The organism is Rickettsia endosymbiont of Oedothorax gibbosus, assembly GCF_936269705.1.
Lineage (GTDB): Bacteria > Pseudomonadota > Alphaproteobacteria > Rickettsiales > Rickettsiaceae > Tisiphia.
On the sequence record NZ_OW370493.1, the window covers coordinates 1,266,756 to 1,382,098 of the forward strand.

The following is a 115,343-nucleotide window of genomic DNA, read 5'->3' on the forward strand; positions in this document are numbered from 1 at the left end:
TGTTGCCGAACTTTACGGGGTCTAGTGCCACGCTTAGCCCATATACGAGTTAAGCTACCTTGTTGCCCAACTCGAGTTTCATCCTGAGACCATATATCAACTTTACATCTATCGATATTTTTTGGTAATAATTTTGTTAACATGTCTGGGAAGTTTTTTTATATGTATTTTGAGTCTCTTGATTTGACTTTGGATGCATTGAACGAGAAGTAATCCAGCTAAAACCAAGGCGGTGCATAGTATTGTAGACTGTTTTTAAAGCGCATTTAGCACCATATTCCTCAAGTAACATGATATGTAGCTCCTTTCCAGTTATATACCCACCAGTTTTACTTTCACTGAGCGTATTGATTTTATCAAAAAGAGCAGACTCTTGTATAGTGTTAATCTTCCTAGGGGCGCCGCTTCTTTGTGATTCAAATAATCCTTCAAAACCATGATTCCTAAATCTTCTGAGCCATGATTGCACAGTTTTCCAGTGTGACTTCACTATTTCAGATATGGCTTTTAAAGATTTGCCTAATTGAAGGTGATACATCGCCAATAAACGTATACGATTTCGACCATGCGGCTCATGTTTCATCATTTTTATAAAATCATGACCATGAAAACCTTGTGGTAATATTAACCTAGCCATTTGAGTACCTTTATCAGTTAAAAACCCATTTTACACCACTGCGTTAATTATTGCAATTGGTATTATGGCTAAAAAATTAGATACAGATAAAGATACATTATACCAATTGCAATAATTAACACGGTGTGTTTATCCAGTCTCTATACATAATTGATTTTACTAAATCTACATTATGAGCAAATTGATTCCAAGCGTAACAAGCCATAGTGACGATATCTTCATATACACCATAACATTGGTTAGACAAGAAATGATTTTTGATCCATTCCCAAACTTGTTCCATTGCATTAAGTTCCGGTGCATAGGGCGGAAGCGGTATCAAAGTGATATTGCTTGGCACAGTTAGTTTTTTGGCTGTGTGCCAACCTGCATTATCCGTTAGTAAAGCTATATGTCGGTTGCCTTGAATACTGCGAGAAAGCTCTTCTAAGAATTTATTCATTGCCTGTGTGTTTGCATATGGTAAAATTAATGCAAAAGCTTCTCCTGTATCATGGCAAGCAGCTCCATAAATATATGTTGAAATGAATTGCTGTTGCCGAACTTTACGGGGTCTAGTGCCACGCTTAGCCCATATACGAGTTAAGCTACCTTGTTGCCCAACTCGAGTTTCATCCTGAGACCATATATCAACTTTACATCTATCGATATTTTTTGGTAATAATTTTGTTAACATGTCTGGGAAGTTTTTTTATATGTATTTTGAGTCTCTTGATTTGACTTTGGATGCATTGAACGAGAAGTAATCCAGCTAAAACCAAGGCGGTGCATAGTATTGTAGACTGTTTTTAAAGCGCATTTAGCACCATATTCCTCAAGTAACATGATATGTAGCTCCTTTCCAGTTATATACCCACCAGTTTTACTTTCACTGAGCGTATTGATTTTATCAAAAAGAGCAGACTCTTGTATAGTGTTAATCTTCCTAGGGGCGCCGCTTCTTTGTGATTCAAATAATCCTTCAAAACCATGATTCCTAAATCTTCTGAGCCATGATTGCACAGTTTTCCAGTGTGACTTCACTATTTCAGATATGGCTTTTAAAGATTTGCCTAATTGAAGGTGATACATCGCCAATAAACGTATACGATTTCGACCATGCGGCTCATGTTTCATCATTTTTATAAAATCATGACCATGAAAACCTTGTGGTAATATTAACCTAGCCATTTGAGTACCTTTATCAGTTAAAAACCCATTTTACACCACTGCGTTAATTATTGCAATTGGTATTATTTGGTCGAGATGGTTTATTTCAACAGCTAAAGAAGCAAATAGTTGAGAAAATATTAGCAAGTGAGTTGGATCATGAATTAGGATATTCAAAACATAGCAAGATGCCAAAAGTAGATAATAATCGTCGTAATGGTAGCTATGAGAAGACAGTAATTGATGGGGATGGTCGTAAGCTGACAGTAGAAGTACCAAGAGATCGGGAAGGAGAGTATAATCCTCAATTAATACCAAAAGGGCTGAGGAGATTTAATGGATTTGATGAGAAAGTGATATCCCTTTATGGTCGCGGTATGACAGTCAGCGAGATCCGAGGGCATTTAGAAGAAATATATCAAACTGATGTATCTGGTGACTTGATATCCACCATAACAGATGGGGTAATAGAAGAAGTAACTAGGTGGCAAAATCGTTGTTTAGATAGGGTGTATCCAATATTATACTTGGACTGTATCTATGTAAAATCTAGAGACAATCACATAGTAATAAATAAAGCAGTATATTTAGCACTTGCTGTAAATATAGAAGGGAAAAAGGAGTTACTTGGCATTTGGATAGGCAAAAATGAAGGTGCTAAATTTTGGATGCAAGTAGTTACTGAGTTAAAGAATCGAGGAATTGAACAAATTTATGTTGCTTGTGTGGGGTTTAAAGGGCTTTCCAGAAGCTATAAGCAGTGTATTCCCGAGTACTATAGTACAATTATGTATTGTACATATGGTTCGCAATTCAGTAAAGTATGTGTCATATAAAGATTTAAAAGAGGTCACATCAGATCTAAAACAAATTTATACAGCTAATAATGACGAAATGGCACGTTTAAAACTTCAGCAATTTGGTGTAAAATGGGATAAAAAATATCCGGTAATTTCTGATATTTGGCAACGTAATTGGTCTGGGATAATACCGTTTTTTGCCTTTCCTGAAGAGAACAGAAAGGTAATTTATACTACTAACACTATAGAATCTGTAAATCGTCAAATTAGAAAAATTATCAAAAATAAGGGGGTGTTTCCAGATGATAAGTCAATTCAAAAAATAATATTTTTATCCCTACAAAATGCAGCCAAAAAATGGACCATGCCTATTAAAGATTGGTCTTTAGCTTTAAATCAATTTGAAATACTTTGTGGAGATTTTAAATATGATTTATTGGAAAATAAAAAATGAACTTACACAAATTAAATGATTGACTCTACAAAACCATTGAAAGACAATTGTTTTCATTATTTACCTATGGCTTTGATCATATCAAAAATGCTTTTTATCAATCTACAACAGCCATAACGCAGCTAATATCCACATTATTAATACCTCCCAAACAAAAACTTTTTTCTATCCTAATACCATCTTTACAAAAATTGTAGGGTACTATGCTTTGCCTCCTTTACTGTTGTTAGAATAATCCGATAAATTTTTTCCTGTTTTAATGATCGCTAAAAACGTTCAATAAAAATATTATCTAAGGCTCGTCCCTTACCATCCATACTAATCAAAATATTATGTAGCTTTAGCATACTAATAAAATTCTCCGAGGTAAATTGTACTCCTTGATCAGTATTAAATATTTTTGGCATACCATATTTTTCTATAGCGTCTTCAAGGGCTGTTACACAAAATTCACTTTCCAAACTAATGGAGATTCGCCAACTTAGAATATAACGACTATACCAGTCAATAATAGCTACTAAATATACGAATCCTTGGCTCAGTCTTACATACGTTATATCTGCACTCCAAACCTGGTTTGGCAATACTATTTCTAATCCTTTTACTAAATAAGGATATATTTTATGCGCTTGATTCCTCTTGCTTAAATTTATTTTAGGATAAACAGCTTCAAGACCCATTATCTTGTAGTAACGTCTAACAGCTTTACGACCTACCGAAAAACCTTGGGCTTGTAAATATTTAGCCATCCGCCGCATACCATAATATGGATGCATAGTATAGGTCTCATCAATTATTGCCATAATCTTGATATCTTGTTCACTAATACCAGTAGGTTGATAGTAATAGGTTGACCTGCTAATATCCAATAACTTACACTGTTGTACAATTGTTAACTTATTATGATTAGGCTCTATCATATTACACCTAACCTTTAATTCCAAACAATGCAGATTTTTTTTTGAGCCAGTCACACTCAACGCTTAACTGACCAATTTGCTCATATAGATTCTTGATTAACCCCTGCTGATTTGGATCAGCACTCTGTGTTTTATTCTTAAAACCTTGTACTAACAACTCAAGACCTTGTTTTTTCCAGTTACTGATCTGTGTTGCATGAACACCATACTTACTGGTTATCTGGGCTATTGTTAGCTCTCCCTTAATTGCTTCTATGACAATTTTGGCTTTCTCCTCAGCACTATATTGCCTTACTTGTTTTTTCATCTCTAGCTCTCCTTGTTTGCTAAAGAATTCTATCTCATTTTTCTTATTTTTCTGTCCAAAATATTGGGACCATTATACTTTTTTCTTTTTTCCAACTAAACTAATTTGCAGCATACTCGCTACCATTGGTGACTACTGCATAAGCAATCCTTGCTAACTTATTTGCTAAACCAACACATATAATATTATATGATTTATTTTCAGCAAATTTCTTCACTGCCCACTGCACTAGTTTATCTTTCGATTCCTTATCACTTTTTGCTCTTATTGCTATTGTCCTTGCGGCTTGAATCAACATAGTTCTGGCATATCTATCTCCTTGTTTGGTAATCCCTCCTAAAACTATCTTATCTCCTGAGCTATGTTGCTTTGGTACTAAACCAAGCGAAGCAGCAAAATCCCTTGGTGTTGGATAACTTTCCATTGGGGCTACACTCAAACAACTAGCATTGATTGCTCCAATACCAAAAATTGTCTGCAACCTAGTAGCTTTCTCACTTTGCTTATTATTACTGATAATCAGCTTTTCTAAAGTTTTCTCTTTGTTACACAAATCCTCAATTTCTTCACATTCTAAAAGTAAAATTGCTTGTATCCCAGAATTTATATAACCTTTACTATACGCTAACTCTACCTCCAACCTACATGATTTGCAAAATTTATTTTTACTTAATTTTGTATTATAGCCATATTCACATAAACTTGATATTGTAGAATTAGTTTTTTGCACACGATCTCTGATCGTATTACTTCTAATTTTATGCAAAAATTTTATATCTTGTTCCTCTTTGCTTTTTGGCAGCACAGTTTTTAATTCTGGATCACGAGCCGCTTTGCATATTGCTAACGCATCGTTATAATCATTTTTCTGTTTCGATGTAGCATAAACTTTTACATCTTTTGTTTTCATTAGTTTGACTTGCAAACCAAGCTTAGCAATTTCCTGTGACCAATAATTAGCTCCTCCACATGCTTCCATAGCTACCAATGAACTTTTATCGAGATTGCTTAAATAGGCTATTAACTCATCTCTTGTAACTTTTTGATAACCTATTTTTTTGCCATTTTGATCGACTTGCACCAAGTGCATACTATTTTTTGCTAAATCTATTCCTATTATAGTATTTTTTATGCTATTATTTATCATGGTATGGACCTATTAATTAAATTATTATTTAATTTGGAGCAGCTGAAAACTATTTTTCAGCTGACTCCGTACCAGTAAAGCATATTTCGCTTCACTCGTCCATACCATCATTCCCGCGTAGGCGGGAATCTGGATCCCTGCTTTCGTAGGGATGACATTAAGTCAAGCAGGGGTGACAGTTGACTTATTTGTCATATATGGACGAGTGAATTTGTCAACAAAGAAAATAAAAAAATAGAGCCACAAAGGAAGCGGTCATATATTCGGCATCGAGTGCCATAATGGTTTCTGCATTCTTATAAATATCCTTGAGTGACCTCTCATTCCCACGGCTTCTAGAGCCTCGACATAATTACGGATTTTATTCAGAATACTTATTCATTAACTCTTTAACTTTCGTTCTCTTTATTGTTACTATTCTTTACTCGCAATATTTATCAATTACCAATTTTTATTTAGTTGACATAGTTTCTTCTTTTTTCTCAACTAAACTAATTTGCAACATATTCGCTACCATTGGTGACTACTGCATAAGCAATCCTTGCTAACTTATTTGCTAAACCAACACATATAATATTATATGATTTATTTTCAGCAAGTTTCTTCACTGCCCACTGCACTAGTTTATCTTTGATTCCTTACCACTTTTTGCTCTTATTGCTATTGTCCTTGCGGCTTGAATCAACATAGTTCTGGCATATCTATCTCCCTGTTTGGTAATCCCTCCTAAAACTATCTTATCTCCTGAGCTATGTTGCTTTGGTACCAAACCAAGCGAAGCAGCAAAATCCCTCGGGGTTGGATAACTTTCCATTGGGGCTACACTCAAACAACTAGCATTGATTGCTCCAATGCCAAAAATTGTCTGCAACCTAGTAGCTTTCTCACTTTGCTTATTATTGCTGATAATCAGCTTTTCTAAAGTTTTCTCTTTGTCACATAAATCCTCAATTTCTTTACATTCTAAAAGTAAAATTGACCGTATCCCAGAATTTATATAACCTTTACTATACGCTAACTCTACCTCCAGCCTACATGATTTGCAAAATTTATTTTTACTTAATTTTGTATTATAGCCATATTCACATAAACTTGATATTGTAGAATTAGTTTTTTGCACACGATCTCTGATCGTATTACTTCTAATTTTATGCAAAAATTTTATATCTTGTTCCTCTTTGCTTTTTGGCAGCATAGTTTTTAATTCTGGATCACGAGCCGCTTTGCATATTGCTAACGCATCGTTATAATCATTTTTCTGTTTCGATGTAGCATAAACTTTTACATCTTTTGTTTTCATTAGTTTGACTTGCAAACCAAGCTTAGCAATTTCCTATGACCAATAATTAGCTCCTCCACATGCTTCCATAGCTACCAATGAACTTTTATCGAGATTGCTTAAATAGGCTATTAACTCATCTCTTGTAACTTTTTGATAACCTATTTTTTTGCCATTTTGATCGACTTGCACCAAGTGCATACTATTTTTTGCTAAATCTATTCCTATTATAGTATTTTTTATGCTATTATTTATCATGGTATGGACCTATTAATTAAATTATTATTTAATTTGGAGCAGCTGAAAACTATTTTTCAGCTGACTCCGTACAAGTAAAGCATATTTCGCTTCACTCGTCCATACCATCATTCCCGCGTAGGCGGGAATCTAGACCCCCGCACTGAAGCAGGGGTGACATCTAACTTTTTCTTCATTCCCACTTCGGTACGGAATCTAAAAAAAGTTTGAGGTATAGTTAACTTCTCATCAATTGACTATACCAAAATATTACTGGATTTCAACATGGTAATGGATTATTATCCGAATTTACTCATTATAAATAATTATTACATATGCAAATAACATGTAAGGCTACTAACAAAAAAACATCAATACAAGAATTCTCATCTTTTATCTTTGTAATATTCTTGGCACTGATGATAAGATTTTTTGTGATGGAACTTTTTTTTGTGCCAACAGGTTCAATGAAAGCAACAGTTCTGGAGAATGATTATATTTTTTCAACAAAATATTCTTATGGATATAGCAATTATTCTTTTCCTTTCTATCCTAATATTTTTAATGGTAGAATATTGGCATCACCGCCACAAACAGGAGATATAATAGTTTTTCGCCCACCCAATAATATGGATATTCGATATATAAAAAGGTTAATTGGACTACCTGGAGATAAAATACAATTAATCAATGATGTAGTATATATAAATGATAAAGCTATATATCGTACTGAAGTTGGGACATATACAAGTGAACAAGGCAGAAATTATATAAAATATAAGGAAATATTACCTAACGGCATAAATTATTTTTCTTATAAATTAAAACAAGATGATCATTTATTAAAAAATCAATATGGTAATACAGAAATCTTTTATGTACCAGAAGGGAAATATTTCTTTCTTGGCGATAACAGAGATGAATCGAATGATAGTAGGATAGATCTAGGATTTGTACCATTTCAAAACTTTATTGCCAAAGGACAATTTATTATTTTTTCGACAAAAGAACAATTATGGCACAGTGATATTGGGATAATTAATCAAATACTCCGTGTTGGTACTTGGCTGGCATCTATTAGATTTAACAGACTATTTACCTCTCTTTATGCAGATAAAATACAAGAATGAGTACAAAAGAATCAGCCCTCTCTGCTCCTGAAAAGCTTGAGCAGGATATAGGATATAGCTTTAACGATAAAGATTTTTTACTGGAAGCATTAAGCCATCCTTCTTTAAAGCAAAATACCCTAAAGCATGGAATACAAAAAAATTACGAACGTTTAGAATTACTTGGTGACACAATAATTAATTTCGCTATTACTGAAATTTTATTTAAAAATTTCTCTACTTATAATGAGGGTAAATTAGCAAAAATTAGAGCTTATCTAGTCTGTAAAGAATTACTTTGTAAGGTAGCTGCCAAGATCAATTTGTCAAACTATATTATTATGACTTACGGCGAAGAGCTATTAGGAGGAAGACAAAATCCTAATAATATCGAAAATACTATGGAGGCATTAATTGCTGCCATTTATCTTGATAGTAATATTGATACCGTAAAAAAAATAATATATGATTTATGGTATGAATTTATAGATATTATTGATTTAGCTGATTATGATCCTAAAAGCACTCTTCAGGAATTAGCCCAAAAAAAGGGAAGTGAAAAACCGGTATATCAAGTGATTAAAAGAGAAGGATCCCCTCATGCCACCATCTTCACTGTATTAGTGCAGATGGATGAATATCAACAAACTGGTACTGGTCATTCAGTTAAGGAAGCAGAAAAAGTCGCTGCTCGTAAATTAATGAATTACCTCAACAATTTATAAGTTGTAAGCGTTCACGGTTTTTTTACTATTTTCTTATGATGAGTAAAAAATCCGCTCGCCAAATGTCATTGCGAGGAGGCGTAAGCCGACGAAGCAATCCAGGAAAGTGATTAGAAATGGATTGCCACGCTCACACGTTCGCTCGCAATGACGACGTATATACAAACCCAAACGTCTATTAGCGAGGAACCGCTTTGCGGCGACGCGGCAATCTACTTGCCAAATGTCATTGCAAGACCACGCAAAGTAGGTCGTGGCAATCCATTATTTTGGGATTGCATCAATGCTATTAAAGTAGCTCTTCGCAATAACGGTTGTGAGGTTAGATTGCTTCGTCGTCTTATGCCTTCTCGCTAATAGACGTATTATACTTTAACTTTTTTTCGTGAACGCTCACTGTAAGGTTTAATCTGTGGAAATATTTCAAAAGACAATATCCATATCTATCATTGGTAAACCAAATGCTGGTAAATCATCATTATTAAACAAACTCATTGGACAAAAAATATCGATAGTTACTCCTAAAGTTCAAACTACCCGCTCTATTATAACCGGAATAGTTACCATAAAAGATACACAGCTGATAATACTAGATACACCGGGTATATTTGAACCAAAGAAACAGCTGGAAAAAGCAATGGTACGGTGTGCATGGTCAAGTTTACATGGTGTAGATTTAGTATTATTGATCATAGATAGTACGAAACCTATTGATCAATTTACTTTGCAAATACTCAAAAAATTGCAAACTCTTAAAATAAATTTAATATTCTTATTAAACAAAATTGATATTCCTTCTGAATATCTAGAAGAAATAGAAAATACTCTAAATTCTCAGTTCATAGATAGTTATATATTAAAACTATCCGTTTTGTCCGGTAAAAATGTCAATAAATTACTCAATTATATCCAAAGCCAATCTAAAGAATCGCCTTGGCTATATGAAGAGGATGATGTTACTAATCTGCCTATGCGATTTTTAGCAGCTGAGATAACTAGGGAGCAATTATTTTTGAATCTTCACCAAGAATTACCTTACAATTTAACCGTCCAAACTGAAATGTGGCAGGAAAATAACGATAAATCTATCAAAATTCATCAAGTAATAGTTGTTTCAAGAGATTCTTATAAGACTATTATTTTAGGAAAAAATGGTTGTAAAATTAAAGAAATAGGTTCTAAGGCAAGAATAGAAATGCAGATATCTTTTGATTGTAAAATTCATCTTTTTCTTTTTGTAAAAGTACGTGAACTTTGGCAAGATGACCCAAACTCATATAGCCATATGCGATTACAACAGACTTGAATATGAATTTTAAAGATATAGGACTAATAATTGGCAAAAAACCATTAAAAGAAAATTCGGCTATTATTACAGTTTTTACTAAAAATCATGGCTTATATTCTGGGGTAATACGAGAAACATCTAGAAAATCTGGCACTATAAATCAGCAAGGTAATATTGTTGATTTTTTTTGGCAAGCTAGATTACATGAACATATAGGAATGGCTAAATGCGAGTTAATAAAATCTTACGCTGGTCTTTTAATAACTAATAAAATTAAATTATATGCCTTTAATTCAATTATTAGCCTTATTAAAATAGCCTTTCATGAAAGAGAAAATCACAATAACTTTTTCCCAATTTTTGTAAAATATTTAAACAGCCTAGCAAATAATTTTATTTTTGAAGAGTATATTAGGTTTGAATTAGCCATACTCCAAGAATCGGGATATGGTCTTGAGTTGGATAAATGTACAGTAACAGGTAGCCAAGAAAATCTGAAATATGTCTCACCAAAATCTGGAAAAGCTGTCTGTTTATCAGAAGGGTTGAAATATCAAGACAGGCTTCTAATCTTACCACAATTCTTAACCTCCACTAAGTGTGAAATTACTAATAATGATAAAAAACAAGCTTTTGAGTTGACTAGCTATTTTTTTAATCGATATTTCTGTACCAAACAGCAACAATTATATGCACGAGATAATTTTATACAATGTATACTAAATTCAAACAATAGGGACGTAACTTAAATGTAACAAAGTATAAAAATTACTATTTTTTAAAACTAATATCTAATAAACTATTGCAAAAATTTTTATTTCTAGTTATTATTTATTTTATTGTTAAAGCAATGTAGTGGATATTAAAATGGAAGATATTAATAATTGGGAAATAAAATATACAGATTGCCAATATACCAAGAGGCTACTAAATAAACTATCTGAGCTAAATCAGCAAGTAACTATAACCTGAGTTTGACGTAAGCACCAAACAAAATGCTAAGCATTATGTAATAACATAAACAAACTGTTGGTGGTGAGCTATGGTAAAAATAAAACCTTCTTTCAAACTAGTGTGTTAGGAGAAAGAATATTTGAAAAGTAAGAAGGGAGGGATTATAAAGTTCTCAAATAATAACAACAAAATTGGAGAATATATTATGATCCCTCTTACGGAGATTTTCTGCTTAATTGATGATTTTTGCAAGCATTTTGATACGGAGCAAAATAAATATATATTACCAAATCCTAACCGTAAGCGTAAAGTAGTTTGCAGTATAGGACTCTCAGAGATTATTACTATTATAGTAATGTTTCACTTGAATCACTACCGTACCTTTAAAGATTTTTATTTATGCTGCTTATGTCAAAGTTATAGAAAGGAATTTCCAAAACTTGTGAGCTATAGTCGTTTTGTTCAGTTAATGCCAATGAGCTTCATGCCCATGGTATTACTGCTAAAAAGCCTATCAGGAAAACAAACTGGTCAATATTATATCGACTCTACTAAACTTCCTGCTTGCCATAATTTAAGAATTAATAGACATAAAGTATTCAAAGACATAGCAAAAAGAGGTAAGACTTCCACTGGGTGGTTCTTTGGTTGTAAGCTACATATTGTCATTAACAGTTGCGGAGAGATTATGAGTTTTTCTTTAACTCCAGGAAATGTTGATGATAGAGCAGTGGTAGAAAATTTAGTAGATAAATTACAAGGCTGGCTTTTTGGTGATCGTGGGTATATCAGTAAAAAACTCACTCAATCCCTTGCTAATCAAGGTTTAGTTTTTTTCTCCTTTTACTAATAACAAAAATTAAAAGTAATATGAAAGAAAGAATAATAGATCCTATTAAAAAGCGGTTTTTAAATAAAAGGTATATTATTGAAACCATTAACGATCAACTAAAAAACCTTTGTCATATAGACCATACAAGGCATAGATCTGTTATGAATTTTCAAACTAACGTATTAGCTGGACTGCTTGCCTATGTTTTTAAGCCTAATAAAATTTCTGTAGCTTTTGGAAAATTAAACAATCTCAACCTTCCTCTTACATCAAACTGAGGTTATCCATAGTTTTGTATACCGAATCAAGCTTTAAATCTACTCCATAATTATTGACCAATAAATTGACTGTTTCACGCTTACTAGTTGGGTTAGCAATACGAGCTAAAACAACATTGCGTATTATGTTTATGCTTGACACTTCCCTGGCAGGATTAGGTAAGATTCTATTAAAACCAAGTTGGTCATAAATTTTTCCATACACCTCATGAATGCCGATGATAGTGCTTCCTTGACTACGTAAATTGCTGATATCATCAATAGGTTGTATTTGTTCTTTCTCGTACCGCTGTCTAGCTGACATTGCCATCGATACTATATTCTTGTCTGGGATAAGATTAGGTTGAGTGCTACTAGGCGGAGTGTTAGGGAACGTGCGATGAAGTGCCACTTTGGCAAAATATGCTAAAAAATGTTGCAATTTACAAAGTGCCGAATATAATTCGGTGATAGAATAGCACTAAAAAGCAAATAAATTATTTTTATAATAGAACGCATTTATAAGCTTGCAAAATTATTGCTATAGTCTATTTTGATCATTAAGTACCGACATTGACCATTCTAAGAACTTTCTAAAAATTTATGGAACAACTAAATATGATAGCAAAAATCTCAAATATTTATCAGTTTAAAATTACCTTAAAATATAGCAAACCCAAAATTTGGCGTCGCATCCAAGTACCGGAAAAATACAGTTTTAAAGATTTGCATTTAGCCATTCAAGATGTTATGGGATGGGAAAATTATCATATGCATCAATTTGAAATGATCAATCCTAAGACTGGGCAAAAAGATATTATTAGTATGCCAGATGATGAAGGTTTTTGTGATCCGATTCCTGAGGATAAAGTAAAAATAGCTAAATATTTTCTGACCCCTAAAGATAAAGCCATTTATGAATATGATTTTGGTGATGGATGGCAACATGAAGTTATGTTGGAAAAGATTTTACCGTCAGTTGTAGGTACTGATTATCCTCAATGTATAGCTGGTGAACGGGCTTGCCCACCGGAGGATTGTGGTGGGGTTGGGGGTTATGAGCATCTTCTGGGAATTATTGCCAACCCCAATCATGAAGAATACGAAGAACGTATGATACCAATTGCAATAATTAACGCAGTGGTGTAAAATGGGTTTTTAACTGATAAAGGTACTCAAATGGCTAGGTTAATATTACCACAAGGTTTTCATGGTCATGATTTTATAAAAATGATGAAACATGAGCCGCATGGTCGAAATCGTATACGTTTATTGGCGATGTATCACCTTCAATTAGGCAAATCTTTAAAAGCCATATCTGAAATAGTGAAGTCACACTGGAAAACTGTGCAATCATGGCTCAGAAGATTTAGGAATCATGGTTTTGAAGGATTATTTGAATCACAAAGAAGCGGCGCCCCTAGGAAGATTAACACTATACAAGAGTCTGCTCTTTTTGATAAAATCAATACGCTCAGTGAAAGTAAAACTGGTGGGTATATAACTGGAAAGGAGCTACATATCATGTTACTTGAGGAATATGGTGCTAAATGCGCTTTAAAAACAGTCTACAATACTATGCACCGCCTTGGTTTTAGCTGGATTACTTCTCGTTCAATGCATCCAAAGTCAAATCAAGAGACTCAAAATACATATAAAAAAACTTCCCAGACATGTTAACAAAATTATTACCAAAAAATATCGATAGATGTAAAGTTGATATATGGTCTCAGGATGAAACTCGAGTTGGGCAACAAGGTAGCTTAACTCGTATATGGGCTAAGCGTGGCACTAGACCCCGTAAAGTTCGGCAACAGCAATTCATTTCAACATATATTTATGGAGCTGCTTGCCATGATACAGGAGAAGCTTTTGCATTAATTTTACCATATGCAAACACACAGGCAATGAATAAATTCTTAGAAGAGCTTTCTCGCAGTATTCAAGGCAACCGACATATAGCTTTACTAACGGATAATGCAGGTTGGCACACAGCCAAAAAACTAACTGTGCCAAGCAATATCACTTTGATACCGCTTCCGCCCTATGCACCGGAACTTAATGCAATGGAACAAGTTTGGGAATGGATCAAAAATCATTTCTTGTCTAACCAATGTTATGGTGTATATGAAGATATCGTCACTATGGCTTGTTACGCTTGGAATCAATTTGCTCATAATGTAGATTTAGTAAAATCAATTATGTATAGAGACTGGATAAACACACCGTGTTAATTATTGCAATTGGTATGAAATGGCTAAGGGATGATTTTAATTCAGAAGAGTTTGATCCCAGATTAGTTGAATTTGGTGATCATAAATAAATTTACGTATGGATTGAAAATATATAAATGCAAAATAATTTATCCGAAAATAATATTCTTGGTAGCGATGTTTTTTTTACGTTAGATAGTGAGGAAATTATTTTAGCTAGTAGTAAGAATACTAAAGAAAATAGATTAGCATTTGCTGTAATGCTCAAGTTTTTTCAAGTAGAAGGACGATATCCAACTCCTAGCGATGTTATCCAGCAAACGATGATTAATAGCCTGGCTATGCAACTAGATTGCTGTGATATGAATCTTGATAATTATGATTGGCATAACAGAAGTTCAAAACGATTTCGTCAAGAAATTCGGTTATTATTAGACTATCGAAAAGCTAATATAGAGGATAGTAAAAAGTTAATTGATTGGCTAATAGAACATAGCTTACCACAAGTTCCAACATTACCGCAAATATTAGAGCAAGCCTATCAATTTTGTGGCAATCAGAGATTAGAACCATTTAAACCAAGGCAGTTAGATCGTTATATTGCTACGGCATGTTCTAGATTTGAGCGAAAGTGTTTCTTGGACATTTCTAAGCAGTTATCTATTGCCACAATAAAGTTAATAAATGAGTTATTACCTAAGAGTGATGAAATCAGTTATAATGAGGAGCAAAACAAGGAGGATAGTGAGGAAAGTAGGTTAGCAATAATAACATTAAGCTGTCTAAAGAAAGATATAGCCGGAGCTAAATTAAAAAATGTCAGTAACGAAATAGATAAGCTTAAGTGGTTAAGAAGATTGAGTTTACCCGAGAAATTAAACTCAGTTCCAAGAAAACTTAAGAAAAAATATTACACTAGGATTTGTGCTGAATTGCCAAGTGAGATCAGAAAACACCAGCCACAAATTTGTTATGCCACTATGGCAATATTTTGTCATGTTCGTTGTGAATTAATAACCGATAATTTAATAACTACCTTAATTCAGCTAATTCACAAAATGAGAACATCAGCTGAAATATCTACTAATAAAGATATATTATCTGAAGTTAGATGTGTTAATGGAAAATTTGACATTTTATATACCCTTGCAGACACAGCTCTAGAGAATCCAAATGGTGTAATTCAGGAGACCATTTATCCAAAAGTTAGCCAAGAGACGCTTGGTGATTTAACCAAAGAGCTTATATCTAACAAAAATACATGGTATCAGCATCAAGTGCAGAAGAAGATGCGATCTTGTTACTCGCATGCTCATCGTCGTATATTATTAATGCTATTAGAAATATTTACTTTTCAGACGAATAATCAAGATGGTAAAGAGATATTACAGGCTATTGAATTTATTAAGATTAATAAGAATATTGGCGGTAAATATTACCCTGATTCTAAAATTGTGCCAGCGACCAATGAAATACCAGCTAAATGGCAGTCTATGGTAATAGAAGAACAGGAGGAGAACACTGGAAACAATGCAGACAATGAAATAAAAGATGTAACTAAAGCTAAAAATGTTAGAATCAACCGCTTTAATTATGAAGTGGCAATTTTAGAGCTATTGCATGATTTACTAGATTGTAAGCAAATATGGGTTAAGGGTGCGTATCGTTACCGTGATCCAGAAGAGGATTTACCCAAAGATTTTGACTATAATGCTGAATATTATTACAAAAAACTTGGATTACCAAAAGATGGTAACGAATTCATCCAATCATTGCGAGATACTTTAGATCAGCATTTACAGCAATTTAATAATAGTATTGGGGATAACCATAAGGTAAAAATCATTGTTCCGAAGAATAGCACTAATGGACATATTAAGTTAACACCATACGATGCTCAAATTGAACCTAGTAATCTGATAACATTACAACAAGTAATTAATAAACGTTGGGGAGCAATAAACTTAATTGATATCCTAAAAGAAACAGACTTGCGTATTGGTTTTACCAACCATTTTCAGACAGTTGCTGCTAGGGGCAACATCAGCCAATCTAAATTACTGAAACGCTTACTACTATCTTTATATGCTATTGGTAGTAATACTGGATTAAAACGTATTATACCAATTGCAATAATTAACACGGTGTGTTTATCCAGTCTCTATACATAATTGATTTTACTAAATCTACATTATGAGCAAATTGATTCCAAGCGTAACAAGCCATAGTGACGATATCTTCATATACACCATAACATTGGTTAGACAAGAAATGATTTTTGATCCATTCCCAAACTTGTTCCATTGCATTAAGTTCCGGTGCATAGGGCGGAAGCGGTATCAAAGTGATATTGCTTGGCACAGTTAGTTTTTTGGCTGTGTGCCAACCTGCATTATCCGTTAGTAAAGCTATATGTCGGTTGCCTTGAATACTGCGAGAAAGCTCTTCTAAGAATTTATTCATTGCCTGTGTGTTTGCATATGGTAAAATTAATGCAAAAGCTTCTCCTGTATCATGGCAAGCAGCTCCATAAATATATGTTGAAATGAATTGCTGTTGCCGAACTTTACGGGGTCTAGTGCCACGCTTAGCCCATATACGAGTTAAGCTACCTTGTTGCCCAACTCGAGTTTCATCCTGAGACCATATATCAACTTTACATCTATCGATATTTTTTGGTAATAATTTTGTTAACATGTCTGGGAAGTTTTTTTATATGTATTTTGAGTCTCTTGATTTGACTTTGGATGCATTGAACGAGAAGTAATCCAGCTAAAACCAAGGCGGTGCATAGTATTGTAGACTGTTTTTAAAGCGCATTTAGCACCATATTCCTCAAGTAACATGATATGTAGCTCCTTTCCAGTTATATACCCACCAGTTTTACTTTCACTGAGCGTATTGATTTTATCAAAAAGAGCAGACTCTTGTATAGTGTTAATCTTCCTAGGGGCGCCGCTTCTTTGTGATTCAAATAATCCTTCAAAACCATGATTCCTAAATCTTCTGAGCCATGATTGCACAGTTTTCCAGTGTGACTTCACTATTTCAGATATGGCTTTTAAAGATTTGCCTAATTGAAGGTGATACATCGCCAATAAACGTATACGATTTCGACCATGCGGCTCATGTTTCATCATTTTTATAAAATCATGACCATGAAAACCTTGTGGTAATATTAACCTAGCCATTTGAGTACCTTTATCAGTTAAAAACCCATTTTACACCACTGCGTTAATTATTGCAATTGGTATCAGATGTATACATAAGCATCTTACTTAGTTCTTCAGTATTCTTAGCATAATATTGACTAGTCTCTGTAGTATTATTGTCACAATTTCTATGTTTCAAATAATATCTATAGCCTATAGCATAAAAATCTAACCATAGAATTTTTGCGTATTTAGTTAAATAGTTACAAGAAGTAATGAGTAAAAGTAGATCGTAGTTAAGTTTAATAAACATCTTAGTCCTATCAAGATAAGTTCTTTTATTTTCTAGATTAGGTAAGTAAGCGGTAGAAGTAAAGTTAGAATATAAAGAAGTATCAGTAGAATATGTGCCAATATTAAATCTGTTAGGAGTATTAGCTAAAGAGTTAAAGACTGAATCAGGTAAAGTAGGTGTAATAGTATTTTTCTTATTCTTGCCATCCTTATTTTTGCTTCGATAAATCTCAAAATAACCTTTCTGTTCTAAGCTTTGCTGCATGGAAAATATTTCAGCAACGGAACAATCAAGCTTCTCAACCCATTGTCTGGCAGAAAGAGTTATACTGCGTTTCTTACCTTTATTGTGATTAATAAGGCTTAAACTATCGGCTATGATGTAGAACAATTTTTCAAGGTCACAGAGATTCGTGTTTGTAAGAATATGTTCTAGTACGCAGGTGGCAATAGGGGTGTAGGATTTATTGGTATTTAATTCCTGGAACGATGAGAAATTAGTAAAGTTAAGTTTAGTGTCCTTGGAATAATTAGTTACTACTTCAGTATTAATTAGAAGATGTGAAATAGGTATTATAGTTGAAGATATTTGCATGTTAGCCCCATAATGGAGCTTAAGAAGAGATTAGTATTGATTTTTTATAACTTATATTATATTATCAAACAGTAACATGTCTACTTAAGCTTGTGTTTTTTGTATTTCCAAAGTTCACATTAACATAAGCTGTGGTAGACAGTCAACTATTTCTTTTTACTAAATCACCCTGCTACAGTAATGAATTTGCTTCTAAAGCTGTGTAATTTTCCAATTACCGTACAAGTATTTGTAGTGATTACTACATCACTTTGATAATTAAAATACAACAATTTATAGTTCAATGATGATGTTTTTTAAGCTTTGTTATATAAAAAGAGTAGTTAATTAGTTGTTTTGACTGAAAGATTATTAGAAAAAATTAATCCCTGGTCGTGAAAATATTGTAATATACTGTCCACATATGAGTATCTACTGGTGAGGTAGGTATTATTTATTTTGCTTTCATATTCAGTAATTACCGATTTTTTAATTGATATGCATTTGCTAAGAGATGCTTGTGTTAATCCTAAAGCACATCTAGCAACAATGAGTTGAAATCTAGTTAAATTATTTTCTATAGGCTTAGGTTCTATAATAGTATTTAAAGTGATAGTATGTTGATCTATAAACAATAAATTATTTTGTGTGTGCGTCAAGATAAGGTGCATTAATCTTACGGGTGAAAGTCCTGTTATGGAAGGAGTAGCTAGCTCCACCATATAGCGAGTCTTGTGCTGCTGAAGGTAACGACAGTAGTAAAGCGTAGACAGCGAAACATCCGAGCCGAAACCAAATGGTGAACGTGATAGCCCTGAAATGATATTGGTAGTGGAAGTCGATGTGCTACACAACGCAGTAGACAAGAGAAAACTAGAGGTCAAACTAGCGAAAATCCGAAAGTTTTCAACCATCGGGGTCTCAGGCGTCAGCGAGTTTGTAGAGATTAATGACACAACTTGAGAAGTCCTTATAACTCTTACTGAGTTAAGTAAGTATTCAAAGTACAAGTGCCGAAACATAAGGCTTTGGAGATGGTGTTAAGGATGGCTGAGTCAGTTGTAGTAGTGATGAAGCTTCGTAATGGGAGTGGAGCGAAGGGCTGACAGAAAGGTAAGAACGTAAGAGGGAAACAATGACCGTACACAGCATAGACGGAAATACATGGTCAACGAAACTTGAGCGTATAAAGTTGCTATCATCACAAAATCAAGACATAAAGTTTAATAATCTTGGACATATTATTGATTTAAAGATGTTAGAAGAACAATATAAGGAACTTGATAGCAAGAAAGCTGTAGGAATAGATGGTATAACCAAAGCGGTTTATGGTAAGAAGTTGGAAGCAAATTTGCTCTCGCTCCTTACTAAAATTCGCAAGGGGCAATATCAAGCTAAACCTGCACGAATTACATTGATTCCAAAAGAAGATGGAGGCAAAAGACCTTTGGTAATATCATGCTTTGAAGACAAGATAATCGAGTCGGCAGTAAGCAAGATATTAAACTCAGTGTTCGAGCCAATATTCTTAAAATGTTCTTACGGGTTTCGACCTAAATTAAACGCCCATGATGCACTTAAGGAGTTGAATAGACTTACGTATAACTTCAATAAAGGAGCTGTAGTTGAAATTGATATAACTAAGTGCTTCAATTCAATCAAACATTCTGAGTTGATGGGATTCCTAAGAAAGAGAATATCTGACAAAAGATTCCTAAGACTAGTTATGAAACTGATGGAAACACCAATTATAGAAAACGGCATTACAGTTACTAACAAGGAAGGATGCCGCCAAGGGTCTAAAACATCACCAATTTTGGCAAATGTCTTCCTACATTATGTTATTGACTGTTGGTTTGCTAAAATCAGCAAGGAAAACATAAGAGGGCAAACTGGAATGGTGAGGTATTGTGACGATATGGTGTTCGTCTTTGAGAATGAAGAAGACGCGAGGAAGTTTTATGAGGTTTTGCCCAAAAGATTAAACAAGTATGGCTTGAACATCAATGAAGCTAAATCGCAGATGATTCAGTCCGGTAGATACCATGCTGAGGACTTAGCTAAGCAAGGTAAGAAGATCAAGAGTTATAATTTTCTTGGCTTTACTTGCTATTGGGGTAAATCAAGGTTTGGTAACATATGGAGATTAAAATATACCACAAGGAAAGATCGATTTACCGAGAAGCTTAAAGGGCTAAGAGAATATCTACGAAGTCACCTTAATGAGAGGGGCAAAGAACAGATATTATTGCAAGTCATTAGAGCTACAAAGGGGTGGATCAATTATCATGGTATATCAGATAATCAAAGACGAGTAAGTTCATTTATTCACCAAACTAGGCGAGCAATATATGGGTGGTTTAATAGAATGGGTGGGAAGCGTAAGATGAATTGGCAAAGATTAGCTGAAATACTCAAAAGGGTCGACTTTCCAAATAAGTGGAAGACCATTTCAATGTTCTAAAACCAACAAAAAAAAATAGGGTACAAGCCTATCTTACCTTTCGGGAGCCGGATGCGGTAGCTCTGCATGTCCGGTTCTGAGGAGGGGCTTAACCAAGCAATTGGTTAGGTCTACTCACAAAAATAATTATATAAAATTTGGGCGTTTTTTGTAGTACAATTTATTAATGCTAAATTAGCAGTATTTTTTTCTAATCTCATGAGAGTGACTTTGCTTACTCCTGTATTTTGGCTTAATTGTTCTAAGTACAAATTTAACGCTTTTCGTGAGGCTCTTAATTGAAATCCTGTAAGAATCATTTAGTATCCCTTGTTTTTTATGTTTACTGAATTCTTTCTAGCATCGGCAAGATTTATTTCTTTTTCACTAATAGTCCCGCACGGTTCTCCATTTAGATTAAATCTCGCTGCACCTTCTTTGTGATTGATATAGTATTTTGATTTTCGTATATACCAACTCACCCATTTACCAATAGATTGATTTGAGAGCTTTACTTCTTTAGCAAGTTCTTTATGAATACCAATAGCAAGTATTACAGGATTTTGCATATTAATTATATTAGGAAACTTGTTGTGTAATTTGTTATATATTTCTTGAAAATCAAGTGTTACTTTTTTTGATTCTGAAATAGAAATATTTGATGTAATTATTTTAGTACCTTGCAAAGTATTAGATTGAGACAATTCTATTGTGTCGTTAAAATTTGATGGGTCAGATAGTTTATTATTAATCTTCATAGTTTTCGTCATAAATTTTTTCTCTATCACTTTTTGATAACTTAGCGAATGATATTAGAGCTGCCCTAATGATACCTGATTTTGTTAACCTATCTTGCTTTGATAAAGATCGAATTAACTCAATATATTTGTCATTCATACTTAAAGTTATGTGTTTACTTTTACTTTTATTATTATTGATACCATTTTGATATTTATTAACGTTTTCTATAAATTGCGTTTTTATATCTTCTTTTTTTAACCCTAATAATTTAGACATTTTTGATCTCTATATTCAAAAATTCATTGACTACTTTACATAATTCCTCTTTAGCCTTTAAATCAGTATTTTCTTCATATACACTAGACCCTGATTCTTCGCTATCATCATATATATTTCTGTAAAATAAGATAGAATCTAAGCATGGGATATTCCAATTATGGCATATCACTTTTGCATCTAAAATTCTCTGCATTTGTGAAGGAAGATTTGGAGCTTGATTAATTACAGTAGCATATCTAATGTTATTGTTAGTAATTTTAGCTTCCGATAATAATTCTTCTAGATGTGGTAAAGTTTTTAAATCTCTTCGTTTAGGTCTGATTGGAAATAGTGCATGAGAACAAGACACTAATGCAGATCTTAATGCTTTAGAATCTTGACCACCGCAATCTACTATTATAATTTTATATTTTCCCTTAAGTTGTTCTAAGCTTTTTAGTATATTACCATACAATTGTATACATTCTATATATAGTAAATTTTTATTTTCGTTTCTTTCTTGTATCCAGCTTGAAGTGGTTTTTTGTGGATCGCAATCAACTAATAAAACTTCTTTTTCTATTCTACGAAGAATAGTAGCAAAATTTTGTGCTATACAACTTTTACCAGATCCACCTTTTTCTCCTCCAATTAATATAAGCATAAGTATGTACCAGTATATATTATACATAGTAGTATAATCAATATGTATTAATATGCAATGGTATTAATAGATGAATACTAGTATGTATTAATATGTAGTGGTATTAATAGATGAATACTAGTATGTATTAACACGTACTATAGTTATATTGAGTAAGTAATTTTTAGTTCTTGATCTCTGAATTGCGGCATAATCTTTACTCCTTAATCACTTGCAGCTCATACTTCATATCCCCAAGCCCGTTCTTCAAATCTTGTAAATCAAGGACATAACCATACCATTCATTTCTGAGGTGATTCCATTTGAGTGAGTGACTTCTGATATGAGAACGAATTTCTAACGAAGGTTTTTCGTCTAACTTTAGAATGACAGCAGTTTTTTGTTGTTGTTCTTGATCAAAAGCAGCTTTGCCAGTTTTAGTCCATTGATCTTGAATATCAGATTGTTTTGTTAGAGATTCTTTTAAAGATAGTAGAGAGCCATATAAGGTATTAGTAGGTAAGTGGTCAAGCTCAGATTTAACAATTAACCCACCCATTTCTATTAAATGACGAGTACGCATTTTACGTTCTTTGAGTTTTAGTTTAGTTTCTTCAGCAATTAATCTATTTTTCTTTTGTTCTAGTCGTAGTTTTTGTGTTGTTACCGCCTTCATGTAGTTTAGACCATTTAATATTAGAAATTATTATAGAATAAATTACTAAATAATTTAGTATGAAGCAAGAATAACTTATTTTGAATTTAAAATTTATAGTTCAGAACAATTAAAGTAATAATAATTAAATGATTTTTCTTACTTCTAATGCTTGTCAGGTGTAATCATAATGTTAAATATAGTAAAAGTAAAAACAGCATTAATTGCTTATTATTATATTGATATAGTTAATAATAACTAAATTATACCCATCAGGTTCTAATAACTCCTTCAGTATATTGTCAAATCATTCTTTCTGAGTTGCTATAAGGTTATATAACTCATTCGATAGAATAGTTATAGACGTAAGATGCATTATACTAATGCTTGCTTTTGAATACAGTAATGAATATTATTACATAATATTCACACTAATCAGCAAGTATAATTAAATAATGGCTATAGGATTCATTAAATCAAGATATATAAGTAGAAGTAGTGGAGGAAATAGCTGCCGTAGTAGTGCATATAATGCTAGAACAATAATTACTGATAAGAATACAGGAGTAGTTTTTAATTTTGCTAATAAAAAAGATAATATTTATCATGAAGTATTGCTACCAGATTATGTAAGTAAAGAGTTTAAAGATATAGCTATATTATCAAATATAGTAGAGCAATCTGAACATAGAAAAGATAGTCAGTTATATATAGAATGGGTACTAGCATTACCAAAAGAGAAATTAGTAACTCTATCAATGCAAAGAGAACTTATTTACCGATTTATAAAATATAAAGGGTGGGTAAAAGAAGGATTAGGAGTACAAATTGATATCCATAGCCCTCATGAAGGAGAGGAGAATGTGCATGCCCATTTGTTATTTACTACTCGTAGGTTTAATAAAAGTGGAGTAGGATTTGAATTAAAGAAAGCACGTGATCTACAGCCTAAGGTTGCTTATCAAAAAGTAATAGAAGAAACACAAGATAGTATTGCTTGGACTAGAATCCAAAATGATTATTATAAGGAATGCGGACTTGAGTTACGAGTCGATTTACCAGGAGAGATAACGCAAGAACACATTGGACCAGTACGTATGAGGAGTGTACTTAACCAAGCAGCGGAAAGGAATGAAGAAAGGAAGCAAGCTGAAATAGAGCATTTAAACTGTGGAACTAGAGTTCTAGAGAAGGTAACGCGTCATATGAGTGTCTTTACTAAAGGCGACTTAATGAGAGCAGTGAAATACGTATCAGATGTGGAAAGAAGAGAAAAGTTAGTATCAGATGCTTTGGCAGATAAAGAAGTAATAGCGTTGTACAGAGAGGATGGTAGGGTTACTCAGTATTATACTACGTCTGAGGTTAGAGTAGAAGAGCAGAAGATATTGCGTCTTAGCAGTTATGTAGCAAGTGTTAGGAATGTATTTACGAGTAATCAAGATATATCTAAACGTACAATTGAATCAATCGTAGCAGTAGAGGGCAAGGTAACAGAAGAGCAGCATAATGCTTTAACTGAGTTACTGACATTTAAGTCGGCTTTACAGATAGTGCGAGGTAGGGCAGGTGTAGGGAAAAGCCATGTATTGCGTCAGATTGCTGCAATTGCCCAAGAATTAAAGGTACATGCGATAGGAGTTGCCCCAACCCATAAAGCTAAAGAGGCATTAGCTTCTGATGGTTTTAGGCATACTGATACGATTAAGGGGATGCTGTTTAAATTAGCTAATGGAAGATTTGCTTTGCCAAAGAATAGTGTAGTAGTAGTAGATGAAGCAGGGATGATAGGAAATGATGATTTTAGTGAGTTACTTCGGGTAGCATCTACTCGCAAATGCACAGTTATTCTATCAGGAGATGAACGTCAGCTGACTAGTGTGCAAAGAGGAGGGATGTTTGAGGTGTTGGCTAACAAATATGGTAGTAGTACGATATTAGATATTAAGCGTCAGGATAGCGATTGGGGCAAGCAGACGGCTATGGCATTGTCTAATGGAGATGTTAGAAGAGCTGTGAGTATATTAGAAGAAGAGCAAAGGATTAAGTGGAGTTCTGATGCTAATGAGTCAATGCAAATTTTAGTTGCCGATTGGCATAAGAGCAGTTACGCTATTGATGATAAAATAATACTAGCGGTAAGAAACAAAGATGTAGCAGCCTTAAATCATGGAGTACGTCAATATTTAAAGCTAGAAGGTAAGCTAAAGGGTCAAGAGATAGAAGTATGTGGTAATCATTATATGAGAGGAGATCGTATAGTGCTAAGTAGTACCAGCAAGGAGCTTGGTATAGTCAATGGTGAACTTGGAGTAATATTAGATGTATCAACAAATAGATTTATTATATCGTTGAAGAATCCAAACTATATAAAAGACAGTAAGGATAGCAAAAGCAGTAGTGAGTATAGAATGGTGGAATTCAATCCATCAGAATTTAATAGTTTTAAACATGGTTATGCAGTAACAATATTTAAGGGACAAGGTGCATCGATACAAGATGTATATGTCTACCACAATGGTTTTGCTGGTCTTAGAAACAGTTATGTAGGTTTATCAAGAAATATCAGTGAGTTAAATTTATATGTTAATAAAATAGCCACTTTGGGTAGAGAGAGTTTAATTAGACAATTATCCAAGACGATAGATAGTGGTAGTAGCTTAAATTACTTAACGAAGGAGGAAGTTAATCATAGCTTAGAAGATATAGATATCTTAAATAATATGAATGGTTTGAGTAGGTCTTTGGTAAAGATTTATGATTTTGCTGAAAATAATATAAGGAAGCTAACAGATAAATATTTGCCAAAGGAGGAGTATTATCATTATAGAGAGCCTAGTAAGAGTGTAGTAAGGGTAGAAGAGGTGCTTGATAGGGTATATGAAGAAAATCAAGATATGGATGCTGCAATAAATGTAAGAGAAGAAAAGCAGGTAGTAGGAGGTAATGCTAATGTGCATAGTAGTCAAATCAATATAGGTAAGAAATTAGGGGAAATTGGTCATGTTGCTAATACAAGTGCTGTTGTGGATGATGTAACAAGTATCGAATCTAATTCTAGTATTAATGATACAGGCATGTTAGAGGCTGGTAAAGATCGCAACATAATAGCAATGAGAACAAAAGCTTCATCAAAGGATAGATTTTACGCAAATATTGATTATAAGGAAGGTCAGGAGAAGAGATATGAGGAGAATAGAGAGCGTTATAGAAGTGAGGTTGATAATGTTAGGAGAGAGATAGCAATTAGAGCAGAGTCGCTAGCAATTGATTTACTAGGGTATCCAAATAGCAAATTATCAAACAAGTCAACTTTGAAGTATGGTAATAATGGTTCATTAGCAGTAAAGATTAGCGGCAATAAAGCAGGAACATGGTATGATTTTGAGTCTGGCAAGGGAGGAGACATATTTGATCTTGTGGAGCGGGAGAAGAATTATGACTTTAAAGAATCAGTGAATTATCTACAAGATAGATTAGGGATTAGTCCTAATAAGATAAGACCTAACTTACAGGCAGTAAATGATAATATTATATCAGATAAATATGTAGAACATTGTAAGCAAGTTGGTAAACAGAAGTCAGAAGAGCTAAGTAAGATACGCAAAGCAGAGAATTTATATAGTAGAAGCAAGGAGCTAGAGTTAAGTTCTACGGCTGGACAGTATTTAGTACAAACAAGGAATATAGATGTTGATTTTGCCAAGGAACAGTTAAGTAATGATAGTATAGACAAGAATAGATTAGCTAGAAATAATATAAGTAAGGATATTAGAAGGACTAATGTTTATGAGAAATCTCTTAAACAGAAAGTCCCTGCCTTGGTAGTGTTTGCAAGAGATGCCAAAGGGAATATTACAGGAGGTCAGCAAATATTATTAGATAGCAAAACAAATAAAAAAGCTGATGTTGATATTGCGAAGAGATCGTTTGGGAAGATAGTGGGGTCTTTTGTGGATGTGGGTATGATAGGTAATAATACTGAGAGTGGTAATAGGAACATAGTAATCATTGCGGAAGGTTTGGAAACAGCTTTGTCGGTGAAACAAGCTTTGGTTCATGATGTTGCTCATCAAGAGCAAGAAATAAAGATAGTGTGTTCATTAGGAATAAGTAATATCAAGAATTATCAGGCAGTAAGTGGGGAGAAAATAATTATAGCAGCTGATAATGATGGAATCGATGCAGTAACGAATAAGACAATCGAAGTAGCCAAGAACGAATTACTAAGTAAAGGAGCATTTGTTGAAATAGTGAGACCAAGTAAAGTAGGGGACTTTAACGATATATTAAAGGATAAAGGGTTAGGAGAGGAAGAAATTCAAAAAGCATTTAGTAGAGCATTAAACAAGCATGCAGCCGTTACGTTGGAGCAATATTTTGGTAGTAGCAATGAAGGAGAGAAATTAAGTAAGCAAGAGCAGGCTAATATTAGGTACATTCAGCAATTTAAGATTAATGAAGAGAAAATAATAGATGCGTATAGGAGTAGTAATGTAAAGGGTAGTAGCGAACTTGATGTTACTCGAAAATCAATAGAATTTGCAGATAATTTTGTTGATGAACATAAGGATTTGGTGAATGAAGCTAATAGGTATGGAGCAAAGCTTGAAAGACAAGAGCTAGCAGTATCGTTAGTAGGAAAAAGTTATGAGGAGATGGAGCAAATCCTGACAAGTGTGAGAGATAAATATTATACTTTTGCTAAGCTTGGAGAATTAGTAAAAGCTAAGCAAAGAGCTAAAACGCCGGAGCAAGCGTTTAAAGCCTTAGAACACGAGCAGAAATATCTAGCTAGTTTACACGTTAATTGTAAGGAACATGGGCATGATTATAAGGAGTATAATTATAATGGCAGTAGTCTGTTAAAATCTATAAACCATGCTTATCGTAATGAGAGAAACAATGTATTTGAACAGTTGAATAAATTAGGATCATATATTGATAGAACTGCAATGCAACCTAGACAGATAACTAATACAATTAAGCATTCTACACATAGTGCTAGTGCGTTACAAAGTTTAACGCATCAATATCATAGCCATGTAATTGATAGGCTAAAGCAGCATTTAAATGATATTCACTCAGGCAAAGAGATGATAATAGACGGGAAATCATTTACATGTCAGTTAAAGTTACTAGATTATGCATTAAAGGTGCATGAGAATAATGAGTTTTTTCCTCGAGAACATATACAGCAAGGGAGAGATAAATTTGCTGCCCAGCAAAGAGTAATATCAAAGGAGTTCGAAGGTCCTTCTCTGTAGTATAGAGTTGTTTACTAGAAGTAGTGTATTTACAGGATGTAGGTTTAGTGATGCAAGTTACTTTTTGATATCTATTTGATGTGTACTAACTTATAAATTAGAAGACAGTAGAAATATTGACTAAAATACTGTGCATTAAATCGTAAATCGGCATATAATAGACAAAATAGTCAATCAATTGATTTAATAGACGTATTTGAACAGATAAAATGAGATTACTCAATGAGATTATTTGGTTATGCTAGAGTATCAACTTCCGAGCAATCATTAGAAATACAAAAACAAGCTCTTAAAAAAGCCGGGGTGGGTTATCGAGTCAAGAATATTTTCTGATAAAACAACAGGTAGTAATCTTGATCGAGAAGGACTAAAATCATTAATGGTTAAAGTTGAGGAAGGTGATTCAGTGTTAATTACTAAACTGGATAGATTAGGTAGGGATACTGCAGATATGACCAGCCTGATTAATTACTTTGATAAAATCAAAGTAGGAGTACGTTTCTTAGATGATGGTATTAGCACCGAAGGAGCTACTGGAAAAATGGTAGTAACCATTTTATCAGCAGTAGCACAAGCAGAACGTCTAAGGATTTTAGAGCGTACTAATGAAGGTAGGCTAGAGGCAAGAATTAAGGGAGTAAAATTTGGAGCTAAACGCAGGATTAATAGAAAGCAATTGCTGCAATATCATGAACAAGGTATTATGGGAACTAGTTTAGCTAAAAAAATGAGTATCAGTCGTGCTGCTGTATATAAGATACTCAAAGAAGAGCGAACAAATGTTGGCTAAATGATAGATAACAAGTAAGTAGCAAAATGCCAAAAAAACCTAAACATGACCAGCTTTTTAAAAGAATTATGGGCAATGAAATAGCTGCACAAGAATTTTTAGAGTATTATCTACCGAGTAATTTTAAAGAACAGTTAGATTTATCAAAAATTAAAGTAGAGAAAGAAAGTTATATTGAAGAGAGCTTGAGAAGAAAATATAGTGATATAGTTTATTCTGTAAGCACTAAAAATAAGGAGACTGCATTTATCTACATTTTATTAGACCATCAGTCAACAAGTGATTATTGGATGGCACTAAGGCTTTGGAAATATACGTTACTATTATGCGAAAGACATAAAAAGAATAATGATAAGCTACCACTAATCTACCCAATGATTATGTATAACGGTGTAGAGGAATATAGTGCACCAAGAAACATATGGGAATTGTTTACTGACCCTATGCAAGCTAAAGAGTTAATGGTGTCAGATTATCAATTAGTAGATTTACAGAGCATGTCAGATGATGAGATAGTTCAGCAGAAGCATTTAGGAATGATGAGCTATGTCATGAAGCATATACATCAAAGAGATATGCTTAAATTGTGGGAGGAGTTTTTAAGAAGGTTTAAACTAGAAGTGTTAATAGATAAAGAGAATAGTTCTATTTACTTAGAATCGTTTTTATGGTATACTGATGCTAAGTTGCCAGAAGAGCAGCAATCAGAATTAGAGCAAATACTAGCCAAATATTTATCAGAAGAAGAAACAGGTAATATCATGAGAACTATTGCACAAAAATATATTGAGGAAGGCAAGGCCGAAGGTAAAGCTGAAGGTAAAGCTGAAGGTAAAGCTGAAATAGCTAAAAATCTACTTAAAGCTGGCTTATCTATCGATCTTATTGCCCAATCTACTGGTTTAAGTTCATTACAAATCGAGGCGTTAAAATCATGAGAGACGATGCTTAAATAGCTACCGCTCTAAGATTACTCCTGACTTCCGCATTTTTTAATAAGGCATAAGCTTGGAAGGCTTATAGTGCTGGGGTTTTTAAAATTTAGGCACAACATTATTTTGTTATTTTAAATATATTTCAAGAGATTTCCTGTCTAAAATGAAAGTGGCACTTCATCGCACGTTCCCTAACACTCCGCCTAATTGGACTTTGGACAAAAATCCCTGTTTTTTCACAAAATAGAAAGTTTGATACAAAACTAGTATTATGAGTTATCTTTCTAAGATTATTATTAATCTATAGTTAATATTTTTACAATTTTAGGTAAATTACTTTACATAAAAAATAAATTATAAGTTGCTAAATATAGGTTAATTATTTTGTCCAAAGTCCAATACATAACAACTAACTTAGAAAATCCAACACGTGAACAAATAGAGAAAATTGTTAAGGCACGGTGGTCTATAGAGGTTTATCATCGAGAATTAAAACAAACTTGTGGTATTGAACGCTGTCAGGCACGCACGGGTCGAGCTCAGAGAAATCATATTTGCCTTGCCGTATTTGCTTGGCTCGATATGAACAAAAGGAGGATAAATGAAAAAATTACTTTATATCAACAAACTTGGGAAGTTATAAAAACATCAATTCAGAACAACATTAGATGGCTTTTAGCTGATACGCAATTTTGCTAAGTGCGAAACTCCTGTTAAAGAAAATCGGCATTTCATATAGACAAATAACATTATTATTTCTGGTGAAGAACAAAATCCTTTGAAATATGGTAATAATCTTGGAGTAATATGCAACATCTTGACATCTTTTTTAGGTCATTATATCAATCTTTTTTCTATTGTCCAACATATGCGAACCAGAATTGATGAACTGATTGAGCAAGTATCAAATATTAAGTTACTTACAAAGTTTCGCACACTACGGCAATACATTAGCAATAATGAGTCAAAAATTATTGATTACAATACCCGTAAAAATCAAAATCTTATTTTTACTAGTAATTTAGCTGAATGTACCGTTGAAAGCTTAATCAATCAAAGATGCAAAGGAAAGCAACACATGCGATGGTCTAGAGAAGGAGTCCAGCCAATACTACAAATTCGCTCTGCATATGCTAGTAATGATTGGCAACTAAACTGGGAGAAATACATTTTAGGAGCGTACCACAAAGCTGCCTAAAACTCACAAAATATTTATGCGAGTCTGTCCTATAGTTTGTGTGTGCGTCAAGATAAGGTGCATTAATCTTACGGGTGAAAGTCCTGTTATGGAAGGAGTAGCTAGCTCCACCATATAGCGAGTCTTGTGCTGCTGAAGGTAACGACAGTAGTAAAGCGTAGACAGCGAAACATCCGAGCCGAAACCAAATGGTGAACGTGATAGCCCTGAAATGATATTGGTAGTGGAAGTCGATGTGCTACACAACGCAGTAGACAAGAGAAAACTAGAGGTCAAACTAGCGAAAATCCGAAAGTTTTCAACCATCGGGGTCTCAGGCGTCAGCGAGTTTGTAGAGATTAATGACACAACTTGAGAAGTCCTTATAACTCTTACTGAGTTAAGTAAGTATTCAAAGTACAAGTGCCGAAACATAAGGCTTTGGAGATGGTGTTAAGGATGGCTGAGTCAGTTGTAGTAGTGATGAAGCTTCGTAATGGGAGTGGAGCGAAGGGCTGACAGAAAGGTAAGAACGTAAGAGGGAAACAATGACCGTACACAGCATAGACGGAAATACATGGTCAACGAAACTTGAGCGTATAAAGTTGCTATCATCACAAAATCAAGACATAAAGTTTAATAATCTTGGACATATTATTGATTTAAAGATGTTAGAAGAACAATATAAGGAACTTGATAGCAAGAAAGCTGTAGGAATAGATGGTATAACCAAAGCGGTTTATGGTAAGAAGTTGGAAGCAAATTTGCTCTCGCTCCTTACTAAAATTCGCAAGGGGCAATATCAAGCTAAACCTGCACGAATTACATTGATTCCAAAAGAAGATGGAGGCAAAAGACCTTTGGTAATATCATGCTTTGAAGACAAGATAATCGAGTCGGCAGTAAGCAAGATATTAAACTCAGTGTTCGAGCCAATATTCTTAAAATGTTCTTACGGGTTTCGACCTAAATTAAACGCCCATGATGCACTTAAGGAGTTGAATAGACTTACGTATAACTTCAATAAAGGAGCTGTAGTTGAAATTGATATAACTAAGTGCTTCAATTCAATCAAACATTCTGAGTTGATGGGATTCCTAAGAAAGAGAATATCTGACAAAAGATTCCTAAGACTAGTTATGAAACTGATGGAAACACCAATTATAGAAAACGGCATTACAGTTACTAACAAGGAAGGATGCCGCCAAGGGTCTAAAACATCACCAATTTTGGCAAATGTCTTCCTACATTATGTTATTGACTGTTGGTTTGCTAAAATCAGCAAGGAAAACATAAGAGGGCAAACTGGAATGGTGAGGTATTGTGACGATATGGTGTTCGTCTTTGAGAATGAAGAAGACGCGAGGAAGTTTTATGAGGTTTTGCCCAAAAGATTAAACAAGTATGGCTTGAACATCAATGAAGCTAAATCGCAGATGATTCAGTCCGGTAGATACCATGCTGAGGACTTAGCTAAGCAAGGTAAGAAGATCAAGAGTTATAATTTTCTTGGCTTTACTTGCTATTGGGGTAAATCAAGGTTTGGTAACATATGGAGATTAAAATATACCACAAGGAAAGATCGATTTACCGAGAAGCTTAAAGGGCTAAGAGAATATCTACGAAGTCACCTTAATGAGAGGGGCAAAGAACAGATATTATTGCAAGTCATTAGAGCTACAAAGGGGTGGATCAATTATCATGGTATATCAGATAATCAAAGACGAGTAAGTTCATTTATTCACCAAACTAGGCGAGCAATATATGGGTGGTTTAATAGAATGGGTGGGAAGCGTAAGATGAATTGGCAAAGATTAGCTGAAATACTCAAAAGGGTCGACTTTCCAAATAAGTGGAAGACCATTTCAATGTTCTAAAACCAACAAAAAAAAATAGGGTACAAGCCTATCTTACCTTTCGGGAGCCGGATGCGGTAGCTCTGCATGTCCGGTTCTGAGGAGGGGCTTAACCAAGCAATTGGTTAGGTCTACTCACAAAGTTGCAAAGAAAGCAGTAAGAGATTACTGTAAAAAAAGTAACTTAAGCAAGCAAGGAGGAATTATGGCTAAAAAATTAGATACAGATAAAGATACATTAAACATCAGTAATCAGCTAGTAGAAGAATTATTATCAAAAGCAGATCCATCGGAGTTATTGTCCCCCAACGGGGATTATAAAAAACCCTCGCCTTTAGGCGAAGGGAAGATATAATGAAGTCGTGTTAACGACGAATTAGTGAAATAAGATTAGGAGTTATAGGGTTTCATAGTAAATATGACTTAAAAGTGCATTTAGTGTGGATACCAAGCTATAGGTTATATGGCAATAAGTTCAGGTAATATAACAGATGCAATAATCCAAAAATATATAGAAGAACAAGAATGAGAACCCATAGAAGTAGGTCAATTTCAAATTGACTCCACTTTATAACCCCTCAGCTTCGAGCTGAGGGTTGTTCAGTTGGTCGAGATGGTTTATTTCAACAGCTAAAGAAGCAAATAGTTGAGAAAATATTAGCAAGTGAGTTGGATCATGAATTAGGATATTCAAAACATAGCAAGATGCCAAAAGTAGATAATAATCGTCGTAATGGTAGCTATGAGAAGACAGTAATTGATGGGGATGGTCGTAAGCTGATAGTAGAAGTACCAAGAGATCGGGAAGGAGAGTATAATCCTCAATTAATACCAAAAGGGCTGAGGAGATTTAATGGATTTGATGAGAAAGTGATATCCCTTTATGGTCGCGGTATGACAGTCAGAGAGATCCGAGGGCATTTAGAAGAAATATATCAAACTGATGTATCTGGTGACTTGATATCCACCATAACAGATGGGGTGATAGAAGAAGTAACTAGGTGGCAAAATCGTTGTTTAGATAGGGTGTATCCAATATTATACTTGGACTGTATCTATGTAAAATCTAGAGACAATCACATAGTAATAAATAAAGCAGTATATTCTTTAAAGGTTTGCATTGGAGTTTTACCATAGCAATACTTGCCGGAATGAGGGCGTTCGTTATTATAATAATGTAACCAGGTATCAAGATCTTTTTGCAATTCAAAAAGGAGTCTGTCCTATAGTTTGTGTGTGCGTCAAGATAAGGTGCATTAATCTTACGGGTGAAAGTCCTGTTATGGAAGGAGTAGCTAGCTCCACCATATAGCGAGTCTTGTGCTGCTGAAGGTAACGACAGTAGTAAAGCGTAGACAGCGAAACATCCGAGCCGAAACCAAATGGTGAACGTGATAGCCCTGAAATGATATTGGTAGTGGAAGTCGATGTGCTACACAACGCAGTAGACAAGAGAAAACTAGAGGTCAAACTAGCGAAAAAATCCGAAAGTTTTCAACCATCGGGGTCTCAGGCGTCAGCGAGTTTGTAGAGATTAATGACACAACTTGAGAAGTCCTTATAACTCTTACTGAGTTAAGTAAGTATTCAAAGTACAAGTGCCGAAACATAAGGCTTTGGAGATGGTGTTAAGGATGGCTGAGTCAGTTGTAGTAGTGATGAAGCTTCGTAATGGGAGTGGAGCGAAGGGCTGACAGAAAGGTAAGAACGTAAGAGGGAAACAATGACTGGGCTCTGTCCAAATAAGTGTGTAAATTTCTCAAAGGTTATATAAAAATATAATATAACAAAAGGAGAAATTACAATGACACAAAAACAAAATGAAGCAATGAATCAAGCAATAGATTTATTAATAAATAATGATACAGATATATCAACTTTATTTAAAGAGGATGGTTTATTGTCCCACTTTGGGAGAAAAACCCCGCACTTGCAGTGCGTCGTTTCAACATAAATTTTAAATATCTTATCAAGAAAAGATAAGATATTTTTAACAAAATCTTACACTTCACAGATATATTCTTTTTGTGTTGTAACACTTTCTAAATGAGCCATACATAAATAGTTTCTAACTTTTAAGTTAGTACATACATTAGGCATTCATGCCGTAATATTAAGCTCTGCACTTGCAGTGCAGAGTGGTTAACTAAAACAATTAACCAAAAGGCTTGTAGAGAAGGCATTGCAGTCAGAGATGAATAATCACTTAGGATATGATAAATATTGTCATACTGATAGCAATAATGTTCGTAATGGTAGTAAAGTAAAGAATCTAGTAACAAATAATGGAGTTGTAGAGATTGAGGTTCCAAGGGATAGAAGTAGTACATTTGAACCTGCATTAATTCCGAAGCGTCAAAGACGTATTGAAGGATTTGATGATAAAATAATATCGTTATACGCTAAAGGAATGAGCTTATCTGATATTAAGATTCAAATGCAAGAATTGTATGGAGCTGACGTTAGCGAAAGTTTGATAAGTCAAATTACTGATGATGTAATTGAGGATGTCAAGATATGGCAAAGCCGACCATTGGATCGAGTATATGCTATAGTATTTTTTGACTGTTTAGTAGTAAAAGTACGTCAAGATAAACGAATTATCAATAAGTCTGTATATGTAGCATTAGGTATTGATTTATGTGGAAGGAAGGATATTTTAGGATTGTGGATCAGTGAAAATGAAGGAGCGAAATTTTGGCTTGGTAATTTTACTGAGATGAAGAACAGAGGTATGCAAGACATGCTTATTGCTTGCAGTGATAATTTAACCGGTATGTCTGAGGCAATAGAAGCAGTTTTTCCGAAAACCGAACATCAATTATGTATTGTACATCAGATTAGAAATAGTTTAAAATATGTATCATATAAAGACCGAAAAGAATTAGCGGCTGATTTAAAGCCTATTTATACTGCTAGCACAGAGGAAGAAGCACATCTTGCTTTAGAATCTTTTGAAGTTAAATGGAGTAAACAGTATCCACAAATTGCTAAATCTTGGTATGTTCATTGGGAAAATTTAATGGTTTTTCTAGGATACCCTGAGGAGATAAGGAAGGTAATATACACAACTAATAGTATAGGTGTGCCAGGAAAAGCCTGGTTGAATAAGGAGGTGAAATTCCTCTCTGGCCAAGGAATAACCAACCAGCCAGAACTGAGTTTTGCATTTAAGGCAGCAATGCCTTAGATGAAGCGTAAACAGGGCGAATGTAGGCCGAAACGAAAGTGAACGACAAGAGAGCCTCGAGAACTTAGATGAATGCCAGAAGCTGACACTGTCTATGATGTGGAAAGCAATATGGGGTTAAGTGATATGGTGAGCTTAATACTGTCTGGCGGGGTATGCGTCGTCAGCATGCATGAAATTGTTCAATCAAGGAACCTGGGAGACCCTAAATACTCCTTTTATGTAAAAAAAAAAGAAGGTAATTATAGATGAAGCAGAATTGCAAAATCAATAATAATGGTATTTGGGGAGTCAGATGTGTTCATAGTACCGAAGAAGTGGAGTAATGTCTATGGAGGGAAGGGATGCACAACAAAAGAAAGACAATAACAGACAGAAGGGGCGATCACCGAATTGCCATTTCTTCCAAACAAAATTATTATCTTTATCTAACAGAGCAAAGCAAATCCGTGACGAACCACTCAAAACTTTGATGCATTTAGTAGATAAGGAATGGATGGGTGAAGCATGGAGCAAGCTACGTAAGGGAGCAGCATACGGAATTGATGCTATAAGTGCCAGTAAATATGCAAAAGATTTAGATGTAAATTTAGATCGGCTCTTATATAGAATGAAAAGAGGTCAATATCAAGCACAGCCAGTAAAGAGAGTGTATATAGCTAAAAAGGAGGTAGTAAGAGAGCGTTAGGATTGCCTACAGTAGAAGATAAAATAGCTCAAAATGCTATTAATCTATTATTGAAAGCTATTTTTGAACAGGAATTTCTACCTCAGTCCTATGGTTTTAGAGAGAACAAAAGCTCTTTGCAGGCAGTAGAAGATGTTAAGGAAGTGATAGCACAAAAGAAAATATCTTGGGTGTTAGAAGTGGACATAGCATCGTTCTTTGATAATATGCAACACGAATGGCTGATGAAATTTATAAGTCATAGAATAAGAGATCAACGGGTACTGAAACATATCACAAGTTGGCTAGAAGCTGGAATAATGGAAGATGGGAAGCTAATAGCTTCTTCCAGCGGTTCACCGCAAGGTGGGGTAATTAGTCCAACGCTAGCAAACATATATCTTCATTATGTGGTTGATTTATGGGTTACTAAAGTAGCTAGCAAGAGCATAAATGGGGAAATGTATAGTTTTAGATATGCAGATGATCTTTTATTCTGCTTTCAGCATGAGAATCAAGCAATAAAGTTCCAAGGCATGTTGGAAGAAAGGTTGCAGAAATTTGGGCTGGAGATAAATCTTCAAAAAAGTAAGATATGTCGTTTTGGAAAATTTGCTAAAGAAAATAGCAAAAGACAAAATGAAAGAAGGGACACATTTAGCTCCTGACTTCGGAAAATAGTTAAAGATAAGTGTATAGAAAAAGCAGGAGAAAAAAGGTTTTGTTAATTAGAGGGCGTTTGTTGTGCCTCCATATATTTTTATTATTGACATACAATATTTTAGTAGATATACTAACCAACAATTAGTTTTAAATATGCTACTGATATGTTCGTTAGAGTCAAAAAATCTGCTACCCGTAATGTTAACGCTGTTCAACTAGTAGAAGGGATACGCGATCCCATAACTAATAAAGTAAAACAACGGGTTGTTCGACATATTGGTAGTGCATCAGACCAAGAAGAAATAACTAAACTAATAGAGCTTGCTGAATTCATTAAGGTTGAAATCGCTAGTAGCACTCAACCTAATCTTATCCCAGACAAGGATATAGTATCGATGGCAATGTCAGCTAGACAGCGGTACGAGAAAGAACAAATACAACCACAACCTATTGATGATATCAGCAATTTACGTAGTCAAGGAAGCACTATCATCGGCATTCATGAGGTGTATGGAAAAATTTATGACCAACTTGGTTTTAATAGAATCTTACCTAATCCTGCCAGGGAAGTGTCAAGCATAAACATAATACGCAATGTTGTTTTAGCTCGTATTGCTAACCCAACTAGTAAGCGTGAAACAGTCAATTTATTGGTCAATAATTATGGAGTAGATTTAAAGCTTGATTCGGTATACAAAACTATGGATAAAATAGATGATAAGGTGGTTGAGAAAATCGAGCAGTGTGCTTTACTTAGCACTCAAAAGTTGTTTAAAGAAAAAATCGATGTACTATTTTATGATGCAACAACTCTTTATTTTGAATCATTTACTGAAGATGAGTTGAAGAGTAAGGGGTTTAGTAAAGATCATAAATTCAATGAAGTACAGGTAATGCTGAGCATTTTTGTTACTAATAATGGTATTCCAATCGGTTATGAGATATTTCCTGGGGCGACCTATGAAGGTCATACTTTATTGAAAGCTTTAGATAGCTTGAAAGGCAGGTTTGCTATTGATAAAGTAGTGTTTGTAGCAGACAGCGGTATGTTGAATAATGAAAATTTAGCTCTATTAGAACAGGCTGGCTATCAATATATAGTAGGTGCTAAAATTAAGAATATGACTAAGGATATTACAGCTAAAATCTTAAATAATGATGATTATCAGCCATTAACCGTTGATGCAGAAGAATATAAGGGAAAAATAATTGAACTAGCTGAAAAGGGTCGCAAACTGATTATGAGCTATAGTAGCAAAAGGGCTTATAAAGATGCTCAAGATAGAGAGCAAGCATTGAAGAAATTAATGAAAAAAATGAACAAAAGTAAAGGAGTTAAGTCGTTAATTTCTGCTAGTGGTTATAAAAAATATTTAATAATTAATAATAATGATAAGTTTACAGTAAACGAGCAAAAGATAGAGGAAGATAGCAAATGGGATGGTTTGCATGGAGTTATTAGTAACCTAGAAAATGTTGATGTAGCGTATATATTGTCTCGTTATAAAGGATTGTGGCAAATTGAAGAAACATTTCGAATTAGTAAACACGATATTAAGATTAGACCAATTTATCATTGGAGTCCTAGCAGAATCAAGGCACATATTGCTTTATGTTTTATGGCGTTAGTATGTATCAGGCATTTAGAATATCGAGTAAATTTACAGTCAATTAAACTATCACCGGAACGATTACGTAAGGCACTAATTGGGGTGGAGATTACCAGTGTAGTACACATTAAAGATAAAAGAGTATTTGGCATTCCATCCCCGGTATCAGATGAGGCAAAGATTATTTATAAAGCAATGAATTTACCGATTAGCACTATTCCTTATTTAATATCATCAGGAGAGTAAAAGAAATAATCAAGTAGTAAAGCTAATAATTATTATAGGATTATTTTGAAATTTTTATATTCGAACAAATATGTGTAGCGACAACTAAAATAAATAATTTGTTGTGCCTGCAAATTTTATCATTTCCTCTTCTGTCAGCCATTTTTTGGCACAACAACACTGAAGTCGGGAAAGGTACTAAAATTTCTTAGAAAATTATCCCCCGCCGCTTGGCAGCATATCCACTTTACCGGTTACTTTAGTTTTTATGACAACAGAAGAAAAATAGACATCGATAAAATGCTAGAAGATATATTGGCCCAGCGTAACAGAACGTGCGAAAAGCGAAATCCAACACCTGTATCCCTAATCGTAATGCACTATTGACGGTAGCTACTTTTTGCACATTTTGTATCTTAATTAAAATTGTCAATTACCTACAACCCCTTATATCCATTGGTTTTACAACTAATATTTAAACTTAGTCATCTTTTAAAAATTCCCCTCTCTTTTTATAGCTAAAAGTATCCTTTTTTATTTTGTGTTTTCTACTATCATATTGGAAAGTCATTTATAACCTTATTGTACGTCTTTTGAGCATCAGTTATCGATAGCTTAGAATATATCTCTAAAGATTGCCTAGATTCATGACCAGAATAAGGTTGTATCAAGGCATCATCAATACCTTGCTTTTTCATCCAGGTAAATAGAAAATGTCTTAATTTATGAGGAGTTATAGTATGATTCATATTGGCTTGTTGAGTATAAGTCATTAGAATCTTCCGAATACCACGCTCAGAATAAGGTTTATTCCAATTTGACTCAAATAAGTACTCTACTTTCTTCTTGTTCTTTATACTTTTAATATAAAGAGCTAACACTTCTCTAAAATCTGTTGGAAAAGGTACTATCCTGTCTTTTTTACCTTTGCCATCATTAATGCGTATCTGACACTTATTAAGCTCGACATCATCTATTTTAATTTTTACCAACTCACCTACTCTAACTCCAGTATATAGCATTGTTTTTATTATTATCATGTGCTTTATATTTTGGGTATCCCACACTGCCTCGTAATATTTTTTTATCTCTTCATCTGAAGGTACATATGGCAATTTCTTAGATTTATTTTGTACTTTAACATCCAATATTTTCCTAAGCTGTCTAAACAATTCTTTCAAGTAAAAATAATCAGGTCTTTCACTTCTAAGCAATTTAGCAACTTGTTTTGCCTTTTGCGGTACAGTGGTTGTACTCTCAAGCATACAGTCCCTCTATCTTAATGCGTTCGTTCATATCAAGCTTATAAAGACCGTATTGATTGATATGCTTATAAAATAATGGGGTTAAAGCCCTCTTATCTTCCAGTATTAAGCGATGTTGCCATTCATCAGTTTTTAAAACTTGCTGCTGCATTAATGTATTGATATATACCAACGATGATTGGAGTAAATGTAAACATAAGACTGAAAGTTCTTGATCTATTTCATCGTTTGATGAGATAACCCCTCTCTTACCAAAAAAGACAAAGTTATTACCAGAGTTCCAGTTTTCTATTACATTTAAAGCTTCTTCGACTTCAATACGTAATTCTTTTGATGATAAGTACCTGCATACATAAATAGTCCTTACTGCTCTTCCTAACTCCAGAATGGCTTTATATACTGGGCTTTGGATGTTGTCGCTAATGAATCTTTTGAGTAATACTTCTGGTTCAGCAGTGCCAAGCTTTAGAGCAGCTACATACCTGATGATCTGATCATAATTTTTGATAATTAACTGCCAGTTAATTGGCTTGGTCATTACTTCTTCAAGATTAGAGTAACTAGATTTAGCTATATTAGTATCAGCTTTATATAATTTTATGCGTCCTATACCTTTGATTCTTGGTCTAAGGTCAATGCCTAGTAGATAAGCAAATGCAAATGCTACCAAGCTTTGACCATGGGTATCAGTTGAATGATTTTCTACTTTTGCATTGGTGGCATGATGAATAATTCCAGCAAGCATTGCAGCAATCTCTGAAGCACCACATCTAATTATTTGTGATGAAATACACAACGCTTTCTTATCGACATGCCAATAAGCCATAATACCATAACCTTGATAGCGTATATGGTATTCAGTCATTAAATTCTCACTCCAAGCAGCAAACTTAGTAGAATCAGAAGCAAAGCTATTAATTATCTCCCCCCATATTTGTTTGTCTCTAATGGTAATAGTAGCGTTAACTAACTTTCTTATAATATACTTGAGAGATTCTGGGGTAACAAAACGCTTTCTAACATATCGTAAATCAGACTCTGAGATATTTGGAATACCAGAACAAACCTTGTTAAATTCAGTATTGGTTGCTATAGCAAATAAAGAAAGTAATAGTCTTTGTTGTAATAACTTATCATCTAATATTCTCTTACCCTGAATCTCTATAAGCTCTGAGGTTAAACCAACTCTTAAGTCTGCCTCTTTTAAGATGTCAAGTAAGCTAGTATTAGACCATAGACAGGCTATCTCATCTTTTAATAATTCTATGTTAATAGGAGTAGGCTGTGCAACATATGGAGTTAGATAAATATGTGGTTTTTTAGCCTTTATACCTATTCTAACTTCTGAATCATGAACAATACTGGAGTTAAACTCTTTTAAAGATTTTAGCATATTATGCTTAAGGGCTAATACTTCCTTATGTGGATTATCAGAAATATTTAACATCTTACAGTGTAAGCTTTTAACTTTTTGAGAATAGACTGGCAAGTCTTTCTCAGGATCACAATACTTAAACGCACTCTCAGTCCAAATATTTTTACACCTTAGTTCTTTTTTTAGTAAACCTAATATCGCAATCTCATAATACAGCCTATTAATTTTTCCTTTAGAGTGTTGTATAACCTTTAAATCTAATGATGAAATAAGCCCTGGAGTAATAACCCCGCAATCCGTTGGATAATACTCAGCCTTATAAGCATCATCATTTTGGTGTTTTATGATAAAGTTAATAGCTTCTAGAATTAAATTACTACTATTTGCTCTTAATCTTAAGTTGCCTAGTATTAAAAATATCTCTTTGCGATAGCCATGTACATAAAGGGAGCGTAAATGTTTATATTCTGATTCTCTGCGAGCTTGTTTAAATGACTGACGCGATAATTTACTTTGTTCTAATTTCTCTCTTCCACCAACTTCAGGATAAATCTTTTCCTTAATAATACCATCTGGATAGGCTAAGGAAATATCCACTAAATTATCCAGTAAGTCGTCTTTATTCTCTCTTGTATAGTGTTCCCAGAGCTCTTCTTTAATTTTAACTTTACCGAATTGCTCTAACTTCTTTAATTTCTTGATTAATATCTCAATAAAATTATCAATAATTTTGCCCCCTTTATATTTACAAAAGCAGGCTAGTAAACCATAAAATTTATTTGAATCACTATCCTGAATCTCAACTAATCGGGAAGGGGTAAAGGTAGACACTCTGTCGTGATATTTCTTCAATAATTTCCTTGGGATATTATTGAAGAAATATTTATAAAGTACTCCTGTTTTTTCAAGATAGCTTAACTTTTCTTGTTCTGCGGTAATAGTTGTCGTTGATACCTTACCCACTGGCATTCTAATAAAGTTTAATATAGTTTGATCATTATCATACATTCCTAAAATCTTATTTAGTTTTTGCTGACTATTTAATGGCAAATGTTGTTTGCATTCAGTAAAAAATTGCCTCTCATACTGGGTATAAATACTACTGATATACCTACTTATCTCATTAGCAGCAGAAGGCTCAATTTTAGATTTTTTTAGGAATTTGTATACCTCGTCATTAATTTGGCTTATCTGTAAGCCTTGAGTTAATAGATTGGTTTCAATAAATTCCTTTATTGATAACAAATCAGCTTGATCAAGCTTTTTAAAGCCATAATATTCTCTAATCTCAGTATTATGGATTTGGGCTATTCTTGATTGCCAATCATAATCCTTAGCTTTATTAGACTTTATAGATAGTTGTGAAGCAACATAATCTATTGCAACGAAAGGTATATCTGCAATTCTATCCGGCAAGTAACCTTGCAAATCAAAATATCTCATTTTAAGGGCATATACTAATTTGTTATCCTTCTTTTCTAAACAACGAATTTCTCCTGAGGATAATGACCAACTATCTATTAATTCAATTTTAGTCCAATATTGTTTCATAGATCAAGTTTTAAAAGCCTCTAACATCAGTTTTGTTAAGCATACCGGCATAAATCTTAGTAAAAAAGTTCTCAGAAATACTAGAGTAGCTACTTTTTATCAAATAAAACCTAGATAATACTTAGCAATCAATTGACAAACTAGGCTAAAATGCATAGTGTGTCAATCACTAAAATAAAAACGTTACTTTTTGCTGTGAAAAATATTAAATTTAGAGCTAGCTTTTTGCTAAATAAAATAAGAATATCAATTTACGTCAGTTCGGGATAAGATATAGATGAAATAGTAATAGATAAAAGGATTGTCAAAAAGGAGTGCCTGCAGTATTTATATTTTTAAACAAAAAAACAAACTACAGGCATGAAAAAAGATATCACAGAATTATATAGTTTTATAGATGATTTTTGTAAAATTTATTTGGAGTATGAACAGAGAAAGTTATTACCATCAAATAAGCAAAGAAATCGCTGTTGTAGCATGAGTCTAAGTGAAATGTTAACAATAATAATTATGTTTCATACATCCTATGCTAAGAATTTTAAATTTTTCTATAAAAGTTATATAGAGTGCATGCATAAGGATGATTTTCCCAAAGCCTTGAGTTATAATAGATTTGTTGAATTAATGGCACGATTATTCATACCGCTAAATATGTTGATTCATTTGTTGTTTGGTGAGGAAACAGGTATTTATTTTATTGACTCTACAACGATTAAAGCTTGTCACAATAAAAGGCGTTATAGCAATAAAGTTTTTAAAGGATTAGCCAAACATAGTAAATCCTCTATGGGGTATTTTTATGGTTTTAAATTACATGTAATAATCAATAATAAAGGGGAGTTTATGGCATTAAAAGTGACCAAAGGCAATGTAGATGATAGGGTTCCAGTACCGGAGTTAACAAAAAGATTAACTGGAATTATAGCAGCTGATAAAGGTTATATTAAGCAAAATTTGTTCTTAAATTTATATGAAAGAGGCTTAAAAATGATTCATGGAATTAAGAAGAATATGGAAAATAAATTAATGGATTTGAAAGAAAAAATCTTACTTCGAAAGCGTAACTTAATTGAAACAGTTTTTGATTATCTAAAAAATAAAATGAACCTTGAACATACTAGACATAGATCACCAATAAATGCCTTTGTCCATATATTATCTACTCTTGTTGCTTACTCATTAAAGAAAAATAAACCTTCAACAAAATTTGATTTTAATCTACATGTTCACAATATCCTTATCCCGAATTGACGTAATTTATGTAACGTTTAAGATTATTAGGGTTACAGAGAAATAAGGCTTTAAATTAGAGAAGGGCTATACAAAAAAATACCCTCTTCTGAAAAGCCTATCGGTATTATGGATATAAGGTATACTTTTCGCTTTTTGCACGTTCTGTTACGGTGGGCCTATATGTTACCTGAAATTATTAAGGTAAATATTGGTTATGATTATCTAGAAATGCTTCTCTGCTATACTTTGACAAAAATAGAACAATCTGATAAAATAGAATTAGAGAAATTACTAACAAGTAAGCTAACTCAAGAAACAGGAGTAAAAATCATGGGCAGTTTAGCACATCATTGGGAACAAATTGGCGAAGCTAGAGGCATCCAGTTAGGTAAAGCTGAGGGTAAAGCTGAATTTGTAAAGCTGCTGTTAAAGAATGGCAATTCTGTGGAGTCAATTGCTAAGATGACAGGTATGTCTATTAATAAAATTAATGAATTGCTGAAAATGCAATAATAAAGGCAGCAATTCCAAATATGAAATGGCTCAATTCCTTATCACTCTAGGTAATTTTACTGAATTCTCTACGAAATATGTATTTTAAATTGCTCTGTCATATTACCTCTACAAGTCATATTTGGAATCGCTGTGCAGATGCTTTTGTTCCAAAATAATAGCTTCACGCAAATTGGCTAATTTTTGAAACTCATCCAACAATTGTTCCGATAAATTATCAATTTTCTTAATAGTCTTTGATTTTAAAGTACTTAAGTCAGTTAATATATCATCTGATGAATTATTAGTTGCTTTAGTTACTATTTGTTGTTTCTCTTCCTGCTTTTTTTGTTCTTGAGGACTGGCAAGCTGTTTTTCAGTTAATTTTGTTAGCACCTCATTATAGGCTGTTAAGATCTGATCCTTAGTACTTTTAACCGAAATTTCTTGAATGTTATGTTTTTTTGTCATCTTCTTAAAATTACTTATAATTTATTTACTCTCAATAACAACCAGATGAAGCGGTTCTGTCGCATCTATAAAACTGGGAATCTACACTACAACTTATGATTAATACTTGTTATTATAATGTTTAATATATATTTTTGTGAATTAAATCCTATTAACAAGTAAGATACGATTTTTCACTTATATACTTTAAGTTGTGGTAAAAATATTTCATTTTACAGATGCAACAGAACCTAAATGGTTGCTAGGTATCATTTGTTTTAACCTAAAATTATCAAATGATTCCTTTTGACAAGCTTTATAAGCTTGCATTTTTACACTCTATATTCTGTATAAAAATACAGCTTAATTCTTATCTTATCTTAACTTTATTCTATTCTATTTTCTTACTTTTTCAACACTCCGTCTTGACTTCTACACTCATGAGCTACCACACTAAGGCTATGCCATGGGTTTACTATTAGTTTGAGTGTGCCAAAGCTTGGCATATATACCTTGCTGCTGTAATAGTTCCGCGTGACTGCCTTGTTGGACAATCATGCCTTGATCTAATACCAAGATGCGATTAGCATACTTAATAGTATTCAATCTATGAGCAATGCTAATCACTGTACGATTACGGCAGATCTGATTCATATTAGCCATAATAGCTGCTTCAGATTCATAATCAAGTGCTGAAGTTGCTTCATCTAAAATTAAAATCCTTGGATTTACTAACAAAGCTCTAGCAATAGCTATTCGCTGAAGTTGACCGCCAGATAGACCACTGCCTTTTTCACCGATCATGGTTTGATAAGCTTGTGGTAATCGTCTAATAAAACCATCTGCACCAGCTAATCTTGCTGCTTGTACAATTTCTTCTTCACCAGCTTCTGAACAACAGAGCTTAATGTTTTCTAATATTGATCCAGCAAATAACATGTTGTCTTGTAATACCACACTCATATTGCAACGTAATGAGGTAGGATCAGCTATGGCTATATCCATACCATCTACTAAAATCTGACCATGCTGAGGAGTATAGAGACGTTGTAATAATCTAGTTAGCGTACTTTTACCTGAACCAGACGGACCAGTAATACCGATGAATTCTCCTGGTTGTATTACAAAGGATAAATCTCTTAATATTTCTGGTGTATCAGCTTGATAACGAAAACGCACATATTGAAACTCTACTTTTCCAGTTAATTTTGGCATAGTAGCGACTCCCTTACCAACTGCTTCTGATTTAGTATCTAAAATATCTCCAATACGGCGTAATGCTATTAAACTATGCTGAAACTCTTGCCATATTTGTGCTAATCTTAAAATTGGTTGAGTTATATGATTAGCAAGCATATTAAAGGCGACTAACCCTCCAACTGTTAACTCATGTTGTAGTACAATCTTAACGCCAAACCATAATAACAAGGCTGAAGTTAATTTTTGTATTAAGCTAACTCCTTGGCTAGCAATGATCGCTACCTTCTTAGCTGAAAATATCGTCCGTAACTGACAAGCTAAAACTTGTTTCCAACGCTTTAAAAACGCTGATTCTGTAGCAGTAGTTTTTAATACCTCAATACCAGTAATAGTTTCAGTTAAATAAGCTGTAGCTAGGCTACTCGCGTCATATTCTTTGGTAACTCGCTGTCTTAATATTGGACCAATACTTAACCAAAACACGACATATAACACTAAGGATCCAAGTACTATCCAAGTTAATATTTTAGCATAATTAAACATTACTACTAAAAACATCAGAATAAAAATAACATCTAATACCAACATTAAAGCCGAACCAGTTAAAAATTGACGAATTTGGTTCATTTCACGCACACGAGCAACAATCTGACCAGTTTGTCGCTTACTAAAATAGCTTAGTGGTAAAGTTAACAAGTGACGATATAATTTACCGGAAAGTTCAGAGTTAATCTTACTGGCTAGATTGGTAAAGATTTTACCTCGTAAATAACTAAATAAAGGCTCAGCTAAAGCAAGTGCTAATATAGCAATAGCTAGTACATTTAAACTTGAAATACTACGACTAACTAATACTCGATCTATAACATTTTGGAATAATTTAGGACCTACTAAAGCAATTAACTGCAACATTAATGATAAGGCTAATACATCACGTAACTGATTTATATGCCGCAATATCGAAGGCAAAAACCAATTAAAGCCAAATTTAACATCTGTAATTTGCACTTCTTGCTCTGCTAATAATATTATTGGTAGGTTATATTTACTATTATTAGCTGTAGGAAGTAGCTCCTTATTAAGCTCCTCAGTAGCTACATCATAACGCCACCAATATTCTGTTTCAACTTTTTCAATCACACTCCATTGATTATCTAAACAAACTAATATAGGCAAGGGTAATGTTTGCAGATCACCACTAATTTCTTCATAATATTTTGCCCGCAATCCTACTTGTCGAGCTGCTCGGCAAACATCTATCCATGTTAATTCTTGGCAATCTATACCAAGTTTATGACGTAACAACTCTTCAATTGCTAATATTTGAAACTGTTTAGCAGCTTTAATAATTGCTGGTATACCATGTTTACCAATAATCATCTTTTGACCCATTATGGTTCTCTCCAAGCTTCTGATTTATATTCTTGAACTGGACTTAATAAATAGTCAATAACTCGGCGTTTACCAATTTTAATCTCAGCAACAACAGACATACCAGGAGTTAAAGTAACTAAATTATTATCTATCATGATATGATTTTGAGCTAATTCAATCTGAGCTGGAAATATTAATTCAGAACTTGACTCATTAAGTTTAACTGAATCAAGAGAGATACTTTGTACTTGACCACTAATAGTACCATAACGGCTATATGGAAATGCTTCAATTTTAACTGTTACAGATTGCCCAGGGCTAATAAAACCTACATCTTTATTGGCAATATTGACTTCTGCTTGTTGCGGTGCATCATGAGGCGTAATCATCATTAATGTCTGAGCACCTTGTACAATCCCACCAACAGTATAAACAGCTAGTTGTTGTACTATACCATCCATTGGTGCTCGTAAGATTTGTAAGCGATCTCGCTCTTGGACTTTAGCTAGCTCTTGTTCTATTGTTGACAAAACAGATTGGGATTTATTTAAATTATCATGCCACTCACGGTATTTTTGGGCAATATAACTAACTTTATTCTCACGTATTGTATTTGCACGAGCCTTTAGCACTTCCAATTCCTGCTGTTTAACTGTAATTGATAGCTCAGTTTCTAATACTTCTTTTTCTTTCGCTAATAACTCAGTTTTAGATACAAATTTAGACTTTAACAACTCACGACTTGGAGCAAGGCGTTGTTGAATATTATGTAGCAATTTTTGTAGCCCCACTATGCTAGCTTGATTAGCTATTTGTTCAGATTGATTAGCTGCTAATTCAGCATCAAATTTCGCTAAGATTGCTTGATGTTCCTGCCAAATACTAACAAGATGAGCCTTGGATCTTATTGCGACTAATTCTTCAATATGATCTGGTATTATAAGTGCATTTAATGGCTCGTCACTAAGTAATACTTGATAACGGGCTAATTCCAGTTGCTGAAAATATCTTTGTTCTTGAAGACGACGAATTTCTTGCGTAATTCCTACTATATTAAGCACTAACAACCTATCACCACACTTAACATGTTGTCCATTCTTAACAAGAATCTCTGCTACTTCACTTAATTCATAGGCCTGAATAGTTTGAGAACGGCTAGGTAAAATTAATCTACCTGTAGCAGTAGCATGAATGTCTAAATGACTAAAATAAGACCAAATTAATGCTAATAATACTAGTATGCTTATTGCAATTGCTGTAATTCTAGCAGTAGCAGAAGGTGGAGATTCTATTAATTCAAGATGAGATGGTAAAAACTCATATTCTGCATAGTGAGATTGAAAATAAGACCTAGCTCGATACCAACAAAATCTAATTTTACTAGTAATATTTTTAAGCTTATTATTTAGTTTATCTTGCTGACAGTAATTTTTTAACAATAATAATTGTTTTATTATATTCATCCAACTGCCTGCCGTAAATCTTGTTGTAGTTGCCACAAGTAAGCATATTTACCACCTAATATTAACAGCTCCTGATGTGTCCCCTGCTCGATAATGCTTCCTTGTTGTAATACAATGATACGATCACATTGTTGTACGGTAGATAAGCGATGAGCAATAGTAATTACTGTACGGTCATAAGCTATTTTAGCCATATTAGCTTGGATCACCAATTGTGATTCATCATCCAAACTACTTGTTGCTTCATCAAAAATTAGTATTTTAGGCTCAATTAACAAGGCTCGAGCAATAGCAATACGTTGACGCTGTCCTCCTGATAACGAACTACCACCTTCAGCAATAACTGTATCATAACCAAATGGCAAACGTAAAATAAACTCATGAGCTCCAGCAAGTTTAGCAGCTCTAATTACTGCCTCTAAAGGAGCTTGTGGCTGTGATATCGCTATATTATCACGCACAGTACTATTAAAGAGATAATTTTCCTGCAGTACCACTGCCACTTGTTTTCGTAAATGGTACGCATCTAAATTATTTAATAGCTCTTTATCCAATAATATTTGCCCTTGTTCTGGTAAAAAGAGTCGTAATAATAAATGAGCCAGTGTACTTTTACCAGAGCCTGATTCACCTATTATACCAATTTGCTCGCCAGATGGAATATATAATGAAATGTCTTGTAGCACCAAAGGAGCTGTTGGTTGATAACGGAAACTAACTTGCTTTAGGGTAATTTCACCTTGTAAATCAGCTTTTTTGCCTTCAGACTCTTGTTCTACCGGTAAATTCAAAGTATCACCAAGTATATCTATTGCCACTTGTGCTTGGATAAATTTACGCCATAACTCAACTAATTTAGCTAAAGGCTGAGCAAAATGCTGCGATAGCATATTAAATGCAATTAATTGACCAAGAGTAATCTCCAGATTAATCACTGCTCTAGCTCCACACCATAAAATTAGAGTACTAGTTACTTTACCAACTCCCTGAACTAAATGTTCAGATAAAGAAGAGAATATTTGTGTTTGATAACTAGTGCTTACTAAATTTCGAGTTTGCTCCTCCCAGCGTCCCGTTAAACGTGACTCTATTGCTAAACTTTTAACTGTTTCAGCTCCAGCTATAGTTTCAGTGAGAAAGGCAGTATTAGCTGCACTGTAACGAAACTGAGTCTCTAATTTTGCTTGTAGCGGCTTAGTAAACCACCAAGCTACCATGATATAAAAAGGTATAGAAATAAGCACTATTATAGTTAATGTAGGGGATATTAACCACATTACTGCTAAAAATATACCCATAAAACTAATATCAACAAATAGAGTAAATAGTGAGCTACTTAAAAATTCTCTAATACTATCTAATTCACGAACACGAGCTACTAATGAACCAACTGAGCGATTTTTGAAATAAATTAAAGGAAGTCCAAGAAGATGCTTTACTAGTTTAATACCAAGTAAAATATCAATACGTTTTACTGTATGATTATATTGGTATTCCCGTAATCCTTTTAATAAAACCTCAAAAATACTAGTAATTACTAAACCAAACACTAATACATCTAGTGTAGCTGTAACTTGATAAGCCAAAACCTTATCCATCACTATTTGAAAGAATAAAGGTAACACCAATCCCAGTAACTGTAGTACTAGTGAAAAGAGCAGTATTTCAGCTAAGATATAGCGATATTGCCAAAAAACCGGTACAAACCATGATATGTTGAATTTAAGTGATGAAGTAGATAAAATAATCACTACACCACTCCATTGGTGGCATAGTTGCTCTCTAGACCATAACTCAATATTAGACTTAAATGGATGTTGCACTAAAGCGTTATCTTGATCCATCTTAGCAAGTACTATGTACTCTCCATCATTAGCAAGAAATGCTAATGGTAAATCTTTATGAGTAAGGTAATGATATGTTATATGCTTCTGTTTTAGCTTTACTCCATAAGTTTTATTAAGCTCATTAAGGTTAGAACTAATATTTTGATTAGGTGATGGTAATATATCTTCAGTAATCTTGATTCCTGTTAGCTGTAATAATAATTTACTACAAGCTATAGCACTCCGTATATTACTTATTACATTTTTCATAAATCCCCACGTCAAGCATTGACAAATTAAGTGAAATGTAATTAACCTGAATTCGATATAACAAGTTACATCGAATTCAGTGTTATATATAGAAAAAATCAGTGTAGAACCGCTTCAAGAGTACATTTGCCCTTATATCAAACTGAGGTTAAATAATTACGCAAAACTTACGCTATTGGACTTTGGACAAAATAATTTAGCCTATATTTAACAACTTATAATTTATCTATTATATAAAATAATTTACCTAAAATTGTAAAAATATTAACTATAGATTAATAATAATCTTAAAAAATTAACTCAGAATACTAGTTTTTTATAAAACTTTCTATTTTGTAAAAAACAGGGGTTTTTGTCCAAAGTCCAATACGCTATGTTATCTCAAGTATGACTAAAAACCTTGACCAAAAGCCATTTTTTCATAATGGGAAATTTTAATAATATCCCAGTACTAAGGCACTTGTTATAAAACATAGCGTAAGTCTTGTCCGTTAATAATCATTCAAATCCTAATCAGTCTAATAATATTAGTAATATCTCTTTAGAGTAATAGCGACTTCCAGTCTAGATATCAACCCACCAGCTTCATTTGGTTGTTATTGAGTTTAAAATCTCATTTTAAGTATAGTTAGGAACTATTTGAGGATATTGGTCAATTACATGGTTTAAATTTGTTGTACCACAATATCCCATACTATTGTCCACATGTAACGCTGACATGCAGTGAAATAGATGTGCATGAGTTAAATATCTTGAATTACATTGTTGACTGTCGGCTTGCTGAAATCCTTGCTGTTGGTAATCAGTAGTATGAATACATTCAATAGATTCTTTCAGTTCTGTTTGTAGAACTTTAAGGTTCTCATTAAGTTCTGTAATTATTTCAGTGTTAACAGTAGATTGCTTACTTAATTCTGCTATTTCTTCTATACGATCTTCCAAAATATTTCTAGCCCATTGTCTATTCTCTTCACTGACCTCAGATGATAAAGTTTTTAGTAAACTCTCAATGCTTTTAATACTAACTTGCCACTCGCTTCGTTGTTGAGTAGTAATTTCAACAATGCTTGAATTTAGAGAAGCATTCTCTTCATTAGTAACATGAGTCTTTTCTAAACCTAATAATACCTTAGCCTTAGTTACTAGTTTCCCTATTAACTTATCAATACCAAAAGCACGAGCTAGCATTAATTGGGCATTTATCTGGTCTAAACTAGGAGGTATAATATTTGTAGTATAAACTAGATTCGTATGATTTCCTTCACAATATATAGACGGTTTTCCATAAAACTCAATAGGACGACAATTTTTATAACTATCTCTCTGTATAGAATAACCTTTAATCTGTGCAAAATTAGTTCCTTGGTAAATGTTACTAAAAATCTTAGCTTGACCACTAGGTGATGTACAGCTTATAACATCTGCAACATATTTTTGACTATTAGCATCCCAAGCATAAGGTACACAATTTACTTCTTGATTTTCAGTACTAGATGCTGGAGTTGAATGTTCATGGTTATTGTTAGGAACTTCATAATTATGTTGTGATTTTGTATTAGTACCTATATCACTTAGATAAGGCTTAGTACTGGTATCTAATCTTGATGCATCATGGTAAGTGTTAGGTAAAATTTGTGCCACCTTTTCAAAAGAGTTAGCACTTAAATAGTTCACTGCATCTACCATTGTTGATCTTATATTTTTGACTAATTTAACTGGCCAAGATTCTAATCTAGATGCACCAGAAGAGATAGGTTGAACAAAATCATTATTATAGAAAGAAGATAATTGTTCCTGGTCATTTTCTACACCATCAATTACATTACCTTGAACTATAAGTGTATCTTCTTCATTTGCATCAGCTTCACGACGATTACGTAGATATTTAGTATTATTATATATAGTTTCTAGTTCTTGTTCTTCAATATTTAAGTAATTATCATCTAGGTCACTTTTTACTTTTTCTTGCATTCTGTATTTTAAGGCTTGTTGGTGATGCTCAACAAATCTTTCTACCTGAAACACTATATCTTCTTTTTCTAAATGCCTTACCAAACGATGAATTATCTTTTTGTCAATAACAGTCTCAAAGCATGGATCAATTTCTGCTAGTAACTCTGATCTTTCACTGTAAGGACTTCTTAATGATGAATCACTGTAGCTTTTAGCTATTAACCACATTAATGCTTCTACAGCTCGATCATGTTGTAGTATCTGTTTTAGATGTTGGTTATCATAATCACTATTATGCACATTAACAAACCGAACTTGATCTATTGATGAATCAAATCCTAAACACTGATATGTTTTAACATTATTTTTTATACCAATACTTGCTAGTAAATATTTTAAGCCATTAATTATCTTAGAATCCAATTGCTCTAATTGTTGATTCACTACATAGCTTAGTTGTATTGTACTTTCAGGTTCAGATCCATCAGACACATAACCAGTATTAGATCCTTGATAATCTGCTTGACTCAAAATGGAGCTATAAATGTTGTTCCAGTATCCATCTCTCTTATCATGCCTACTATGCCTTATAGGATGTTGCTCACTTTGTCCTATTGCACTATGCTCGCTACTTTGAGTCATATTTATAGTTTCTATAGGCTCTAACTTAAGTCTTGCATCATTAATTTTGTAAAAACTACCATCTTTGTCAAACTGAAAGGCAATATGCTGATTCTCCAGACCTACCTCATAACTAATTAAATTAATCAACAAGTGCCATTCTATACCTGCGTGACTGAATCTTATACCTCTTACATACACATTATGATCTCCTGTAAAATTAGAAAAAAAGATGTTACCAAAACACAAATTAGTATAATCATTTGTATGACTTTTACTTACTTTTACATTGTCAACTTCTGTTATATTTAACACAGTTAAGTCAACAATATCATTAGGTGAATTTTGGTAAAACTCATCTTCATTTTTTATTTCAAGATAAAGATTCACACTAGCATTTGGAGTAATACACTCTGACACGTAATTATTTTTCGGTAGAATAAAGATATATTTATCCTCTTCTCTTCCTCCTTCCACTGTTGTAACTTGATAATGACCACATTTCATAATATAATCACAATAACTTTTTACATTATTCCCATAATTTCTGGATATGTTGTATCCTCTTTCAGGATCGTTATTATTATAGGAAAAATCAATAGGTATTATATCTGAATACACACCACCAATTACTGCTTTTTTAACAGGTACTAATAGGTAATCTTGTACTACCTCTATCATTTGCATTGGAAGGTTTAAAGTATTATTATTCATAATACTTTTTGCAATTTCATAAGCAGACATTTCGAATGAGTTTCTAACATTCATAGATACTAGTACTATTGCTTCTAGCTCACTTTTGCTGTTCTGTATAACCTTTGCATCAATATGAACTCCTGACCCACTTAGTACTTGATATTTCATATCTGCTAATATATTGAGCAAAGACTTGTTTTTAATTACGACTGTTTGTTCCCTTAAGTACTGACTAACCTTAACTATTAACTTTCTGAAGCTGTTTACCTTGACGCTTGAAATAACATCTTGTTTATTGTCACTTAAAAGCTCTATATTGTAACTATTTTCCTCTGTACCAATACCTATCCTGCATTGTGTTGCAATATCATCAACGTCCTTCACATTTAGTATGTCTATACTTTTTTTCTTTTTCAATACATTACTACTATATAGTATTTCAGCACTACCACTATTTTTACTAAAAATAAATACTATTTTTTTACCTCCTGCATAGTGCTGATCTTTATTGTTAATGACTCTTATTTCATAATCAAGACTTTTACAATTATAACTGCTACGATATGCTAGTTCATCGTCTGTTGCAAATTCATTCTGATATATCTTGTTACCTACTTCACTACTTGCTGCGTTAACATATCTTGTTTTGCAATGAGTGGCAATATGCTGAGGAACATTAGAATAAGATAGATAGTTATACATATTAGTCAAGCCAATAGCACCGTGAAATCTATTATCTTTAGTACTTGAAAAATCTTGTCCATACAAATTTACATTTAAAGTAACATTACTAATATTATTACTTATTATTAGTATATTCCCTTTTACATTGCCACAGCTTAAATTACTAATTCTAGGAATATCGTTAACAATAGCAACAGTCTCATTATTTCTTGAACCTTGATAAGTTTGCATATTTTTATGTATATACATTACTGCTGGGTAGTTTTCAGCTGCTATTAATTCATTAGGACCAGGAAGATAAAGTATTGAATTTTCTGGGAATTTTCTTTTTTTTATATTGTATGGATCTTTTCTTTTAGGGTTAGTAAAAATGAAAGGTTCAATTTCACCTGAGAAAAGAAAATTCCTTTGACAACTTCGATGAGTTTCATTGACATTACAGTAACTTACTATATTACAAACGTAATCATCATTTACTATTATTGTAGTATTTTCGTTACCAACTGTTTTCCGTATTGGATTAACTACATCACCACACTGATCTTGGATTGTTAAGTCTCCCAAAGGCACACTTACAACTCTTAAGCCACGATCTTCATACTCATGCTGGGTTAGATAGGGCATAAATTTTTTCTTGAAATCAATAACATAAATCTCTTTACTACCTAACTCTTGCTCTACAATAACATGACATTTAATATGAGGTATTATAGAACAAGTAAATCCTTTTGTAGTTTCTCTTCTATCTAAAGTATGCCTTTCTAAAGGCAGAGTTTTTGATATATCAAGTAAAGATAAATTACCTCTTATATAATTATCTCTATCATTAACCTTAACAAAGAAAGTATCATACAATTCTTTTTCGTAAGTACATTTAGTATCTACACATATATCTATATGCTTTCTTGAATCAGCATCCAATCGACGTTGTTTATCAAAGAACGAGTCTTCATCAATTTTAATTACCTTATTATATTTCTCTCCAACACCAGCTACATACTGAACAACTGCAGCTATGCTATAATGCTCATTCAATAAATTGAAAGCATTTTTTTTTACAAAATCCAAGTACATTCTTATTTTATTTGCTTCTTCATATTCCTGTTCTATATCTCTTCTAGTAAAAAATTTTATTACTTCTGCAAAAAATAATTCTTCCTTTTCTCCCTGTGATAAAGGTATTTGACTTGCAATTGATTCAATAATTTTCAATCTTTGACTGATTTTAGTAATGCCCGTAATTTGCATATCAATAACTGTAGTTACTGATGCTAACTTACTAGCGAACTTAACAACAAGTAATACTTTCATAATTCTACTAGCCGAACCTATCCCCTTTACTACGGCACTTACTCCTTGTACTGCAGCACTTATAGGTTTCATACTCATACTTGTTAATTTTATACCGCTACTACTTGCCCAATAATAGTTTAACGGGTGGTGATTATTGTTAGCTATCTCATCTATATTATACCCAAACTGATAAGCAACAGTTGCAAATGTAACGCTTCGCACTATAGGGTTATCTATTAGTACAGTTAAAGATTTTCGTACAAACTTTGGTATTTTATTGATTACTTTTCCAATTACTTTATTCTTATTAGAGATGTTTAGGCTAGTTCTTACATCATCTATGGCATCTAGTATACCATTTATGCCAAATACTTTTTTTAAAATATCATTGTTATGCCGTCCAAATGTCTCATTGTCAACTATACTATCAAACAAGTCGTATATGGCCATAATAGCAAAAAACTTTCCTACCTTCTCTCCCTTTACCTTTGATAAGTTAAGTTTATTTTGATCAAACTTTATTTTGGATTTCTCAAAATCTTTTTTTAAACTATTAACATATTTTTCAAAGACCTCTTTATTTAAACCATCAAGATGATTTTTCAATCTGTTAAGGGTATTTGTACTTACCCCTAGCTCCAACAAATACTGATCTAACTTATCTATAATGTTATTATAATCAGTCACTTCTTCGATATCAGCTATTTGTTCAATGCTTTTTTGTTCTTGTAGCAGTGCTATCTTATTATGTATTGCTTTTTTTGCTACTTTAGGGAAATTCCTAACTATGGTATCAACTTGTACTTTACGACCGCTAACATTCAAATAATGTTTTACACTTCCTTGATTCAGATATTGGATTATGTCATACCCTCTATTATCATCTATTCTCAATTTGATTTCAAAACTCTCTTCATCTAATACGTAATTCTCTACATTTTGTATATCTACAATATTACCTATTACTATCTTTTCTTTATTACCATCGTTGTGTTTTATTTTTACATATATTTCATTGTTGCTAGTATCCATAAATACTTGATTAGAGTGTACAGTTAAAACTTCCTGACTATAAGCTTCAACTTCAGCTCTTAATACTTTAGTGTTTTCATCACTGAAATAACTTTTTATTTCATCTACAGAGCTAAATTTGTTATAGTTAATGCTACCTTTATTCTTTAATAATCTATATAAATTAGCTGCTACATGTAGCAATTGGTTATTATCAATCCTTTCTGCTAGGGAATTTATATGATCAGGGCTATTTGCATAAATATAATCTCTATGGTCATGTATTAACATTCCAATATTAATTAATACATTGCAATAGATTATTTTTTGTAAACTTCTGGGAACACTTTGCCGACCTATTGATAATAACATTGCACTCAGCTGTATGGATTTAAGTACGTCATCTAATAAATTACTCTTATTCTTATTATGAATAGCATTGCTCAGCAAATATTTATGATTATTTGTTAGGTTATTACTACTTACAATAATTCTTTCTTTAGCTAACTCTAACAATTGAACACGTTTATCTTCATCTTCTACATTTTTTATGTAATTTAAAAACTTCCAACTATCAATTTTTATCCCATCTATATTTCTTCTATTTTGTTGTTCTGCATTGAATTTATCTACATCATACCATGAGTATAAACATTTATTAGTGCTTCTTTTCTTTCTATTTCCATTTAAACACTGAGACAATGATACATGTAAATCTGATGTAGAATCTGTATTGATACTATGAGAACTATCTACTTGTGCTTGACTATCAAGTAGGACTTGTGCAAACTCTCGTCTCTTGCCTCTAAAATATTCCTCACTATTTCTATCAAGTCTTGTAGGAGCTAACTGTGTGCGAACCCACAGTTCATCTCTATTCTCCTGCAACATAGTATTAATATCTCTAGCATTCTCGAGTGACCAAAGACCACAATTGTAAGGATCTGTTTGTTGATGAATTTGAAAATTTATAAGATTACCTATATTATTCTCTATTAGAATTTGATGAATATTATTTGGTATCTCACTACCTAATGAGTCCACATAATATCCACGATACTGTCCATTCTGCTGAGCAATAACTAAGGTAGTCCAATGATCACCTCCTTGGTTAATAATAAATGTGCGTCTTGGCACTCCTTGTTGCTGCACTATTCTATTATTATCAACATTATCTGTAAATTGACGTATTTGCTCACGTAATTCTCCAGTATTTATGTCTTGATCACGCTCTGTAACTACAACAAGTCCTCTGCCGCTGGTATCATAGTTATTATTCGTAGCATGTACATCAAACATATTGCTATATGTATGGTGAGCAATTCTTCTAATGTCTTGGTCTGATAACCAATATCTGTAATCAGGATTTTGTTGTAATGTCACACTTTCAAGAGTTTGTTCATTTCGCTGTACGCTTCTGCCTAGTTGATGAACCTGACCAAGGAAACTACGTTCAATATCATAAGCAATAAATTGTTCCCTTGTTATCACTAAAGACTCAGGAGTTTCGGCACGACTAATAAAACCAACAGGTAACGTTGCAAAGAAATTGGCTCCTTCAGTTATTGCTCTGATATTACGACTTATCCCATATCTTCTTAGTTGGACTTTTTCAGCCTTTTTAAGTGTCCTCTCCATACTATCTATAGTAACTCTACCATCACCATATTTTAATTCCAAACCAATTAACACATCACTATCAGCAGGGTTCTTACTCATCACATTGATGAACAAATCAATTCTTTCACCACCCCCTACTTGAAACTCAGACCTTACATTAATTTTAAAGTCTCCCTGACTAAATTCTATATCACTATAACTATTGAGCAATCCAGATAACATTGCTGCAAAATAAGCTTCATTTGTAATTAAAGACTTAATAGGGAATAGATTTTTTCCTATACTAGTAAACATATCACCATAAGGTCCTAAATCTACCTTATTATCCTGACCTTTCTTAGGTTGATAACTCATTGTTGCATCAAGTGCTTTTTTTAGATTGTCAGCCTGATTAAAATCTGGCATATTATGTATTTCCCAATGATTAGCAACATTTGCCTGAAAATAATCATTTACAGAATTAGTGAAATCACTAATTACTACACTACCATCTTCTGTTAAAAACCTTAAAGAACCATCATTACCCGATCTAGCATCAACATATACTTCTATTACTTCCTTGCAACTAGCCTGATTTATTATTCCAGCAAGAGGAACTCTTAGCGTTTGATCATTAATATCAACGTTACTACGTCCTCCTTCATGAAAATGTACAACTAATACTCTACTATCTCCTGTATTACTTCCTGCTATTGTTCTTTCAATAAATACAGATGTAGTAATACCATGGCTACGGCGAGTTCCCCTAGTCGTTTCCTTTAATTTCTTATAGGTAAGTACACGCTTGTCTATTCTAGTTTTATCATTCTCAACCGAATTTAGAATTGAATGTCCAATAAATAACCTACTTAAATATTGTGGTTCACCCGAACCTTGTGTACCTGGTGATAATTTATAAATTTTCTTTAATTGATCTGTTATAGTTGTTCTTATGCCATCAAGTCTTCTTTGTCCTATTAATCCACTATTTACACTCTCAAAGATGTTTCTAATAATAGAAGCTGGAGGTTGTAACTCAGCTGCACTTGTTTCAATAGGATTAGTATAATCCATATTAAAACCAATGCGTATTACTCGATCAGCAAGAGTAACAAAAGGTCTATTATTCTGCTGTAAACCTTGCGTATAGCTTTCAGCTTCTCTTAACGCATGCTGAGGATTCGTTCTACCACCTTGTTCTTGTCCAGTTTTTATTTCTACAAGAATTGGCATAGCCTTCTTAACACGCTGACTCCCACGCACCAAAAAAGCTATGTCAATATAGCCTTCTATTCCTAATAATAGTTCTAAATATAACTCTAAATTAAAGCGATATTTAAAATTTATTAAAACACCAGCCGTAAAGCCGTGATCAGCTGCCTCTAATGCTCCTAGAATATTAGGTAATCTTCTATAATAGATTCCATTAATATCATATATGTACTCAAACAGTTTCTTAGTATCTCTTTCCATTGCTTGTACAATGTTCATATCCCTACGAGGATCATTTATAGTCTCTCTGTTGAGATTCTTTACAATATCTTCTAAAAGATTTGATTTATACTCACCTGTTTTATGCTTATGATGCTGCTCTATTCTTCTGAATTTAACTTTCATTCTTTCAGGAAGCACTTGATCTGTAAGTTGTTCTCTTCTTATTACATTAACCCTATCTCTATTTTTTCTCTTACTGATTATTATTGCAGCCCCAGATTTAAATTCTATCTCATCAGCTCTTGTGTGAGCTCTGGATCTTAGATGATACGTATCATCTCCTTCACTAAATAATAATCTGCTTTCTTCTAACCACCTTCTATCATCCCTACTAAATATTGCTCCCATAATCTGTCTGCTATATCTCTTCTCAGAAATAACAAAAACATATTCTTCTAATTTTTTAGTAGTAGGTTCTTCAGTAATAGCCACAACCTTCAAAAATGGCACTTCATCAGCATCACTTATAGTACAAAGCTTAAAATGAAGCTCAGCTAAACCCAACCTATCAAAAAGCTCTGTGTTTTTTAAAGTAGTAAACATCCCAGCAAAAAAATTAACATAAAATCCTTTCTTTGCTGGTGCTGCACCTACACCACCAGGTCTTGGTATTTGATCTAAAAATGATTGAAACCTTTGTTTAAAATCATGATTCTTATCTATTTGAAAAAGATAGTCAATTAATTCAGGAACAACCTCATTAGTAATTTGTTGATGAAGAGTTCTTTCTAAACCAAAATTGTAATGATTACGTTCATTACCTTGACTTGCACTTCTAGCTGCATTTACATGATATAACCTTATTGGAATGTTACCATCCCCACGCGTATGCACTGCTCCACCAGCATCTACATTAATAGTTGCACCAAGCATACGACCCATTGCTTCTATTTCAGGCTCACCACCCCAAGTATTTCGAACTCTCATATTGTCTAAGTATTCATTAAAGCTACGTCCACTTTCACCTTCAACAAAATTCCTGAAGTCATTCTCATTAGATGATATATAATCCACTACTCTATTACGTAATACTCTTGTAACTAACCTATTAAAAATTCTATCACTACGAACATTATTTGAAAATGGATCATATTCTCTCACTAACTCCCTTATATGCCTTATATTCCCAGATTCTTCTTCTCCAAATAATCTTTCAAACCTCTCTGAAAAAACATCAGCATCAGCATCAGCATCATCCTCAACTGGCAGTAAATAAGCTAAAGTAGTAGCCCAAAATAGACAGCTATTATCCCCTGGTACATTAACGGGAACAAAAGTACTTGGTGGCTGATTGTTATCACCATTAGAACGACGATATCTTATAAGATTTTGTGGATTTTCTTGTTCTAAAAACTGAGCAACTTCTGCGTCAGTATTAAACTTATTTTTTGTAGCAGAACTTAATGATAACTTCTTATTATCGTTAACAATATTTTCTTTTTTTATATACCATTGTCTACTCCAATTATTTTTTTTTAATGTTTTCATAACTACCTCCTATTTATCATTACTCCTTTCATTTTAAACTATTTATTTGTTACTTTTTTCAAAACATTAAAGTAGAAAATTATTGTCATCAATGCTCAAAAAATCAGTAAGTACCAAACATAAGTAAAAAATACATAAGATGGACTTTCGCAAAAATAATAAATGACTTGCAGAACTTAGAGTAATTTTTTATAATTCATGTATCAATTACTACAAAACTTACGCTATGTTATCTCAAGTATGACTAAAACCTTGGTTGTAAGCAATTTTTCATAGTAAGGAATTTTAATAATATCTCAGTACAAAGCCACTTGTCGTAAAACATAGCGTAAGTTTTGACTACCATCTAAAGCCAGTGGTTTGGATTAATGCTTGTAAAGCATATTAAAGCGTGAACGCTAAAACTAAAGTTTTGAGGAAAGTATTAATATTTAAGTAGTATGTTCAAACTTGGAGGATATAATGGAGAAAATCAGTATAGAAGATTTAAAAAAAGAGCAAACCGCAAGCAAGTTATATAAAGAGGCTAAACAAATATTGCATGGAGCATGGGAATTAGCAATAGCCAAAGTTAATGATAAGTATAATAAAGAAGTTGATGCAAAATTTCAAGAAGCAGAAGATAAGTTGGGCAAAGCAGATGCACTTATTCCAAGTAATAGTGAATATAAGAAATGGACTGTAGTTGAAAAACTTTTAGCTAGTTCTGTAGCAGAAGATGATTCATATTATGATGTAAAACGTTTTGAAATTAAAAAATGGTTTGACTATCATACACGTTTTCTTAATAAACAAATAACACATCCATGTGATTATATGGTTGAAATCATCTATAGCATACTATCTGATAATGAATGTTGGAATGGTCCTGAGCTTAATAGAACTGCTGTTGCAAAAAAATTAATAACATCTAAAATGTTAGATGGTAGAGAGTTGGATAGTATTGAACGTTACCACATTGCTTGTCAGTTTTGCTTAGAAGATGACATTAATAGCATATTTGATAGCAGAAAAGAAATAGGAACCATAGAAAGATTTGTACAAATTGCCCTTGGTTCTAATAAATTATTAGCTTTTTGGTGCTATTATGCAAATGTTATTAACGCTGAAAACCCCGATCCAGAGATGGTTAATAAGTTTAAGAAATTAGCAGGTGATATAGAAGATAAGCAAGTTTTGTATAGATATGGGATTGATTGTGCATTAGAGCGAGGTAGTAAGGAAGCAGTAGAGTTTTTCTGGAATAAACTACCTAATAAAGATACTGAAATTCTAATAGAGGCAGCAATAAAAACTAAAAATAGTAGTTATGCACCTAGTAATTCTTATATTGTAGCTTTTTGTGTTGATCAATTAGAGTCTTATGGACAACCAGATCTCTTTAGGAAACTTATAAGGAAAGATGTGATAAAGAATAGCAATTATTATGGTAGTTATTCTCATGTGATGGGTAATTTAAGACCAGATCATTTTTATAAACATATAGAAAAAGTAATTAAACATTTAAATCCAAGTGATTTGCCTGAAAAAGAGTATGAGAATTTAACTTGGAACACATGTGAGAGTATAGTTTCTGGCCCTAGAGTTATATTTGATCAAGCAGTACAGTTTTTAACTTGGTTATGGAACTTACCAGGTTATGAAAGTCATCAACAACATTTTCATGATACTGTAGAAACAACATCTAGTATATTAGGCGATCTTATAAAAATTGGGGGGTTAGAGCCTGTTCATAAAATCCTTGATTCAATGGATAGTTTTCATGCTAAATTATTTACTCTAACATGCCAGGAAGGAGGTAATGTTTGTTACAGTTTATACACTCAAAATGATGGAAAGTTATTACAAAAACTTTTAAGCTCTATTAAGACTACCATTAAGAAACCTACCAAGAAGTTTTTAGAAAAACTAGACCAAGATGTACTACAAAAATTAGAGAGTGTGTTATGTAATGATAAGAAACTAGCCTCTCACAAAGGAGAAGGTGATAGTTGCTCAAGTGATAATGTTTCTGTTTCTTTACAAGCATTTAATTTTTATAAGCAGTATGATAGGCAATCGCTAGAAAAACTATTATGCAATATACTTGGTGATGCTAAAGGAGGAAAGCTTTTACACAAAATAGATAAAGTAATGTCGAATAAATTAGGTAATATGATTGCTAATACTCAGAAATCGTATAAAGAGTCTCTATTTTATAACTCTAGTGATAGTGACCATCATGATAACCTACAGGATGATAGTAGTGGTTCATCAGATCTCGAAGTATTAGTAATGGGAGAAGGGCATACTGCTGAATTTACTAATAGTTAGTAGTAATATGTAGAAGTTAAGATTTGATCTTAGTGTGCCACGAAGTGTAGATAAACTAGTAGCAATTCCAAATATGACATTATGGATACATAGGGAAATTTTAGCATTGCGATCCACTCAACTTTAAGACGAATAATCTATTTTTCTGAGTCTGTCCTATAGTTTGTGTAAGTTGCAAAGAAAGGAGTAAGAGATTACTGTAGAAAAAGTAACTTAAGCAAGCAAGGAACGTTAATTCGGGATAAGGACGTTGTGGATATGCATATTAAAGTCAAGTTTTGTTGAAGGCTTATTTTTCTTTAGTGAATTGTATGATTCATAGAGATTGTTTCAATTTTAGGATGTGCTAAAATAGCTAAATGGATAGATTAGAAAAAACACGTTTAAGTTGGATAAAACTATATAAAGAGGTAAAGGATGCTGCGATTGTATGCCGTAGATGTGGTATTTCTCGACCTACTTTACGAAAATGGTTACAACGTTATGAAAAGAGCGGTGTTGATGGACTAAAAGAGCTAAGCCGTAAGCCTTATAACTGTCAAAGCAAGATAACAGCTCAACAAGAAAAGCTTATTTTATCACTAAGAAATGAACGTAAATTAGGAGTTAGGCGGGTTCAAAGTGAAATAAAAAGATTGTATGATATTTCCTTATCTTTAGCTACAATCCATAAAATCTTTAGCAAAAACAATGTACCATATTTGCAAAAGAAAAGGCATTATCGTAAACAAGCTAAAAGATACAATTGTAATCTTCCTGGAGAAAGGGTACAGATGGACGTGTGCAAAATCGCTAACAATTTATACCAATATACTGCTATAGATGATTGTACTAGATATAAGGTTTTGGCTTTATATAAAAGACGTACTGCAACAAATACTTTAGATTTTTTAGAACAAGTTATGGAGCGTATGCCATTTCCCATACAACGTATTCAAACTGATAGAGGACAAGAATTTTTTGCTTATAAAATCCAGGAACGTTTAAAAGAATATGCTATTAAATTTCGTCCTATTAAACCGGCTTTTCCTCATTTAAACGGCAAAGTAGAACGCACTCAACGAACAGACTTAGATGAGTTCTATTCGAGTATTGATCTTAAAAGACCTGATCTTATTGAGGAATTAGGATATTGGGAACATTATTACAATTGGAACAGACCACATAGCTCTTTAGGCGGTAAAACTCCAAATGAAAAATATATAGAATTGATTTATCAAACTCCACTCTATGAAGAAGTTAGTGAAAAATATGATCCTTCTAAAGAGGATATTTTAATCCATGGGTACAATAAGAATTTAGCAACAAAAATGTTGAAACGATGTCTGTGAATCCCACACATGATTGTCAATCAGTAATTTCAATTCTGCTCGTAATTAAAAAAATCTGGGGTTCTACGTCAGCAATGGCATTCGGTTAAGCTGTTATCCCTCTTAAATTAAGAACTAACCTTATTAATTTTAGGTTATAGAGAAGCGAGTTCCTACATGTTTTATCATATTTTTTAATAAGGCAAGCAATAATAGCACCCATTTTTAGGAACTAAGCACAATAACTCATGACCTCCAAACTGGATTTTCTTAACCGAATGCCATTGTCTACGTCAGAACGCCTACTTGTGTTACAAAGTAGTTAAATTACCTTAGTGATTTTGATTTTATCAATAACTTGGTTATTATTGATATTTCATTCCCATAATTTCCTAAAATTATATTACAAATATAATTGGTATTATTAACTTATTTGTAATTTAATCTTTCTTCTAAAAAATATCATCTGATTTAGAGCGTTTTTAAAGTAGTAAGTTTATACATTAACTTTAAATTATGTAAAACCGATATCCATTCTAAAAACAGTCTTATTTTGTCTTTTCCAATCATTCACTATTTTACTAGCTAAATTTAGCTATTTTGTGTTTGTATATTTTGCTTTTTTCTTCTATTGAATTAAGAAAAAAATAAATAAAAGTTAAAAAACCTATCAAAATTGGTATAACCACAAAAATAATTGCCTTAAGTTTTCTAGCAGATTCTTCCCGATCCAGTCAATTTTCTCTTTCTTCTTCTGTTTCAACTTGATCAGCAATATCTTTATCTAAATTATCTGCTAGCATTTTTTAACTTGAGTAAAAATTTCTACAACTGCTTTAAACTTAGCATAATATTGGCATATTACCAAACGTTTTATTTATAAAACTTATTTTTTAGGAAACGGTAATTTTCCTGTTAAAAATTCTATAGCCAGCTCCATATCATCTTTTGCTAAAATTTTATTAATAGTTAAGTCTTTACACTTATCTATTATAACAAGAAGCTGATTATTGATATTTCTCAGTTTCTGAGTATTATCTTCTATTGTTTCTATCTCCACTAGCGTAGTAACACTAGGGTTATCTTTTCGCCATCTTCTGCATTGTTCTAGAAAAAGCTCAATATCAGTATTTTGCTTATTATACAACTTTACAGAACGGTTAATTATTTCATCATCTAAGACATGCGGTCTATCTATAACAGTTGTCATGTTCTTTAATTGTTCTTCCGATGCTTCTAACATACCTTTTACTATTGCTGATATAGTAGCAATCATTGATAAAGGATGAAATATCGGTTGCTGTTTTTCAGTCACATTATAACTTAATATGTTAATTGTTATTTAAAAATATTAATTACATTAACAGAAAGATATTATAATGTAAATATTATAATTTGATTATATATCTCAAGCTACTTACTTATCCATGATAGAAATCCAAAAGTTAAAAGCATCTTATTGATTTACTTCACCAATAAAGATAGTTCAAAGGAGATCAGCTGCTTTACTCTCTAACTCCACTTCTATTGGTGGCGTTGATTTTTTCTTGCCTAGCTTCTTGATGTTCTTCTGCTGTTTAGATTTTTGGGATACAGAATGATTAGGTGCTGAAGGTGATCTAGATGAGTCTTGGGGATTATTAGCACTCTGATTAGCACTATTACTGCTGGAGCTTATCAGTTTTTTAGGAATAAGTTCAAGATTCTTATTGGGTAGAGATATTGCTGGAATTTGCATTTTGGATAATCTAACTCTAGGTTCGGGTAATAGTGTATAACACTCACCAACGCTTAAGTTAGCTAAATCTTCTACAGCAACAAGATTTTGCTTATGATGCTGTTCATTATAACTGACTCCATCTCTAAATTCATGAGCACCGAAGCTAGTATTCTTCTGCTGACGCATTAAAGTTTGGCTACCACACATAGAACTAATCATTTTAGCAATTGCTGGCTCAAGATTTCTAAAGAAGAAGGATGTGCCAAACTGCCCGAAGATTGCAGAACCATCATAATGACCATATTGGGAGTAAAGTTGATTTAGAGATTGCATACCAGCTAGGACGCAAGCTCCATATTTTCTACCTTCTGCCATCATAGGTGATAAAGCAGGAAGTTTACCAAGGGCTGGCAGCTCATCGATAACAATCCATACTCTGCGTTTACTATCTATGCCTATTTCTATAAGCTGCGTTAATGCAAGTTCAGTTAAACAAGATATTAGTGGTAAGGTTAATGCACGACTGCTGGGTTTGGTTGCTAGAAATAACCATGCTTTGTTTCCTGTCTGAAGATTAGCAAAGTATCGTTTAATTGAAAATGCTCCATTGTCATCGGCAGGCTGTAGGTACATAAGTGGTTTGCTATTTGCTGCCAGTACCGCTACAATAGAGCTAGATGTTTGTTTGGAGTCATTTGTAAGGTATCTAGCGGCTTCAGTACCTCCTAGTACGGTTTTTAGATATTCTATATCTGCATGACATGCCATATTTACTACATCTTGTACGGAGGCATTTTTCCCTCTCAAAAACTCAACGCAGCTATTGAGGACAGTTTCGGCAGCTGTTTCCCAAAAAAGATCAGAGTGACTGCTCGATTGCTTTCTGTTAAAACCGATTAATATCTTGGAAAATCGCTCTAAATCCTCACGAGATTCACAATCTTTCCAAAAATCCCAAGCTTTGCCTCGTTGATCGAAAGGATTAAAGATAATATCTCCGCGGTGTGGATTGTAGTACTTGGCAATCATCTCCCCAGTTTGATCAATAATAATAGCGGGTTGCTCTTTTGCTTCTACCTGAATCAGTAAATTATGCATGAGATTAGTTTTACCAGCACCTGTTGCACCAGTAATTAACACATGCCTAGTTTCCATATCTTTCACTAGCGGCATATCACCAATAGTTAGATCACTGGCTTTACCAATTTTACGCAAGCACTTTCTAACTTCTTTGCTAGTCAATACTTTATTGCTACCATCTTTCTGCTTTTCTGCTTTTATATCTTTGCCAAATCTTGACCATAGCAGATAGATTAAAACAAAGATGCCAAACATGACTAGCACAGTAAGAGCTAATCGTATTTTAACAAACTCCCATACTGAAAGGTAAGATGCTCTATAGAATCGTGATTTAAGAATTTTGCGTGGATCAATATCTTTGGCATATAAACCTTTTTTGTCATAAGCATCTATTTTAGTATAATACTCCTTAGCATTGGGGTTAATCGCGTTTCTAATAAAGCTGCCAGCATCATCAAAACTATCAGCTAATAGTGCTTTCTGATAAGTCATAGCAGCCCTTAAATCTAATAGTTGTGATGGTTTGTATGAGATAACACAGACTATTGCAACACTCACTAACAATGAACTCGTGAAAGAGCTACGTAGAACCTGAAGTAACATCCGTAGCTTATGTAGAAAAACTTGACCACCACCAATAAAATCATTTAACATATTTTACCTAATTCTTAATTTCCCCATCGCTTTTTAACCATGCCACTAACACTTTGCGTGAGTATTGTCTATGATATTTGGGATTGCGAGAATGATAATGCTGGACAGCCTTATGCCAAGAACCGTGTTGCTTATATAACCCAGTTAGTAGCCGAGCTGCATAATTAATATTCTTGTTAGGTGTTAACATTTCAGCTATTGAGGTAAAGTGTCTGCCATACCAGAAGTAATTAAGTTGCATCACGCCAATATCAATATTCTGCTTTCCTTTCTGTAAATATTGCTCAGCAATGTTCTGAGCTTGCTCTACTGAATGACTGATGACTGATTTACCTGAAATATTTAATGAATATGGTTGGTAATTAGATTCCACATCAGCTAAAGCAAGTAGTAAACCACTAGGAATATCATATTGATATTCTATTGTTTTAATCAGATTAGTAATGTTACTATCAGCATGCACACTTACTGATATACTTAGAAGAAATATGGTTATTATAGTAAGTTTTGCTTGGCAGATTAGTTGCAACCATGCTAAGCTTAAGTTAATGACCTTCAAGATGAGAGATTGAATGAACTGGTTTAAATCACGCTGTACTCGAGATAATTTTTGGAACTTAGTGTTTTGGCTTGGCATGACCATTGGATTCTTTATTACTGGTCTATTTGGCAAGCAATATCCAAATGCAGCCTTTATTACATCTTGGTCTACTCTTATTGGTGTACCATTTATAGTGGTTAAAGGTTCTAAGGTAACTTTTACTAAAGAAGAGGGGTTTTTTGATAGTAAAGGTGTATCATTGATAGGTAGATACCCTATCGGATTTTGTTGGATGTTTGCTGCTTCACTAGGCATACTAGCTATAATTGGTAACATTCTAGATTCGCGTGCAGAAAAAATCAGTGATGAGATAGCTGAGCTATTAATTCTTGGTACTTTCTTCTTTGTTAATACTATATATTTCATACACAAAAACTGTCCTATTGCCATAATATTTAATAGACATACTTGGTTATCAAAAATTCCAGGAGTGCCTGATAGAGGACATTATGTAGCTCCTAGTAGCTCTAGTACTCAACACGGTATATTGTCTTCTGTACACCAAACCATATCTACTACTACAACCATTAGTAATTCTTATTCTACTGGCTTCGACAGATATCCAAGCTCTCATTCCTATCCAGGCAAAAGATGATGTATCACGCTTGATTTACTTTTTATCATCTGGTTTACCAACAGACCTGCCAGTACGTCCGACGGTTATAAAATCTAATTTTTCAGCTCCTGTTGAAGCAATTATTCCTTTCCCTATACGATCTTCTTCATATTTCTCAACTTGTTGTGTTGCTTTTTCTTCCTTGGATTCGCTCTCAGATCTAACTTGTGCATATCTTTCCAAGTTATTCTCTCTAATATTCTTGTGTTTTTTCTCTAAACTATCACCTTGTTCTTGCAATTGTTTTTTAAAGCCGCCAACATTCATTCCTTGTTGCTCAGCATACTCTCTTATAGCAGTATCGGGGTTATTGCTGATCTTATCTTGATGCTGATTAGTAAAGCGATCTAGCTGCTCTCTGCCACTTGCTCCTGATACTGCAGCTCTTCCTTGACGAATATTGTGCATGACATCTTGTACATAATGATCCTCTTGTTGCAATTTCTGCCAAGCTTGCTGTGCTTCTGGGCTGCGTCTATCTGCCATTTTATGGGCAGTACTGGCATCAACACCATAATCTTGTTTTAATTGATTGACCACTTCTTGATACATATCACGACTAGAATTTGCAGAATTGCTATTCACTATAGTTTGTGCTTTGTGCCAATCATCAACTTCTTGCTGACTAATTGAACATTGTTGCTCCCATCTTTGTTGTTCTTCATAAGCACTACGTACAGCATCGCTATAGCTAGTATCAATATTGTTCTCCCTAGCCCATGAACTATTAGAGGCGGCTCTTACGAGATTAGCATAATTCTTATCTGTGTGTTTTTCTTGATTAACACTGTTACTTTCTCCAACTGATTGCTCACTGGAATTAGTAGCTCCAACTGTGCCTTTAAGACCAATAGATGCTCCCGATCCTGTTATAAATTGCATAGGTGTACCCAACGTTGCAGAGGCTTCAACAGTAGTGTTAGCTGCTTGTTGCCAGCCATAATTACTATTATCATGTAATTGTCTAGCACTACTAACCGCTTGCCGCAAGGTCTGTCCTGCCTCACCCATTGAATCATAATTAAAGCTCTCACCTGCATGTTCTCTTTGGGCAAGATGAGCGACATAGTCCGCATTTCTTCCCATTGTACTGGTATTAGAGTTCGATAAAGATCGTAGACCCTGCTGATGTATAGATTCAGATATACCTGCGCCTGTACTTACTTGTGCTGCTCTACTGTCTTCTAGCCTATAAGTAGTTGCACCGCTAGAAGCAGTAAATCCTACTCCAGACTGTCTTAAAGTATTGCCACCAGCTGTCACTTTCTCCATAGTACCGTCCATATGTTGAAAAGAGCTAGCTCCTGCCGCGTAAGACTCGTTCCAGTCGGTCTTAAAACCACCCTGCTGATATAACTGCTGGTTACCAACCGAATAATTATCGAACGACTTGTTGCCTGTCACCGATTCATTAGCCGCTTGTGATGCAGCGGATTGGCTAGCCCCTGTGATAGTGCCAGCTAAATGGATGAAGCCACCTACCCCGCCTTGCATCAGACTAAAAGCAAGAAATGGTATTGCCATCTGCAAACCTGATGCAACTGCTACAATCTTGTCCGTATAGTTGCCTATTTGACTGATAGTACTGAAACTAACTACTCGATCGGCAATACCGAGCAAAGTAGTGCTGCTATAGATATCGATGAACATGTTAAGTACAGCATTTAAAGGCGCCCATAACTGAAATGATGCTACGAGCGTTAAATAACCTAAATATCTGCTCCAACCACCACTCATAATCAACATTGGTAACATGAAGATAAATGAGCTATATACCAGTCCTTTCAATACACTCATTAATATTGGTAAGTAAGTAGATGCTAAATCTCCAGCAATTCGCCAGTTTGATTCTTGAGTAGCCGAAGCTCTTGTATAACCATAATCATCAGAGTAGTTTTTAATAGCATTGATCATCATTTGCTGGCGTATTAACTTCTCACCTCCAACATTAACCCCTACATAGTTTTTAAAGGATAGCTCAATATTCTTTTTAAAATTTGAGGTTAGTCGCTGGAATGCTCTTTGTACGTAATTAGTTTGTCCTGCCTGTGCAATATCAGTATCTTGTACCTTCTTCTCAAGTGCTTCAATCTCCAATTTAAATGCTGGGTCTAGTACTTCTTTGGCTGCTCTATCACAAGACATTAAGCTTTTAGTTTTACCAATACGTACACTAGTATGACGTAAAGTAGCCGCATTAGCTTTTACTAAACTCCATATATCATCCGTTTTAAGTAATTCTTCTGGCGTATAATGATAACCAATCATCGCATCTAACATTACACATCGATCAATAAAGTTACTCATATTTTCCATGAACTCAGGAGACCTGATACGCCAGTTGCGTGATTCCTGTATAAGCCTTGCACCAAATACCATACCGTAATCCCGGTAATTAGTGTTACTAACCATGGTAAATGCTTGTTCAAAACCTAAGGTTAGTAAATCACCAAAAGTTTCTAATATGCCGACAGGTAGGGCAAAGCCAATCGGCAAATTGTCAACTTTTTCTTGTTTCTTGGACACGTGATCATAAATCATCATATCGGCTTTAGGAAGTAACATAAAATATATCATAGCCACCATCGCTATAACCTTACCAAGATGGGCTTTATATCCATTTGCACCTGCATAAGACATCTTAAGTGCATAATAACCAACAGTACCCATGGTTACTATTAAAATTAATGATTCACCAAAACTGCTGCTCATTAGCATCGCTATGGCGTTTAAGCAATAAAACATAGCATCTATATGCCCATAGGTGTATACTGTTAAATCCATATCATGATTCTCTTTTTGTCTATTATTTACTATTGAGTGTTATATTCTAAAAATCTACCAAATCCTACTTTGAATGATCGTTGCTGTAATACTAGTCTTTCCTTGTATTGCATCATTACTTGTAAACGCTTAAAAGCAGAAAACTTAGAATCAGTAATGAATCTCCTGACCTTTGTTACCTGAGTAGTGAAGTTCTTAATTACTGCGTCATCTAACTGGGCATATTCCAATGCTGATACGCTAGATAATGCTGTATTGGTCATTTGCATCAGGAAGTTAGTAACAATGTCATAAGACACTACTTCTAAAAACTCCTGCATTCTAACAATCATGTCAGCAGTATTAATGACATCTTTACCATGCTGGGTTTTACCTTTATGGATAATCTCCATTTCAATTAGCTGGATTATCGGAATTGATGAAAACGCTATTACTGCTTCTTCCTCATCAGTGAAAGTACCTTTACCAGCAAATATTTTTGGCACCATATTTTCTAAGATTCGGCTAATATTGCCGTAAATAGTGTCATTTTCACTTAAAGTTACTTCTGTTTCTGTAGGATTTAAGCATTTCTGTTGGGTATCACACTTATATAACTTAACTTGACCTGATTTCTTATGTACGCCTATATATTGCTCCAAAAGATCATTATTTAAGACTAATGATGGCTTGTTGTTAAAATGAAAACGACCATCAATCTTACGCCCGATGATAGTACCGCTAATAGACATGATTAATTCCTTAAAATCTAAATCACCACTACTACCTTTACTAAGTGCTTTCCATACCAAATTAAATTCATTACCAAGCAAGGATTTAAGTTCATCTTCCTCTCCACTATTACCATGACGATCCGGATTATTTTTACATTTGTCGCTTGCCTCATACATGTCTTTACTAGTTTTACCAATATTGCCTTGTATTAAACATCTTTGCTGACTACTACTATTAATCATAGAAAATTCTCCCTTAGCTAGAGCTTGACCTGCTGCACATTGATCCATCATCGTACCATTAACATCTCTTGCTACCGTTTCCATGTAAGACATGATATCTTCACATTGAGGACAGGATGATTTAATCAGCATTTTGACAGCATAAGCACCTGATGCCGTACCCATATTCTTAAAAAACTGGGTAAACTCTCTGCTGGAAATATAACTAAGCCCGCCAAAGCGAAAATCAGCAGAGCCGGTACAAGCATCAAACTCTAGTTTAGGAGTTTGTATTGTTAGGGGTTGCAAAGTTTTTGGGCGTGGACCTCTTAAGATAACTGAACCACCAGTCATATAACCGCCTTGCTGATCGTTGATAATCGCTGCTTTGTTAACATTACTCATGCTCCCATCAGGACTTGCATATTTCATTAACTTGTCTATACCACTAGCAAAAATAGTGTGATTACCAAATATAGTAATGATTACTATGTATTTTAAAATATTTAAGGCTTTATTGCTCATTCTGCTAAATTACTTGATATTAAACTGTTATCAACAACTGCTTTGTTCTTGATATCTGCAAGATGTTTAACAGCCAGCAAACTATATTCTTCCAATTCCGATTCGCTTACATAGCCACGAATTAGTTCAAATGCTGTTTTAGCATCATGACTTACAGCGATAACTGTAGGAAATTCAGTTATGTTTAAACGTTCTATTAATCCATCAGCCTTGTATGTCTTAAAATATTCATGTTTACTACCACTACTACTTACCGCATCAATATTAAAACCATATCGAGAACCAAAATTTTTCAGCACTGGGGCTAATAATTGGCAGTACTGACACTGCTCGCTAAAAAATAATACTAAATCAAACTCCTTAGCTAACTGTTGAATCTTGCGAGAATTCTCTGCTTCTTGTATTGCTCTTTTGGCTTTTACCCCATGAACATTTACCGGATTATTAATAAGATCACGTTGTTCAGGATAAAGAAGATTTGCCATATCCCAGCTATCATGCAATGTTTCTGCCTGCTTCCACATTTGCTTTTCCTTATCTCGGTAAGCTTTAACATTTTCAGGAGTTGGACGAGCCAACATGATAAACTTAAGATCAGCAAGTTCCTTAGCAAATTGCTCGATTTCTGCTTTAGCCTGCTCTGGGGTAATGTCATTACTGAGCTGCTCTAATGCATCGAATCTATCATTCTTGTAAAGCATTTCTTGATCTGTTATCTTCTCTTCAAACCATAACCAACCACGATAACGTTGCTCAAAGAAATTGGCATAACTTATGCTAGGTAACATACTGCACATTAAAACTAATATTGTTGTATAATTTACCATAACTATTACTTGTAATTAGCTACTAGCTTTCATTTTATTTGTGGCTATTAATCAATTTTTAGCTCACTATTCCAGCCAGCCTTATTATTGTTTTTGTTATCCGGATTACCGTCGTATTTTTGTACGCTTGGTAGCGATGAGTTCACTCGTGCTTTAATATCTCCTACTTTTGGTATTTTCATCCTCTTTAAAATATCGGCAAAGAATTCACTGAAATCCATCCTGTCAAAATCTAGCCTCATAATCTCTGCAAGTGTTAAGCCACGACAATTAGTGTATTTGCCACTACCAAAATTCATACCAAGCTGTTTACGTGACTCTACTTGCATCACTTTGTTAAGTAGTGAACCAAAACAACAATAATGATGCTTCACTATTTTATTAATGCCCATTTTTTGTTTATTTTCTTTCCCGACATAAACGCATAAGTTTTTTTGTCGTTTATCTATTAAATCCATTTCATTTTTTGTACATCTTGCCCCTAAATGCTTACCCCAACCTTTTAAGCTGGTAGAACAGCAATTAGTATAAGAAAGAGCTTTTTTACTGCAACTTTGACTAAACCCTTCAAATAATTTGAAATTTGGATCAGTAGCCCCTTTCATCTGACCTACTGCATATAGTTTTGATACTGAGTCCATCATATCAGCGTCTGTTAAATAGCTCTTGTCAACACAGTTACCATCAATGCAAGGTACTCCTTTGCATACCAATCTATCTTTGCCCTCTTTCTCAACTAGTCCAGTTCTTACCATTTCTTTATCAATAGTTACAGGATTCCAACTTTTACAAGAAAATTCTTTGTGTAGATTTACACAATTACCATAATTATCCCGTAGTAAACACGGCAAGTCTGCTACTGCATAACAATGTGCAAAATTCTTACAGTCGTTTTTACTAGGATAATCACATGTTTTACTATAGGCAAATTCCCAACAATCTCGGTGTACCTCAAATCCCTGTATAGTTCTTGTGCCAGAACTTACACAATGTTTACCCTTATCAACACAAGGATAATTTGAGGTAAAACGATTACCAGCCTCAGATGAGTGAACAAAACAAACCCAAAAAATCACTGTGGTCACTAATTGTAACATTAGAATATTAAATCTATATGTATAATCAGTGGTAAAATGGTTGATCATTTTAATCTGCATTTTTCCGCCCACTCTTCTGACCATTCTTCACATACTGGATAACTATCCCTATATTTATAATATATAGCATATCTTTGAAACACATGATGGACACCTTGAACATGAGTGATTTTACCTTCACCATCCCAGGGAGCTCTAACTCCCTCCACTTGCTCTAATTTCACCCCTAAACGACTCACTATCATGTTACGTCTTTCTTCATTAATACGCCTACCTTGACGCATATGCACACTCCAATAACCTCTGCGGCATCTGATGGTATGTGTCCAACCATGATAATCAAACCAAAACTCAAAACCTCCAAGATACATTACTCTATCTTGCCATTCTTTATACCTTACCGAAGGCTTAGTACATTTTAATGTTAGACTATCACTACAACTATATTCATTACGTAGCTCCTCGCAGAATTTTTGATTGTATATTGTGTCATTCATATGTTCTTTTTCAATCTCGATGACGTATTCAGGCTCTAACTCTTTATCCCCCTTAATAGTTTTACAATCAATATCAAGGTCACGTAAACCTTCCATTAACCGTGACATCAACTTACTACTGCCATCTGAAATCTTATCAATATCTCTTTTATGGTTGACAATCTTAGGATCGCAATAATCAACTTCTAGCTGATTGATGTAACTATTCTCTTCTTTAGCCCTTTCCTCTTGCCCCTTACTTTCTAAGTTATTAACATTAATAGCATTCAGTTCTGATGCTTTGCCCTCTAGTTCATTCTCATCTACTCCTAATTCTTGCACAGCTCCTTTACTTGCTATCCCTTGCTCTGATTGCTTCTTCGAGTTCTCAATAAATTTAAGAGTCGCTTGCTTATCATCTATTTCTTTCTCGAATAAATCACTGAGCTTATTCTTATTGACTTGCACCTTACCCGCTAATGCACTACTACTTGCCAGTATAACAATGAACATTATGGCAATTTGCCACCACTGCTTTAATATGAGTCGCTTAACCACAGCTGTATCTAGTTGCCTCACTACTACATGACTATAACTATTAATCACTTCAAACACTCCAAGGCTTGCTTAGTTAATTCTCCTGACCTTGCAAATTCTGTTAAAGCATATTTAATACCAACATTACCAACAATCTTGTCAAACTTTAATGCAGACGCCTTAGTTGGGTGATAATCATCCGTTTGCGAAAGTACGATAGTCGGCACTGATATAATTTCAAATCTCTCATACGCTTCATCGTCTATCTGCATACTAGATGCTAGCTCCTGCCGCTTATCCTGCTCATTAGTTAATTCTAGAACCAGCTTGGTTAATTCTTTAAAACTACCACCGGGTAAACCTTTAAATACTAAGACTCCTCCATACTTACTTGCCTCCCTCAAATAAGATTGCAGTAACGGTTTGGGCATCGAGCTACTTACAAACACATAAAGACCAGTAAATTGCCGCAGCGATGGAGCATTACTATTATTACTGGGTGTAAAAGCATCCTGTCCTTCTAACTGCTTTTGCTTACACCACTTATCTCGCAAGTTTTGCCATACCATATCAAGGTTACTCCTTGCTAAATCACTAGCCCATTTGATATCAGCTATTGCTGCTTGCTGAATCAACTTGTACTGATTATCGCTCTTACTATTGGCATCATCACATTCTGTCGCTGCATGTGTACTAGCTATATATGAAGTAATCGATAGTATAATAATTACATACGATATTAGATTAAAATGCACAGCAATTTACCTTCCTAAAAATTAAATAACCAAAATCCTGCCCATCATAGGGATATTCCTTAAATGCAGAGTACAACATGTCCGATAATCCAAGTGGGAAACAACCTATCCCACTTGATGTTGATACCGGATTAACCATTTGTAGCTTGTACTGACTCTTCTTAATCTTTAATGCCCTTGATTTACGGCAAAGCTCTCCTCCACCAATAGGAGAGGTGTTTTGCGATGTAGATGTTTCCTGAGCGAGTCCTATTCGGTGCATCTTGGCAAGAATACGAGTAGCATATAGACTGCTTGATTGGATACCACCAACATGATCGCTATTTGCTCCAGAAAACGGATAGATATTACCCCAGCAACCAGCACACCAAAACATTTCATCTCTTGGTAAGTCAACAGTAGAAGCGGCACAATCAATGCTACATGCTGCTTGTGCTAAGTGATTGCCAAATAAAAAAACTTCTGGATTTAAAAGAGTTTGTAGCTTTTCGTCATTCCACGCTACATCTAGTTCGCTAATATATCCCACATCAAAGCTAGATTGCTCTAAACAAATAAAGTCTGTGATAAGTTCAAGCCAGTAAATTAATGGATAAATATAATAATGAACGTGGTAAAACGAACGATGTGCATGATGATCACCATAACCTCTAGCATAGGAGCTAACTTTTCGTAAATCTGTTCCTAGCGACAGACCGCCTAAATTAACCATACAATAAGGAGTGCGAGTAATATCAACTAGGCGTACCGGCTCCCAAAAACCAACAGCAATGCCTGGAATCGGCACATTACCTTTGGTGCATAAACAAAGTGGTGAGCTGGGATTTTTAGTGTCTCTCTTCTTTGGACTCCGTCCCTTACCTATATTAAAACCACCAATAGAAATTGGCAGTAAACATGACCAACAAATATCAGTTATAGGGTTAACAAATCTCCCCTGACAAGTATTGCCATAACTTGACAATGGCAAAAAAATTACCATAATTAAGATTGTGATGACTTTTGTATGTTTCATCCAACCTTTGGCGACACTCCTGAAAGATACCTCGCCAAAGGTCAAATTCTTTGTTTGATCACTCATGTTATTAATTTCTTATCATATTATCTGCTATTACTTATATTAATTTCAGTAACCTTTAAATACTTACCTTCTTGCTCTACTATTGCCGGCACATAGCTAATATTAAACTTTGTTGTCAATTCTCCTGCTTGATCAAAATATATTGGACTACCAATTTCTCTTTCTAGCTCAAGTGGTCTACCACCAGTTAAGACGATTTTAGTACCGTCAGAGTTACTAGCATTACCAGCATTCTTCGCATGTTCTTTATTTAACTCGCTTAAGTTGTCCTCCACTGCTACTCTGCTATTTGATAACATCTCCTCTAAATAATTATCTTTTACCCAAGATATTTGTTTTTCATCCCGACCGTCAATAAATACTAGTTTGCCGTCCCATGACATATAATCTAGCGGATTAACTCTTGTACCTCTTGGATATAAGAGCTTACCGCATGGCAAAACTACATCCTGATCTAAAACATAACTCGGATCGAAATTATGACTAATAGTCTTGGTTGCCTTACCTATGCCGGCAATAGCAACTGGTTCTTCTACTTTCTTTCGAGCCAAATCCTGCATCTTTTGCTGGTACTCAGCAAGATTTAGACTTTGTAATTTACGCTGCATCATGCTGACAAAAGCTTCTTCCTTAATCTCAAAAGTTGCACCTTGCTTACCAAAATCCTTGGCAATTGCCACATGACTAAACGCTAAACAAATAATCAATAACAAATTATTTTTTCTCTGCATTGATTTTCTCTTCTAATAATTTAACCTTACATAACTTCCTTTCCTCAGCCCACCGCCTTAAACTATTTAATTCATAAATACTAATATTATAAAATTCTACAATCTGTTTGTCGCTCATACTATCTAGAGTAGAGCGTAACAAACTATTCTCAAATTGATATTCACCACTAAGCTTGCTAATTTCATGACTATCAAAACCAGCAAGCATCATGCGAATCACTATACGTTTCATCTTATCAGCTTTATTATCCCTCTTATCTACTTGCTTGTTCTCCGAAACTTCGTTATTGCCTCTTTTAGCAGGCGGCATAACTCTTGGAATCACCAAGATAAACATTGTCACAACCAATATTAATACTACGATAGTTTGGAATTTATATGCCTTCTTTACCTCTCCCCAAGCTTTATTCGTATCAAATTTATCCATTGTTTTGTACCTGTTATTGTTTACTCAATTCTTCAATAATTTTACTGTGTATTTCCTTGCTTATTGATCTAACATTTTTACCTTTTACACTACTCATGCTATAAACTACCTTGGTCATACTATTTTGGTAGACTTTTGGTAAACTTACAGCTAAATTCACCGCCTTATCAATTTGACCAAAAAATAGCTGGCGATCTTCTAGATGTTCATTTGTGACTCTATCCTTTTCAAGACTCATCAATTCATCTTCAGCAACATATAAAATATGCCAATCATTACTACTTAAACCTAACTGCCTAGCAATTGTAAAACCAAAACATGCACCCATTGTAACCGCAGTAATTAACACTAATATTTTCTTTGCTATCTCCATATTTTAGATCCTTATTACTTTAGCCCCGTATTACTTTACCAGTCTTCTTAATCTCTACCAATTGCTCTACTGCCTCATCTAGAGTTAGACCAACCGCAGTTTTTTGTTTTAAGAAATTAAAATCACTTGCATCAGTGGAAAATAGTGCCTTACTATAATCATCCAGCACTAACTTACCTATTACCGTCACTCCCGTAGTATATAATAGAGCTTCAGCATATTTGTTTGGCACTAAACTAATTGATCTGATTAGCGGTATCATATCCTTAAAGGCTTCTGATTCCTTAAATGCTCCTAAAGCCTTCTCATCTTGCTTCAATAATATCGTCCAAGTGCTATTCTCTAAAATAGTTCGATGCTCTTGTGACTTATGTAAATCCATGAAATTCTGTACACATATCACTAATGAACCTCCATATTTACGCACAGTTCTAACAAAAGCTGCAAAAAAGCTAGTGGCAAAATCAAGTAACATCCATGCTTCATCCACGATAATCATGAAAGGCGTTTGGCGATCACCAGTAAGAAATTGATTGGTAACTTCCATTAGTAATATCTGTAATACTATCGAAAGTAACTTAGGATCATTCTTGATCTCTTCAAACTCAAATACAGTAATCAGCTTCTGAAAAGTTGCCTGTTTTGTTCCTGAAAAATATTTGCCGTACAATCCTTCATGGGTATAAGGATACAAGGTTGCTCCATATTTTTGTAAACTCAGAAGATCGCTATCTTCAAGAAATTTAGCAAAACTGCTAATATCCAACTGGTAATTACTCTTAGCTAATGCTGCAACTATCGCTTTTTCTAGCTCAGCTGACCCCCGTGCATCATCTCCTACACCGCACATTACTTCAAGTAAACCTTTAGTACATTTTAAAAACTCGTCCTTATCATCTGAATTCATTCCTTGGTAAAAACTAGCAAAAGGATTAAGGCTAAATGGGGCTTTGCGACCAAACTGAATAATCTCTCCATTTAGCAAAGTGCAAATATTGGCAAAACTCTGTCCAATATCTAAAATGAACATCCTAGTATTTTGTGCCATTAGACTAACAGCTAACTCCTGCAAAAAGACTGACTTACCTCCTCCACTCGGTGCAAAGATACAAATATTGTAATTGCCGGCATTAATTTTATAAAATGGGTTGAAATTAAATAATTGTCCACGTCGTGCGTGCAGGAGTACCCCTGACCTTGGCACTCCTTTCCACTCAGCATGAATTGGTAGCCTAGCTATTACTTCCTTAGATAGCACTAATCTAGTTAATTTAAATTTGTCTAAGATATTCCACATTAAAGCTTGTTGCATTGGCATCATACTCAGCAATACCGGTAATTGTAGATGATACGAAATACCAAGACGAAAATTATTATTGTTATACAAAGTAATTAAGTTCTGACTAACTATATCAATTGATTCTTTGGGGGCAGTTACCATTAATGACCAGTGTTCTGTTAAAAACTTCTCGTCACTACTAGTCACTTGGTCATTAATATCTTGCCACTCAGCTGCTTCTCTCTTAAGATCACGGTTACCGTGGCTATACCACTTCTCTGAAGCTTCAATCACTTTCTTGCCTCTTGCCGTAATCATCCTGCTAGCCGATTTACTAATGGAACTCGCTACGCAGTAACTAATGATAAATCTTGCAGCTATACCCATATGGCTACGAGTACTATCACCCAACAAATTGATAGTTTCAGCTAGCGAGAAACTTTGAGGCAATTCCTTAATATGATAGATTCTAGAAGTTAAGCCAGTTGTTACATGATTAATCTGATCTTCCTCTATTCCTTGCAGCATACAAGGCATTACTATTTGCCTTGATAATATTTCATGCGGAGTATAAGTAGTATTTGTACTGCCACCCAGCTCCATTTGTAGCATTAATCTTGTTAAAGCTATTAAATCACTAGCATCGCAAATATGCGGAGCGAGTTGTAATGATTCCAATTTATGCATCAAACTATCTCGAAAACTGATAATGCCACTTTTGCTATTGTTTTTTGTATCAAGCTTGCTACTAAAGGAAACAAATATTCGATAATCTCGAGCAATACGACCGTCAGAAATACCAAAGCTTATCGCTTGCTCCCTGATAAACTCAGCTCGTCTTTTGGTTATTTTCTCAAGTAAAGGATCACTATTGTTACGCATCTTCTGCCAGTAACCCAAAATATCTTCTACATCATGATTTGCCACTAGCAAAAATTGCAAGTAAGAATTTTCAGGCAACTCATCGTTAAAGAAATGCGATAGATTCTTGTGCAGTGTATCGTCAACGCCAACAATAGGACTAATCTCCAACATAAAACCAGCAATGTTTCCATCATTTAAAAATAACCCCTGCTCCTCATCAAAATATCGATAACTTAAATAATCATTGAAGACAAATGTCCCTGATAAAATGTTACCTACCATAGATACACTATTTGGGCTTTCAATATTTTCAGATAGTCCGCAAGTAGCTGCAATATTCTGAGATATCTGTTTGAAAATACTGAAATTCATTATTTGCCCCTGTAATCTATTTTAAGTATAAGTTATCGCCGTCTTGGTATTCTTCTACCCCATTTTCTATAGGCATTATTTTAACCTTATGTATTTGATTTAACGCTTTTTTCGGTACATTGCTATGCTCTAATCTACAACTATTCCCGCGACATTTTCTATTCAAATAGACCGTCTCAATCTCGCCGGAATCTACTTGTTTATCTACCTCGGATAACATCATGCATCTTGCTCCTTTGCTATCCGGACAATTAAAACCAGCCGAATATATAGAGCAAGAACTAATTAGCATGGGTAAAATCAAGATGATAAATATAAATTTAGTAACTTGTTTAAATTTATTGCCAATCCAACTTTGACTAATAGTGAAATCATTGATCATTTTTTTGCTTTTTCTACTCGATATTGTTGTAGCTTTTCCTGAACATCTAATGCACCTAAATATACCCCTTTGGTAAATACTATATCTACCTTAGTACCACCAGACACCAATAATACTGGTGACATGCTTTCAGCCTGCTTAATATAGTAATCTGCTATCTTCTCAGCAGCATTACTAGCCCCAGCAAATCCACCTTCTTGTAACATGTCACCCATATTTTTCTTTTTGGTACTTCCCATGCCAAAACTACTAACAATTACTTGATCCTGACCTTTGGCAGCCCCAGCAAATCCACTAATCACTCCTCCGATCATTGCGTTCTTTAAATGCTTACTGCTAGTTTGCACCACTTTACCTTTAATACCGTTCATACCATCATCGCCATAAATCAGACCAGCTATTTTAGTGGTGTAAATTAGCTCATTGACTGAATCCTTACATGACAAAACCTCTGCCCTGATAACCGCTCGCTCAGATGATAAATCACCATACGAAGAACCCATGATTTGGCAATGAGTTATATCTATGTCAAAGTTCTGAGGCAAATTACCACGATCAGTAATTCTAATAATTACTGGCACTGGTTCTGAAGCAGAACCGATAGATGTCGACACCACAATACCACCTAGCAATACTCCTTTAACATAGGCAGTCTCCGGAATATAACTACGTGCTGATTTTGGACGATCAAATCGCTCACCACGATCTAGGTGATTTACCGTAATACGACTATCATCTATTAACGGATGATGGGTTTTTGTAGCTCTATCGTCTTCTGTAGACTTTATGCGAGCATTATTAAACTCCCTTCTAGCTAACTCTTGCTCCTCAGTAATATATTGCATTTGAGCTTTCAGCTTCTCTATCTCGCCTTTTAACTGATTAGTGTAAGCTACTGATTGCTCATTAATACTGCTTTCAATTAGCTTTAGTTTCTCGTTTGATTGATTCTTAGCATCCATCAGCTTATCTTCAAAATGATTACGCCACATTTTATCTATATCAAGAGCATCGCTTGCTACTACTAGATTTAATGGTAACTTAGCCTCAGACTCAATACCAATATTACTTGCCTTATTTGCTTGATACTTCATAAAAATTAAACCAATAACTACCAAAGCCCCGAGTAAAAGTAATATAATTACATCTTGCTTCTTTTTAGCATTAGTTGAGTTTTGAGCATGCGGTACTTGAAGGCTAGTATTAGCAATATCTTGCGTTTGATCATTTGGCTTTAATTTGGCATTAATAATTTTGCTAAAGATATTTTTACATTTCTTAATCATAAGCTACTTCTTTGGTAATGATGAATGCTTTAGTAGATGCTCCTGTTGCTAACTCACTGCTACCCAAATTGATTGCTATAGTGTTCGTAAAAATATTACTAAAATCTGATTCCAGTAGTATCAATGGCTTGGAGCTAAGATTTTTTACTAATAACACCGCTCCACTTAAATCTCCATAACGATACCACCTAATTTGCTTAAGCAATTGTTGCTTGGTTTTGCGTAACGTACGCTCAGCCTCTACAACATAATACTTACCTTGCACTCCTTCAATCATTGCTCTCATCATCAAAACCATTTCTGATTTTAGCTTTTGATCGAAATACACTAACATTTTGTTAGTTGTTAAAGATGATTTAATCACTTTATTATGCAAATTAAGCAATATTGTTTGTGATGCCATATCTAATACTGTAAACCTAATATCTTGTGCATGCCTTCCTGGCATTATTAAACTTAACGATATAGTCTCACCAACTTCTACCTTAGGTTTAATGAACAAATTACGCCAATCGCTGCTCCAGTAAATTGTATACTTATTCTCATCACCTACTACTTCCACAATCTCCCCTCCTAACACTCCAATCCTGTTTAACTCACCCGCTGCTATACTTGCTTCTATTGTCTCATCTCCAGAATAATTAAAATGACTAGCACCATAAGATTGCCAAGGAAAAACTATCAGCACTAAAATTGACCATAACGATAAAAAGAATAATGAATATAATTTGTTAATTACATTTCTCATTTAACTATCACCTAATTGCATTGTTATTATTTACCTTGCTTCTCTTCCTTATCTTTCTCGTCTACTACTTGGTTGAATTCTTTTAACCGCAAATATCCACCACTAAATTCAAAGCTAAGTCGATAAGAAGTAGGTGTTGATTCAAAACCACGTTTGCCGTATCGTGAAGTTAATATGCCGTGGGCTATAACCTCTCCTTTAGTTTCATCAATTTCCATATTCTTAACGGTAAAGTAAGTAACTAAATCAAAGTTTTTGTATTTTTCCGCACTATCTGCAAAATACTCATTGATCCTTTTAGAAAAACTTGGGTGACTATTGCTAGTGTACTTTAAAATCATATCTCGTTTATGCAAAACATCTATGCTAGATAAATCAAGTAAAGAGTTTAAAAATACCATAGTCATTTGCTCCAAATAGCTACTTGATACTTTACGGTTGGAAATCATTACCTCTGAGGTCAATGGTGGCACTATAATAATTCTCTCCTCCTGCATTAAAATCTTCAGGCTTAGTGCAGAACTCGTTACAGCAAGTAATATAGTGAATAGTAAAAATAGATTACGCTGCTTGGTAATACGATCGCCACCTTGCATAGCATTAGTTAAATCCATGACATCCTTCTTAAAACTTGTTGTTTGATATGTATGTTAAACATTTTCCTATATGCTTAATTTTACCTAGGCTACTTAAACTTACAAAAAACATCTCTTATGTGAATCAGGCAAATATTTCCCACCAAAAAGATGTTTAAATGGTAAATGCCAATACATAAACTTCTGAACACTACCGCTATGCCACTCCTTAGCAACAATCGCAGAAACACCATAACCAACAACAAAACCCATAATGCCTATAGTCATACCAAACCTAGTCCATACTAAACAACCAATAGCTAGTGCCCCTATAATGCCAAGATAACTAAGACCGTAATATTTAGTCTCTTTGTTTAAGGCTCTATTTAATCTAACTCTTTCCATATTACCTCTTTATACCCCAAGACCAGTTTTTACTGCTATTACCGTTAACCCCCCACATAATGCACCTTTACCAAAACCAAGCATTCTATCCCGAAGATCACCTTGTTGTTGCATCATCGCTCCTATAGCACCTGTTATAAAAATACCTACTGGATAGTAATCGTTAATCATCTTCTTTACCGGTTCAGTAGCCGCCTTCATCCCAGCATCAAGATCAATATCCGCATACACATCAATGTTACTTAGTAACATAGGAGCAAGGTAAATTCCGGTCTTTAAAACTGAATAAATATTGCTATGATAATTTGTAGATTTTTTTTGCATGATTTATATTCCCTCAATTGTAATTATTGATTTTTATAACTTTTAATATTGACCTATTAATTAATCTTCTTCGATTATCATGTTCTATCTTCTTTTATTTTTCTAATATTGTTTAATTTTACTTTTTAAGTTCATATTGATTTTAATTATTACTAAACTGGCTATATATAATTAGTTAATTATTGATTTTATAATCTAGAGTTATATAAGTCAATAATAATCCGTAAATCGTATTTATTGTCCCCCAACGGGGATTATAAAAAACCCTCGCCTTTAGGCGAAGGGAAGATATAATGAAGTCGTGTTAACGACGAATTAGTGAAATAAGATTAGGAGTTATAGGGTTTCATAGTAAATATGACTTAAAAGTGCATTTAGTGTGGATACCAAGCTATAGGTTATATGGCAATAAGTTCAGGTAATATAACAGATGCAATAATCCAAAAATATATAGAAGAACAAGAATGAGAACCCATAGAAGTAGGTCAATTTCAAATTGACTCCACTTTATAACCCCTCAGCTTCGAGCTGAGGGTTGTTCAGTTTTATATGACATCAAAAAAAATCCAAAAATTTTTAGCAAAAAAATTTAAACACTTAAAACGTAATATCTTCGTAGAACAAAGTGGTATTCCTTACTCTACTATTACTCCTTTAATAAACGGTGTTAAAAATAACCCAGAACTCAATTCTCTTCTTAGAATAGCTAATTATTTCAAATGCTCTTTAGATGAAGTAACTGGTAGAACAAAATATTTACCTCCTACTAAAGGAGAATATCAATTCTCCGATATCAATATTGATGATGTCGCTAATAATCTAAGAAATTTTATAAAAACAAAACTCCAAGAACAAAAAATGAGACCTAGTAAATTAAGTCTTAATATTGGATTTAGTAGAGATCTACTTGATAATTTCATCGGTAATAACCCTAAACAAAAATGCTTAGGTAGCTCTCCTACCGTTGCTCTTGCCAATTATTTTGATATCTCTATTGATCAAATGATTGGACGCTCTATACCTAATATCCAAAAAAAACAAGAAGTTAATCAAACTATTCCACAGTCCCTACAATCTCTTGATTCTGAAGATTTACATAGTCTCAAACAAATTAAAAGTTCTCTAATATCTCATCAACAAAAACCTCAAAATAATGTTTGTAGCTCTTCTATTAAAAAAGTGCATAAATCTAAAAATAATGTTCCTTCTAGGTAAAGTATTTATAGGTATCAAAATACCAATTTAAATCTTTGACTTAACTGGTTATACTTCATTAATTGGACTTTGGACAAAATAATTTAACCTATATTTAGCAACTTATAATTTGTCTATTATATAAAATAATTTACCTAAAATTGTAAAAATATTAACTATAGATTAATAATAATCTTAGAAAGATAACTCAGAATACTAGTTTTTTATCAAACTTTCTATTTTGTAAAAAAACAGGGATTTTTGTCCAAAGTCCAATCATTAACGTTTATCAGTTTATGTAGCAGACAAAATGTTCCCTCTTTCTACAGTTCCTTTAAAATTAAGTTTTTAAGTTGACTTTTTAGTATCTTTTTCTTGTTCAAGTTTACTAAGAATCTTTTTTACATACATTTCTATTTCTTCTAGGTAAAATGTTGTATGTAACATATGATCTTCTCTCTTGCTGCTAAGGATAATTAACTCTTTCAGATTGTTAAATAAGCTAGATATTTCTCCTTTAGCATTACCAAATATTGTAGCAAAATCTTTACTGATAATATTAGTACGCTGTAAAAATCTGAGAGAAATTAATATTAATATTCCTTCAATAATAATTAGTGATAGTGTAATTCCTTGATATAACATACTTACTACCTCCCACAATATTTGTAAAAAGGCAGTATGAAATTGATATCAGAAAGAGCCTTATTAAGAATGAAGTTGATTTGACGGACAAGTTTGTTTATCATACATGTAACCTTTTAATTGACTGTAACTAGTTATCATTAGGTTAATTCGTACTAAATCTTTTATATTTTCAGATACCAACTTTGATATAAAGGATTTATTACAAAACCAAGCTTTTAAAGTTATGAGCAAAAGCAAGGAATAAAATTTGTTATGCAGTAGATTAAATTATATTTCCTACTCTTTTGCTCATAGGATAATTGTTTATCCTTACTTATAAGTTTATTAGAATCTTTTTAGGGTGTCAAGTAAAAAACACTCTAAATTTAGAGTGTTTTATATTTATTCATGCATGGCAATTGTACATCTAATACAAAAATTTTTAAAAAGGAAGCTTTTAGAAAATAGATTAACAAAAAGAGAATTCTCTAGACAAAGTGGTGTGCCGTACAATACACTCTTTCAAATTTTACATGCTTTACGTTCCAATACTAATTTAGCAACTATCATAAAAATTGCTAATTATTTTAGTTGCTCTATTGATGAAGTTGTTGGAAGGAAAAAGTATATTTCAAAAAATAATTATAACAATAATGATATTATTTTAAGTAATTATAACTTTAAGTTACGTAATTTTATTGTTTATAAGATTAAAGAACAAAATTTAAATCCTTATCAATTATCTAAGTATCTTGGATTTAGTGAAACTGTTATTTGGCAATTTATTAATGATGATAAAATTACAAGAACGTTAAATAGTTCTGTTATACTAGCTCTTGCAGATTACTTCCAAGTTTCTATAGATGAAATGATTGGTAGGGTTAAACCTACTACTACAGTTAACTCTTCTGATGAAAACTCTGATAAGGATATAGATTTAAATAACTTATAGCAGTTACTATCATCCTATAGACAAATTGAGTTCTCATGCAACATTACACAAAGATTGTTTTTTAGTTACCAGTTCAACAAACTGGTACTCTAGTTTTTTGGCAATATCTTTAATAACGGAGCCATATTTATTATTAATCCAATCTCTAAGAAAGTTAGTAGGAGCAATTAAAGTGAGTTTTTGTGTGATAACATCCTCCTCTGCAATTAATTTAGAGAACCAAGCTTTATCAATATGTTCATCAAAATTAGCAATTAACTTTTTTCTTATCTTGTACCAAATAGAATTTGGATTCAATTCTGTTAAAAAGATTTCATTTGGTAATCTTGATGAACCTAATTTTTTATAAGTAGCTGGTAATTGCTGATAAACAATTTTAACATAACCATAAACTGTAAAAATAGCTTTTTCTAAATTTTGTTGTTGATAGTTAGTTAATATCAAGTCTTTTGGTAATTTGACAGTACAAGTATTAGCTAAAGTAATACGTGCAAATTGTCTAGTAGATAACGATTTTAATGATAATTCAGATAATTCTCTAGTTAGAATTTCATCATTGATATCATCATTTTCAGTAATCACTAAACCAGATTTTATTTGATCATTTTCAGTAAAATTAATGCTTAGTTGATTATCATAATCAATATGAGCAACATCATGCTTTGAAGCTAAACTTAATGCACTATCAACAAAACAAGTAGAATGATCGAGAACATGATCAAATTTTGTTATGTTATTTTCTTCAGATAATTCAAGATTTTGGCAAATATCATTTTTTATTTCTAGTTCTTGACTAGTTGTTTGATAGTTGGTTGCATGATAATCAAATTTTCCTTCTGTAAGTATTTGATAAGCTAGTTTTGTCTCAAACATACCAGCTATTTTTTTTCTTAATTGAGAGGAATAGCTGGTATCTATGCTATACTCCACTTCTCTTAAGTATTTTTCTTTTTGTCGCATTTCTACAGATTCAGGATCTGAAACATTGGCGGTAAATCTAAAAGTTTCATGATTAACCATAGGAGCTTGGTGTTTCTCATAACGGAAAGCTTTGCTCATATAAGCAATCATGTGATTTGTACTGGCAAATGTTTTATTATGATCACGAATATAGAGCTTTAGTAACAACTGGTTAGCAAAGTTATTACTAAACTCTCTACTCGACAATTGGTTTAATTTATCTACTTGCTCCTTGCTAAGAGGATAGAAGGATTTTAACGATTTAGCTTGAGTTGATGGTTTGTTATAGCTTAGTGATTTATTATGATTTGGAAAGTTGTTTGGAGGGTTAGTAGTTGATGTAACAGGCATTTCTGCCATTGTATTTACCAAGCCATTTTCTATTGCAGCATTGATTTGCTCTTCTTCGTCACTTTGCTCGCTCAATTGATTCAGTAGTAGTGTTTTTTCTTGTTCTCCCTTTACTGTTTCTGATATTTCTTCTATCGCTTTTTGTTTTCCTTCTTCTAAATTATTAGATGTTTCTGTGTCTAGAATAGATTCCTGTGTGTTGATAGGAAGAAGAGTTTCAATACTAACTATTTCTTTTTCAATAGGAATTTCTTTTTTTTCTTCTTCTAAAGAATTTTTATAAGATACAGATAATTCAGATAAATTTTCAGATGAACAATGATTATTTTTTGCAAAAAAACTTTTTTCGCTATCTATATTATCTAAATCTTTAGTATTTGATATAAAGTATTTATTAATACATTGACTAGAATTGGAAACATATGGGTCAGAATTGGAAACAACGCTTCTAGATGAGGATTTAGCACGATCTTTTACTTCATTTTGCAGATGTTGTTGTATCATATTTGGTAAGGTAACAGTAATACGCCAAACAGACTTATCATGTCTATTATCATCCTCATCATCACTTTTAACAAAGAAACGTTTTTTAGTAATAAATCCTTTCGTATCTAACTCTTTAAGAGTTTTAGAGATGACAGACTTACTACAGGAGTATTTATCTTGCAACTCTTTATAAGTAGTAGTTAAAGAATAACTATTAGGTGGAGCAACGTGATTAACATAATCATCTGTTTTGATGTTGTCATACCAATTGCAATAATTAACGCAGTGGTATAAAATGGGTTTTTAACTGATAAAGGTACTCAAATGGCTAGGTTAATATTACCACAAGGTTTTCATGGTCATGATTTTATAAAAATGATGAAACATGAGCCGCATGGTCGAAATCGTATACGTTTATTGGCGATGTATCACCTTCAATTAGGCAAATCTTTAAAAGCCATATCTGAAATAGTGAAGTCACACTGGAAAACTGTGCAATCATGGCTCAGAAGATTTAGGAATCATGGTTTTGAAGGATTATTTGAATCACAAAGAAGCGGCGCCCCTAGGAAGATTAACACTATACAAGAGTCTGCTCTTTTTGATAAAATCAATACGCTCAGTGAAAGTAAAACTGGTGGGTATATAACTGGAAAGGAGCTACATATCATGTTACTTGAGGAATATGGTGCTAAATGCGCTTTAAAAACAGTCTACAATACTATGCACCGCCTTGGTTTTAGCTGGATTACTTCTCGTTCAATGCATCCAAAGTCAAATCAAGAGACTCAAAATACATATAAAAAAACTTCCCAGACATGTTAACAAAATTATTACCAAAAAATATCGATAGATGTAAAGTTGATATATGGTCTCAGGATGAAACTCGAGTTGGGCAACAAGGTAGCTTAACTCGTATATGGGCTAAGCGTGGCACTAGACCCCGTAAAGTTCGGCAACAGCAATTCATTTCAACATATATTTATGGAGCTGCTTGCCATGATACAGGAGAAGCTTTTGCATTAATTTTACCATATGCAAACACACAGGCAATGAATAAATTCTTAGAAGAGCTTTCTCGCAGTATTCAAGGCAACCGACATATAGCTTTACTAACGGATAATGCAGGTTGGCACACAGCCAAAAAACTAACTGTGCCAAGCAATATCACTTTGATACCGCTTCCGCCCTATGCGCCGGAACTTAATGCAATGGAACAAGTTTGGGAATGGATCAAAAATCATTTCTTGTCTAACCAATGTTATGGTGTATATGAAGATATCGTCACTATGGCTTGTTACGCTTGGAATCAATTTGCTCATAATGTAGATTTAGTAAAATCAATTATGTATAGAGACTGGATAAACACACCGTGTTAATTATTGCAATTGGTATTATATCTGCACTCCAAACCTGGTTTGGCAATACTATTTCTAATCCTTTTAGTAAATAAGGATATATTTTATGCGCTTGATTCCTCTTGCTTAAATTTATTTTAGGATAAACAGCTTCAAGACCCATTATCTTGTAGTAACGTCTAACAGCTTTACGACCTACCGAAAAACCTTGGGCTTGTAAATATTTAGCCATCCGCCGCATACCATAATATGGATGCATAGTATAGGTCTCATCAATTATTGCCATAATCTTGATATCTTGTTCACTAATACCAGTAGGTTGATAGTAATAGGTTGACCTGCTAATATCCAATAACTTACACTGTTGTACAATTGTTAACTTATTATGATTAGGCTCTATCATATTACACCTAACCTTTAATTCCAAACAATGCAGATTTTTTTTTGAGCCAGTCACACTCAACGCTTAACTGACCAATTTGCTCATATAGATTCTTGATTAACCCCTGCTGATTTGGATCAGCACTCTGTGTTTTATTCTTAAAACCTTGTACTAACAACTCAAGACCTTGTTTTTTCCAGTTACTTATCTGTGTTGCATGAACACCATACTTACTGGTTATCTGGGCTATTGTTAGCTCTCCCTTAATTGCTTCTATGACAATTTTGGCTTTCTCCTCAGCACTATATTGCCTTACTTGTTTTTTCATCTCTAGCTCTCCTTGTTTGCTAAAGAATTCTATCTCATTTTTCTTATTTTTCTGTCCAAAATATTGGAACCATTATACGATCTCTGATCGTATTACTTCTAATTTTATGCAAAAATTTTATATCTTGTTCCTCTTTGCTTTTTGGCAGCACAGTTTTTAATTCTGGATCACGAGCCGCTTTGCATATTGCTAACGCATCGTTATAATCATTTTTCTGTTTCGATGTAGCATAAACTTTTACATCTTTTGTTTTCATTAGTTTGACTTGCAAACCAAGCTTAGCAATTTCCTGTGACCAATAATTAGCTCCTCCACATGCTTCCATAGCTACCAATGAACTTTTATCGAGATTGCTTAAATAGGCTATTAACTCATCTCTTGTAACTTTTTGATAACCTATTTTTTTGCCATTTTGATCGACTGGCACCAAGTGCATACTATTTTTTGCTAAATCTATTCCTATTATAGTATTTTTTATGCTATTATTTATCATGGTATGGACCTATTAATTAAATTATTATTTAATTTGGAGCAGCTGAAAACTATTTTTCAGCTGACTCCGTACCAGTAAAGCATATTTCGCTTCACTCGTCCATACCATCATTCTCGCTTCGGTGCGGAATCTATAATACCTCAGGGTATTTTTAGATCCCTGCTTTCGCAGGGATGATAACCATGATCCTATATTTTATTCAAATCTGCAAAAAAACTTGATTATCGAGTTTAAGAAAACAATAATTGAAAAATCGTCATTGCGAGGAGACCGTAAGGTCGACGAAGCAATCCAGAAAAGTGATTAGAAATGGATTGCCACGCCACCTACGGTGTATAGTACCCTACAATTTTGAGAAGATGAAGAAGAATGGTTGATTTAGAGTGGTGTGAAGTAGTATAAGGTAGGTATTTTTATAACAAAATGCATAATATAATACTTCAAGAATTGATTTTATATATAGACGGAAATAAATCAAGATTAAAATGTTTGGTTGGTATGGTAATTAGTTTGCTGACGGGCAGCTCAATTTATCAAAAAGGTTTAGCACTTGGTATTTTAGGTGATGCTAAAGCGACGTCAAAAACTCATAGAATTTATCGTTTTTTAAAAGATTTTAATTTTGATTATATGAAGGTTGGCTATTTGCTATTAAGCTTTTTTGCTTCAAAAAATTATGTCGTAGCAATGGATAGGACAAGTTGGAAATTTGGTAAATCCGATATTAATATTTTATTTTTAGTAATGGTAATTGGTAAAATATCGGTGCCAATATTCTGGAAGACTTTGTCGCATGGTGGCGGGTGTTCTGCAGAATTTATGAAGGAATTTTTACAGAAATTTATTAATAATTTTGGCGTTGAAAGAATAAAATATTTGCTTGCTGATAGAGAATTTATGAATAAAGAATGGTTAGACTTTCTGATAAATAACCATCTAAAGTTTGTTATTCCATTAAAAATGGATCATAAAATTCGTCTTACAAAAGGTTTAAGAACTTTAACCATTGAAAGAATATTTAGTGATGTTAAAGCCTTAGAGTATAGGGCTTGTAGTGGTATATTATGGAATAGAAAGGTTAATTTTACCGCATATAGAAATGATAAGAGCGAGCTGATGGTTCTGGTGTCTTCAATTGAAATAGAGCAAGATATTTTTGCTTTATATAAATTTCGTTGGAGTGTTGAACGACTATTTTTGCACCTAAAAAGCGGTGGTTTTGATATTGAAAAAAGTCACATTGTAAAATTGGATAGATTTGAAAAATTATTAGTGATAACTGCTATTGCTTCAGCTTTAATAGTCAAAAATGGAATAATACAAAATGCCTTAAATCCCATCCGAATAAAACGGTACAAAACCATTGAAAGACAATTGTTTTCATTATTTACCTATGGCTTTGATCATATCAAAAATGCTTTTTATCAATCTACAACAGCCATAACGCAGCTAATATCCACATTATTAATACCTCCCAAACAAAAACTTTTTTCTATCCTAATACCATCTTTACAAAAATTGTAGGGTACTATGTACGTCGTCACTCGTCGCTTGCCTATTACTTATAGGCATCGCTCCTAGCACCAAATTCTCCTGAATTGACTATACATATGCAATGTAGATACCATTATTAACTTTACGAAATAAGAATAATTATTATCTCGATTGGTATAATTTAGTATATTATCTACGCTGCGGGGTATAGAGGTAATTTTATTATAGAATGGGAATTGATGGATGGCGATATATCCAGTACACTAAGAATTTCAACAAGAGCTTTGGTAATATCCTGAATCATTTGATCGGTATGGTTGGGTGTTGGAATGATTCTTAAGCGTTCTGTGCCACGTGGTACTGTTGGAAAGTTGATATGCTGAACATAAATATTATAGTCATTCAACAACATATTAGAGGCTTGTTTGGCTTTAATTGGGTCGCCAATAATTATTGGTATAATATGGCTATCATTTTTAAAATAATTCACTTTAGCTTGATCAAAAGATTTTTTTACCTTGGCTATTACCTTTTGGTAAGTTTCCCTTTCTATATTAGAATTTTTTAAATGACGAATACTTTTAGTTGCTGCCGAAGCGATAATTGCCGGTAAAGAGGTGGTGAATATAAAACCTGGAGCCGTAAGTCTTATAGAATCGATAATCTGACTATCAGCTGCAATATAGCCGCCAATAACGCCGTAAGCCTTGCCAAGGGTTCCCTGGATAATATTAATTTTATCAGCACAACCTTGAAGATCGGCAATACCAGCACCATGCTTACCATATAGACCCACTGTATGTACTTCGTCAATAAAAGTTAAAGCATTATATTTTTTAGCTAAATTCACTATTTTTTCTATTGGAGAAAATAATCCGTCCATAGAATAAGCTGATTCAAAAACAATAATCTTTGGTCTATTAATATCTAGCTTTTTAAGTAGTTCTTCAAGATGTTGAACATCAATATGTCGATAAATATGTTTTTCAGCTTTTGAGTTACATATACCAGAAATAATAGAAGCGTGATTTAGCTCATCTGAGAAAAAAACTATATTAGGCATTATTTTTGCTAGTGTTGCAAGGGTGGTATCATTGGCAACATAACCGGAAGTGAAGACTAAAGCTGATTCTTTATTATGTAGGGTTGCTAATTCTTGCTCTAATTCTATTATGCAGCTATTATTGCCACCTATATTTCTTGTACCGCCAGAACCAATGCCATATTTTGCTGTAGCCTCTAGAGCAGCTTTGGTGACATCTGGGTGCTTACTCATTCCAAGATAATCATTGATACACCACATGACAATTTCTTTATCAACATACCAAGCGGACGGGAAATTATCTGCCTGCCTTTGAACAGGAACAAATTCACGGTATCTGCCTTCTTGTTTAATTCTAGTTATGTGATTATCAAATATATTATTATAGTTAAACATTATATTAACCTCAATTGTCAGTTGCTATGCCAATTATTACGCAAACAGAAAATTATAAAAAACTAAAAATTTTATCAAAAACATGACAAACAATTTTTCCAATATTATACTAACCTGAATTCGATATAACAAGTTATTACAAATTCGGTCATATCTATAAATATAACAGATTTTTTTGCTACACTAATAGTTGTTCTTATTATTTTTGCGGTATTACTTATTTTTTTTCATTTCCTAACTCAGTACAGTCAATTAACCTGAATTAGTGCCGAATAAGCACCCATCGTGCTGTCTATTAGCGAGTAGGCGTAAGCCTCCGAAGCAATCCATTTTAATCTTTTTTTGGATTGCTTCAATGCCACTAAAATGGCTCCTCGCAATGACGCTGAAGCTAAATACTATTCAAGTTAATTCACTATAACTACTATTACCCATTTTTTAAAATGGCTTACTCTTATCCTAAATTGACTATATCAATTATGTACGTCCAAATAATCGCTCAATATCTTTGAGTTTGAGTTCAATGTAAGTTGGTCTACCATGATTACATTGACCTGAAAAAGGAGTTTTCTCCATTTGCCTTAACAATTCATTCATTTCTTCAGAAGATAATTTACGACCTGCTCTGATAGAATAATGACATGCATATGTTTCTGTAACATGTTCAATCAATTGAATCAAGGAAATACTTTCGCCAAGATCAGATAAATTATCTGCTAAGTCTTGAATAAGTTGGCTTATATTGATATCTCCTAATAGGCTTGGAGCCTCTGATACAATGATGGATCGCTCGCCAAATTTTTCTATGCTTAAACCTAATTTAGAAAGATCTACCTTCTTATTATATAATAAATCGGCTCTTTTGACATCTGGTAATTCTACTATCTCAGGTATCAGTAATCTCTGCTTAATTAATCCATTATTACTTATCGTCTGTTTAATTTTTTCGTATCCTAAACGTTCATGGGCTGCATGTTGATCTACGATAACAATACTATCTGCTGTTTGTGATATTATATAAGTACCGTGCAATTGTGCTCTTGCCGCTCCGAGTGACACATTTTTGTGATCAGTATGAGTACAATCAGTTAGTGAGAAGTTGGTGACGTCGTCGCTCAATGCTAGCCTATTACTTATAGGCGTTGCTCCATCGCTCCTGTTATCCAACTCTCCTGAATTGACTATAGAGTCCTCTACTACCTCTACTTTAGCATGAGGTTCAGTCTTTATTAATGGCTGTTGAATATTAGAACTATTTTGGTTGGATTTAGGGAGAGTTAAATTCTGGACTCGATAAATACTGCTATTATCAGATACGTTTAAATTATGTGGGCTTAAATTATCCTGATATATTTTTTTTGAAGAGCTAGGACTTTTTTGCCATGGTATATTTGTTTTAACAGCACTATTAGTAGTTGCCGTATTTCGAAAAAGACCTAAGGCAGTTGTGGCAATATTCGTTGAAACCATATGACTTTTAGTGGTAAGGGCATCCTTGATAGAGCTTATCAGCAATCCTCGTATGGTATTTGGATCGTGAAACCTTACTTCTGTTTTGGCAGGATGAACATTAACGTCAACCATTTGGGGATATATCTGTAGAAACAGAACTGAAACTGGGTGTCTATCCCGAGCTAAGTAATCCTGATATGCTACTCTTAAAGCGATTTGTAGTAATTTATCATTGACTGGTCTGTTATTAACAAATAAAAACTGATCCTCAGCAGAAGCTCTATTAAAGGTAGGAATACTAGTAAAGCCATATACTGAAATTTCTGGTCTTTGTAGATTAATATGAACCGAATTTTCAATAAAACCATAACCTACTATATCAATTATTCTTTGCTTTAGAATTTCGTCAAAATTACCATCTTGCCCTTTTACCTTTAGGATATTTTTACCATCATGAGATAAATTAATACTGATTTTAGGATGAGCTAATGCAATCTTCTTTATTACATCTACTGAAGCTGCAAATTCGGTTTTATCAGATCTTAAGAACTTTAATCTTGCAGGAGTAGCAAAGAATAAATCTCGTATTTCAATCTTAGTACCTTCGTTATGAATGGTAGGCTTGCTTCCTTTATTATTCCCACCACTAATTTGCATCTGATATGCTCTATCAGCTCCACGTGCCTTTGAAGTAATCAGCATCTTACTTACAGATCCTATAGAAGGTAATGCCTCTCCGCGAAAGCCAAAAGTGTGAATATTTAACAAATCTAGCTCATCAAGTTTAGAAGTAGTATGACGCTCTACGGCAATATTTAGGTCATCCTCAGACATACCTATTCCATTATCAGAAATAACAATAAGATTTTTCCCTGCTTGCTCAAGCATTATATCTATCTTAGTGCTAGCTGCATCAATAGCATTCTCAACTAGTTCTTTTACCACCGAAGCTGGTCGTTCAATTACCTCTCCAGCAGCGATACGATTTATAGTACTATCTGATAGGAGTTTTATCTTCATTACTTAATTAACACAAATTTTTTACTACAATAAGGACACATAATAGAACCCTTGGTTGAATCAATTTCTAAATAAATTCTTGGATGATCATAAGGCGACTCTCTGCCAGAACATGATATTGATGTAGAGATAGTCTCAATAATTTCTACATTTTGCATAAAATTAAAGCTATATGAGAGTTTTTAGGATGATATCATTATAAAACATAAGTTGCATTTATTCAAAATAAAAATTAGGTAGATCAATGAAAGATTAAATTAATTAGTTATTGCAGACAGCCTCCTAGCCATTTTATTAAGTTATTGGCAAAGATTCTAAAAACTATTTTGCCAAGTATGATAATTATTATGGTGATAAGGAAACTATAAATAATATCAGCTGGGTAGTGCATAGCAAGAGTAATACGTGATATCGCCACTAAAATAACAATCAAAATGGTTATAATTTTTTGTCTCATTGTTATATATGACCAAATACAGTAGGCAACCAATAATGCTAACCCAGAATGACTGCTTGGAAAACTAGACAAACATCTTTCAAGTTCAATATTAGCAATTGTTACAAAACCGTTAATAGGCAATGAGCAAAATGGTCTAGGTAGATTAACCGAAAACTTAAGTAGAGCATAAATACAACCGAATATCGTATAAATTATACCAATCATTACCATTTTATTATATATAGCCCAAAATTTGCTCTGACGATGATTAAAATCTTGAATATTTTTTATCTGAATGTAAAAATATACGCAATATATCAAATAAACGATAGTAAAGTTGATAATATTAAAACAATAAGAGATGATTTGTAGAATATAAGCTATTATGCTAAAGTGGTTAGTTATTCTATTGATCCACAAGAATATCTCTTGATTAAGACCTTGGAAATTATATAAAAGTTCAAACATTTTCAATTTTATTTGATTTAAGTAAATAATATTATGCTAGAAATAACAGTACTCGGATGTGGTTCATCACTTGGTCTACCGATAATTAATTGTGATTGTAGTACATGCACCTCGACTTCAAGTCACAATAAAAGAACTAGAGCATCAATATATATGGATGATGGTAATAGTCAAATTCTTGTTGATTTTGGTTTCGACATTAAGGAGCAGTTACTACGAGAAAAGATTAAAAAAGTGGACAGTGCCATATTAACCCATTATCATGCAGATCATGTTAACGGTATTGATGATCTACGTGTATTTCCATTCTTTCAGAAAAGACCTTTAGAAATTTTTACTGATAATGCTACAGCATTGAGAACTGAGAATCATCACCAACACTTGTTTGCTCCGGATAGACTGATTGCAAGACCGGTAGATTTTTTTGCAAAATTTAAAATTAACACTATAGAGGTACAATTTTTTAGACAGCATCATGGTTCTATAGATAGTTTAGGTATTAGAGTGGATGATTTTGTATATTCTAGTGATGTGGCAGATTTTCCGACAGAGTCCAAATCATTCTTAAGAAATATCAAAGTGTGGATATTAGATTGTATGGCATACGAATCTAATGATTGCCATGCAGGATTAGATAAAATCCTACAGTGGGAATATGAATACAAACCTCAACAAATATTATTAACTAATATGAATCATTTTATTGATTATCACGAGATATCAAAAATATTGCCAAGCAATATAAAACCTCTATATGATGGTTACAAATTTATAGTTTAGTATGATAGTAGTTGATAAGGTTTCAAAAAAATATAGTAAAATTTATGCTGTTAAAGATGTTAGTCTTGAGTTCAAAAAAAAGGAAACTATAGCGATTATAGGTTCTTCTGGTAGTGGTAAATCCACTTTATTACGAATTATTAATGCGTTAGAAATACCTACTACTGGACAAGTGTTTGTTGATAACAAAAAGTTAACTCAAAAGAATAAAAGGAAGCTTTGCCTTAAAATTGGCATGGTTTTCCAATCTTTTAATCTTTTCCCACACTTAAATGTTCAGGATAATTTAATATATGCTCCTGTTAATATTTTGAAAATGCAGCAGATGACTGCCATTTCTAAGGCGAAAAAATTATTAGAGCAATTTGGTTTAAAACAAAAAGTTACTGCTTTTCCTATCAATCTATCTGGAGGACAAAAACAGCGAGTAGCCATTTGTCGAGCCTTAATGATGGATCCAGAGGTAATGTTATTTGACGAGCCTACTTCAGCTTTAGACCCTGAAAATATTAAAGATATTATTGAAATTATCTCTTCATTAAAAAGTCAAATGACGATGATTGTTGTTACTCACCATATCAAATTTGCCAAAGCGATAGCGGATAGGATAATTTTTATGAATCACGGGCAAGTTCTAGCAGATCAGCCAGCCGCAGAATTTTTTGAAAAGCCAAAATCTCATAGAGCAAGATTATTTTTAGAGAATATAGGTGACTTAATGTGAGCAATAAGAGTCTTATAAAGTTAACAATGCTTTTATGTATTAGTACGGTCATTACCTTCTTGATACGTAAATTGGTAGATGCACAATTTCCTGGGTTCTCTTGGAGTAGCCAGAAGAGTATATCTTGCTTTGTAATGATTTTGATTATTATCAGTATCGTTTATAATTCCTTCAATCAAAAGGGGGTAAAGATCGTCTCTATTCAGCTATTAATCTGGGGGCTAATTTTCTTGATCATAATTATTGGTTACGCTTTCAGATTTGAATTAAATTATACCACACAACGAGTCATATCCGTACTAATACCATCATATAATTGGGTCAATAAACAAGGAGAATTAGTGATTAGCCGTAGTAGCGACGGACATTTTTACATTGACGTACTGGTAAATGGAGTAAAAATTAAATTTATGATTGATACCGGAGCAAGTGATGTTGCCCTTACTACTAATGATGCTAAAATGCTAGGATTTGACTTATCAAAACTACATTACACTAGAATTTACTCGACGGCTAATGGTACTAGTACGGCCGCCCCCGTGAAATTAGATAGTGTAGTGATTGATAACAGAGCTTTCTTTAGAAATATTGAAGCTCATATAGGTACTGGTGGTCTCGATACATCACTACTAGGTATGTCAGTATTAGAGCGTTTTAAAGGTTTCAGAATAGATCGAGATATGTTGACTTTAAGTTGGTGAAGCTATTCAAAAACCAGGAGTTGTAGGCAGTCTCTAGCAATGTACACCACAATACTTACAAAAATACGTTAATGAGTTCTGTTTTAGATATAATAACAGAGATAATTACGATATATTTAATTTGTTGGTACAACAAGCTTTTTTGTAAAATTGGAATATTCTTTATGTATACTAAAAGATTAGAAGCATCTGTAACGCATGATATCCTGGTTCAACTTGATAATCTTGGTTGGATTGTCGATGAAAAAGACCCAAGATGTAACGTTTATCAACAAAGAGTGAAACTTACCAAGCAAAAAGAATTACTTAGCGGTAAAATACCTGACTTTGTACTATACAAGGAAGGAAGTAACGAACCAATAATAATAATTGAGGCAAAAAAACCAAATGAAACTATACAATTAGCAATGCACCAAGCATTAAATTTGTATGCTAAACCACTAAATACACCGCTTATATTTGCTTATAATGGAAGTTATATTGAAACCCAATATTTGTATAATGAACGTAGTCTTAAAATTGACGGGGAAGATGTAAGGCAATTTATAAATCACCATACGGCACTCAGATTTGTTAATGAGGGCTCTGAAATACTATCTGCGGTAAATTTCATTCAGAATTCAAGAGACGAACTTATTAGGGTATTTAAAAGTGCGGCTAATTTACTAAGAGAGGATGGATTGCAAGCAGGGCTTGACAGATTTGGGGCATTTTCTGATATTTTGTTTTTAAAAATTCTTGATGAAATTTCTGTTCTAAAGATGTTGGGAGGTGAAGAAAATAGGTTAGATGAGTATCTTAGATGGAGTTCCTTTTCTCAGAAAAAAGGAAACGAGTTGTATCAATATGTGAAAGATGTTGTGTGGATTAAGATTAACAAGAAGTATGGTGATATTTTTAGCGAAGCGTTCCCTATTAATTCCCCTGATATTTTTGAAGAAATTATTTGTGAGCTTTCAAAACTTAACCTTACGGCTTCAGATAGTGATGTGAATGGTGATGCTTTTGAATATTTTTTAAAAAATGCTTACCAAGGCATCAAAATTAAAGATTTAGGCAAATATTTTACACCTAGAAACATTGTGAGAACAATGATAAGTATGGTTAATCCTAAAATTGGCGAAACCATTTATGACCCTTTTTGTGGTACAGGAGGATTTTTAATTGAAGCATTTAGATATTTAAAAATCAGAACTTCGTTTAACGACGAGATGCAAAATATTCTAAGAAAAAAAACAATTTACGGTTCTGAGATTACTGTTAATGCAAGAATTGCAAAAATGAATATGATTTTGTTTGGAGATGGACATAGTAATATCAAAAAACAAGATACCCTTTCTGAGTATGTAAATCAAAAATATGATATTGTAATTACAAATCCACCATATTCGCAACAAACAAGGTTTGGGTATTTATATCCCATTCAATCAAATAATGGTGACGCTATTTGTCCTTTGCATTGCTTTGAAGCTTTAAAACTAGGTGGTAGAGGCTGTTTACTTGTAAAAGAAAACTTTGTTTCAGATGGGGGAAATGTTGGAAAGGTGAGAGAGTATATTTTTAATAACTCATCAAATGTTTCTATTGTTTCATTGCCAAGAAAGCTTTTTGAACCTTACACACCAACAAAAACAAGCATTATATATTTCGAGAAAAACAGAAAGATCTCAGATACGTTCTTTTTTGCAATTAATGCGGTTGGTCATGAACTTGGTTCAAGAAAGAAGCCAATTAAGGATAATGATTTACCAATTGCACTCGATGCTTTCAACAATAAAAAGGCTGTTGCAGAAATTGAATCTGCCATAATACCATCAACTGAAATAGCCAAGAATAGCTATAGTTTATGGATTTATGATTATTTAGATATTTTTGCTAATTTAAAAGGTGATATTATAAAACTTGGTGATTATATTGAGGAGATAACAGAAAAAACAGAACCGTCTTTACAGCCAATTACAGATTTTAGAATTTTAGGGGTAAGTAATAGTATTGGTATTTTTGACAATGAAATTTTAAAAGGTGAGGACATAAACCAAAAATATAAGTATGTTCAAGCTGGAGATTTGGTATATAATCCGCATAGGATTAACGTTGGCTCTTTAGGTTTAGTTTCTGAGGACTTAAATGGTGGATATGTAAGTGGTATCTATATCGTATTTAGAGTTTTAAAAAAATTCCAAAATACTCTACCATCTGAATATTTATTACATGTTTTAAAATCAAAATATTATTTAGCCATTATTGGCAAATATGATACAAAGTATGGAGCTGTTAGGGCAAACTTAACTTATGAACAGATTTGTAATATACACATACCATTACTTAAACAAAATGAAATGAGAAAATTTTTAGAGAAAATAAGTAAACTAAATGGTATCACGGAAGAATTTTAGAAAATTAAAAATAACCTAAAAGAATCTATACATAAAATTTTACCTCATTTATGAACTAAGTATAATTGTCCTTGAGGATTGGTTGGAAAAATGTAAGTTGACTATTATTTTAAACTTAATAATAATATTAAACTAAAGAAAGTGGATATAAATAGTCTTTATATTATGATTAACAGTACAAATAATAAATTTGGATATTGGTGGCTTAAAGTTAAGACTTTTAAACCATCCTGATAAAAACCCCTAAATTTATTCTTCACAATTATTTACCTTCATCTATACTCTCATTTGTAGATATTCTAAGAGTTAATTATGTTACAAACTAGCAATAAAATTTTTTCTAATCTTAGTGGGCAGAAAAAATATGATATAATAAGTAGTAAGCAACGTGGAGATTGGGATAATACAAAAGATTTTATTATTAGAGGTAGAGAATGGATAATTGATGAAATAAAAAAATCAGGTTTGCGAGGACGGAGCGGTGCTGGATTTCCAACTGGTCTCAAATGGTCGTTTATGCCTAAAGAACACCCGAAACCTAGCTATTTAGTAGTTAATGCTGATGAATCAGAGCCTGGTACATGCAAGGATCGTGATATTTTAAGACATGAGCCGCACAAATTGCTTGAAGGCTGTTTGCTTGCCAGTTTTGCTATTAACGCACATACTTGCTATATATATATTCGTGGTGAATTTTATAACGAAGCATCCAATGTGCAACGGGCTATAGATGAAGCTTATGATGCTGGTTTTATAGGTGATAATGCTTGTGGTACTGGGTATAAACTTGACATTTATTTGCATAGAGGTGCTGGGGCATATATTTGCGGTGAGGAAACAGCTCTACTCGAGAGTTTAGAGGGGAATAAGGGATTTCCTAGACTGAAACCGCCATTTCCAGCTAATTTCGGCTTATATGGTTGTCCAACAACTATTAATAATGTTGAGTCAATTGCCGTTGTACCTACTATACTTAGACGTGGGGGGGATTGGTTTGCTTCAATCGGGAAGCCTAACAGTACCGGTACGAAAATTTTCTGTATTTCTGGTCACGTAAATAGACCATGTAATGTTGAAGAAGCTATGGGCATACCTTTAAAGGAATTGATAGAAAAATATGCTGGAGGTGTACGTGGTGGTTGGGATAATCTGAAAGCTATTATTCCAGGTGGTTCGTCAGTACCATTGTTACCAAAATCACTATGTGAAGATTTGGCAATGGATTTTGATAGTGTGAAATTAGCTGGCTCGGCTCTTGGGACTGGTGGAATTATTGTTATGGATAATTCTACAGATATTATTTATGCTATTGCCAGGCTTAGTAAATTCTACATGCATGAATCTTGTGGTCAGTGTAGCCCATGCAGAGAAGGTACAGGGTGGATGTGGCGAATTATGATGAGCTTAGTACGAGGTCAGGCAAAAATAGAAGAAATAGATCAATTGTTAGACGTGACTAAAATGATCGAGGGGCGTACTATTTGCGGTCTTGGAGATGCCTCTGCTTGGCCTATTCAAGGTTTAATTCGTCATTTTCGTCACGAGATTGAAGAGAGGATATATTCAAAAAAAATGTGAAAACTTTTAGATATAGTTGATTCACCCGACTTCCGCAGTTTTTATTAAGAGGAAGTCCTGCAAGCCTTAGTTTGTAAGGGTTGTAGATTTTTAGGCACAACATTATTTGCTTATTTTAGATATATTTCTACAGCATCTGAGCGTTTAAGATTGAAGGTTTTATAAATCTTCCTCGCCTCATTTTTCATGTTGCTTGGTAGCCTATACAAATCTCCTGTTGTTGTATGCCTTAAAATTGAAGATTGTACTCCCATTAATAACTCAACTATATTAACCTCAGTTTGATGTAAGAGGAAGGTTGAGATTGTTTAATTTTCCAATATTTTGGACAGAAAAATAAGAAAAATGAGATAGAATTCTTTAGCAAACAAGGAGAGCTAGAGATGAAAAAACAAGTAAGGCAATATAGTGCTGAGGAGAAAGCCAAAATTGCCATAGAAGCAATTAAGGGAGAGCTAACAATAGCCCAGATAACCAGTAAGTATGGTGTTCATGCAACACAGATAAGTAACTGGAAAAAACAAGGTCTTGAGTTGTTAGTACAAGGTTTTAAGAATAAAACACAGAGTGCTGATCCAAATCAGCAGGGGTTAATCAAGAATCTATATGAGCAAATTGGTCAGTTAAGCGTTGAGTGTGACTGGCTCAAAAAAAAATCTGCATTGTTTGGAATTAAAGGTTAGGTGTAATATGATAGAGCCTAATCATAATAAGTTAACAATTGTACAACAGTGTAAGTTATTGGATATTAGCAGGTCAACCTATTACTATCAACCTACTGGTATTAGTGAACAAGATATCAAGATTATGGCAATAATTGATGAGACCTATACTATGCATCCATATTATGGTATGCGGCGGATGGCTAAATATTTACAAGCCCAAGGTTTTTCGGTAGGTCGTAAAGCTGTTAGACGTTACTACAAGATAATGGGTCTTGAAGCTGTTTATCCTAAAATAAATTTAAGCAAGAGGAATCAAGTGCATAAAATATATCCTTATTTACTAAAAGGATTAGAAATAGTATTGCCAAACCAGGTTTGGAGTGCAGATATAACGTATATAAGACTGAGCCAAGGGTTCGTATATTTAGTAGCTATTATTGACTGGTATAGTCGTTATATTCTAAGTTGGCGAATCTCCATTAGTTTGGAAAGTGAATTTTGTATAACAGCCCTTGAAGACGCTATAGAAAAATATGGTATGCCAAAAATATTTAATACTGATCAAGGAGTACAATTTACCTCGGAGAATTTTATTAGTATGCTAAAGCTACATAATATCTTGATTAGTATGGATGGTAAGGGACGAGCCTTAGATAATATTTTTATTGAACGTTTTTGGCGATCATTAAAACAGGAAAAAATTTATCGGATTATTTTAACAACAGTAAAGGAGGCAAAGACAGCAATTAACGAATATATGGACTTTTATAATAGACAAAGGATGCATCAAGCTTTGGATTATAAAACTCCAGAATGTGTATATTTTGAAAAAAATATTGTATAAAAACAACAATTTAATTTTTGTGAATTATATCTCTATTTATCTAAATTTTTGTCTAGACAAAGGGGACCACCTTATAATGTAAGAGCTAAAGGTGGGTTAATTAAAATTGGAGCAACTGAAGAAGGTGTATTGCGAAGCCACACTCTTATGCCTGATGATAGACGCCGAGATACAGTATATTATAGTATACTTAAAGATGAGTGGGATACAAAATTACGGTTAAAAAACTTTTCTGATTGCTCAGGCTCTTATATTATACTCGATAATCAAGTTTAATACTATCTAGAATTAAGGCTAACATGACTCAAAAAGAGGTGGCAAAAAAATGAATACCACCCAATCTGTAATAGCACGTTTAGAAAGCGGTAAACATTTTCCAAGTTTAAAAACAATTTATAGATATGCTATTGCAATAGATAAACCGATTAATTTACATGTCAACCATAGTAGTGAGGAATCTATGCTATAGCTAATATAAACCTATTTATTTTATTGATAAAATTTATGAATATTTTTGTTACTAATAACTGCCCTATAATATCTGCCCAAGCATTGGATAACAAACGGGTAGTTAAAATGGTTTTAGAAATAGCCCAATTGTTAAGTACCGCCATATTCATTAATAGTGGTGTTACTTATCAGCATATCTACAAACCAACTCACATGAAGCACCCATGTACTATCTGGGCGGCATTGAATATTGGCAATTGGGACTGGTTATTTCAGCATTTTTTAGCATTATGCGAAGAATATAGTTTTCGTTATAACAAAAAACATGCTTCCACAAGGTTATTACCATATTTGTTAGAACGTAGAGCTGATATTCAAGATGGCATAATAACTCCATTTGCTAATTGTACTAAATCAGAGAGCATGCAGGTGGATTTTAAGCATATTAGCGATCCTTGCGAAGCTTATAGAAAATATCTCAATGCAAAATGGCACCATGATAAATTACCACCGAAATGGATTAACAGAGAACCACCTTTATGGTATAATCGCCAATTTCTTATCAATTGACTATATATTGCAAAAATAATGAAAACAGCTATTAGTGTAGCATAAAAATCTGCTATATTTAAACAAAATTGATAATTATGGCATTGCATTACATGAACAAGATTTATAAAATTTCGATATTTACACTATATTTGATATTAATTTGTCTCTTAATATTACCTATTGTTACTGTTAAGGCAGAGTCTCCTATTAAAGCAGTGACATCTAGTACAGAGGAAAATAATAATGTGATTCATCATTCTGATAGTAATGCAATAACCCTTGAAGCAAAGCAAGCAATAGTCATAGATTACGCTACAGGTAAAGTGTTGTTGGCAAAGAATGCTTATGAGCGTATGACTCCTTCATCGATGACCAAAATAATGACATCTTATCTTATTGAAGAGAAAATTCAGAAGGGCGAGGTGTCGTTTGATTCGTATTTTATTGTAAGTGAGAAAGCTTGGCGTATGGGAGGGTCAAAATCTTTCATGCCTCTAGGTGAAATGGTACGTCTTGAAGATATTTTGAATGGTATTATTATTCAATCAGGAAATGATGCTTGTATTGTAGCGGCTGAAGGGTTGTACGGAACGGAAGAAAATTTTGTTGAGGCTATGAATTTACAAGCACAGAAAATAGGTATGAAGGATACTCATTTTGTTAATGCTAGTGGTTGGTCAGCAGAAAATCATTATAGTACCGCCTATGATCTCACACTACTTAGCAGAGCTCTTATTAAAAACCACCCAGAATTTTATCGCATTTATAGTGAAAAATATTTTACTTTCGGTAAAGATCAAAAAGGTCGCCCTATTATTCAAGGAAATCGTAATCTCTTATTATATAAAGAAGTTGGATGTGATGGTATTAAAACAGGATATACTGACGATGGGGGTTATGGTATGGTAGCATCATGTATAGATGATGGGCGTCGCTATATTATTGTTATTAATGGTCTTAGTTCTATGAAAAAGCGAGCTGATGAATCTCTAATGCTATTAGATTGGATTAAGCAAAACTTTATTCACAAAAAGTTTTATGCTAAAGGTGATATAATAGAAGAAACTGATGTATGGCTTGGTGTAAAGGATAAATTGCAACTTGTAGCAGCAGAAAAGTTGTCAATGGTTGTGCCACGTTCTAACCAAGAAAAAATTGATATAAAAATATCGATACCGTCAACTGTTTCAGCTCCTTTAAAGGCTGGGGATATTGTTGGTAAAATAACTTTAACTGTTGACAATGATGTTCAAGAAATAGCTCTTCTTGCTAAAGAATCCATTGACAAAGTAGGATTTTTGAAGAGAATAGCTTGTTACTTTAATTATTTGTTTTTTAGCAAATAATTTGGTAATTGGCATTTTACTAAACTTATAATATTTATAATTATGACAGAGATAATCGATTCACAAGATTTAATTGACACTATCAGTAAACTTGAAAAATTAGAGGAAGAGAAAACCGAACTGACCGATCTAATAAAGGATGCTTATGAAGAAGCTAAACATAAAGGCTATGATATTAAGATAATTAAGCATGTTCTGAAACTTAAGAAAAAAGATAAAGATGATCTTGCTGAAGAAGATAGCCTAATAGAGATATATCGTGAAGCGTTGAATATTTAACAATTATAGTCAAACCATTAACTTTTACGTATCTTTAAAAAGGCTAATACAAATAACATACTAAATAAGGTAGTGAATAAAAAAAGATTGGACCAATCCATATAGTTTGCACAAATACCAGATAAACAGGATAAAATAATACGTACAAAGGAGCTAAAAGAAGAAATAATTGAGTATTGCGTGGCGATCAATTCGCCATCACATAAACTAGAAAAATAAATAATAAGAGCAGTATTACCAAGTCCACAACAGAAGTTTTGGACAGTAATGGTTATAGTAAATACAACTAGATCATGACCTACTATAGATAAAAACATTAGCATTAAGGGGGATAGTAATTGTAGAATACCGCATATTAGTAAACCTCGAGATATACCTACTTTTGTAGTTAGAATACCGCTAATAATCCCCCCTAAGGTCATTAGCATGAATCCATATGTTTTTGAGATAGAGGCAATTTCTTGGGAGGTAAAGGACAAGTCAATAAACAAGGGAGAACTCATTGCCATAGGAATTGAATCACTTGCTTTATATAAAAAGACAAACAGCATAATGAATATCCAATTTGGATGGTTTCGTTTTAATAATAGTAAGCTATCACCAATGACTTTAGAATATTGGCTCAATGAAATTAAATTAGTAAAAATGTGTTCAGCTTTTTTTGTAGCAGGTTCTTGCATGCATAAGATTATTAGTGGGGCAGCCATTGTTATAAAAAAGGTACATAGATATACGCAGTACCAATTAAAGAAGCAAGAGACATATAATGCTCCTGTACTATTAATCAGCATTCCTATGCGAAAACCAGTGCCACTAAAAGTTGTAGCAACTGAAAGCTCTTCCTTTGTTGCAGAGCGTTCTATACGATAGGCATCTAAAATAATATCTTGAGTTGCCGCACAACAGGAAATAGTAAAATTTAAAATGGCAGTAATAACAATGTTAACAGGGGGAGCTATAATTAAAAATCCACTAGTACTAACTAACAAACATCCTTGTACAGCTAGTGCCCATCCTCGACGTTGACCAAATTTTTTACATATAATAGGTACAGAATATTTATCAATAAATGGTGCTACTATTGGTTTTAGGCAATATGGCAGAGATGTTAGAAACATTAAGCCAATAATATCAGTTGAATATCCTGCTTGTGATAATTGGTAATGAATAGTAACTGAGACCAATGAAAAATTTCCCCCCGCCACTATACCTAGCAAGAAGAAACAAATAAAATAAGAACTTATGCGATTAGTTAACATTCCGGAGTTATATCCACCTTTTTGGATAGTTATCTAACAAGTCTTCAGTGTTTAATGTATATAGTCAATTCAAGAGAAGTTGGTGACGTTGTCACTCGTCGCTCCTAGCCCCAAATTCTCCTGAATTGACTATAGTTAGTCTTGGAAGATTAAATATCACAATTTCCTTCTTATTTCAATATAACATCTACAATTAAGTTAATTTAATAGATGTAGTCAAGCTTATCTTTCTATATACTCGATAATCAAGTTTTCTTGCAGATTTGAATAATACCAATTGCAATAATTAACACAGTGGTGTAAAATGGGTTTTTAACTGATAAAGGTACTCAAATGGCTAGGTTAATATTACCACAAGGTTTTCATGGTCATGATTTTATAAAAATGATGAAACATGAGCCGCATGGTCGAAATCGTATACGTTTATTGGCGATGTATCACCTTCAATTAGGCAAATCTTTAAAAGCCATATCTGAAATAGTGAAGTCACACTGGAAAACTGTGCAATCATGGCTCAGAAGATTTAGGAATCATGGTTTTGAAGGATTATTTGAATCACAAAGAAGCGGCACCCCTAGGAAGATTAACACTATACAAGAGTCTGCTCTTTTTGATAAAATCAATACGCTCAGTGAAAGTAAAACTGGTGGGTATATAACTGGAAAGGAGCTACATATCATGTTACTTGAGGAATATGGTGCTAAATGCGCTTTAAAAACAGTCTACAATACTATGCACCGCCTTGGTTTTAGCTGGATTACTTCTCGTTCAATGCATCCAAAGTCAAATCAAGAGACTCAAAATACATATAAAAAAACTTCCCAGACATGTTAACAAAATTATTACCAAAAAATATCGATAGATGTAAAGTTGATATATGGTCTCAGGATGAAACTCGAGTTGGGCAACAAGGTAGCTTAACTCGTATATGGGCTAAGCGTGGCACTAGACCCCGTAAAGTTCGGCAACAGCAATTCATTTCAACATATATTTATGGAGCTGCTTGCCATGATACAGGAGAAGCTTTTGCATTAATTTTAGTGCGCCACGAAGTGTAGATAAACTAGTTGTTGAAAGAACAGTCTTAGAAGTGTTGACCTAGCACACTAAGTATCGAGCCTTGGGCAGAAATTGGCAACAATTATGCTAAGCGTAGGCAGAGATATTACAGGCCGTAGTGATTGAGCCACGTTAAAAATGTTATATGAGATCGCAGACTTTGTTAAGATAAAGGAATGCAACATTATCTATATCGTAAATTAGGCAGATATAGGTTTAGGTTTCCGGGGTCGGAGAGCATGGCATGTAATAAAAGTTTATCTATGAACGTGGGATATCCTATATTCTCTTCCATTTTTTTTGAAGTATCAGCCGACAAGAGTAAAACCCAAGGGAGCTGAGAGGGGATATAGGAAGTCGGATGGATCATAGTAGTGTTGAAGCAGAGGAAAGTTTGTGGAGCGAAGGATCCTGGGTAAAATCGATCTTTTTAGGGAAATGTTATGATAACAACAGAATATCAAATAAATACAGAAACGAAACTAAAAAGAATAGCATGGTTATCCTCACAGGATAAGGGCAAGAGATTTAACAATCTCATGCATTTATTTAATGAAGAAGCACTTACCAAATGTTACCAAGAGCTTGATGTAAATAGAGCGGTGGGAACAGATGGTATGGACAAATCGAGCTATAGCTTAAACCTTACAGAAAATATCAGAGAATTGGTTAAGAAACTAAAGAACATGGTATATAAACCAGGGAATATACTAGAGGTAAAGATACCAAAGGAAGGAAGCCCGGGTAAGTATAGGACTTTAGGGATTAGCAATTTTGAAGATAAGCTTTGCCAAAAGATGATGAAGAAGGTACTTGAAAATATCTATGAGCCATTATTCCTTAAGTGTTCCTACGGTTTCAGGGCAGGGATTGGATGTCATGATGCAGTAAGGGAGCTTTCTAAACATCTTTATGAAAATGAGGTTGAGAGCATAATAGACTTAGACTTAGCGAACTTTTTTTGGTACATTGGATAGGAAGATATTGATCGAAATATTACGGGAGAAGGTTCAGGATGAGAGGCTAATTAGGTATTTAATCCGTATGTTTAAGGCGGGAGTATTATCTGATGGAGAGTTAACTATCCTAGAAGAAGGGGTAATTGCAGGAAGTATTGTAAGCCCCATACTTGCGAATATATTTGCTCACTATGTACTAGATGAATGGATTAAAAAAGTAGTAACCCAGCATTGCAGTGGTACGGTAGAATTATTTCGCTACTGTGACGATGCAGTGATATGCTGTAGATATGAAGAGGATGCAAAGAAGATTAAAGTAGTTCTTGTGAAACGACTTGAAAAGTACAAACTTAAACTTAATGAAGAAAAGACCAAATTGGTCAGATTTTCAAAGAACCAGTTGTCTCGAGGCATAAAACAGGAGTCCTTTGATTTTCTAGGATTTA

98 protein-coding genes and 10 pseudogenes (2 of these 108 cut by a window edge) are annotated in these 115,343 nt (G+C 33.5%); 51 read left to right on the forward strand and 57 right to left on the reverse strand.

Features of this window, described 5'->3' with window-relative positions; translation table 11 throughout:
- From NBW66_RS06980 to NBW66_RS06995, 4 genes are all read right to left on the reverse strand, one after another.
- A protein-coding gene (locus tag NBW66_RS06980) for an IS630 family transposase (protein ID WP_250310543.1) crosses the window boundary here: on the reverse strand, positions 1–143 show its 5' portion. Its footprint begins 418 nt before the window's first position; only the first 143 of its 561 coding nucleotides appear in the window; the start codon lies at positions 141–143; its stop codon lies beyond the left edge, outside the window.
- Complete coding sequence (locus NBW66_RS06985) at positions 137–637, reverse strand: helix-turn-helix domain-containing protein (RefSeq protein ID WP_250310542.1); 501 nt, start codon at positions 635–637, stop codon at positions 137–139. Before NBW66_RS06985 ends, NBW66_RS06980 begins: the two co-directional genes overlap by 7 nt.
- 115 nt (positions 638–752) lie before the next feature.
- The gene (locus NBW66_RS06990) at positions 753–1,313 is read right to left on the reverse strand and encodes an IS630 family transposase (protein WP_250310543.1); all 561 of its coding nucleotides are present in this window, start codon (positions 1,311–1,313) and stop codon (positions 753–755) included.
- Entirely contained in the window at positions 1,307–1,807 is a 501-nt protein-coding gene (locus NBW66_RS06995) for a helix-turn-helix domain-containing protein (RefSeq protein ID WP_250310542.1), read from the reverse strand. Before NBW66_RS06995 ends, NBW66_RS06990 begins: the two co-directional genes overlap by 7 nt.
- Positions 1,808–1,857: 50 nt before the next feature.
- Between NBW66_RS06995 and NBW66_RS07000 the strand changes: the two are divergent.
- Together NBW66_RS07000 and NBW66_RS07005 are read left to right on the forward strand one after the other, a co-directional pair.
- Positions 1,858–3,040: pseudogene (locus NBW66_RS07000) on the forward strand (IS256 family transposase).
- 47 nt (positions 3,041–3,087) lie between these two features.
- On the forward strand, positions 3,088–3,237 hold the full coding sequence (locus NBW66_RS07005) for a hypothetical protein (RefSeq protein ID WP_250310699.1): 150 nt from the start codon (positions 3,088–3,090) through the stop codon (positions 3,235–3,237).
- A gap of 69 nt (positions 3,238–3,306) precedes the next feature.
- Here NBW66_RS07005 and NBW66_RS07010 read toward each other — a convergent pair whose 3' ends face one another.
- The 6 genes from NBW66_RS07010 to NBW66_RS07030 form a co-directional block, all read right to left on the reverse strand.
- On the reverse strand, positions 3,307–3,960 hold the full coding sequence (locus tag NBW66_RS07010) for an IS3 family transposase (protein ID WP_250312122.1): 654 nt from the start codon (positions 3,958–3,960) through the stop codon (positions 3,307–3,309).
- A gap of 7 nt (positions 3,961–3,967) precedes the next feature.
- A complete protein-coding gene (locus NBW66_RS07015) occupies positions 3,968–4,267 on the reverse strand; it encodes a transposase (RefSeq protein WP_094649795.1) in 300 nt (99 codons plus the stop codon).
- 100 nt (positions 4,268–4,367) lie between these two features.
- On the reverse strand, positions 4,368–5,414 hold the full coding sequence (locus tag NBW66_RS07020; protein WP_250312123.1) for an IS110 family RNA-guided transposase: 1,047 nt from the start codon (positions 5,412–5,414) through the stop codon (positions 4,368–4,370).
- Between the two features lie 491 nt (positions 5,415–5,905).
- The gene (locus NBW66_RS14540; RefSeq protein WP_284346678.1) at positions 5,906–6,034 is read right to left on the reverse strand and encodes a hypothetical protein; all 129 of its coding nucleotides are present in this window, start codon (positions 6,032–6,034) and stop codon (positions 5,906–5,908) included.
- On the reverse strand, positions 6,034–6,729 hold the full coding sequence (locus tag NBW66_RS07025; RefSeq protein ID WP_284346740.1) for a transposase: 696 nt from the start codon (positions 6,727–6,729) through the stop codon (positions 6,034–6,036). Before NBW66_RS07025 ends, NBW66_RS14540 begins: the two co-directional genes overlap by 1 nt.
- An 18-nt stretch (positions 6,730–6,747) precedes the next feature.
- Positions 6,748–6,951 (reverse strand): hypothetical protein, encoded by a 204-nt coding sequence (locus NBW66_RS07030; RefSeq protein WP_250310719.1) that lies wholly within the window; start codon positions 6,949–6,951, stop codon positions 6,748–6,750.
- A gap of 314 nt (positions 6,952–7,265) precedes the next feature.
- Between NBW66_RS07030 and lepB the strand changes: the two genes are divergently transcribed.
- From lepB to NBW66_RS07055, 5 genes and pseudogenes are all read left to right on the forward strand, one after another.
- On the forward strand, positions 7,266–8,060 hold the full coding sequence (lepB, locus tag NBW66_RS07035) for a signal peptidase I (RefSeq protein ID WP_250312125.1): 795 nt from the start codon (positions 7,266–7,268) through the stop codon (positions 8,058–8,060).
- Complete coding sequence (gene rnc, locus NBW66_RS07040) at positions 8,057–8,764, forward strand: ribonuclease III (RefSeq protein WP_250312126.1); 708 nt, start codon at positions 8,057–8,059, stop codon at positions 8,762–8,764. Before lepB ends, rnc begins: the two co-directional genes overlap by 4 nt.
- A 412-nt stretch (positions 8,765–9,176) precedes the next feature.
- Positions 9,177–10,070, forward strand: a complete 894-nt coding sequence (gene era, locus NBW66_RS07045) for a GTPase Era (RefSeq protein WP_250312127.1) — start codon at positions 9,177–9,179, stop codon at positions 10,068–10,070.
- 2 nt (positions 10,071–10,072) lie between these two features.
- Positions 10,073–10,801, forward strand: a complete 729-nt coding sequence (gene recO, locus NBW66_RS07050) for a DNA repair protein RecO (RefSeq protein WP_250312128.1) — start codon at positions 10,073–10,075, stop codon at positions 10,799–10,801.
- A gap of 410 nt (positions 10,802–11,211) precedes the next feature.
- A pseudogene (locus NBW66_RS07055) lies at positions 11,212–12,116 on the forward strand (IS982 family transposase).
- On the opposite strand, the pseudogene NBW66_RS07065 reads toward NBW66_RS07055, so the two are convergent.
- Positions 12,115–12,525 (reverse strand): annotated as a pseudogene (locus NBW66_RS07065) (IS1634 family transposase); the annotation flags it as partial. The pseudogenes NBW66_RS07055 and NBW66_RS07065 overlap by 2 nt on opposite strands.
- 188 nt (positions 12,526–12,713) lie before the next feature.
- Here NBW66_RS07065 and NBW66_RS07070 point away from each other — a divergent pair.
- The 4 genes from NBW66_RS07070 to NBW66_RS07085 all read left to right on the forward strand — a co-directional run bounded on the left by NBW66_RS07070 (position 12,714) and on the right by NBW66_RS07085 (position 16,479).
- On the forward strand, positions 12,714–13,244 hold the full coding sequence (locus tag NBW66_RS07070; RefSeq protein ID WP_250312130.1) for a plasmid pRiA4b ORF-3 family protein: 531 nt from the start codon (positions 12,714–12,716) through the stop codon (positions 13,242–13,244).
- 30 nt (positions 13,245–13,274) lie between these two features.
- Positions 13,275–13,775 carry a helix-turn-helix domain-containing protein gene (locus NBW66_RS07075; protein WP_250310542.1) on the forward strand — a complete coding sequence of 167 codons (501 nt, stop codon included), beginning with the start codon at positions 13,275–13,277 and terminating at the stop codon, positions 13,773–13,775.
- Positions 13,769–14,329 carry an IS630 family transposase gene (locus NBW66_RS07080; RefSeq protein WP_250310543.1) on the forward strand — a complete coding sequence of 187 codons (561 nt, stop codon included), beginning with the start codon at positions 13,769–13,771 and terminating at the stop codon, positions 14,327–14,329. The genes NBW66_RS07075 and NBW66_RS07080 overlap by 7 nt, the downstream gene beginning before the upstream one ends.
- 116 nt (positions 14,330–14,445) lie before the next feature.
- Positions 14,446–16,479, forward strand: coding sequence for a DUF4158 domain-containing protein (locus NBW66_RS07085; RefSeq protein ID WP_250312131.1), 2,034 nt, complete (start codon positions 14,446–14,448; stop codon positions 16,477–16,479).
- On the opposite strand, the gene NBW66_RS07090 is transcribed toward NBW66_RS07085, so the two are convergent.
- Genes NBW66_RS07090 through NBW66_RS07100 form a run of 3 tightly spaced genes read right to left on the reverse strand, consistent with a single transcriptional unit; the run spans position 16,445 to position 18,349 of the window.
- Positions 16,445–17,005 carry an IS630 family transposase gene (locus tag NBW66_RS07090; protein WP_250310543.1) on the reverse strand — a complete coding sequence of 187 codons (561 nt, stop codon included), beginning with the start codon at positions 17,003–17,005 and terminating at the stop codon, positions 16,445–16,447. The genes NBW66_RS07085 and NBW66_RS07090 overlap by 35 nt on opposite strands.
- Entirely contained in the window at positions 16,999–17,499 is a 501-nt protein-coding gene (locus tag NBW66_RS07095) for a helix-turn-helix domain-containing protein (protein WP_250310542.1), read from the reverse strand. Before NBW66_RS07095 ends, NBW66_RS07090 begins: the two co-directional genes overlap by 7 nt.
- 43 nt (positions 17,500–17,542) lie before the next feature.
- Positions 17,543–18,349 carry a hypothetical protein gene (locus NBW66_RS07100; RefSeq protein ID WP_250312132.1) on the reverse strand — a complete coding sequence of 269 codons (807 nt, stop codon included), beginning with the start codon at positions 18,347–18,349 and terminating at the stop codon, positions 17,543–17,545.
- 1,114 nt (positions 18,350–19,463) lie between these two features.
- Here NBW66_RS07100 and NBW66_RS07105 point away from each other — a divergent pair.
- Positions 19,464–20,792, forward strand: coding sequence for a reverse transcriptase domain-containing protein (locus tag NBW66_RS07105; protein WP_250310618.1), 1,329 nt, complete (start codon positions 19,464–19,466; stop codon positions 20,790–20,792).
- A 299-nt stretch (positions 20,793–21,091) separates the two neighbouring features.
- Here NBW66_RS07105 and NBW66_RS07110 read toward each other — a convergent pair whose 3' ends face one another.
- The 4 genes from NBW66_RS07110 to NBW66_RS07125 form a co-directional block, all read right to left on the reverse strand.
- Positions 21,092–21,529 (reverse strand): ProQ/FINO family protein, encoded by a 438-nt coding sequence (locus NBW66_RS07110; RefSeq protein ID WP_250312133.1) that lies wholly within the window; start codon positions 21,527–21,529, stop codon positions 21,092–21,094.
- A complete protein-coding gene (locus NBW66_RS07115; protein ID WP_250312134.1) occupies positions 21,519–21,788 on the reverse strand; it encodes a hypothetical protein in 270 nt (89 codons plus the stop codon). Before NBW66_RS07115 ends, NBW66_RS07110 begins: the two co-directional genes overlap by 11 nt.
- The gene (locus tag NBW66_RS07120) at positions 21,781–22,434 is read right to left on the reverse strand and encodes an AAA family ATPase (RefSeq protein ID WP_250312135.1); all 654 of its coding nucleotides are present in this window, start codon (positions 22,432–22,434) and stop codon (positions 21,781–21,783) included. Before NBW66_RS07120 ends, NBW66_RS07115 begins: the two co-directional genes overlap by 8 nt.
- A 196-nt stretch (positions 22,435–22,630) precedes the next feature.
- On the reverse strand, positions 22,631–23,089 hold the full coding sequence (locus tag NBW66_RS07125) for a conjugal transfer protein TraD (RefSeq protein WP_250312136.1): 459 nt from the start codon (positions 23,087–23,089) through the stop codon (positions 22,631–22,633).
- 434 nt (positions 23,090–23,523) lie between these two features.
- Between NBW66_RS07125 and NBW66_RS07130 the strand changes: the two genes are divergently transcribed.
- The 4 genes and pseudogenes from NBW66_RS07130 to NBW66_RS14995 form a co-directional block, all read left to right on the forward strand.
- The gene (locus NBW66_RS07130; RefSeq protein WP_250312137.1) at positions 23,524–28,335 is read left to right on the forward strand and encodes an AAA family ATPase; all 4,812 of its coding nucleotides are present in this window, start codon (positions 23,524–23,526) and stop codon (positions 28,333–28,335) included.
- 291 nt (positions 28,336–28,626) lie between these two features.
- Positions 28,627–29,125: pseudogene (locus NBW66_RS07135) on the forward strand (recombinase family protein); the annotation flags it as partial.
- Between the two features lie 26 nt (positions 29,126–29,151).
- Positions 29,152–30,063, forward strand: coding sequence for an Rpn family recombination-promoting nuclease/putative transposase (locus tag NBW66_RS07140; RefSeq protein ID WP_250312138.1), 912 nt, complete (start codon positions 29,152–29,154; stop codon positions 30,061–30,063).
- A gap of 387 nt (positions 30,064–30,450) precedes the next feature.
- A pseudogene (locus NBW66_RS14995) lies at positions 30,451–30,759 on the forward strand (transposase); the annotation flags it as partial.
- A gap of 12 nt (positions 30,760–30,771) precedes the next feature.
- On the opposite strand, the pseudogene NBW66_RS07145 reads toward NBW66_RS14995, so the two are convergent.
- Positions 30,772–30,876, reverse strand: a pseudogene (locus NBW66_RS07145) (IS6 family transposase); the annotation flags it as partial.
- On the opposite strand from NBW66_RS07145, the gene NBW66_RS07150 reads away from it, so the two are divergent.
- The 5 genes and pseudogenes from NBW66_RS07150 (at position 30,839) to NBW66_RS07165 (ending at position 34,230) form a co-directional block, all read left to right on the forward strand.
- A complete protein-coding gene (locus tag NBW66_RS07150) occupies positions 30,839–31,258 on the forward strand; it encodes a hypothetical protein (protein WP_250312279.1) in 420 nt (139 codons plus the stop codon). The pseudogene NBW66_RS07145 and the gene NBW66_RS07150 sit on opposite strands and share 38 nt — an antisense overlap.
- Positions 31,259–31,785: 527 nt before the next feature.
- Positions 31,786–33,114: a reverse transcriptase domain-containing protein gene (locus tag NBW66_RS07155; protein WP_250310618.1), complete on the forward strand. Its 1,329-nt coding sequence runs from the start codon at positions 31,786–31,788 to the stop codon at positions 33,112–33,114.
- Between the two features lie 100 nt (positions 33,115–33,214).
- Positions 33,215–33,448 carry a hypothetical protein gene (locus tag NBW66_RS07160; RefSeq protein ID WP_250312139.1) on the forward strand — a complete coding sequence of 78 codons (234 nt, stop codon included), beginning with the start codon at positions 33,215–33,217 and terminating at the stop codon, positions 33,446–33,448.
- A 96-nt stretch (positions 33,449–33,544) separates the two neighbouring features.
- A pseudogene (locus tag NBW66_RS15265) lies at positions 33,545–33,622 on the forward strand (IS200/IS605 family transposase); the annotation flags it as partial.
- A 125-nt stretch (positions 33,623–33,747) separates the two neighbouring features.
- Positions 33,748–34,230 (forward strand): transposase, encoded by a 483-nt coding sequence (locus NBW66_RS07165; protein ID WP_250312156.1) that lies wholly within the window; start codon positions 33,748–33,750, stop codon positions 34,228–34,230.
- Here the strand turns inward: NBW66_RS07165 and NBW66_RS07170 are convergent.
- A pseudogene (locus NBW66_RS07170) lies at positions 34,170–34,307 on the reverse strand (IS481 family transposase); the annotation flags it as partial. The gene NBW66_RS07165 and the pseudogene NBW66_RS07170 overlap by 61 nt on opposite strands.
- A 590-nt stretch (positions 34,308–34,897) precedes the next feature.
- On the opposite strand from NBW66_RS07170, the gene NBW66_RS07175 reads away from it, so the two are divergent.
- From NBW66_RS07175 to NBW66_RS07195, 5 genes and pseudogenes are all read left to right on the forward strand, one after another.
- Positions 34,898–35,047 (forward strand): hypothetical protein, encoded by a 150-nt coding sequence (locus tag NBW66_RS07175; RefSeq protein WP_250312140.1) that lies wholly within the window; start codon positions 34,898–34,900, stop codon positions 35,045–35,047.
- Positions 35,048–35,239: 192 nt separating this feature from the next.
- A pseudogene (locus NBW66_RS07180) lies at positions 35,240–36,175 on the forward strand (IS256 family transposase); the annotation flags it as partial.
- 433 nt (positions 36,176–36,608) lie between these two features.
- Complete coding sequence (locus NBW66_RS07185; protein ID WP_250312142.1) at positions 36,609–36,971, forward strand: hypothetical protein; 363 nt, start codon at positions 36,609–36,611, stop codon at positions 36,969–36,971.
- 2 nt (positions 36,972–36,973) lie between these two features.
- Complete coding sequence (locus tag NBW66_RS07190; RefSeq protein WP_250312143.1) at positions 36,974–37,618, forward strand: reverse transcriptase domain-containing protein; 645 nt, start codon at positions 36,974–36,976, stop codon at positions 37,616–37,618.
- A gap of 159 nt (positions 37,619–37,777) precedes the next feature.
- Complete coding sequence (locus NBW66_RS07195; protein ID WP_250312144.1) at positions 37,778–39,469, forward strand: IS1634 family transposase; 1,692 nt, start codon at positions 37,778–37,780, stop codon at positions 39,467–39,469.
- A gap of 533 nt (positions 39,470–40,002) precedes the next feature.
- On the opposite strand, the gene NBW66_RS07200 is transcribed toward NBW66_RS07195, so the two are convergent.
- Positions 40,003–40,713, reverse strand: a complete 711-nt coding sequence (locus NBW66_RS07200; protein WP_250312145.1) for a tyrosine-type recombinase/integrase — start codon at positions 40,711–40,713, stop codon at positions 40,003–40,005.
- On the reverse strand, positions 40,706–43,639 hold the full coding sequence (locus NBW66_RS07205) for a Tn3 family transposase (protein ID WP_250312146.1): 2,934 nt from the start codon (positions 43,637–43,639) through the stop codon (positions 40,706–40,708). Before NBW66_RS07205 ends, NBW66_RS07200 begins: the two co-directional genes overlap by 8 nt.
- A gap of 360 nt (positions 43,640–43,999) precedes the next feature.
- On the opposite strand from NBW66_RS07205, the gene NBW66_RS07210 reads away from it, so the two are divergent.
- Both NBW66_RS07210 and NBW66_RS07215 read left to right on the forward strand, forming a co-directional pair.
- Complete coding sequence (locus NBW66_RS07210; RefSeq protein WP_250310582.1) at positions 44,000–44,890, forward strand: IS982 family transposase; 891 nt, start codon at positions 44,000–44,002, stop codon at positions 44,888–44,890.
- Positions 44,891–45,052: 162 nt separating this feature from the next.
- On the forward strand, positions 45,053–45,385 hold the full coding sequence (locus tag NBW66_RS07215; RefSeq protein ID WP_250312147.1) for an RpnC/YadD family protein: 333 nt from the start codon (positions 45,053–45,055) through the stop codon (positions 45,383–45,385).
- A gap of 108 nt (positions 45,386–45,493) precedes the next feature.
- Here NBW66_RS07215 and NBW66_RS07220 read toward each other — a convergent pair whose 3' ends face one another.
- The 5 genes from NBW66_RS07220 to NBW66_RS07240 form a co-directional block, all read right to left on the reverse strand.
- The gene (locus tag NBW66_RS07220; RefSeq protein ID WP_250310511.1) at positions 45,494–45,835 is read right to left on the reverse strand and encodes a hypothetical protein; all 342 of its coding nucleotides are present in this window, start codon (positions 45,833–45,835) and stop codon (positions 45,494–45,496) included.
- A gap of 438 nt (positions 45,836–46,273) precedes the next feature.
- On the reverse strand, positions 46,274–48,406 hold the full coding sequence (locus NBW66_RS07225) for a type I secretion system permease/ATPase (protein WP_250310512.1): 2,133 nt from the start codon (positions 48,404–48,406) through the stop codon (positions 46,274–46,276).
- A complete protein-coding gene (locus tag NBW66_RS07230) occupies positions 48,406–49,851 on the reverse strand; it encodes an HlyD family type I secretion periplasmic adaptor subunit (protein WP_250310513.1) in 1,446 nt (481 codons plus the stop codon). The genes NBW66_RS07225 and NBW66_RS07230 overlap by 1 nt, the downstream gene beginning before the upstream one ends.
- Complete coding sequence (locus tag NBW66_RS07235) at positions 49,848–51,947, reverse strand: peptidase domain-containing ABC transporter (RefSeq protein WP_250310514.1); 2,100 nt, start codon at positions 51,945–51,947, stop codon at positions 49,848–49,850. The genes NBW66_RS07230 and NBW66_RS07235 overlap by 4 nt, the downstream gene beginning before the upstream one ends.
- Before the next feature lie 618 nt (positions 51,948–52,565).
- Positions 52,566–62,786 (reverse strand): hypothetical protein, encoded by a 10,221-nt coding sequence (locus NBW66_RS07240; RefSeq protein ID WP_250310515.1) that lies wholly within the window; start codon positions 62,784–62,786, stop codon positions 52,566–52,568.
- A 462-nt stretch (positions 62,787–63,248) separates the two neighbouring features.
- Between NBW66_RS07240 and NBW66_RS07245 the strand changes: the two genes are divergently transcribed.
- On the forward strand, positions 63,249–65,099 hold the full coding sequence (locus tag NBW66_RS07245; RefSeq protein WP_250310516.1) for a hypothetical protein: 1,851 nt from the start codon (positions 63,249–63,251) through the stop codon (positions 65,097–65,099).
- Between the two features lie 359 nt (positions 65,100–65,458).
- Positions 65,459–66,430, forward strand: coding sequence for an IS481 family transposase (locus tag NBW66_RS07250; RefSeq protein WP_250310517.1), 972 nt, complete (start codon positions 65,459–65,461; stop codon positions 66,428–66,430).
- Between the two features lie 865 nt (positions 66,431–67,295).
- Here NBW66_RS07250 and NBW66_RS07255 read toward each other — a convergent pair.
- The 20 genes from NBW66_RS07255 to NBW66_RS07350 all read right to left on the reverse strand — a co-directional run bounded on the left by NBW66_RS07255 (position 67,296) and on the right by NBW66_RS07350 (position 87,791).
- Positions 67,296–67,724 carry a hypothetical protein gene (locus NBW66_RS07255; RefSeq protein WP_250310518.1) on the reverse strand — a complete coding sequence of 143 codons (429 nt, stop codon included), beginning with the start codon at positions 67,722–67,724 and terminating at the stop codon, positions 67,296–67,298.
- A gap of 171 nt (positions 67,725–67,895) precedes the next feature.
- Complete coding sequence (locus NBW66_RS07260; protein ID WP_250310519.1) at positions 67,896–69,863, reverse strand: type IV secretion system DNA-binding domain-containing protein; 1,968 nt, start codon at positions 69,861–69,863, stop codon at positions 67,896–67,898.
- A gap of 7 nt (positions 69,864–69,870) precedes the next feature.
- Positions 69,871–70,830, reverse strand: coding sequence for a lytic transglycosylase domain-containing protein (locus NBW66_RS07265; RefSeq protein WP_250310520.1), 960 nt, complete (start codon positions 70,828–70,830; stop codon positions 69,871–69,873).
- 244 nt (positions 70,831–71,074) lie between these two features.
- Positions 71,075–73,864 (reverse strand): conjugal transfer protein TraG N-terminal domain-containing protein, encoded by a 2,790-nt coding sequence (locus NBW66_RS07270; protein ID WP_250310521.1) that lies wholly within the window; start codon positions 73,862–73,864, stop codon positions 71,075–71,077.
- A gap of 29 nt (positions 73,865–73,893) precedes the next feature.
- On the reverse strand, positions 73,894–75,324 hold the full coding sequence (locus NBW66_RS07275) for a conjugal transfer protein TraH (RefSeq protein ID WP_250310522.1): 1,431 nt from the start codon (positions 75,322–75,324) through the stop codon (positions 73,894–73,896).
- Positions 75,321–76,151 (reverse strand): conjugal transfer protein TraF, encoded by an 831-nt coding sequence (gene traF, locus NBW66_RS07280; RefSeq protein WP_250310523.1) that lies wholly within the window; start codon positions 76,149–76,151, stop codon positions 75,321–75,323. Before traF ends, NBW66_RS07275 begins: the two co-directional genes overlap by 4 nt.
- A gap of 47 nt (positions 76,152–76,198) precedes the next feature.
- Positions 76,199–77,248, reverse strand: a complete 1,050-nt coding sequence (gene traN / locus NBW66_RS07285) for a conjugal transfer protein TraN (protein WP_250310524.1) — start codon at positions 77,246–77,248, stop codon at positions 76,199–76,201.
- Between the two features lie 44 nt (positions 77,249–77,292).
- Positions 77,293–78,237 carry a hypothetical protein gene (locus NBW66_RS07290; protein WP_250310525.1) on the reverse strand — a complete coding sequence of 315 codons (945 nt, stop codon included), beginning with the start codon at positions 78,235–78,237 and terminating at the stop codon, positions 77,293–77,295.
- Positions 78,238–78,326: 89 nt separating this feature from the next.
- Positions 78,327–79,016: a type-F conjugative transfer system pilin assembly protein TrbC gene (trbC, locus tag NBW66_RS07295; protein WP_250310526.1), complete on the reverse strand. Its 690-nt coding sequence runs from the start codon at positions 79,014–79,016 to the stop codon at positions 78,327–78,329.
- A complete protein-coding gene (traU, locus tag NBW66_RS07300) occupies positions 79,006–80,097 on the reverse strand; it encodes a conjugal transfer pilus assembly protein TraU (protein ID WP_250310527.1) in 1,092 nt (363 codons plus the stop codon). Before traU ends, trbC begins: the two co-directional genes overlap by 11 nt.
- A gap of 20 nt (positions 80,098–80,117) precedes the next feature.
- Positions 80,118–80,828, reverse strand: coding sequence for a conjugal transfer protein TraW (locus NBW66_RS07305; protein ID WP_250310528.1), 711 nt, complete (start codon positions 80,826–80,828; stop codon positions 80,118–80,120).
- Positions 80,812–81,255: a hypothetical protein gene (locus NBW66_RS07310; RefSeq protein ID WP_250310529.1), complete on the reverse strand. Its 444-nt coding sequence runs from the start codon at positions 81,253–81,255 to the stop codon at positions 80,812–80,814. The genes NBW66_RS07305 and NBW66_RS07310 overlap by 17 nt, the downstream gene beginning before the upstream one ends.
- A 13-nt stretch (positions 81,256–81,268) precedes the next feature.
- Positions 81,269–81,628, reverse strand: a complete 360-nt coding sequence (locus NBW66_RS07315; protein ID WP_250310530.1) for a hypothetical protein — start codon at positions 81,626–81,628, stop codon at positions 81,269–81,271.
- 19 nt (positions 81,629–81,647) lie between these two features.
- Positions 81,648–84,143, reverse strand: a complete 2,496-nt coding sequence (locus tag NBW66_RS07320; protein WP_250310531.1) for a TraC family protein — start codon at positions 84,141–84,143, stop codon at positions 81,648–81,650.
- Positions 84,144–84,159: 16 nt separating this feature from the next.
- A complete protein-coding gene (locus tag NBW66_RS07325) occupies positions 84,160–84,525 on the reverse strand; it encodes a hypothetical protein (RefSeq protein ID WP_250310532.1) in 366 nt (121 codons plus the stop codon).
- Entirely contained in the window at positions 84,522–85,811 is a 1,290-nt protein-coding gene (locus tag NBW66_RS07330; protein ID WP_250310533.1) for a TraB/VirB10 family protein, read from the reverse strand. Before NBW66_RS07330 ends, NBW66_RS07325 begins: the two co-directional genes overlap by 4 nt.
- Positions 85,804–86,559 (reverse strand): TraK domain-containing protein, encoded by a 756-nt coding sequence (locus NBW66_RS07335; protein ID WP_250310534.1) that lies wholly within the window; start codon positions 86,557–86,559, stop codon positions 85,804–85,806. Before NBW66_RS07335 ends, NBW66_RS07330 begins: the two co-directional genes overlap by 8 nt.
- A 26-nt stretch (positions 86,560–86,585) precedes the next feature.
- Positions 86,586–87,173 (reverse strand): type IV conjugative transfer system protein TraE, encoded by a 588-nt coding sequence (locus NBW66_RS07340; protein ID WP_250310535.1) that lies wholly within the window; start codon positions 87,171–87,173, stop codon positions 86,586–86,588.
- Between the two features lie 81 nt (positions 87,174–87,254).
- Complete coding sequence (locus NBW66_RS07345) at positions 87,255–87,539, reverse strand: hypothetical protein (protein ID WP_250310536.1); 285 nt, start codon at positions 87,537–87,539, stop codon at positions 87,255–87,257.
- 9 nt (positions 87,540–87,548) lie between these two features.
- The gene (locus tag NBW66_RS07350) at positions 87,549–87,791 is read right to left on the reverse strand and encodes a hypothetical protein (RefSeq protein WP_250310537.1); all 243 of its coding nucleotides are present in this window, start codon (positions 87,789–87,791) and stop codon (positions 87,549–87,551) included.
- A 462-nt stretch (positions 87,792–88,253) separates the two neighbouring features.
- Here NBW66_RS07350 and NBW66_RS15270 point away from each other — a divergent pair.
- Positions 88,254–88,331, forward strand: a pseudogene (locus NBW66_RS15270) (IS200/IS605 family transposase); the annotation flags it as partial.
- A gap of 81 nt (positions 88,332–88,412) precedes the next feature.
- Positions 88,413–89,078, forward strand: a complete 666-nt coding sequence (locus NBW66_RS07355) for a helix-turn-helix domain-containing protein (RefSeq protein ID WP_250310538.1) — start codon at positions 88,413–88,415, stop codon at positions 89,076–89,078.
- 327 nt (positions 89,079–89,405) lie between these two features.
- Here the strand turns inward: NBW66_RS07355 and NBW66_RS07360 are convergent, their stop codons facing one another.
- Entirely contained in the window at positions 89,406–89,720 is a 315-nt protein-coding gene (locus NBW66_RS07360) for a hypothetical protein (RefSeq protein WP_250310539.1), read from the reverse strand.
- 376 nt (positions 89,721–90,096) lie between these two features.
- On the opposite strand from NBW66_RS07360, the gene NBW66_RS07365 reads away from it, so the two are divergent.
- Positions 90,097–90,636, forward strand: a complete 540-nt coding sequence (locus tag NBW66_RS07365; protein WP_250310540.1) for a helix-turn-helix domain-containing protein — start codon at positions 90,097–90,099, stop codon at positions 90,634–90,636.
- A gap of 33 nt (positions 90,637–90,669) precedes the next feature.
- On the opposite strand, the gene NBW66_RS07370 is transcribed toward NBW66_RS07365, so the two are convergent.
- The gene (locus NBW66_RS07370) at positions 90,670–92,616 is read right to left on the reverse strand and encodes a DnaA N-terminal domain-containing protein (protein ID WP_250310541.1); all 1,947 of its coding nucleotides are present in this window, start codon (positions 92,614–92,616) and stop codon (positions 90,670–90,672) included.
- A gap of 141 nt (positions 92,617–92,757) precedes the next feature.
- On the opposite strand from NBW66_RS07370, the gene NBW66_RS07375 reads away from it, so the two are divergent.
- Positions 92,758–93,258: a helix-turn-helix domain-containing protein gene (locus NBW66_RS07375; protein ID WP_250310542.1), complete on the forward strand. Its 501-nt coding sequence runs from the start codon at positions 92,758–92,760 to the stop codon at positions 93,256–93,258.
- Positions 93,252–93,812, forward strand: coding sequence for an IS630 family transposase (locus NBW66_RS07380; protein ID WP_250310543.1), 561 nt, complete (start codon positions 93,252–93,254; stop codon positions 93,810–93,812). The genes NBW66_RS07375 and NBW66_RS07380 overlap by 7 nt, the downstream gene beginning before the upstream one ends.
- Here NBW66_RS07380 and NBW66_RS07385 read toward each other — a convergent pair.
- Genes NBW66_RS07385 through NBW66_RS07395 form a run of 3 tightly spaced genes read right to left on the reverse strand, consistent with a single transcriptional unit; the run spans position 93,778 to position 94,994 of the window.
- Positions 93,778–94,194 (reverse strand): IS3 family transposase, encoded by a 417-nt coding sequence (locus tag NBW66_RS07385; protein ID WP_250310544.1) that lies wholly within the window; start codon positions 94,192–94,194, stop codon positions 93,778–93,780. The two genes, NBW66_RS07380 and NBW66_RS07385, sit on opposite strands and share 35 nt — an antisense overlap.
- A gap of 7 nt (positions 94,195–94,201) precedes the next feature.
- Positions 94,202–94,501 (reverse strand): transposase, encoded by a 300-nt coding sequence (locus tag NBW66_RS07390; protein WP_094649795.1) that lies wholly within the window; start codon positions 94,499–94,501, stop codon positions 94,202–94,204.
- A gap of 43 nt (positions 94,502–94,544) precedes the next feature.
- Entirely contained in the window at positions 94,545–94,994 is a 450-nt protein-coding gene (locus NBW66_RS07395) for an IS110 family transposase (RefSeq protein ID WP_250310545.1), read from the reverse strand.
- 423 nt (positions 94,995–95,417) lie between these two features.
- Between NBW66_RS07395 and NBW66_RS07400 the strand changes: the two genes are divergently transcribed.
- Positions 95,418–96,518, forward strand: a complete 1,101-nt coding sequence (locus tag NBW66_RS07400) for a transposase (RefSeq protein ID WP_250310546.1) — start codon at positions 95,418–95,420, stop codon at positions 96,516–96,518.
- Between the two features lie 163 nt (positions 96,519–96,681).
- On the opposite strand, the gene hemA is transcribed toward NBW66_RS07400, so the two are convergent.
- The 4 genes from hemA to NBW66_RS07420 all read right to left on the reverse strand — a co-directional run bounded on the left by hemA (position 96,682) and on the right by NBW66_RS07420 (position 101,305).
- Complete coding sequence (gene hemA / locus NBW66_RS07405) at positions 96,682–97,926, reverse strand: 5-aminolevulinate synthase (protein WP_250310547.1); 1,245 nt, start codon at positions 97,924–97,926, stop codon at positions 96,682–96,684.
- A gap of 477 nt (positions 97,927–98,403) precedes the next feature.
- Positions 98,404–100,398, reverse strand: coding sequence for a DNA mismatch repair endonuclease MutL (gene mutL / locus NBW66_RS07410; RefSeq protein ID WP_250310548.1), 1,995 nt, complete (start codon positions 100,396–100,398; stop codon positions 98,404–98,406).
- Positions 100,398–100,556 carry a zinc-finger domain-containing protein gene (locus tag NBW66_RS07415; RefSeq protein ID WP_094649254.1) on the reverse strand — a complete coding sequence of 53 codons (159 nt, stop codon included), beginning with the start codon at positions 100,554–100,556 and terminating at the stop codon, positions 100,398–100,400. Before NBW66_RS07415 ends, mutL begins: the two co-directional genes overlap by 1 nt.
- A gap of 107 nt (positions 100,557–100,663) precedes the next feature.
- Positions 100,664–101,305: a phosphatase PAP2 family protein gene (locus tag NBW66_RS07420; RefSeq protein WP_250310549.1), complete on the reverse strand. Its 642-nt coding sequence runs from the start codon at positions 101,303–101,305 to the stop codon at positions 100,664–100,666.
- A gap of 33 nt (positions 101,306–101,338) precedes the next feature.
- Here NBW66_RS07420 and NBW66_RS07425 point away from each other — a divergent pair, with 33 nt between their 5' ends.
- From NBW66_RS07425 to NBW66_RS07475, 11 genes are all read left to right on the forward strand, one after another.
- Positions 101,339–102,085 (forward strand): MBL fold metallo-hydrolase, encoded by a 747-nt coding sequence (locus NBW66_RS07425; RefSeq protein WP_250310550.1) that lies wholly within the window; start codon positions 101,339–101,341, stop codon positions 102,083–102,085.
- Position 102,086: 1 nt separating this feature from the next.
- A complete protein-coding gene (locus NBW66_RS07430) occupies positions 102,087–102,809 on the forward strand; it encodes an amino acid ABC transporter ATP-binding protein (protein WP_250310551.1) in 723 nt (240 codons plus the stop codon).
- Positions 102,810–102,835: 26 nt separating this feature from the next.
- Positions 102,836–103,510, forward strand: coding sequence for a TIGR02281 family clan AA aspartic protease (locus NBW66_RS07435; protein ID WP_250312157.1), 675 nt, complete (start codon positions 102,836–102,838; stop codon positions 103,508–103,510).
- A 71-nt stretch (positions 103,511–103,581) separates the two neighbouring features.
- Positions 103,582–105,906: an N-6 DNA methylase gene (locus tag NBW66_RS07440; protein WP_250310552.1), complete on the forward strand. Its 2,325-nt coding sequence runs from the start codon at positions 103,582–103,584 to the stop codon at positions 105,904–105,906.
- Positions 105,907–106,218: 312 nt separating this feature from the next.
- Positions 106,219–107,484 (forward strand): NADH-quinone oxidoreductase subunit NuoF, encoded by a 1,266-nt coding sequence (gene nuoF / locus NBW66_RS07445; protein WP_250310553.1) that lies wholly within the window; start codon positions 106,219–106,221, stop codon positions 107,482–107,484.
- A 383-nt stretch (positions 107,485–107,867) separates the two neighbouring features.
- Positions 107,868–108,167: a transposase gene (locus tag NBW66_RS15275; protein ID WP_250310554.1), complete on the forward strand. Its 300-nt coding sequence runs from the start codon at positions 107,868–107,870 to the stop codon at positions 108,165–108,167.
- A gap of 7 nt (positions 108,168–108,174) precedes the next feature.
- Complete coding sequence (locus NBW66_RS07455; RefSeq protein ID WP_250310555.1) at positions 108,175–108,993, forward strand: IS3 family transposase; 819 nt, start codon at positions 108,175–108,177, stop codon at positions 108,991–108,993.
- A 325-nt stretch (positions 108,994–109,318) separates the two neighbouring features.
- Positions 109,319–109,462 (forward strand): helix-turn-helix domain-containing protein, encoded by a 144-nt coding sequence (locus tag NBW66_RS07460; RefSeq protein ID WP_250310556.1) that lies wholly within the window; start codon positions 109,319–109,321, stop codon positions 109,460–109,462.
- 35 nt (positions 109,463–109,497) lie between these two features.
- Complete coding sequence (locus NBW66_RS07465) at positions 109,498–110,013, forward strand: pyrimidine dimer DNA glycosylase/endonuclease V (RefSeq protein ID WP_250312158.1); 516 nt, start codon at positions 109,498–109,500, stop codon at positions 110,011–110,013.
- 197 nt (positions 110,014–110,210) lie between these two features.
- Positions 110,211–111,341, forward strand: coding sequence for a D-alanyl-D-alanine carboxypeptidase family protein (locus NBW66_RS07470; RefSeq protein WP_250310557.1), 1,131 nt, complete (start codon positions 110,211–110,213; stop codon positions 111,339–111,341).
- Between the two features lie 42 nt (positions 111,342–111,383).
- Positions 111,384–111,620 (forward strand): GapR family DNA-binding domain-containing protein, encoded by a 237-nt coding sequence (locus NBW66_RS07475; RefSeq protein WP_250310558.1) that lies wholly within the window; start codon positions 111,384–111,386, stop codon positions 111,618–111,620.
- 17 nt (positions 111,621–111,637) lie between these two features.
- Here the strand turns inward: NBW66_RS07475 and NBW66_RS07480 are convergent, their stop codons facing one another.
- The gene (locus tag NBW66_RS07480) at positions 111,638–112,879 is read right to left on the reverse strand and encodes an MFS transporter (protein WP_250310559.1); all 1,242 of its coding nucleotides are present in this window, start codon (positions 112,877–112,879) and stop codon (positions 111,638–111,640) included.
- 333 nt (positions 112,880–113,212) lie between these two features.
- On the opposite strand from NBW66_RS07480, the gene NBW66_RS07485 reads away from it, so the two are divergent.
- From NBW66_RS07485 to NBW66_RS07500, 4 genes are all read left to right on the forward strand, one after another.
- Positions 113,213–113,713, forward strand: a complete 501-nt coding sequence (locus NBW66_RS07485) for a helix-turn-helix domain-containing protein (protein ID WP_250310560.1) — start codon at positions 113,213–113,215, stop codon at positions 113,711–113,713.
- Entirely contained in the window at positions 113,707–113,937 is a 231-nt protein-coding gene (locus tag NBW66_RS07490) for a hypothetical protein (protein ID WP_250310561.1), read from the forward strand. The genes NBW66_RS07485 and NBW66_RS07490 overlap by 7 nt, the downstream gene beginning before the upstream one ends.
- 444 nt (positions 113,938–114,381) lie before the next feature.
- Positions 114,382–114,915, forward strand: a complete 534-nt coding sequence (locus tag NBW66_RS07495) for a reverse transcriptase domain-containing protein (protein WP_250310562.1) — start codon at positions 114,382–114,384, stop codon at positions 114,913–114,915.
- On the forward strand, positions 114,908–115,343 hold the 5' portion of the coding sequence (locus NBW66_RS07500; RefSeq protein WP_250310563.1) for a reverse transcriptase domain-containing protein. Its footprint extends 359 nt past the window's final position; only the first 436 of its 795 coding nucleotides appear in the window; it begins with the start codon at positions 114,908–114,910; the stop codon falls past the right edge of the window. The genes NBW66_RS07495 and NBW66_RS07500 overlap by 8 nt, the downstream gene beginning before the upstream one ends.

Coding starts and splice junctions, on each gene's coding strand:
- NBW66_RS07075 (WP_250310542.1), top strand. CDS start 13,275: ATGGCTAGGTTAATATTACCACAAGGTTTTCATGGTCATGATTTTATA.
- NBW66_RS07475 (WP_250310558.1), top strand. CDS start 111,384: ATGACAGAGATAATCGATTCACAAGATTTAATTGACACTATCAGTAAA.
- mutL (WP_250310548.1), bottom strand. CDS start 100,398: ATGAAGATAAAACTCCTATCAGATAGTACTATAAATCGTATCGCTGCT.
- NBW66_RS07440 (WP_250310552.1), top strand. CDS start 103,582: ATGAGTTCTGTTTTAGATATAATAACAGAGATAATTACGATATATTTA.
- NBW66_RS07155 (WP_250310618.1), top strand. CDS start 31,786: ATGACCGTACACAGCATAGACGGAAATACATGGTCAACGAAACTTGAG.
- NBW66_RS07220 (WP_250310511.1), bottom strand. CDS start 45,835: ATGACAAAAAAACATAACATTCAAGAAATTTCGGTTAAAAGTACTAAG.
- NBW66_RS07315 (WP_250310530.1), bottom strand. CDS start 81,628: ATGGAGATAGCAAAGAAAATATTAGTGTTAATTACTGCGGTTACAATG.
- NBW66_RS07485 (WP_250310560.1), top strand. CDS start 113,213: ATGGCTAGGTTAATATTACCACAAGGTTTTCATGGTCATGATTTTATA.
- NBW66_RS07310 (WP_250310529.1), bottom strand. CDS start 81,255: ATGGATAAATTTGATACGAATAAAGCTTGGGGAGAGGTAAAGAAGGCA.
- NBW66_RS07455 (WP_250310555.1), top strand. CDS start 108,175: ATGATAGAGCCTAATCATAATAAGTTAACAATTGTACAACAGTGTAAG.
- NBW66_RS07425 (WP_250310550.1), top strand. CDS start 101,339: ATGCTAGAAATAACAGTACTCGGATGTGGTTCATCACTTGGTCTACCG.
- NBW66_RS15275 (WP_250310554.1), top strand. CDS start 107,868: ATGAAAAAACAAGTAAGGCAATATAGTGCTGAGGAGAAAGCCAAAATT.
- NBW66_RS06995 (WP_250310542.1), bottom strand. CDS start 1,807: ATGGCTAGGTTAATATTACCACAAGGTTTTCATGGTCATGATTTTATA.
- NBW66_RS07330 (WP_250310533.1), bottom strand. CDS start 85,811: ATGATTAAGAAATGTAAAAATATCTTTAGCAAAATTATTAATGCCAAA.
- NBW66_RS07120 (WP_250312135.1), bottom strand. CDS start 22,434: ATGCTTATATTAATTGGAGGAGAAAAAGGTGGATCTGGTAAAAGTTGT.
- NBW66_RS06985 (WP_250310542.1), bottom strand. CDS start 637: ATGGCTAGGTTAATATTACCACAAGGTTTTCATGGTCATGATTTTATA.
- NBW66_RS07430 (WP_250310551.1), top strand. CDS start 102,087: ATGATAGTAGTTGATAAGGTTTCAAAAAAATATAGTAAAATTTATGCT.
- NBW66_RS07375 (WP_250310542.1), top strand. CDS start 92,758: ATGGCTAGGTTAATATTACCACAAGGTTTTCATGGTCATGATTTTATA.
- NBW66_RS07215 (WP_250312147.1), top strand. CDS start 45,053: ATGTTACCTGAAATTATTAAGGTAAATATTGGTTATGATTATCTAGAA.
- NBW66_RS07265 (WP_250310520.1), bottom strand. CDS start 70,830: ATGAAATATATAGTATTAACAAAGAAGAAAGTACCAAGAATTAATAGC.
- NBW66_RS07110 (WP_250312133.1), bottom strand. CDS start 21,529: ATGAAGATTAATAATAAACTATCTGACCCATCAAATTTTAACGACACA.
- NBW66_RS07335 (WP_250310534.1), bottom strand. CDS start 86,559: ATGAGAAATGTAATTAACAAATTATATTCATTATTCTTTTTATCGTTA.
- NBW66_RS07225 (WP_250310512.1), bottom strand. CDS start 48,406: ATGGGTCAAAAGATGATTATTGGTAAACATGGTATACCAGCAATTATT.
- NBW66_RS07325 (WP_250310532.1), bottom strand. CDS start 84,525: ATGATCAATGATTTCACTATTAGTCAAAGTTGGATTGGCAATAAATTT.
- NBW66_RS07235 (WP_250310514.1), bottom strand. CDS start 51,947: ATGAAAAATGTAATAAGTAATATACGGAGTGCTATAGCTTGTAGTAAA.
- NBW66_RS07195 (WP_250312144.1), top strand. CDS start 37,778: ATGTTCGTTAGAGTCAAAAAATCTGCTACCCGTAATGTTAACGCTGTT.
- NBW66_RS07030 (WP_250310719.1), bottom strand. CDS start 6,951: ATGATAAATAATAGCATAAAAAATACTATAATAGGAATAGATTTAGCA.
- NBW66_RS07420 (WP_250310549.1), bottom strand. CDS start 101,305: ATGTTTGAACTTTTATATAATTTCCAAGGTCTTAATCAAGAGATATTC.
- NBW66_RS07365 (WP_250310540.1), top strand. CDS start 90,097: ATGGCAATTGTACATCTAATACAAAAATTTTTAAAAAGGAAGCTTTTA.
- NBW66_RS07010 (WP_250312122.1), bottom strand. CDS start 3,960: ATGATAGAGCCTAATCATAATAAGTTAACAATTGTACAACAGTGTAAG.
- NBW66_RS07400 (WP_250310546.1), top strand. CDS start 95,418: ATGCATAATATAATACTTCAAGAATTGATTTTATATATAGACGGAAAT.
- NBW66_RS07340 (WP_250310535.1), bottom strand. CDS start 87,173: ATGGATTTAACTAATGCTATGCAAGGTGGCGATCGTATTACCAAGCAG.
- recO (WP_250312128.1), top strand. CDS start 10,073: ATGAATTTTAAAGATATAGGACTAATAATTGGCAAAAAACCATTAAAA.
- NBW66_RS07200 (WP_250312145.1), bottom strand. CDS start 40,713: ATGCTTGAGAGTACAACCACTGTACCGCAAAAGGCAAAACAAGTTGCT.
- NBW66_RS07380 (WP_250310543.1), top strand. CDS start 93,252: ATGTTAACAAAATTATTACCAAAAAATATCGATAGATGTAAAGTTGAT.
- NBW66_RS07415 (WP_094649254.1), bottom strand. CDS start 100,556: ATGCAAAATGTAGAAATTATTGAGACTATCTCTACATCAATATCATGT.
- NBW66_RS07085 (WP_250312131.1), top strand. CDS start 14,446: ATGCAAAATAATTTATCCGAAAATAATATTCTTGGTAGCGATGTTTTT.
- NBW66_RS07100 (WP_250312132.1), bottom strand. CDS start 18,349: ATGCAAATATCTTCAACTATAATACCTATTTCACATCTTCTAATTAAT.
- NBW66_RS07270 (WP_250310521.1), bottom strand. CDS start 73,864: ATGGATTTAACAGTATACACCTATGGGCATATAGATGCTATGTTTTAT.
- traU (WP_250310527.1), bottom strand. CDS start 80,097: ATGAGTGATCAAACAAAGAATTTGACCTTTGGCGAGGTATCTTTCAGG.
- NBW66_RS07210 (WP_250310582.1), top strand. CDS start 44,000: ATGAAAAAAGATATCACAGAATTATATAGTTTTATAGATGATTTTTGT.
- NBW66_RS07395 (WP_250310545.1), bottom strand. CDS start 94,994: ATGATAAATAATAGCATAAAAAATACTATAATAGGAATAGATTTAGCA.
- NBW66_RS07095 (WP_250310542.1), bottom strand. CDS start 17,499: ATGGCTAGGTTAATATTACCACAAGGTTTTCATGGTCATGATTTTATA.
- NBW66_RS07185 (WP_250312142.1), top strand. CDS start 36,609: ATGTCTATGGAGGGAAGGGATGCACAACAAAAGAAAGACAATAACAGA.
- NBW66_RS07020 (WP_250312123.1), bottom strand. CDS start 5,414: ATGATAAATAATAGCATAAAAAATACTATAATAGGAATAGATTTAGCA.
- NBW66_RS07115 (WP_250312134.1), bottom strand. CDS start 21,788: ATGTCTAAATTATTAGGGTTAAAAAAAGAAGATATAAAAACGCAATTT.
- NBW66_RS07350 (WP_250310537.1), bottom strand. CDS start 87,791: ATGTTACTAAGTAACATTGATGTGTATGCGGATATTGATCTTGATGCT.
- lepB (WP_250312125.1), top strand. CDS start 7,266: ATGCAAATAACATGTAAGGCTACTAACAAAAAAACATCAATACAAGAA.
- nuoF (WP_250310553.1), top strand. CDS start 106,219: ATGTTACAAACTAGCAATAAAATTTTTTCTAATCTTAGTGGGCAGAAA.
- NBW66_RS07435 (WP_250312157.1), top strand. CDS start 102,836: ATGCTTTTATGTATTAGTACGGTCATTACCTTCTTGATACGTAAATTG.
- NBW66_RS07240 (WP_250310515.1), bottom strand. CDS start 62,786: ATGAAAACATTAAAAAAAAATAATTGGAGTAGACAATGGTATATAAAA.
- NBW66_RS07345 (WP_250310536.1), bottom strand. CDS start 87,539: ATGGAAAGAGTTAGATTAAATAGAGCCTTAAACAAAGAGACTAAATAT.
- NBW66_RS07320 (WP_250310531.1), bottom strand. CDS start 84,143: ATGAATTTCAGTATTTTCAAACAGATATCTCAGAATATTGCAGCTACT.
- NBW66_RS07105 (WP_250310618.1), top strand. CDS start 19,464: ATGACCGTACACAGCATAGACGGAAATACATGGTCAACGAAACTTGAG.
- traF (WP_250310523.1), bottom strand. CDS start 76,151: ATGGTAAATTATACAACAATATTAGTTTTAATGTGCAGTATGTTACCT.
- NBW66_RS07290 (WP_250310525.1), bottom strand. CDS start 78,237: ATGTTCATTGTTATACTGGCAAGTAGTAGTGCATTAGCGGGTAAGGTG.
- NBW66_RS07125 (WP_250312136.1), bottom strand. CDS start 23,089: ATGAAGGCGGTAACAACACAAAAACTACGACTAGAACAAAAGAAAAAT.
- NBW66_RS07305 (WP_250310528.1), bottom strand. CDS start 80,828: ATGCAGAGAAAAAATAATTTGTTATTGATTATTTGTTTAGCGTTTAGT.
- NBW66_RS07460 (WP_250310556.1), top strand. CDS start 109,319: ATGAATACCACCCAATCTGTAATAGCACGTTTAGAAAGCGGTAAACAT.
- NBW66_RS07490 (WP_250310561.1), top strand. CDS start 113,707: ATGTTAACAAAATTATTACCAAAAAATATCGATAGATGTAAAGTTGAT.
- rnc (WP_250312126.1), top strand. CDS start 8,057: ATGAGTACAAAAGAATCAGCCCTCTCTGCTCCTGAAAAGCTTGAGCAG.
- NBW66_RS07205 (WP_250312146.1), bottom strand. CDS start 43,639: ATGAAACAATATTGGACTAAAATTGAATTAATAGATAGTTGGTCATTA.
- NBW66_RS07480 (WP_250310559.1), bottom strand. CDS start 112,879: ATGTTAACTAATCGCATAAGTTCTTATTTTATTTGTTTCTTCTTGCTA.
- NBW66_RS07390 (WP_094649795.1), bottom strand. CDS start 94,501: ATGAAAAAACAAGTAAGGCAATATAGTGCTGAGGAGAAAGCCAAAATT.
- NBW66_RS07090 (WP_250310543.1), bottom strand. CDS start 17,005: ATGTTAACAAAATTATTACCAAAAAATATCGATAGATGTAAAGTTGAT.
- NBW66_RS07070 (WP_250312130.1), top strand. CDS start 12,714: ATGATAGCAAAAATCTCAAATATTTATCAGTTTAAAATTACCTTAAAA.
- NBW66_RS07250 (WP_250310517.1), top strand. CDS start 65,459: ATGGATAGATTAGAAAAAACACGTTTAAGTTGGATAAAACTATATAAA.
- NBW66_RS07245 (WP_250310516.1), top strand. CDS start 63,249: ATGGAGAAAATCAGTATAGAAGATTTAAAAAAAGAGCAAACCGCAAGC.
- NBW66_RS07275 (WP_250310522.1), bottom strand. CDS start 75,324: ATGAGCAATAAAGCCTTAAATATTTTAAAATACATAGTAATCATTACT.
- NBW66_RS06990 (WP_250310543.1), bottom strand. CDS start 1,313: ATGTTAACAAAATTATTACCAAAAAATATCGATAGATGTAAAGTTGAT.
- NBW66_RS07465 (WP_250312158.1), top strand. CDS start 109,498: ATGAATATTTTTGTTACTAATAACTGCCCTATAATATCTGCCCAAGCA.
- NBW66_RS07385 (WP_250310544.1), bottom strand. CDS start 94,194: ATGATAGAGCCTAATCATAATAAGTTAACAATTGTACAACAGTGTAAG.
- NBW66_RS07015 (WP_094649795.1), bottom strand. CDS start 4,267: ATGAAAAAACAAGTAAGGCAATATAGTGCTGAGGAGAAAGCCAAAATT.
- NBW66_RS07140 (WP_250312138.1), top strand. CDS start 29,152: ATGCCAAAAAAACCTAAACATGACCAGCTTTTTAAAAGAATTATGGGC.
- NBW66_RS07130 (WP_250312137.1), top strand. CDS start 23,524: ATGGCTATAGGATTCATTAAATCAAGATATATAAGTAGAAGTAGTGGA.
- traN (WP_250310524.1), bottom strand. CDS start 77,248: ATGTTACAATTAGTGACCACAGTGATTTTTTGGGTTTGTTTTGTTCAC.
- NBW66_RS07175 (WP_250312140.1), top strand. CDS start 34,898: ATGACACAAAAACAAAATGAAGCAATGAATCAAGCAATAGATTTATTA.
- NBW66_RS07495 (WP_250310562.1), top strand. CDS start 114,382: ATGATAACAACAGAATATCAAATAAATACAGAAACGAAACTAAAAAGA.
- NBW66_RS07260 (WP_250310519.1), bottom strand. CDS start 69,863: ATGTTAAATGATTTTATTGGTGGTGGTCAAGTTTTTCTACATAAGCTA.
- NBW66_RS07355 (WP_250310538.1), top strand. CDS start 88,413: ATGACATCAAAAAAAATCCAAAAATTTTTAGCAAAAAAATTTAAACAC.
- NBW66_RS07080 (WP_250310543.1), top strand. CDS start 13,769: ATGTTAACAAAATTATTACCAAAAAATATCGATAGATGTAAAGTTGAT.
- NBW66_RS07230 (WP_250310513.1), bottom strand. CDS start 49,851: ATGAATATAATAAAACAATTATTATTGTTAAAAAATTACTGTCAGCAA.
- hemA (WP_250310547.1), bottom strand. CDS start 97,926: ATGTTTAACTATAATAATATATTTGATAATCACATAACTAGAATTAAA.